Annotated in this window: 108 protein-coding genes and 1 pseudogene (2 of these 109 cut by a window edge); 56 read left to right on the top strand and 53 right to left on the bottom strand. The window is 57.7% G+C overall.

What is annotated here, in order from left to right; translation table 11 throughout:
- Nucleotides 1-865: the 3' portion of a DUF930 domain-containing protein gene (locus tag J2X72_RS17220; protein ID WP_310073830.1), read on the top strand. It extends 83 nt beyond the left edge of the window; the window shows 865 of its 948 coding nt (coding positions 84-948); its start codon lies off the left edge, out of view; it ends in the stop codon at nt 863-865.
- Between the two features lie 57 nt (nt 866-922).
- On the opposite strand, the gene J2X72_RS17225 is transcribed toward J2X72_RS17220, so the two are convergent.
- From J2X72_RS17225 to J2X72_RS17235, 3 genes are all read right to left on the bottom strand, one after another.
- Complete coding sequence (locus J2X72_RS17225; protein WP_310073833.1) at nt 923-2,362, bottom strand: family 16 glycosylhydrolase; 1,440 nt, start codon at nt 2,360-2,362, stop codon at nt 923-925.
- A gap of 267 nt (nt 2,363-2,629) precedes the next feature.
- Nucleotides 2,630-4,213: a DHA2 family efflux MFS transporter permease subunit gene (locus J2X72_RS17230; protein WP_310073836.1), complete on the bottom strand. Its 1,584-nt coding sequence runs from the start codon at nt 4,211-4,213 to the stop codon at nt 2,630-2,632.
- Nucleotides 4,214-4,234: 21 nt separating this feature from the next.
- Complete coding sequence (locus J2X72_RS17235) at nt 4,235-5,416, bottom strand: HlyD family secretion protein (RefSeq protein ID WP_310073839.1); 1,182 nt, start codon at nt 5,414-5,416, stop codon at nt 4,235-4,237.
- Nucleotides 5,417-5,549: 133 nt separating this feature from the next.
- Here J2X72_RS17235 and J2X72_RS17240 point away from each other — a divergent pair, with 133 nt between their 5' ends.
- Nucleotides 5,550-6,197, top strand: a complete 648-nt coding sequence (locus J2X72_RS17240) for a TetR/AcrR family transcriptional regulator C-terminal domain-containing protein (protein WP_210002780.1) — start codon at nt 5,550-5,552, stop codon at nt 6,195-6,197.
- A gap of 21 nt (nt 6,198-6,218) precedes the next feature.
- Here the strand turns inward: J2X72_RS17240 and J2X72_RS17245 are convergent, their stop codons facing one another.
- Nucleotides 6,219-6,977, bottom strand: a complete 759-nt coding sequence (locus tag J2X72_RS17245; protein WP_310073845.1) for a sulfite exporter TauE/SafE family protein — start codon at nt 6,975-6,977, stop codon at nt 6,219-6,221.
- Between the two features lie 206 nt (nt 6,978-7,183).
- On the opposite strand from J2X72_RS17245, the gene J2X72_RS17250 reads away from it, so the two are divergent.
- Nucleotides 7,184-8,056: a hypothetical protein gene (locus J2X72_RS17250; protein WP_310073850.1), complete on the top strand. Its 873-nt coding sequence runs from the start codon at nt 7,184-7,186 to the stop codon at nt 8,054-8,056.
- A gap of 63 nt (nt 8,057-8,119) precedes the next feature.
- Here J2X72_RS17250 and J2X72_RS17255 read toward each other — a convergent pair whose 3' ends face one another.
- From J2X72_RS17255 to J2X72_RS17275, 5 genes are read right to left on the bottom strand one after another with little or no spacing between them, the layout of a single operon-like run.
- On the bottom strand, nt 8,120-9,304 hold the full coding sequence (locus J2X72_RS17255) for a M20 aminoacylase family protein (protein ID WP_310073853.1): 1,185 nt from the start codon (nt 9,302-9,304) through the stop codon (nt 8,120-8,122).
- Nucleotides 9,305-9,338: 34 nt separating this feature from the next.
- Complete coding sequence (locus J2X72_RS17260) at nt 9,339-10,112, bottom strand: amino acid ABC transporter ATP-binding protein (protein WP_310073856.1); 774 nt, start codon at nt 10,110-10,112, stop codon at nt 9,339-9,341.
- The gene (locus tag J2X72_RS17265; protein WP_310073858.1) at nt 10,099-11,013 is read right to left on the bottom strand and encodes an amino acid ABC transporter permease; all 915 of its coding nucleotides are present in this window, start codon (nt 11,011-11,013) and stop codon (nt 10,099-10,101) included. The genes J2X72_RS17260 and J2X72_RS17265 overlap by 14 nt, the downstream gene beginning before the upstream one ends.
- Before the next feature lie 6 nt (nt 11,014-11,019).
- Complete coding sequence (locus J2X72_RS17270; RefSeq protein WP_405044737.1) at nt 11,020-11,862, bottom strand: ABC transporter substrate-binding protein; 843 nt, start codon at nt 11,860-11,862, stop codon at nt 11,020-11,022.
- 53 nt (nt 11,863-11,915) lie between these two features.
- Nucleotides 11,916-12,890 (bottom strand): nitrate ABC transporter substrate-binding protein, encoded by a 975-nt coding sequence (locus J2X72_RS17275; protein ID WP_310073860.1) that lies wholly within the window; start codon nt 12,888-12,890, stop codon nt 11,916-11,918.
- 98 nt (nt 12,891-12,988) lie between these two features.
- On the opposite strand from J2X72_RS17275, the gene J2X72_RS17280 reads away from it, so the two are divergent.
- Nucleotides 12,989-14,323 (top strand): PLP-dependent aminotransferase family protein, encoded by a 1,335-nt coding sequence (locus tag J2X72_RS17280; RefSeq protein WP_310074220.1) that lies wholly within the window; start codon nt 12,989-12,991, stop codon nt 14,321-14,323.
- A gap of 84 nt (nt 14,324-14,407) precedes the next feature.
- On the opposite strand, the gene J2X72_RS17285 is transcribed toward J2X72_RS17280, so the two are convergent.
- Genes J2X72_RS17285 through J2X72_RS17305 form a run of 5 tightly spaced genes read right to left on the bottom strand, consistent with a single transcriptional unit; the run spans nt 14,408 to nt 20,193 of the window.
- Complete coding sequence (locus tag J2X72_RS17285; protein WP_310073861.1) at nt 14,408-15,523, bottom strand: porin; 1,116 nt, start codon at nt 15,521-15,523, stop codon at nt 14,408-14,410.
- Nucleotides 15,520-15,780, bottom strand: coding sequence for a hypothetical protein (locus J2X72_RS17290; protein ID WP_310073863.1), 261 nt, complete (start codon nt 15,778-15,780; stop codon nt 15,520-15,522). Before J2X72_RS17290 ends, J2X72_RS17285 begins: the two co-directional genes overlap by 4 nt.
- A 1-nt stretch (nt 15,781) precedes the next feature.
- Entirely contained in the window at nt 15,782-17,017 is a 1,236-nt protein-coding gene (locus J2X72_RS17295) for an aminomethyltransferase family protein (protein WP_310073864.1), read from the bottom strand.
- Between the two features lie 4 nt (nt 17,018-17,021).
- Nucleotides 17,022-18,587, bottom strand: coding sequence for an NAD(P)/FAD-dependent oxidoreductase (locus J2X72_RS17300; protein WP_310073867.1), 1,566 nt, complete (start codon nt 18,585-18,587; stop codon nt 17,022-17,024).
- Nucleotides 18,574-20,193, bottom strand: a complete 1,620-nt coding sequence (locus J2X72_RS17305; protein ID WP_310073869.1) for an NAD(P)/FAD-dependent oxidoreductase — start codon at nt 20,191-20,193, stop codon at nt 18,574-18,576. The genes J2X72_RS17300 and J2X72_RS17305 overlap by 14 nt, the downstream gene beginning before the upstream one ends.
- Before the next feature lie 279 nt (nt 20,194-20,472).
- Between J2X72_RS17305 and J2X72_RS17310 the strand changes: the two genes are divergently transcribed.
- From J2X72_RS17310 to J2X72_RS17320, 3 genes are read left to right on the top strand one after another with little or no spacing between them, the layout of a single operon-like run.
- Nucleotides 20,473-21,144: a TetR family transcriptional regulator C-terminal domain-containing protein gene (locus tag J2X72_RS17310; RefSeq protein ID WP_210002806.1), complete on the top strand. Its 672-nt coding sequence runs from the start codon at nt 20,473-20,475 to the stop codon at nt 21,142-21,144.
- A 25-nt stretch (nt 21,145-21,169) separates the two neighbouring features.
- On the top strand, nt 21,170-22,252 hold the full coding sequence (locus tag J2X72_RS17315; protein WP_210002808.1) for an extracellular solute-binding protein: 1,083 nt from the start codon (nt 21,170-21,172) through the stop codon (nt 22,250-22,252).
- Nucleotides 22,249-23,559 carry a flavin monoamine oxidase family protein gene (locus J2X72_RS17320; protein ID WP_310073871.1) on the top strand — a complete coding sequence of 437 codons (1,311 nt, stop codon included), beginning with the start codon at nt 22,249-22,251 and terminating at the stop codon, nt 23,557-23,559. The genes J2X72_RS17315 and J2X72_RS17320 overlap by 4 nt, the downstream gene beginning before the upstream one ends.
- On the opposite strand, the gene J2X72_RS17325 is transcribed toward J2X72_RS17320, so the two are convergent.
- The 3 genes from J2X72_RS17325 to J2X72_RS17335 are packed head-to-tail and all read right to left on the bottom strand — an operon-like array spanning nt 23,523 to nt 26,339.
- Complete coding sequence (locus tag J2X72_RS17325) at nt 23,523-24,596, bottom strand: ABC transporter ATP-binding protein (protein WP_310074223.1); 1,074 nt, start codon at nt 24,594-24,596, stop codon at nt 23,523-23,525. The two genes, J2X72_RS17320 and J2X72_RS17325, sit on opposite strands and share 37 nt — an antisense overlap.
- A gap of 7 nt (nt 24,597-24,603) precedes the next feature.
- Nucleotides 24,604-25,425, bottom strand: coding sequence for an ABC transporter permease (locus tag J2X72_RS17330; RefSeq protein WP_310073873.1), 822 nt, complete (start codon nt 25,423-25,425; stop codon nt 24,604-24,606).
- Nucleotides 25,422-26,339: an ABC transporter permease gene (locus J2X72_RS17335; protein WP_210002813.1), complete on the bottom strand. Its 918-nt coding sequence runs from the start codon at nt 26,337-26,339 to the stop codon at nt 25,422-25,424. Before J2X72_RS17335 ends, J2X72_RS17330 begins: the two co-directional genes overlap by 4 nt.
- A gap of 247 nt (nt 26,340-26,586) precedes the next feature.
- Between J2X72_RS17335 and J2X72_RS17340 the strand changes: the two genes are divergently transcribed.
- Nucleotides 26,587-28,008: an aminotransferase gene (locus tag J2X72_RS17340; RefSeq protein ID WP_310073877.1), complete on the top strand. Its 1,422-nt coding sequence runs from the start codon at nt 26,587-26,589 to the stop codon at nt 28,006-28,008.
- 53 nt (nt 28,009-28,061) lie between these two features.
- Here J2X72_RS17340 and J2X72_RS17345 read toward each other — a convergent pair whose 3' ends face one another.
- Nucleotides 28,062-29,258 (bottom strand): aromatic ring-hydroxylating dioxygenase subunit alpha, encoded by a 1,197-nt coding sequence (locus tag J2X72_RS17345; RefSeq protein WP_310073880.1) that lies wholly within the window; start codon nt 29,256-29,258, stop codon nt 28,062-28,064.
- Nucleotides 29,259-29,561: 303 nt separating this feature from the next.
- Here J2X72_RS17345 and J2X72_RS17350 point away from each other — a divergent pair, with 303 nt between their 5' ends.
- Nucleotides 29,562-30,095 carry a hypothetical protein gene (locus J2X72_RS17350; RefSeq protein WP_310073882.1) on the top strand — a complete coding sequence of 178 codons (534 nt, stop codon included), beginning with the start codon at nt 29,562-29,564 and terminating at the stop codon, nt 30,093-30,095.
- Between the two features lie 114 nt (nt 30,096-30,209).
- Here the strand turns inward: J2X72_RS17350 and J2X72_RS17355 are convergent.
- Nucleotides 30,210-30,317: pseudogene (locus J2X72_RS17355) on the bottom strand (SDR family NAD(P)-dependent oxidoreductase); the annotation flags it as partial.
- Between the two features lie 157 nt (nt 30,318-30,474).
- Nucleotides 30,475-31,296 (bottom strand): alpha/beta hydrolase, encoded by an 822-nt coding sequence (locus tag J2X72_RS17360; RefSeq protein WP_310074225.1) that lies wholly within the window; start codon nt 31,294-31,296, stop codon nt 30,475-30,477.
- A gap of 663 nt (nt 31,297-31,959) precedes the next feature.
- Between J2X72_RS17360 and J2X72_RS17365 the strand changes: the two genes are divergently transcribed.
- The gene (locus J2X72_RS17365) at nt 31,960-33,234 is read left to right on the top strand and encodes a cytochrome b N-terminal domain-containing protein (RefSeq protein WP_310073885.1); all 1,275 of its coding nucleotides are present in this window, start codon (nt 31,960-31,962) and stop codon (nt 33,232-33,234) included.
- Between the two features lie 118 nt (nt 33,235-33,352).
- Here the strand turns inward: J2X72_RS17365 and J2X72_RS17370 are convergent, their stop codons facing one another.
- Complete coding sequence (locus tag J2X72_RS17370; RefSeq protein WP_310073888.1) at nt 33,353-33,601, bottom strand: hypothetical protein; 249 nt, start codon at nt 33,599-33,601, stop codon at nt 33,353-33,355.
- A 154-nt stretch (nt 33,602-33,755) separates the two neighbouring features.
- Here J2X72_RS17370 and J2X72_RS17375 point away from each other — a divergent pair, with 154 nt between their 5' ends.
- Entirely contained in the window at nt 33,756-34,373 is a 618-nt protein-coding gene (locus J2X72_RS17375) for a TetR/AcrR family transcriptional regulator (protein ID WP_310073889.1), read from the top strand.
- Nucleotides 34,374-34,510: 137 nt separating this feature from the next.
- Nucleotides 34,511-35,269 (top strand): dienelactone hydrolase family protein, encoded by a 759-nt coding sequence (locus J2X72_RS17380; protein WP_310073890.1) that lies wholly within the window; start codon nt 34,511-34,513, stop codon nt 35,267-35,269.
- 47 nt (nt 35,270-35,316) lie between these two features.
- Here J2X72_RS17380 and J2X72_RS17385 read toward each other — a convergent pair whose 3' ends face one another.
- Nucleotides 35,317-36,306: a substrate-binding domain-containing protein gene (locus J2X72_RS17385; protein ID WP_210002830.1), complete on the bottom strand. Its 990-nt coding sequence runs from the start codon at nt 36,304-36,306 to the stop codon at nt 35,317-35,319.
- Nucleotides 36,307-36,690: 384 nt separating this feature from the next.
- On the opposite strand from J2X72_RS17385, the gene J2X72_RS17390 reads away from it, so the two are divergent.
- Genes J2X72_RS17390 through J2X72_RS17400 form a run of 3 tightly spaced genes read left to right on the top strand, consistent with a single transcriptional unit; the run spans nt 36,691 to nt 39,393 of the window.
- A complete protein-coding gene (locus tag J2X72_RS17390; RefSeq protein WP_310074229.1) occupies nt 36,691-37,434 on the top strand; it encodes an ATP-binding cassette domain-containing protein in 744 nt (247 codons plus the stop codon).
- A gap of 42 nt (nt 37,435-37,476) precedes the next feature.
- Nucleotides 37,477-38,475, top strand: a complete 999-nt coding sequence (locus tag J2X72_RS17395) for an ABC transporter permease (RefSeq protein WP_310073894.1) — start codon at nt 37,477-37,479, stop codon at nt 38,473-38,475.
- Between the two features lie 21 nt (nt 38,476-38,496).
- Nucleotides 38,497-39,393, top strand: coding sequence for an NAD(P)-dependent oxidoreductase (locus tag J2X72_RS17400; protein WP_210002837.1), 897 nt, complete (start codon nt 38,497-38,499; stop codon nt 39,391-39,393).
- Nucleotide 39,394: 1 nt separating this feature from the next.
- Here J2X72_RS17400 and J2X72_RS17405 read toward each other — a convergent pair whose 3' ends face one another.
- Together J2X72_RS17405 and J2X72_RS17410 are read right to left on the bottom strand one after the other, a co-directional pair.
- On the bottom strand, nt 39,395-39,895 hold the full coding sequence (locus J2X72_RS17405; protein WP_310074232.1) for a DedA family protein: 501 nt from the start codon (nt 39,893-39,895) through the stop codon (nt 39,395-39,397).
- Between the two features lie 120 nt (nt 39,896-40,015).
- Complete coding sequence (locus tag J2X72_RS17410) at nt 40,016-40,915, bottom strand: LysR family transcriptional regulator (RefSeq protein WP_210002839.1); 900 nt, start codon at nt 40,913-40,915, stop codon at nt 40,016-40,018.
- A gap of 174 nt (nt 40,916-41,089) precedes the next feature.
- Between J2X72_RS17410 and J2X72_RS17415 the strand changes: the two genes are divergently transcribed.
- Nucleotides 41,090-41,830 carry an SDR family oxidoreductase gene (locus J2X72_RS17415; protein ID WP_310073897.1) on the top strand — a complete coding sequence of 247 codons (741 nt, stop codon included), beginning with the start codon at nt 41,090-41,092 and terminating at the stop codon, nt 41,828-41,830.
- Nucleotides 41,831-41,883: 53 nt separating this feature from the next.
- On the opposite strand, the gene J2X72_RS17420 is transcribed toward J2X72_RS17415, so the two are convergent.
- From J2X72_RS17420 to J2X72_RS17445, 6 genes are all read right to left on the bottom strand, one after another.
- Complete coding sequence (locus tag J2X72_RS17420; RefSeq protein ID WP_310073901.1) at nt 41,884-42,612, bottom strand: amino acid ABC transporter ATP-binding protein; 729 nt, start codon at nt 42,610-42,612, stop codon at nt 41,884-41,886.
- Nucleotides 42,613-42,640: 28 nt separating this feature from the next.
- Nucleotides 42,641-43,315 (bottom strand): amino acid ABC transporter permease, encoded by a 675-nt coding sequence (locus J2X72_RS17425; protein ID WP_310073903.1) that lies wholly within the window; start codon nt 43,313-43,315, stop codon nt 42,641-42,643.
- Entirely contained in the window at nt 43,312-43,989 is a 678-nt protein-coding gene (locus J2X72_RS17430) for an amino acid ABC transporter permease (protein ID WP_310073904.1), read from the bottom strand. Before J2X72_RS17430 ends, J2X72_RS17425 begins: the two co-directional genes overlap by 4 nt.
- A 99-nt stretch (nt 43,990-44,088) precedes the next feature.
- Nucleotides 44,089-44,880, bottom strand: coding sequence for an ABC transporter substrate-binding protein (locus tag J2X72_RS17435; protein ID WP_310073906.1), 792 nt, complete (start codon nt 44,878-44,880; stop codon nt 44,089-44,091).
- Nucleotides 44,881-44,922: 42 nt separating this feature from the next.
- Nucleotides 44,923-45,429 (bottom strand): Lrp/AsnC family transcriptional regulator, encoded by a 507-nt coding sequence (locus J2X72_RS17440; RefSeq protein ID WP_210002850.1) that lies wholly within the window; start codon nt 45,427-45,429, stop codon nt 44,923-44,925.
- Between the two features lie 97 nt (nt 45,430-45,526).
- Complete coding sequence (locus J2X72_RS17445; protein ID WP_310073909.1) at nt 45,527-46,693, bottom strand: diphosphate--fructose-6-phosphate 1-phosphotransferase; 1,167 nt, start codon at nt 46,691-46,693, stop codon at nt 45,527-45,529.
- Nucleotides 46,694-46,971: 278 nt separating this feature from the next.
- Here J2X72_RS17445 and J2X72_RS17450 point away from each other — a divergent pair, with 278 nt between their 5' ends.
- From J2X72_RS17450 to J2X72_RS17460, 3 genes are all read left to right on the top strand, one after another.
- The gene (locus J2X72_RS17450; protein WP_112528883.1) at nt 46,972-47,181 is read left to right on the top strand and encodes a cold-shock protein; all 210 of its coding nucleotides are present in this window, start codon (nt 46,972-46,974) and stop codon (nt 47,179-47,181) included.
- Between the two features lie 149 nt (nt 47,182-47,330).
- Nucleotides 47,331-47,693: a DUF6481 family protein gene (locus tag J2X72_RS17455; RefSeq protein ID WP_210002853.1), complete on the top strand. Its 363-nt coding sequence runs from the start codon at nt 47,331-47,333 to the stop codon at nt 47,691-47,693.
- A 90-nt stretch (nt 47,694-47,783) separates the two neighbouring features.
- Complete coding sequence (locus tag J2X72_RS17460) at nt 47,784-49,697, top strand: ABC transporter ATP-binding protein (protein ID WP_310073916.1); 1,914 nt, start codon at nt 47,784-47,786, stop codon at nt 49,695-49,697.
- Nucleotides 49,698-49,708: 11 nt separating this feature from the next.
- Here the strand turns inward: J2X72_RS17460 and J2X72_RS17465 are convergent, their stop codons facing one another.
- Nucleotides 49,709-50,149, bottom strand: coding sequence for a hypothetical protein (locus tag J2X72_RS17465; protein ID WP_210002858.1), 441 nt, complete (start codon nt 50,147-50,149; stop codon nt 49,709-49,711).
- Nucleotides 50,150-50,342: 193 nt separating this feature from the next.
- On the opposite strand from J2X72_RS17465, the gene J2X72_RS17470 reads away from it, so the two are divergent.
- Nucleotides 50,343-50,840 carry an arsenate reductase ArsC gene (locus J2X72_RS17470; protein ID WP_310073920.1) on the top strand — a complete coding sequence of 166 codons (498 nt, stop codon included), beginning with the start codon at nt 50,343-50,345 and terminating at the stop codon, nt 50,838-50,840.
- Between the two features lie 116 nt (nt 50,841-50,956).
- Nucleotides 50,957-51,232 carry a hypothetical protein gene (locus J2X72_RS17475; RefSeq protein WP_210002863.1) on the top strand — a complete coding sequence of 92 codons (276 nt, stop codon included), beginning with the start codon at nt 50,957-50,959 and terminating at the stop codon, nt 51,230-51,232.
- 86 nt (nt 51,233-51,318) lie between these two features.
- Here the strand turns inward: J2X72_RS17475 and J2X72_RS17480 are convergent, their stop codons facing one another.
- The 3 genes from J2X72_RS17480 to J2X72_RS17490 form a co-directional block, all read right to left on the bottom strand.
- Nucleotides 51,319-52,236: a bifunctional helix-turn-helix transcriptional regulator/GNAT family N-acetyltransferase gene (locus J2X72_RS17480; protein WP_310073922.1), complete on the bottom strand. Its 918-nt coding sequence runs from the start codon at nt 52,234-52,236 to the stop codon at nt 51,319-51,321.
- A gap of 105 nt (nt 52,237-52,341) precedes the next feature.
- Nucleotides 52,342-53,991, bottom strand: coding sequence for an FAD-binding dehydrogenase (locus tag J2X72_RS17485; RefSeq protein WP_310073924.1), 1,650 nt, complete (start codon nt 53,989-53,991; stop codon nt 52,342-52,344).
- Nucleotides 53,992-54,190: 199 nt separating this feature from the next.
- Nucleotides 54,191-56,713, bottom strand: coding sequence for an EAL domain-containing protein (locus J2X72_RS17490; protein ID WP_310073926.1), 2,523 nt, complete (start codon nt 56,711-56,713; stop codon nt 54,191-54,193).
- 273 nt (nt 56,714-56,986) lie between these two features.
- Between J2X72_RS17490 and J2X72_RS17495 the strand changes: the two genes are divergently transcribed.
- The 16 genes from J2X72_RS17495 (at nt 56,987) to J2X72_RS17570 (ending at nt 74,410) form a co-directional block, all read left to right on the top strand.
- Nucleotides 56,987-58,636, top strand: coding sequence for an ABC transporter ATP-binding protein (locus tag J2X72_RS17495; RefSeq protein ID WP_310073928.1), 1,650 nt, complete (start codon nt 56,987-56,989; stop codon nt 58,634-58,636).
- 232 nt (nt 58,637-58,868) lie between these two features.
- Complete coding sequence (locus J2X72_RS17500; RefSeq protein WP_405044738.1) at nt 58,869-59,345, top strand: MarR family winged helix-turn-helix transcriptional regulator; 477 nt, start codon at nt 58,869-58,871, stop codon at nt 59,343-59,345.
- A gap of 7 nt (nt 59,346-59,352) precedes the next feature.
- Nucleotides 59,353-60,051: an SDR family NAD(P)-dependent oxidoreductase gene (locus tag J2X72_RS17505; RefSeq protein ID WP_310073932.1), complete on the top strand. Its 699-nt coding sequence runs from the start codon at nt 59,353-59,355 to the stop codon at nt 60,049-60,051.
- Nucleotides 60,052-61,383 (top strand): FAD-binding oxidoreductase, encoded by a 1,332-nt coding sequence (locus J2X72_RS17510; protein WP_310073934.1) that lies wholly within the window; start codon nt 60,052-60,054, stop codon nt 61,381-61,383.
- 196 nt (nt 61,384-61,579) lie between these two features.
- Nucleotides 61,580-63,166, top strand: coding sequence for a peptide ABC transporter substrate-binding protein (locus J2X72_RS17515; RefSeq protein WP_405044739.1), 1,587 nt, complete (start codon nt 61,580-61,582; stop codon nt 63,164-63,166).
- Between the two features lie 69 nt (nt 63,167-63,235).
- Complete coding sequence (locus J2X72_RS17520) at nt 63,236-64,186, top strand: ABC transporter permease (protein ID WP_210002879.1); 951 nt, start codon at nt 63,236-63,238, stop codon at nt 64,184-64,186.
- A 10-nt stretch (nt 64,187-64,196) separates the two neighbouring features.
- Entirely contained in the window at nt 64,197-65,084 is an 888-nt protein-coding gene (locus J2X72_RS17525) for an ABC transporter permease (RefSeq protein WP_310073938.1), read from the top strand.
- Between the two features lie 13 nt (nt 65,085-65,097).
- The gene (locus J2X72_RS17530; RefSeq protein WP_310073941.1) at nt 65,098-66,420 is read left to right on the top strand and encodes an FAD-binding oxidoreductase; all 1,323 of its coding nucleotides are present in this window, start codon (nt 65,098-65,100) and stop codon (nt 66,418-66,420) included.
- 135 nt (nt 66,421-66,555) lie between these two features.
- The gene (locus J2X72_RS17535; protein WP_310073943.1) at nt 66,556-67,977 is read left to right on the top strand and encodes an MmgE/PrpD family protein; all 1,422 of its coding nucleotides are present in this window, start codon (nt 66,556-66,558) and stop codon (nt 67,975-67,977) included.
- Nucleotides 67,978-68,031: 54 nt separating this feature from the next.
- Complete coding sequence (locus tag J2X72_RS17540) at nt 68,032-69,000, top strand: tripartite tricarboxylate transporter substrate binding protein (protein ID WP_310073945.1); 969 nt, start codon at nt 68,032-68,034, stop codon at nt 68,998-69,000.
- Nucleotides 69,001-69,056: 56 nt separating this feature from the next.
- A complete protein-coding gene (locus tag J2X72_RS17545; protein ID WP_310073947.1) occupies nt 69,057-69,533 on the top strand; it encodes a tripartite tricarboxylate transporter TctB family protein in 477 nt (158 codons plus the stop codon).
- Complete coding sequence (locus tag J2X72_RS17550) at nt 69,533-71,029, top strand: tripartite tricarboxylate transporter permease (protein ID WP_310073949.1); 1,497 nt, start codon at nt 69,533-69,535, stop codon at nt 71,027-71,029. The genes J2X72_RS17545 and J2X72_RS17550 overlap by 1 nt, the downstream gene beginning before the upstream one ends.
- The gene (locus tag J2X72_RS17555) at nt 71,026-72,396 is read left to right on the top strand and encodes an MmgE/PrpD family protein (protein ID WP_310073951.1); all 1,371 of its coding nucleotides are present in this window, start codon (nt 71,026-71,028) and stop codon (nt 72,394-72,396) included. The genes J2X72_RS17550 and J2X72_RS17555 overlap by 4 nt, the downstream gene beginning before the upstream one ends.
- Nucleotides 72,393-73,157 carry a 3-oxoacyl-ACP reductase family protein gene (locus J2X72_RS17560; protein WP_310073953.1) on the top strand — a complete coding sequence of 255 codons (765 nt, stop codon included), beginning with the start codon at nt 72,393-72,395 and terminating at the stop codon, nt 73,155-73,157. Before J2X72_RS17555 ends, J2X72_RS17560 begins: the two co-directional genes overlap by 4 nt.
- Nucleotides 73,158-73,293: 136 nt before the next feature.
- Complete coding sequence (locus J2X72_RS17565) at nt 73,294-73,854, top strand: chromate transporter (protein WP_310073954.1); 561 nt, start codon at nt 73,294-73,296, stop codon at nt 73,852-73,854.
- A 1-nt stretch (nt 73,855) separates the two neighbouring features.
- Complete coding sequence (locus tag J2X72_RS17570; protein ID WP_310073956.1) at nt 73,856-74,410, top strand: chromate transporter; 555 nt, start codon at nt 73,856-73,858, stop codon at nt 74,408-74,410.
- On the opposite strand, the gene J2X72_RS17575 is transcribed toward J2X72_RS17570, so the two are convergent.
- The 3 genes from J2X72_RS17575 to J2X72_RS17585 are packed head-to-tail and all read right to left on the bottom strand — an operon-like array spanning nt 74,399 to nt 77,610.
- Nucleotides 74,399-75,421, bottom strand: a complete 1,023-nt coding sequence (locus tag J2X72_RS17575; RefSeq protein WP_310073958.1) for a 4-hydroxythreonine-4-phosphate dehydrogenase PdxA — start codon at nt 75,419-75,421, stop codon at nt 74,399-74,401. The two genes, J2X72_RS17570 and J2X72_RS17575, sit on opposite strands and share 12 nt — an antisense overlap.
- Nucleotides 75,418-76,521: a tartrate dehydrogenase gene (locus J2X72_RS17580; RefSeq protein ID WP_310073960.1), complete on the bottom strand. Its 1,104-nt coding sequence runs from the start codon at nt 76,519-76,521 to the stop codon at nt 75,418-75,420. Before J2X72_RS17580 ends, J2X72_RS17575 begins: the two co-directional genes overlap by 4 nt.
- Nucleotides 76,522-76,533: 12 nt before the next feature.
- Nucleotides 76,534-77,610 (bottom strand): tartrate dehydrogenase, encoded by a 1,077-nt coding sequence (locus tag J2X72_RS17585; protein WP_310073962.1) that lies wholly within the window; start codon nt 77,608-77,610, stop codon nt 76,534-76,536.
- A gap of 169 nt (nt 77,611-77,779) precedes the next feature.
- On the opposite strand from J2X72_RS17585, the gene J2X72_RS17590 reads away from it, so the two are divergent.
- Nucleotides 77,780-78,733: an alpha/beta hydrolase gene (locus tag J2X72_RS17590; protein ID WP_310073963.1), complete on the top strand. Its 954-nt coding sequence runs from the start codon at nt 77,780-77,782 to the stop codon at nt 78,731-78,733.
- A 136-nt stretch (nt 78,734-78,869) separates the two neighbouring features.
- Here J2X72_RS17590 and J2X72_RS17595 read toward each other — a convergent pair whose 3' ends face one another.
- The 7 genes from J2X72_RS17595 to J2X72_RS17625 form a co-directional block, all read right to left on the bottom strand.
- On the bottom strand, nt 78,870-79,940 hold the full coding sequence (locus J2X72_RS17595; RefSeq protein ID WP_310073965.1) for an isocitrate/isopropylmalate family dehydrogenase: 1,071 nt from the start codon (nt 79,938-79,940) through the stop codon (nt 78,870-78,872).
- Nucleotides 79,941-79,952: 12 nt separating this feature from the next.
- A complete protein-coding gene (locus J2X72_RS17600; protein WP_310073967.1) occupies nt 79,953-81,047 on the bottom strand; it encodes an AbrB family transcriptional regulator in 1,095 nt (364 codons plus the stop codon).
- 11 nt (nt 81,048-81,058) lie between these two features.
- The gene (locus J2X72_RS17605; protein ID WP_310073969.1) at nt 81,059-82,474 is read right to left on the bottom strand and encodes an MmgE/PrpD family protein; all 1,416 of its coding nucleotides are present in this window, start codon (nt 82,472-82,474) and stop codon (nt 81,059-81,061) included.
- Between the two features lie 116 nt (nt 82,475-82,590).
- The gene (locus J2X72_RS17610) at nt 82,591-83,346 is read right to left on the bottom strand and encodes an FCD domain-containing protein (RefSeq protein WP_210002898.1); all 756 of its coding nucleotides are present in this window, start codon (nt 83,344-83,346) and stop codon (nt 82,591-82,593) included.
- Nucleotides 83,347-83,467: 121 nt separating this feature from the next.
- A complete protein-coding gene (locus J2X72_RS17615; RefSeq protein ID WP_210002899.1) occupies nt 83,468-85,201 on the bottom strand; it encodes an iron ABC transporter permease in 1,734 nt (577 codons plus the stop codon).
- A gap of 6 nt (nt 85,202-85,207) precedes the next feature.
- A complete protein-coding gene (locus J2X72_RS17620; RefSeq protein WP_310073974.1) occupies nt 85,208-86,254 on the bottom strand; it encodes an extracellular solute-binding protein in 1,047 nt (348 codons plus the stop codon).
- A 14-nt stretch (nt 86,255-86,268) separates the two neighbouring features.
- Nucleotides 86,269-87,336 (bottom strand): ABC transporter ATP-binding protein, encoded by a 1,068-nt coding sequence (locus J2X72_RS17625; protein ID WP_210002901.1) that lies wholly within the window; start codon nt 87,334-87,336, stop codon nt 86,269-86,271.
- Nucleotides 87,337-87,559: 223 nt separating this feature from the next.
- Between J2X72_RS17625 and J2X72_RS17630 the strand changes: the two genes are divergently transcribed.
- The 8 genes from J2X72_RS17630 to J2X72_RS17665 all read left to right on the top strand — a co-directional run bounded on the left by J2X72_RS17630 (nt 87,560) and on the right by J2X72_RS17665 (nt 95,625).
- A complete protein-coding gene (locus tag J2X72_RS17630; protein WP_405044735.1) occupies nt 87,560-88,291 on the top strand; it encodes a FadR/GntR family transcriptional regulator in 732 nt (243 codons plus the stop codon).
- Nucleotides 88,288-89,868 (top strand): ABC transporter substrate-binding protein, encoded by a 1,581-nt coding sequence (locus J2X72_RS17635; protein WP_310073976.1) that lies wholly within the window; start codon nt 88,288-88,290, stop codon nt 89,866-89,868. The genes J2X72_RS17630 and J2X72_RS17635 overlap by 4 nt, the downstream gene beginning before the upstream one ends.
- A 62-nt stretch (nt 89,869-89,930) precedes the next feature.
- Entirely contained in the window at nt 89,931-90,890 is a 960-nt protein-coding gene (locus J2X72_RS17640; protein WP_310073979.1) for an ABC transporter permease, read from the top strand.
- Nucleotide 90,891: 1 nt separating this feature from the next.
- The gene (locus J2X72_RS17645; protein ID WP_310073981.1) at nt 90,892-91,767 is read left to right on the top strand and encodes an ABC transporter permease; all 876 of its coding nucleotides are present in this window, start codon (nt 90,892-90,894) and stop codon (nt 91,765-91,767) included.
- An 18-nt stretch (nt 91,768-91,785) separates the two neighbouring features.
- Complete coding sequence (locus J2X72_RS17650; protein WP_310073983.1) at nt 91,786-92,703, top strand: dihydrodipicolinate synthase family protein; 918 nt, start codon at nt 91,786-91,788, stop codon at nt 92,701-92,703.
- Nucleotides 92,704-92,711: 8 nt separating this feature from the next.
- Entirely contained in the window at nt 92,712-93,734 is a 1,023-nt protein-coding gene (locus J2X72_RS17655; protein ID WP_310073985.1) for an ABC transporter ATP-binding protein, read from the top strand.
- On the top strand, nt 93,731-94,681 hold the full coding sequence (locus J2X72_RS17660; protein WP_310073988.1) for an oligopeptide/dipeptide ABC transporter ATP-binding protein: 951 nt from the start codon (nt 93,731-93,733) through the stop codon (nt 94,679-94,681). The genes J2X72_RS17655 and J2X72_RS17660 overlap by 4 nt, the downstream gene beginning before the upstream one ends.
- Nucleotides 94,682-94,695: 14 nt before the next feature.
- Nucleotides 94,696-95,625 carry a dihydrodipicolinate synthase family protein gene (locus tag J2X72_RS17665; protein ID WP_310073990.1) on the top strand — a complete coding sequence of 310 codons (930 nt, stop codon included), beginning with the start codon at nt 94,696-94,698 and terminating at the stop codon, nt 95,623-95,625.
- Nucleotides 95,626-95,641: 16 nt separating this feature from the next.
- On the opposite strand, the gene J2X72_RS17670 is transcribed toward J2X72_RS17665, so the two are convergent.
- Nucleotides 95,642-95,857 carry a cysteine rich repeat-containing protein gene (locus J2X72_RS17670; RefSeq protein WP_310073992.1) on the bottom strand — a complete coding sequence of 72 codons (216 nt, stop codon included), beginning with the start codon at nt 95,855-95,857 and terminating at the stop codon, nt 95,642-95,644.
- Nucleotides 95,858-95,955: 98 nt separating this feature from the next.
- Between J2X72_RS17670 and J2X72_RS17675 the strand changes: the two genes are divergently transcribed.
- The 4 genes from J2X72_RS17675 (at nt 95,956) to J2X72_RS17690 (ending at nt 103,016) form a co-directional block, all read left to right on the top strand.
- Nucleotides 95,956-97,158: an efflux RND transporter periplasmic adaptor subunit gene (locus J2X72_RS17675; protein WP_310073994.1), complete on the top strand. Its 1,203-nt coding sequence runs from the start codon at nt 95,956-95,958 to the stop codon at nt 97,156-97,158.
- Nucleotides 97,155-100,301, top strand: a complete 3,147-nt coding sequence (locus J2X72_RS17680; protein ID WP_310073996.1) for an efflux RND transporter permease subunit — start codon at nt 97,155-97,157, stop codon at nt 100,299-100,301. Before J2X72_RS17675 ends, J2X72_RS17680 begins: the two co-directional genes overlap by 4 nt.
- A 40-nt stretch (nt 100,302-100,341) precedes the next feature.
- On the top strand, nt 100,342-101,106 hold the full coding sequence (locus J2X72_RS17685; protein WP_310073998.1) for a DUF4239 domain-containing protein: 765 nt from the start codon (nt 100,342-100,344) through the stop codon (nt 101,104-101,106).
- Between the two features lie 197 nt (nt 101,107-101,303).
- The gene (locus J2X72_RS17690; RefSeq protein ID WP_310074000.1) at nt 101,304-103,016 is read left to right on the top strand and encodes a histidine kinase; all 1,713 of its coding nucleotides are present in this window, start codon (nt 101,304-101,306) and stop codon (nt 103,014-103,016) included.
- Here J2X72_RS17690 and J2X72_RS17695 read toward each other — a convergent pair.
- The 5 genes from J2X72_RS17695 to J2X72_RS17715 all read right to left on the bottom strand — a co-directional run bounded on the left by J2X72_RS17695 (nt 103,013) and on the right by J2X72_RS17715 (nt 107,261).
- Nucleotides 103,013-103,366, bottom strand: coding sequence for a DUF1622 domain-containing protein (locus J2X72_RS17695; protein WP_210002915.1), 354 nt, complete (start codon nt 103,364-103,366; stop codon nt 103,013-103,015). The genes J2X72_RS17690 and J2X72_RS17695 overlap by 4 nt on opposite strands.
- An 8-nt stretch (nt 103,367-103,374) precedes the next feature.
- Entirely contained in the window at nt 103,375-104,340 is a 966-nt protein-coding gene (locus J2X72_RS17700) for a formylglycine-generating enzyme family protein (RefSeq protein WP_310074003.1), read from the bottom strand.
- Nucleotides 104,337-105,203, bottom strand: a complete 867-nt coding sequence (locus tag J2X72_RS17705) for a bile acid:sodium symporter (protein WP_310074005.1) — start codon at nt 105,201-105,203, stop codon at nt 104,337-104,339. The genes J2X72_RS17700 and J2X72_RS17705 overlap by 4 nt, the downstream gene beginning before the upstream one ends.
- Before the next feature lie 65 nt (nt 105,204-105,268).
- The gene (locus tag J2X72_RS17710; RefSeq protein ID WP_310074007.1) at nt 105,269-106,846 is read right to left on the bottom strand and encodes an arylsulfatase; all 1,578 of its coding nucleotides are present in this window, start codon (nt 106,844-106,846) and stop codon (nt 105,269-105,271) included.
- A gap of 31 nt (nt 106,847-106,877) precedes the next feature.
- Nucleotides 106,878-107,261 (bottom strand): DUF202 domain-containing protein, encoded by a 384-nt coding sequence (locus J2X72_RS17715; RefSeq protein WP_310074009.1) that lies wholly within the window; start codon nt 107,259-107,261, stop codon nt 106,878-106,880.
- Here J2X72_RS17715 and J2X72_RS17720 point away from each other — a divergent pair.
- Nucleotides 107,224-107,928, top strand: coding sequence for a hypothetical protein (locus J2X72_RS17720; protein WP_310074011.1), 705 nt, complete (start codon nt 107,224-107,226; stop codon nt 107,926-107,928). The genes J2X72_RS17715 and J2X72_RS17720 overlap by 38 nt on opposite strands.
- A gap of 152 nt (nt 107,929-108,080) precedes the next feature.
- Nucleotides 108,081-109,826: a hypothetical protein gene (locus J2X72_RS17725; RefSeq protein ID WP_310074014.1), complete on the top strand. Its 1,746-nt coding sequence runs from the start codon at nt 108,081-108,083 to the stop codon at nt 109,824-109,826.
- Between the two features lie 28 nt (nt 109,827-109,854).
- Here the strand turns inward: J2X72_RS17725 and J2X72_RS17730 are convergent, their stop codons facing one another.
- The 3 genes from J2X72_RS17730 to J2X72_RS17740 form a co-directional block, all read right to left on the bottom strand.
- Nucleotides 109,855-110,139, bottom strand: a complete 285-nt coding sequence (locus J2X72_RS17730; protein WP_210002921.1) for a hypothetical protein — start codon at nt 110,137-110,139, stop codon at nt 109,855-109,857.
- Nucleotides 110,140-110,408: 269 nt separating this feature from the next.
- Nucleotides 110,409-111,764, bottom strand: a complete 1,356-nt coding sequence (locus J2X72_RS17735; RefSeq protein ID WP_310074016.1) for an alpha/beta hydrolase — start codon at nt 111,762-111,764, stop codon at nt 110,409-110,411.
- A 2-nt stretch (nt 111,765-111,766) separates the two neighbouring features.
- Nucleotides 111,767-112,399, bottom strand: a complete 633-nt coding sequence (locus tag J2X72_RS17740) for a response regulator transcription factor (protein ID WP_112529153.1) — start codon at nt 112,397-112,399, stop codon at nt 111,767-111,769.
- Between the two features lie 136 nt (nt 112,400-112,535).
- On the opposite strand from J2X72_RS17740, the gene J2X72_RS17745 reads away from it, so the two are divergent.
- The 4 genes from J2X72_RS17745 to J2X72_RS17760 form a co-directional block, all read left to right on the top strand.
- Complete coding sequence (locus tag J2X72_RS17745) at nt 112,536-113,507, top strand: glycine betaine ABC transporter substrate-binding protein (RefSeq protein ID WP_310074018.1); 972 nt, start codon at nt 112,536-112,538, stop codon at nt 113,505-113,507.
- A complete protein-coding gene (locus J2X72_RS17750) occupies nt 113,504-114,193 on the top strand; it encodes a L,D-transpeptidase (protein WP_405044736.1) in 690 nt (229 codons plus the stop codon). Before J2X72_RS17745 ends, J2X72_RS17750 begins: the two co-directional genes overlap by 4 nt.
- A 107-nt stretch (nt 114,194-114,300) precedes the next feature.
- A complete protein-coding gene (locus J2X72_RS17755; RefSeq protein ID WP_310074019.1) occupies nt 114,301-114,549 on the top strand; it encodes a hypothetical protein in 249 nt (82 codons plus the stop codon).
- Nucleotides 114,550-114,626: 77 nt separating this feature from the next.
- Nucleotides 114,627-114,965: the 5' portion of a DUF3300 domain-containing protein gene (locus tag J2X72_RS17760; protein ID WP_210002923.1), read on the top strand. Its footprint extends 1,131 nt past the window's final position; 339 of the gene's 1,470 nt are visible here — the first part of the coding sequence; the start codon lies at nt 114,627-114,629; its stop codon lies off the right edge, out of view.

A 114,965-nucleotide genomic window follows, 5' to 3' on the forward strand; every position in this document is an offset into this window, starting at 1 on the left:
GTTCCGCTTGACCGAGGCGCTGCCCAAGCCACCGGAAGAAACTATCAAGGTGGAGGTTGTGCCTCCGGCGCCGCCCAAGCCGCCGGAGAAGTCGCAAAACAAGCCAGCCGAGAGCAAGCCACAACCGGCGGCGCCACTGTCTCCGCCGCCGCCACAGGCGTTCCAGTCCGCCTTGGCCAAAACCGACGAGAAGGTGATCGAGCCGCAACTGCCTCCCGAAGAGCAAGAGGCGCCTCAAAGTGCCGATTCGACACCGCAGGATGCGTCTCCGGCAAAGCCGCAGACGGAGACGAAGCCGCCCGCAGAAAAGGCGCCGTCCGCCACCCAGCCTGACTTGCCGAAGCTTGATCTTCCCGTGACGGACAGAGGCGACGTACCGCGCAAGGACGAAGCTCCGACGGCGCAACAGGTAGCGGATGCAAAAGCACTCGCACAAAGTCAGAAGGCACCTGCACAGAACAAGCCGGCGGAGTCGAAAAGCGGCAAACAGAAGCCGCTCAAACTTGCCCGAGCGAAAAAACTGTTTTCACCCGATGCCTTGTCTGACCCGAGGGTGAGGCAGGCGATAGGCAATCTCCCGATAAACCGAAGGATCATGGAGTTGTGCAACGTTGAAGCAATGGCACAGGTTCGCAATCAAAGGCCCGATGCCGACTTGCTGGCATATAGCCCGTCCAGCCGAACCATCGCGAGCGGCACATTGAGTTCCCGGGTGGGGGCATTTCGAAACAGGTCCAACTGGTACAATCTGGACTTCAAATGCCAGGTCGATGCGGCAGCGATGGAAGTCGTTTCCTTCAGCTTCGGGATTGGCAACGCGGTACCAAGAAGCGATTGGCCCGCACGCAAGCTGCCAGTAGACTAGAGCAAGTTGCTTATTCAAAGCCGGTTCTGGTTCCCGGATGGAGAGACAACACGCGTCTTATGTGTGCCAGTCGGACGTTTGCGGGGACACGTCGGGGCCCGTATCAACACCCAGCTCGTCGAGAGAATAGGCCCTCATGTAGTCGATTTTCATTTCAGAACCATCCCCCAGGCCGTCCGTTGGCGTGCCTGCTATGCCGCCGACGGCTAGGTTGACGAGCATGTACATCGGGTCATGCATGTCCGATGGGGTATCCGCATGCGCGACGGCAACATCGTCAAAATACCAGACGACCTCATCTTCCTGCCATAACACGCCGTAGCTGTGAAATCCGTCGGTATCGCCGACATGCACGGCGGCTGTCTCTGAGGTTTGTTGCCCAGTTTCGTTCGAATGGACGGTGACATTGACGGTTTTCGGATCCTGTCCAGTCATTTCCACGACGTCGAGTTCAGGAGGCCAGGAACCGTCCTCGGGAAGCAGCCAGAAAGCAGGCCATGCACCCGCATCGTCCGGCATGTCGGCGCGAATTTCGAAATAGCCGTAGGTCTGGGCAAAGGAGGGATGAGTCGTCAGCATGCCAGATGTATAGTCGTAATCTTCGACTTCGGATCTGATCGCATCCGGCGTCTTTTCGGCGGTAATAGTCAAGATACCATCGTTCACGGAAAATGGATTGACCGCGGCTGTGGGCTGGTAGGCAGGGTTGACATACCATTGAAGTTCACCATTGCCTGACAAGGTCCCTCCCTTCTCGGGCGCCCACCAATATTTTGCCTCCCATGCACCGGTATCGCCGTCATGAAGCTGGAGCGAATTGAAATCGTCGGAAAAGGTAGGGGTCAAAGTGGAGCGGTCAAGGCTCAGTTCGAACTGATCCGCCCGGAGTTCGTCCGCGGTCGTATCGGTAAAGACCAGACTTTCGCCTGTTCCGAGAGAGAGCCTGAGATCAGCGCCTTCTTGAGTTAGGTTCCTGCTAACTTGCTCGAAAGAGGTCAGTCCGTAACCATCCAGGCGCACCACATCGTCGGATCCGAAATCGGTGAGGAGATCGCTGCCGTTGCCTTTCGTCACAATGAAAATATCGGCACCGCCGGCGCCGGTCAGAAAGTCGTTTCCCTCGCCGCCATCGATGGTTTGACTGCCGGAACCACCTGTAATGATGTTATCTGCATTGTTGCCAAAGGCGTAACGCCCGTCGCCCGTGACGGTCAGGTTTTCGAAATTTTCCCGCAGGGTGGAACTCATCCATGTGTTTACGGTATCAATGCCCTGGTCGGCTGCCTCATAGACGCGATTGATGCTTGAATAGCGGTAGTAGATGTCGTCGCCCATCCCGCCTCGCATCGTGACGTCGACTGCGCTGTCGCCCCACAGGGAATCATTGCCATTCGTCCCATGAAGTTCGGAACCGGATCCGGCTGCGGAAAACCATGCCGTCGAGCTTCCGCTATAATGCAACGGTACACCCACGGCGTTCAGGACAGTTCTGCTCATCGAATTCTCTCCAACTTGCGTAACCGATCTCCTCATCGGATGCGGACTGTCCTCCCACGACGAAACGTAACATTCAGATTTCTAACGGTCCACCGCCTTGCGCGGGAATAATATTTTAAATCGCTAGCGCCATACCCTTCGGCGGAATGTCGTAAGTTGGCTAATTACTTTTGCGTAGCTCGGCGGGGTGCCGCGTGACCGCTGCACAGGCGGAAACTGTGGATCGCCGCCTGTGTGATGGCTCTGAAGCCGTTCCGGCCGCTATCCCTAGTGAGCGCCGGCCCCTCCTGCGGCTTTGGGTTTTTCGGCGAACAACAGGGCGATTGCTGCGATGGCAAGGAGAACGCCTATAACCGCAAAGGTATCGCCGAATCCAAGGATAAGTGCCTGGCGTTTGACGAGCCGGCCAAGCGCGACGACGGCCTGCTGGGCAGCGAGGGCGTGATCGGAAACGCCGTGGGCGATGAAATAACCGGTCAGTTGATCGAGGCGCTGGTGAACCTCATCACGCGCCAGCGTGACGGATTGGCCGATGATGTTCGAATGGAACTGTTCGCGCTTGGTCAGAACTGTTCCAAGCGTTGCCGTGCCGACCGCACCGCCGAGATTGCGCAGCATATTGGTCAAACCCGATGCGGCAGCGGCATCGGCGGCGGCGATGCCGGCCGTCGTAATGGCGGTGATCGGCGTCAATACGAGCGCTTGTCCGATCGCACGAACAATGTTCGGGATCCAGAACTGATCACCGGCATTGTCGGGTGAAAGCATGACGTTCATGAAACAGCTTGCGGCAAAGATGCTGATGCCGAGGAAGCCGATGTAACGGGCGTCAAAACGCTTCATCAGCATCGGGACCAGCGGGATCAGGAGCAATTGTGGCAGGCCGGTCCATGCCAGCACATTGCCGATCTGCTCGGCATTGTAGCGCTGCACCTGCCCCAGATATTGCGGCAAGATATAGACCGTCCCAAACAGCGCAACACCAACGAGGACATTGACCACCACGCCAATGGCGAAGTTCCGCTGCTTCAAGAGGCTGAGCTTGACCAAAGGCTTTTCCACGGTCAGCTCGATCCAGATGAAGGTTGCGAGGAAGACGACGGCGACGGCGCTGAGCTTCAGGATGAAGGGGGAAGAAAACCAATCGTCCTTGTTGCCTTCTTCAAGCACGGTCTGAAGAGCCGAGAGTCCGACTGCCATGGTGAATATGCCGGCCCAGTCGCCCTCTTTGAGAAGATGGAGTTGCATTGGCGTCTTATCCAGCGTTGCGGCGAGTGCGACGGCCATGACGGCGCTTGGGACGGCATTGATGAAGAAGATCGTCTGCCATCCATAGTTCTCGGTAAGGTAGCCACCGATCGTGGGGCCAATGGCCGGCGCGAAGGTGACCGAGAGGGCAAAGAGGGCGAGACCGGCCGGCTGTTGTGATTTTGGCAGCTTCGTCAAGACCATGGTGAAGGCCATGGGGATCAGAACACCACCGGCAAAGCCCTGCAGGCCGCGCATGACAATCATCGAACCGAGGTCGTGGGTGAAGGCACAGGCTATGGAGAACAGCGGGAAAAGGATCGTATTCACCAGTATGTAGCGGCGAAACGAGAACACGCTGCTGAAATAGGCGGTGAGGGGAATAACGACGATTTCACCGATGAGGTACGACGTCGAGATCCAGGCGCCGTTGTCGACCCCGGTGCCGATGCCGCCTTCGATGTCGAGCAGCGATGCATTGGTGATCTGGATGTTCAGGATCGCCATGAACGCGCCGATCATGCCGGCGAGAACGGCAATCCATTCCTTCGTGCTGGCGCGTGGTTGTGGAACCGACGCGGCATTGAACGTGATGGCAGACATAACGGTGCTCCTTCGCGGCCGTCAATGGCTCTGGCGCTGGCTAGCGTCGGCCCTGGTGTCGATGCTTGGTTGGACGGACATACCGGGACGCAAGTCGCCAGCAGACGCGCTATCGGCGTCGAGAATTATCTTGACAGGAATACGCTGGACGACCTTGGTGAAGTTGCCCGTTGCGTTGTCGGGGGGCAGCAGGGCAAATTCCTGGCCGCTCGCGGGGGCAAGGCTGTCGACATGGCCGTGATAGACCCGGTCCGGAAACATATCGACGTCGATATCGACCGGCTGGCCGGCATGCACGTCCGTAAGCTGCGTTTCCTTATAGTTGGCAATTACATAGACCGAGGCGGCCGGCACGACGGTCATCAGTTGCGTCCCTGCCTGAACATACTGGCCGATACGCAGCGTGCGGTTGCCGACGACACCATCAACGGGCGCAACGATCGTCGCATAGTACAGGTTGAGTTCGGCCTGGTGCTGGACGGCGAGATCATGCTCCAGAGCCGCATTTGCCTGTGCCAGCTCTGCCTTCAACAGATCGACCTGCTTTATTGCGGCGTCCAGCGCAGCGTTGTCGCGGACCACGGTCGCCTTTGCCGCCGCGATCTGGGAGGCGGCCTGCTGGGCGTTCTGGATGTTGCCATAACCGCTCGTGGCAAGCGTTGCGTAGCGTTTGTTATTCTGTTCGGCAAAGATCGCATTGGCTTGGTCGACGTCGATCGTAGCCCGCGCCGCAGCGATAATGGATTCCTGGATTGCGAGGGAGGCTTGCTTTGCTTGAATTGTTGCCTCTGCGGCCGCGACATCACCCTTCGCCTGCTCGAGCGCCGTCTTGAAATCCCGGTCGTCTATGCGGGCGAGGGGCTGCCCCGACTTCACCGTTTCATTGTCCTTGACGAGGACTTCGGCGATGTACCCCGAGATTTTTGGCGCGACCGAACTATTGTCCGCCTTTACATAGGCGTCGTCTGTCTCGACGTGAAAACGACCTGTCGTCCAATAATCGTGGCCATAGTAGACGCCCGCCGCAACCAAGATGATCGCGGCTGTACCGAAAAGCAAGCGACGGCCACGCTTCCGGACCGGCCTATCCGGGACCGGCGGCTGGGGCGCCTCCGCGATGCGGACAGGCGAACCTGCTTCGGCTGTTGGGGCGATCTCAGCGGGTTGAACGACGTTGTTGTTTAAGGCTTGCAGCTTGCTCATTGTGGTCTCCGAATTTCCGGGTCGCCGTCACTTGGGCTGCGGCCTCCAATTGATAAATGCTATTTACGAAACTTGACGTTTTCCAAAATACGCCGTATAAATGAACTGTCAATAATTATTTTGGAAAATAGATATGGTCGTAATTCACAAGATCGAGAAGCGCCCGCGGGGCCGGCCACAAGTTCGTTGCGACGACGATACGAGAAGCCTTATTGTCGAAGCTGCCAACGCACAGTTTCATCAAAGCGGTTATGCTGCGGCGAGCATCAGCGCCATTGCACAGAATGCCGGCGTTTCGACCAAAACCCTGTATCGGCTGTTTCCCACCAAGGCAGATCTGTTTGCCTGCATGATATCCGCTCGAATTGGCCGTTTTTTGCTGGCAGTCGATCCAGCGGGGCATGTCAATGATGACTTGGAGGCCGGCCTTGAACACGTGCTGACAGCCTACGGCATGCTGACGCTCTCCGACGACACGATTGGGATCACGCGCCTCGTCATTGGCGAATCCGATCGTTTCCCGGAACTAGCGGCATCCTTCTACGAACGAGCAATAGTAAGGACCAATGCGTTGATGGAAGCGTGGCTTCGCGAACAGGTCGAGCATGGACGCATCAAGCTAGACGATCCGCATGCCGCAAGCGGCATGTTGCGGGGAATGATGGCCATGGAACCGCAGCGTGCAGCCATGCTGCGCCAAATGCCAGCGCCGAAGGCCGAAGAGATTGTAGCTCGAGCGAAAATGTGCGCCAGTTTGTTTCTAAAGGGATGTGCAATTTAGTGGGCTTTTCTTCTCGCATGATCACGGAAAAAATCCGGAAACGCCATCCCACAACAGTTTCAACGCCGTCAAGACCAGCAATCCATAGCAGGCGCGATAGATCTGGCGTTGGTCGAGCCTTCCGTGAAGCCGCCAACCAAGCCAGACGCCGCTGGGAATGGCAAGAAGGCAAATAGCCATCAAGGTCCAGACATTGGAGGTAGGCTTCACCAACAGCAGCCACGGCACCGCCTTGGTCGCGTTACCGACGGTGAAAAACATGCTCGTCGTTCCAGCGTAGATTTCCTTGCTGAGGCCGAGGGGCAACAAGTATATCGCGAGCGGTGGCCCACCGGAATGCGCCACCATCGTGGTTACGCCCGAGGTAAGACCCGCAACGATCGCCTTCGGGGTCGAACGCGGTTGAACCGTCACCTCTGCGCCTCTCAGAAACCAAAATCCGACAAAGACCAGAGTAACGACCGCCATCACAATCGCGATGGCCCGGTGGTCGAGGAAGCGGAAAAGCCCATAGCCGAGCCCGATGCCGATCACCAGTCCCGGCAGGAGGAGCACAAGGTCCGGCCTCGACCAGGTCGAGGGCTTCCAGTAGCGCAGGGCGACCAGATCCATCGCGATGAACAGCGGCGCGAGCAGACCGCCGGCGGTGACCGGATCCATGACAATTGACAGAAGCGGAATGCCGACGATGGCAAAACCGCCGCCAAACGCCCCTCTCATGAAGCTGATCAGGAATACGCCGGCAAAGGCGACAAGAATCGTGCCGATCGTCAGTTCCATACAGTTGCCTCCTTAGCTGCCGCGCGATCTATACACGATTGGGATCCACATCCGCCCCCGGCGCAGCGAGGTCGGTGAAGAACCGTAGTGACGTTTTGCGCTCCGGAATTTGATGACAACCGGAACAAATGCTGTTTCACAAGGTTAATTCAATTGCGAAAGCACCGCCATCAACGAGGCCTTGGGACGGTTCAACGGGAGGCAGCATGCGCATTAACCGCCGCCAATTTGCGGCACTTATGGTTGTGCTCTCCTTGCCGGAGATATCAGGAGCGGCAAATGGGAAGAGCGGCCTATTCTGGCGCGCCAAATTCCCGTCGCAAGAGATTGTCCTGTTCGGCTACGTCCGCGTCCGCTCCGATTTCTTCCCGGATATCGTGGCCGAGGGAAAACGTCTGATAGACCAATCCAAATTGATTCTGATCGATATGAACCCCGGCCTGACCCTGTCCACCACAAAGTTCAAGAATAGCGATCTTAGACCCGTCTTCCCTCGCCTGCCGCAGCCCTATCAGGAAGAGCTCAAGGCAATCCTTTCAACGTCGCAAGCGAGGAATGCGACCGAGAGCCTTTCCGGTTTCGAAGTGGGCTTGCTTCTTATTGGTGAGGGACAGCATTCCTTCACTGCCGACGCGCCGAGTATCGGCCTCGAGCTCGCGAACTACGGCGTTTCCATCGGGCGTTCTGTCAAGACGCTCGCCTCCGACAGCGAGATGCGGTCGATGCAAAAGCCGCCGACTTTGGAGATGATCAATTCCGTTGGCCCAGACTCGATCGCCTATCTCCTTGACCTGCGCCGTCGTATCGGGCCCATCGGTGAATACCTCGATGAACTTTACAAGGCGGGCAAGAGCGCAGAGATCGCCAGCCTTGGCGAGGAAATCACCGCCAAGGGAATTTTTACGCCCACCGATTTCATGGATGCCGATCGCCTGCGCGCGCTTTTCGTCGAGCGTATCGCAAACATGCCAGCCGGCACCAATGCCTTTGCCATGCTGCCGATCGGGTTGCTGAGCGGCTCATATAGTATCCTTCCAGAACTCCGGACGCGCGGTGCCGAGGTGACGGCAGTCGAGTAGACTTGTCTGCTCCTTCAGACGCAGCTTCGGCTGCCGGGTTGCAGGTCTGGAATTTGGCGGGACCTACAACGACAAAAATCGCTCGGTGAGCCGGGCCCACATGGCGGCACCGGTGGTCAGGCTGTCGTCATTGAAGTCGTATTTCGAGCTGTGCAGGATCGGCGAGTTCTCGCCATTGCCCAGACGCAGGAAGCAGCCCGGCTTGTGTTCCAGGAAATAGGCGAAATCCTCGCTGCCCGGAATCATGGGGCACACTCCGACTTTGGTATCGCCCACCAGTTCCTTGACGACGTCAATCGCGAAGGCCGTCTCCTTCTCCGCGTTGATGACGACTGGATACCCGCGCTCATAGTCGATCGAAACGCTGGCCCCGTGCGCTTCGGCAATCGATGTTGCGATGCCACGCACGCGCCGCTCAAGCATGTCACGCACCTCCGGCGAGAAGGAGCGAATGCTTGCCACGATCTCGGCCGTTTCGGGGATCACGTTTGACGCGGTGCCGCCATGGATGGTTCCGACCGTCACGACCGCGGTCTCGATAGGATTTACGTTACGGGATACGACCGTCTGCAGCGCCATGACCAGATTGGCCGCAACGACGATTGGGTCGACTGTAAGATGCGGGCGCGAAGCATGGCCGCCCTTTCCGACAATGGTGATCGTCGCGGTGTCAGAGGCCGCCATCAATGGGCCCGGCCGCGTCAGGAAGGTGCCGGCGGGCGCGCCGGGATGATTATGCAATCCGAAGATCGCGTCGCAGGGGAATCGGTCGAAAAGCCCGTCTTCGATCATTTTCTGGGCGCCGCTGCCCTTTCCGGCTTCCTCGGCAGGTTGGAAGATCAGATTAACGGTGCCGTTGAAATGGCGGGTACGCGCCAGATATTCTGCTGCGCCGAGCAACATTGTCGTGTGGCCGTCATGGCCGCATGCATGCATCTTGCCGGCGGATGTGCTGGCATAGGGCAGGCCGGTTGCTTCCAGGATAGGCAGGGCATCCATGTCGGCGCGAATGGCGATGCTGCGTCCGCCTGCACCCTGCCGAAGCCGACCGACCACGCCGAGGCCACCGACATTACGGGTCACTTCGTAACCCCAGCGTTCCAGGCGATCGGCGACGTAGGCGGCCGTTTCGTGCTCCTCGAACGAGAGTTCCGGGTGTGCGTGGAGATGCCTGCGCGTCTCGATGAGCTCGGCGGTCCGGTCGTCGAAATCCGCGATGCGAGCGAACTCGTTTGAAGTTTGTGGCATGAGACTGTCTTCCATGTTTGGTCCCGCTCCCCGGTCAGATGAAGCGGCTGAGGAAACTTCTGGTGCGGGGATGGGATGGATTTGTAAGGACCTCGGCCGGCGGACCCTGTTCGACGACGACACCTCCGTCCATGAACACGACGCGGTCCGCCGCTTCCTTTGCGAAACCTATTTCATGGGTGACCACGATCATGGTCAAACCTTCCTTGGCAAGGTCGCGCATGGTGGCCAGCACCTCGCCCACCAATTCCGGATCGAGGGCTGATGTTGGCTCGTCGAACAGCATCAGCCTGGGCCGGATCGCCAACGCGCGGGCGATCGCCACGCGCTGCTGCTGCCCGCCGGACAATTGGCGCGGATAGGCGTCCATCTTTTCCGCCAGCCCGACACGGTTGAGAAGTTCCTTGGCATAGCGGATGGCCTCATTCCGGTTCTGGCCATGGACGCCTATCGGTGCTTCGATAACGTTCTGCAGCGCCGTCATGTGCGGGTAGAGATTGAACTGCTGAAACACCATGCCAATCTTGCTGCGCTGCACGGCGATGTCGCGATTGGAAAGCTTGATCAACCGGTCGTCCCTCAGTCGATAGCCAATCTGTTCTCCATCGACTTCGATGAAGCCCTGGTCGATCGCCTCGAGGTGGTTGATGCAGCGCAGGAAGGTGGATTTTCCCGAACCTGACGGACCAAGGATCACAACCACTTCTCCGGGCGCGACGTCGAGATCGATGCCCTTGAGGACCTCCAGCGGGCCGAACGCCTTGTGAACATTGCGGGCCCGCACGAGGCTCGTTTCAGACATGCTCATGGGCCGCTCCTACCATAGGCGTGGCGTTTTCTTTTGTCCTGTCCGCGGGCGTCGAGCCACGATCGCCACGATTGTAATAACGCTCGATGGCGCCCTGGCCGATGTTGAGGATCGACGTGATGAACAAATACCAGAGCACGGCGACCAGCAGCATAGGGATGATCTCGAATGTCCGGTTGTAGATCGACTGAACCGAGTAGAGGAGATCGGCCATTGCTATGACGCTGACGAGCGAGGTCGCCTTGATCATACTGATCAGCTGGTTGCCGGTCGGCGGCACGATGGACTTCATCGCCTGCGGAATGATAATACGCCACAAGGCGCGCGCCCGGTTCATGCCGAAGGCCTCCGCCGTCTCGGCCTGACCCTTGTCCACCGACAGCAGACCCCCGCGGATGATCTCCGCCATATAAGCCGCCTCGTTCAGGGCCAGCCCGACAATGGCTGCGGTCAACGGTGTGATGAGGTCGTTCGTGTCCCAGCTCGCGATTCCGATGGAAATGCGTGGAAAGAGCGTCGACATGTTGTACCAGAAAATAAGCTGCACGAGCAGTGGTGTTCCGCGAAAGAACCAGATGAACAGGCTGGCCAGCGACGACGCCAGCCTGTCGTTCGACATGCGCGCGATAGCGAGGACGAGTCCGAGAACCACGCCGATGATCATTGCGACGACCGTCAGGCCGAGTGTGACCCACAGACCCTGCATGACCGTCGGGTCGAAGAGATACTGGGCTACGACCGGCCAGCCGAAATTCGGATTGATCGCTACGATATAGGCGAATCCGAAAGCAACTGACAGAGTGAATATCCAAAGGGCCAGGCGTGTGACGGGGAACGGCACGTGCGCGAGTTTGACGTCGCGCAGCCTATCGTCGGATTGGGTCGATGCAGAACCGGACATGGCCCTCTACTTCCCCTGGTTGATGCCGGGAGTGTCGATCAAATTTCTCTCGAGGCCCCACTTCTTCATGATCTGGGCATAGGTGCCGTTCTTGATCAGGATCTTGAACGAGTCGAGGAGCACGCCGCCCAGAGGTGAGTCTTTTTTCACCACGGCGCCCTGATAGATGTCCTTGAATCCGTTGGCCTGGCCTACGGCGGCCAGCTCGAGCTGGCCGTTGGCCTGCTGAACGAAATAGGTCAAGGGAGCCTGTGAAGAGAAGAACCCGTCGGAGCGTTTCGACCGAACGGCCAGGATCGAGCTCGGCTGGTCGGTGAATGACTGGACCTCAACGGCGGGATTGCCCGCCGCCACGCATTTTTCGGATTGTTCCTTGATGACCTTTTCCGCTGAGCCGCCGGCCATCACGGCGATGCGCTTTCCGCAAGACGCATCGAGCGACGTGATGCCCTTCGGATTGCCCTTCTCCACGGCAAAGACGACATATTCGCGCGCCCAGTCGATGAAGTCATTGGCCTTCTGGCGGTCGGGATAGTCGCCCACCGGTCCCATGGCGAACTGGTAGCGGCCGGAATTGATGCCGCTGAGCAGGGCCGGAAGGCCGGCCACGGAGGCATGCTCGATGGTGATCCCGAGCAATTCGCCTATGGCGATCGAGATATCGTTGGTCGCGCCGGTAAGTTCAGTTCCCGTGACGATTTCATAGGGAGGGAAGGAGCCGTTATTGACGGCGACCATCTTGCCCGCATCGCGGATGTCCTGTGGCAGGCGCGCGCGCAACTCTTCATTTTGAGTTTGTTTCTGAATGTCCTGAGCCCATGCAGCGGTTGCGGCCAGAGCCGCCACCAGTGAGGTGAGAATGCGGATCGATTTCTTCACGGTACACTCCTCTGTGAATTGTTTCAGGCGACGCCTGCGCGGCGCGTAGCTTCGAACGGAAAAAGCGAATGAGGCGTGAGCTCGGACTGCAGGATGCCCTGTTCACGCAATTCGGTAACGAAATCCTCGATCATCCTGAAATTCGCGTCCAGACCGCTTTCGTTCCACGTCGGCGGCAAGTCCCGCGCCGAGCGCAGCAGTTCGTCGAACATCCACGGCGTCGTCTCGGCATATTTGCGTCGCTTTGAGGTCCAGAGCCGCTGACTTTCGTCGACAAGGCGGGTTAATTCGTCGACGAGCCATGGATGATCATGAACCAGCTCTGCCTTGACCGCAATTATGTGCATGCCCGGCACATATCCGACTTCATCGAAATAGGCTTTTTCGGCGGCTACAAAATCCGGCAACAACTGGCGAAACCCCGCTCCGTTCTCGAAATAGCCGTCGGGCATGAAGGGAGTGAAGATCGCATCGAGCTCGCCCTTCGCCAACAGTTCCGTCATGGGACGTTCGCCGGGAGCCGCCTCGATCCTGCCGGGCTGGCCAAAGCCATCGAGCCGATCGACGATGGGGTGGTTGGCCGTCAGGCGACCGGCGAACCAGAAGGCATCTCCGATACCGACGCCTTCCCTGCGCAAGGCAGCCCGCGTCCAGGTATTGCCGGAGTCGCGCCAGCCCGTAACGCCGATCCGCTTCCCGGCAAGATCGGACAACCGCGTCATGGGGCTCGCTTCGGTGGTGATAATGCACCGGTGGCGGAAGCCGCGCATGATGAAGCAAGGAATGCCGACAATGGTTTCCGCGCCTTCGGCCATCGCGGACGTGTAGCGGCTGAAGGAAACTTCCGCGGCGTCATAGTTATCGCTCGAAGCAAGATCGGGGATCAACGTTCCGACGCGGTCCACCTCAAGGTCGATCAGGTCCGACGGGACGTCGCCCAAAATCAGTGGAGTCAGATAGTCCCAATCGCGGGCGGCAATTTTTATGGGAACGCGCATGGATTTCCTCATTCCGGCGGTTTGACTAGACCTCCGTAAATGTTTATGTTCATGCAATCAAATGTTATTATGACATTAAACATTTAAAAGTTCAGATGATGACGGATCAATTCGACGCCCAATGGTTTGCTCATCGTCTCGGCGATCGGACTTCGCGCGGCATCGCGCTTGAAACGGGCGCGATGATCCGCTCGGGATTGCTGCCGGTCGGAACCAAACTGCCGTCCGTGCGCGATCTCGCCTTCACGCTGGGTATAAGTCCGGCGACGGTTTCCATCGCCTGGGCCGATCTGCGCCGCCACAAGATCATTGGCGGAAGAGGCAGGAACGGCGCCTGGGTCATGGGCGACCGATTTGCGCCCCGGCCGACGCGCCTCGTGAACATCGGCAATTACGTGCCGGACACCTTGGAGCTCGCGACGGCGTCACCGGACAGGTCTTTGCTTCCGCCGCTGGAAGCTGCGCTGGCGCATGGAGCGAAGGCCGAAGCGCTCAACAGCTACGAAAGGGTTCGCATCCTGCCCGAGCTGGAAGAGGTGATTCGTCCATCCTGGCCGTATGATCCTGGCGCGTTCCTGGCGACGAATGGAGGGTACAACGCCGTATATACGTTGCTGCATGCCTTGGTGCCTGCGGGTTCGCCGGTTGCAATAGAAGACCCGACGGCAATGCGGCTTCTGGATATTCTGGAGGATCTCGACGTTCCCATCATCCCGGTTGCATGCGACGGGCACGGACCGCTTCCGGACGCGCTCAGGGAAGCGTTGAAAGAAAAACCGGTGGCGTTTCTTTTCCAGCCAAGGGTGCATTCCGTCACCGGCTCCTCCATGACGGCGGAAAGGCTTGAAGCGCTGGGCGACGTGCTCAAGGAATCCGAAACGCTTATCATAGAAGACGATGGTGTCGGCGATATATCGGAGGCGGCCCGGCAGTCACTGGGCCGGCGTTTTCCGGACCGCGTCATTCATATCCTTTCCTATTCGAAAACCCTCGGGCCCGATCTGAGGCTGGCTGTGTTGTCTAGTTCAGCGCGTATCGTCGAACAGATTCAATCCTATCGAAGCTTCAGCGCAGGCTGGACGAGCAGGATTTTGCAGGCTGCAGCATCCTGGCTTCTTCAGGACACCCCGACGGATGAGATCATCCGTCGGGCCAGGACGACATATCGGGAGCGCCGGCAAGCATTTGCCTCGGCATTGCTTAGGTATGATATAGGAATTGATGCTGGAGACGGGTTGAGCGTACTCGTTCCGGTCATGTCGGAGAACTTTGCGCTGATAACCCTGGCGTCCCGCGGTATCGCCGTTCATCCAGGCTCAAAATTCTCCATGAAGCCCATCAATTTCATACGCGTTGCCACCAGTGTCCTTCAATTGCCGGATATCGAAAGGGTCGCCGCCGCGATCGGGGTCGCGGCCGCCGTACCCAGATGAGCATCGGGGACGCTTTGCTTCGTACAAAAACGGCCTGAAAGATCAGGCCGTTTTCATGTCTTCACAATGGATGCCTGCTGGGGTTCAGAAATTCCTCTGGAAGCGGATTGTGCCGCCGAAAGCGTCGTCGTCGCCGCCATTGGCAACGGAGAAGGCTTCGCGAGCGCCATCGAATTTGGTGTAATTGAGCTCCGGTGTGATTACGAAACCGGGGACGAGTTCATATTCGACGTTAAGTGCAAAAGCATAGGTACCTTCGTCTTCCCATGCCGCCTGGCCATTGAGCGTTGCCTTTTCGGCGACCTTCGCGGTGAAACCACCCCACGCAGCCCAATCGCCCTCCCAAGTACCAAACCAGTTGCGGTTGAACTGATCGACATCGCCTGTCGCGGGATCGAAGTCATTGTCATAGCCGGACTGATAGCCGCCCATGATGAAGACCGAGAACTTGTCGTTGATCGTGACGTCCAGCCGGAGCTTGCCGGCAAATTCCTCGACATTTGAATCGTAGCCCACGACGCCGGATACACCGCCCCAATCTTTCTCGAGCTTTGCACCGGCGAGAACGTGAGGCATATAGTCTTCGATAACGTATTGTCCGCCAAGGCCGGTAACATCATCCTGGCCTTGTTCAGCGCCGATCATGGCCGAGAAGCCGTTGCCGCCTGTAAAGGTATAGCTGACCTGATTGCTCTGGCCCGACTGATAATTGATCACATCGTCATTGAGGACGTTGCCGGCGTAGCCGACGAATGATCCGAAAAGTTCATCAGCTGTACCGATGCGGAAGCCGCCGAGTTCGATCCAGGCTTGCGGGAGTGTACCACCGGTGGAGACGCCATTCTCATATTCAAGGCGGGTCTCGGCATAGGAGCGTAATGTGCCGAGTTCGGTTTCGGATCGGGCGTCGAAGCGAACCTCTGCACGGGTGAGTTTATACCAGGTCTCGTTGCCCTTGGCGCCGACATTTGTGCCATCATATGGATTGTCGCCGCCTGCAGCATCGTAACGAACATAGCCGTCGATCTTCAGGCAGGTCTCTGTACCCGGTATGTAGAAGAAGCCGGTACCGTATGCATCGCAAACACGCACATATTCAACGGGTTCCGGTTCGGCGACAACAACTGTATCCGCAGCGTATACGCCGGAGGGCGCAGCGAGAACTGCGATGGAACCCAGTAAAAGGCTTTTGATATTCATCGTTCTTCCCCATGTTGATATTCATTGATCTTTGCCAACCAGTCGCTTCCGATAGAATGCGATCTCAGGATCGCAAGAGGATCCTCCCAATCGAGACGCGAACAGATGCGATAGATCTCCAATGTCTCCGCATTCATTTCCCCCCGCCGATGGAAGTACATGGCAGCGGCATAGCGCGTTCGCCCCGACCATTCCTGTCCCAGCGGCGTATTGACCAAGGCCCACTGTTCTCGCTCATCGTCGCCAGGCACAGACATGTCAGAAATCCGCTGGCGGGTTCGCGGTGCGCCGGTCAAGCTTGATGAAAGGCCTCGGTACAACCTTGGCGCGCTTCATCAGTCTCTGATAACGCAACTCGCGCATGGCATAGATCTCGACCCAAAGATTGCCGGTTATGGTGTCTCCGTAGGGCCGCTCCAGGCTGGCCAGTGCAATATTGCGCTTGGCCATTGGCGACCATATCGCCGCGCTGACAAGACCGACTTCGCGCTTGCCCTGATGGTAGACGATGGCGTGTTCTGCAGGGATATTCCCTTCGATTTCAAGCCCCACAAGGACGTGCCGGAGGCCTCCATTGGCTCGGGCTCGCTGGATGGCACGCCGCCCGTTGAAGTGGGGCTTTTCCATATCGATCATAAATCCGAGGCCAATCTCGTCCGGCATTCGCACGCGATCGGAGCGGATGGCATGCTCGGCGGTCATGAAATCCGAATTGGCCACGATCAACCCGGCTTCGAGCCGCGCCCGGTTGAGTGCGGCATAGCCTATCGCGCGCAAGCCGCGCTGTTGTCCCGCTTGCCACAACCGATCCCAAAGGCCGAGAGCCAGTGCCTGGTCTACGAACAATTCATAGCCGAGATCGCCGGTAAAGCCTGTGCGTGAGATCGTAACGGTACCACCTTCGTGCTCGAATTCGGCCAGATCGAAGACCTTGAGCGTGTCAACATTCCTGAAGCCCGCATCGCGCAGGACCGCAAAGGATGCCGGACCCTGCAGGGCCAAAGCCGCGATAGCCCTGGTCTCCTCGAAGATGCTAACGTCGAACCCGATGCCGCTGTCGAGCAGCCAGGGCAAATGCCGTTCCTGGCTGCACAGGCGAAACCGATTTTTGGTCAGGCGGAAAAGCGTTCCGTCATCGAGCACGCGGCCTTCATCGTCGCACCAGGCCGTATACAGAACTCTGCCGGGGCGCAACTTCCTCACATCGCGAAGGGAAAGCCGGTTGAGAAACGCTTCGGCATCCGGTCCTTCGACCCGGTATTTTACCATGGGCGATATATCGAAGAGTGCCGCCTGGCTGCGAATGGCAAAATATTCGAGCTCTTCGTCCCAAAGCGAGAGGGGAGCCTTGTAGCCTGCCCAATCGTACCATTCCTCGGTTCGCATCAACGCCTCGATGCGCGGCTGAAACGGCGAAGCGATGCGAGGCGTGCGGAAATGGTCCTGGGAGGCGGCTCTCGCCATCAGCAGCTTTTTTGGGTCGCTGTGCTTCATGACGTTATCCTTTCCTCGCTATGATGCGCCGCGCCGCGTTCAATCCCGGGACCCCTGATACACCGCCGCCCGGATGTGAGCCGGAACTTGCAAGATAAAGTCCGTCGACAGGCGTGTCATAGCCTTCGGCACCGAAAACGGGACGGGACATCAACATCTGATCAGCCTGCAATTCTCCGTGGTGCCAATGTCCACCTGGCATGCGATAACGCTGTTCAATATCCAGCGGCGTGAGGAGTTCGGCGTGGAGGATCGACTTGCCGATTCCTGGGGCATTTGCCTCCAGCTGTGCAAGAATTGCCTTCAGGAACTTCGGTTTACCCGCGGTCCAACCCTCCCTCAATGCATAGGGAGCATACTGAACGATGGCGGAGAGAGTGCACTTTCGGTCAGGCGCCAGCGACGGGTCGAGCAAGCTTGGCAAGGTTATCTCCATGACGGGCTCGGGCGAGAATTCTCCATATTTGGAGGGATTGAATGCGCGCTCCACGTGATTGACAGAAGGCGCGATGACCAGCCGTCCATTCAGCTCGGGTGCGCCCAAGTCTGAAAATTGCGGAATTCGGTCCAAGGCCAGATGCAGTTTGGCGGCATCGCCATCGACACGGATATTATTGATCCTTCGGACAAATCCTGTATCGATCTCGCGGGTCCCAACAAGATTGAGAAACGTCGTGCGAGGACTAATGGCGGATACAACCGTTTTTGCCCGGATTTCCTCTCCACTCTCCAGCAGGGCACCGACTGCCCGGCCGTTCTCGATGATGATCCTGGCGACGGGAACATTCGAGCGGATGGCCACGCCGGCCTGCTCCGCGGCCAGTTCGATGGCCTTGATCACGGCGCCCGTGCCCCCGACGGGGTGCATCTGCGCGCCGGGCTTGCCACCAATTTCGCCCGCAAGCCGATAGTAAAGTCCAAGGAGGGAGGTCGGGGAGCGCGGCCCTAGATGGCTGCCCAGCGTGGCATCAAAAGCGAGAAGACCTTTCAGCCGGTCATCCTCGAGATGCTCATCCAGCACGTCCGCAACATTCATGAGCAGCATGCGCAGGAAATCGCGCATGTCCTCCTTGCCGAGCCGGCGCAGAGAGATGCCGCTCATGGCCATGGCCGACGTTTCCGCAAAGGACATGCCCCGCAGATCGGGGGGCCTGCGCGCGAGCAGGGGTTTGAGGATGCCGGCGTAGCGGAAGAGTTGACTGCGCAGTCCGTTCCACGCCTCCTGTTCCGGCTTAGACGCGCCCGCGAGACTTTCGCCATACGCGCCGGCAAGGGTCAGCGGCGCCCCTTTGGCTGAAAGCACCGTGGTCGGCATGAAACGAGAGGAGTCCAGTTTAAGGCCGTGCTTGTGCAACTCCAGAGACTTGATCACTTCGGGATGCAACCGGTTGATCAAGTGGGCTACCGAAGACGTCCGAAAACCGGGTGCGAATTCTTCGGTGCGCGCAGCACCGCCGGTTTCACGCTCTGCTTCCAGCACGAGGACTTTTCTGCCGGTTTTCCCGAGGGTAGCGGCGGCCACCAATCCATTGTGGCCGCCCCCAATGACTATCGCATCAAATGACGTCATGGGCGGGACTCATATGTTTCGTGCCACGTGACAGATCACGCAGGATTTCAGCTGCAGCGTTGCGTCCGGGCGCTCCCATAACGCCGCCGCCGGGATGGGTGGAGGAACCACACATGTAAAGGCCGCCAACCGGCGAGCGGTATTGCGCGTAACCGGGTACAGGGCGGTTGAACAGCAACTGATCGAAGGTCAATTCGCCCTGGAAGATATTGCCCTCCGTCAGGCCGACTTCCGCTTCGAGTTCGCGCGGGGTACGCACTTCCATATGTAGGATGCGATCACGAAAACCCGGAGAATAATCGGCGATCTGCGAAATCACCGTCTCGCCGAATGCATCGCGGTCAGCGTCTGTCCACTCCTTGCCTTCTACCTTGGGTGGGCAATATTGGACGAAGCAGCTCATGAAGTGCTTGCCTGGCGGTGCCATTGTCGGATCGAGCGTCGTCGGGATGACCATGTCAAGGAAAGGATCGGCCGACCACCGCCCGGCTTTCCAGTCATCGTATCCGCGCTCCATGCGTTCCACGCTATCGGTGAAGTGCATGTCACCGCGATAAACCGGCGAATCCTTCGGAAGTGCCGGAAACTCCGGCATTGAATCGAGCGCGATATTCACCTTTCCAGATGATCCGCGCATTTTGAAGTTCCTGACGCGCCGCAGGAAAATACCGGGAAGTTCCTTCTCCTCGACGAGTTTGAGGAATGTTCTTTTCACATCGGCGTTCGAAACGACCATCTTGCCGTGTATTTCTTTACCGTCGACGAGTACAACACCCTTGGCGGATCCGTTCCTGACGAGAACATGATCAACTTCGACCCCGGTGCGTATCGTACCGCCGGACGCCTCGAAAGAGGCGGCGAGCGCCTTGGTGACCGCGCCCATGCCGCCACGGGCATAACCCCAAGCACCGACAGATCCGTCAACTTCGCCCATGTAGTGATGAAGCAGTACATAGGCCGTACCGGGTGACATTGGCCCCAGTGCCGTGCCGATGATTCCGGACAGCGCGAAATTCGCCTTGATCACGTCTGTCTCAAAATATTCATCGAGGAAATCCGAAATCGACATCGTCCAGAAGCGCAATGTATCGGCCATCTCGGTAGCGCCGAGACCGGCGAATTTCTTGCCGAGATACATGAGTTCGGAGATATCGCGCGGGCGAAAGCTCGTCGGATCAGCGGCTGTTCGCATGAGCAGCGGCTGTATGAACCGGCACTGTCTCGTCACGTCGCGCGCATATCGATCATAGGCTTCGGCATCGCGCGGCGAGAAACGCGCGAACTCTCGGCGGTGCGCGTGGTGGTCGCGATAGTTGGCCAGGTAGTCGCCGTCCCGGGTGAACACCGCGCCGCCCTCATACGAGATGACCTGCAAACCGAAGCGCGGCAGTTCGAGGTCGCGCATGATTTCTGGTCGGAACAGCGAACAGACATAGGAGCAGTTCGAATAGAGAAACCCGGGGGTGAGAGACCGACTGGTGGCGGCGCCGCCGATCCAGTCGTTCTTCTCCAGCACGAGCACATCAAGCCCGGCCCGCTGCAAGTAGCACGCGTTGACCAATCCATTATGTCCCGCGCCTATGACGATGGCGTCCCAACTTTTCATTCGATATCCGTTCCCACTGTTCTTGCCCCATAATTCACACGAGAAATAACGGCTTGTCCAGCACATATTGAATGAATGTTCAACAAATATGATTGCATTTCGGACGACTTGGGTTATTGTTGAGCCGGATTGCGGACGGTGCGCCCATGACGGAGGCAGAGATGATCCGGGCTTGGAAATGATGCAGGGCAAGCTTGACAATGACGACTTTCACTTCACTCATCGGCGTGAAGATGCCGGGCATGAGTTGCAGACCGGCCAGTTGTAGAAGAGGTCAGCATGAAGGTCACACCGATTAAGGAAAAGGACGGGGAGAAGCGGGGTAGAAAGGCTTCGAAAGAGACGAGGCAGCTGCAGCTGATCGAGGCGACGATCGATTCGCTCGCCAAGCGCGGCTATTCCGAGACCACCATGGCGGATGTGGCCGATGGTGCCGGTCTTTCGCGCGGCATCGTCAATTTCCATTTCGAGAGCAAGGAAAAGCTGCTCATCGCCACGTTGCAGTATATGTCGGAGGAATATTCCGTTCACTGGCGCAACGCGCTGGCAAAGGGCGGCGATGATCCTGCCGGGCAACTTGCCGGCGTTGTGGCTTCCGATTTCGATCGTGCCATCTGCAACAAGAGAAAGCTTGCCGCCTGGTGTGCCTTCTGGGGGGAGGCGAAATCCCGGCCGACCTATCAGGCACTGTGCGGGGCGCGGGACCAAGACTATCAGAACGTGATCATCGACATTTGCAGAAAACTCAAGGTCGACGGCGATTATTCGTTCGATGCCACGGCAACAGCGCTTGGACTAAGCGCGATGCTTGAAGGTCTGTGGCTGCGTCTCATGATGGGCACCGAAGATGTGACGCGCGAATCGGCCCATTTTGCCGCCTGTGACTATCTGGCCTCCGTATTTCCAAAACACTTCTCAAGAGAGGCCTTACGGACAAAGAAAACCGCATAAACGGATAACAACAAGGGGAATGAGCATGAAGAAATCGGGCCGCCATCTTGGCATCATACTCGGAGTAGCCGCCGGGCTTTCGGCCGCGGTCGCGACGATCGCAATCGCCGCAGACAAGGATCTCATCGTCTTTGACTGGGCAGGTTATGAGGAACCCTCGTTCCACCCCGGCTATGTCGCCAAGAATGGTGAGTCTCCGACATTTGCTTTTTTTGGCGACGAGGATGAAGCTTTCGAGAAGGTGCGTTCCGGCTTCAAGTCGGACCTAGGACATCCATGCTCGCAGAGTGTGAAGAAGTGGCGCGAAGCGGGCCTGCTACAACCATTGGATACGACGAAAATCGCCGGTTGGAATGATCTTGCGCCGAACATCATGGCGATGAAGGATCTCGCAACCACAGCGGACGGCAAGGCGTGGTTCATGCCCTGGGATTGGGGGAATACGTCGCTGACCTATAATACTGACAAGGTCGATGCGAAGGACGTACAATCGCTGAAAGCCTTTGCTGATCCGAAGTTCAAGGACCGTGTGTCTATCGGCGACAATGTCGATGATGCTTATGCCCTGGCCAGTCTCGCGATCGGGTTGAAAGACTGGACCCAGATGACTGACGAACAATTCAAGCAGGCGTCGGATTTTCTTCGTGAAGTCCATAAAAACGTCCGGCTCTATTGGACAGATACCACCGAGATCGTGCAGGCGATGGGCGGCGGGGAAGTGGATCTGGCTTGGGCCTGGAACGATGCAGCGACGCAACTCACGCTCGCGGGCACTCCGGCGGCCCGAAAGCCCGACACGGACGAGGGGAATTCAACCTGGGTCTGCGGTTATGTCCGCTTCAAGGATGCGCCCGGGTCCGAAGCGAAGGCCTATGATTTTCTCAATGCGGTCAACGATCCAGCAATCGCGACCTACATGGTGAACGATTGGGGATATGGCATGGCGAACGCCAAGGGCATGGCCTCGGTCGATCCAAAACTCCTGGCCGACAAGGGCTATGGCAACAACGACAAATCCGCCGAGAACACCTTGTTCCAGTCGCCGCTGCCCAATGCCTTGAAAGCGAAGATGATCGCTGAATTCGAGAAGATCAAGGCTGGGTATTGAGCGCCGACATTCCCCCGCGCGTTGTCGTCGTCGGCGCAGGCTTTACGGGCCTGTCGGCGGCGAGCGAACTGCAACGGGCAGGAATCGACTTTGTCCTGCTTGAAGCGCGGGACAGGGTGGGCGGCCGCGTCGAGGCAGAAATGAATAGCTGCGATGATCTCTACGATACCGGAGGTCAGTTCATCTGCGATGACATGCCCGAGATCATGGCCTTGGCACGGGCACACGCCAAGACATTCGTCGAAACGCCGGTTCGGGGTGACAGCGTTGCACAGCCGCCGCCGCACGGCAGGCATGATGCGGAAAAAGTTTCCGCAGGATCGATGGCTCTGCGTCGCCGCCTGCGGAAGCTGGATCCGACCGACCCAGCGCTGTCCGGTTTGACCGTGCGCGCATGGGTCGACCGCCAACAGGCCGACCCCGCCGCAAAAATGCGGTTCCTGTCGTTGATCGAAGGTTTATGGTGCGTCCCGGCAGAGCTGGTTCCACTATGGTATATTGTCGATAACGACCGGCGCATCACCAACAAAGTCTCCGAACTTCAGTATTTCCTCAAGGAAACGATGCATTCGCTGGCAGGGGATATGGCGCGGTCGCTGGGGAAATCGCTGCTATTGAGCGAGCCCGTCGACAGTGTCGCGACGACTGCATCCGGCTTCACGGTCCGCACCGTCTCCGGGGCTTATTCGGCCAGCGAGGTCATCATCGCCGTACCGCCTGTCATGGCGCGCAAGATCATCTTCCATCCCGCCTTGCCAGACGCGACAAATAACGCGCTCGCCTCCTGGAAGAGCGGCACAGTGGTCAAGTTGCTCATACGATATTCCCAACCGTTCTGGCGGAGGACGGGCCTCAGCGGCAGCGTCAGCTGGGTCGATCCCCGCGGGCTCTATGCGTGCGATGCGAGCAAAGATGACCAGCACCCTGCGCTCGTCGTGTTCGTCGGCGGACCGGTTGCTGTCGAATGGTCGAGCCACGGTGAGGAGGCGCTCAAGCAGGAGGTGGTGTCGAGATTGGTGGTGGCTCTTGGGCCGGACGCTGGCGCGCCGCTGGACATCCTCATCCGCAACTGGATCGACGATCCGTGGAGTGGTGGTGGCTATTCGGACATTGTCGAGGTCATGAACGCGACCGAAGCCGAAAATACCCTTCGCCGCGGCTTCGCCGGCATCACTTTTGCCTCGTCGGAACTCTCGCCATCGTTTCCCGGCTATATTGAAGGAGCCATCATTGCCGGCCGCCTGGCGGCCCAGCCTGTCATCGAGCGCCTTCAGTCGGCGAGTGCGACCAACGCGTCGGGGTCATAGGCAAGACGGATCGGAGCACCGACTGGAATGTCGTCGGCGCCGAAATTATTGGTTTCCGTCACAGATAGCGGCTTGTCGAAGCCAGGTATCTCGATCATCAGATGGGTTATCTCGCCGAAGTAATGCCGGTCGACAACCTTGCCGGCCACCTCGTATTTATCGGTCGCATCATCCCATAAGACGCGCAGGCGCTCTGGTCTTATCCCCAGCGTCGCACCCTTACCATTCCTGACAAATGCTGTTGGCTTTTCGGTTTTCACCCGCCCGAAGCCTGGGGTGTCCAATATCATCGAAGCACCGTTTTCCTCGACAATCTCGGCCTTTACGAAGTTCATGCCGCCGAGAAAGTCGGCCACCTGACAGTTCACCGGCCGCTGATAGATTTCTTTCGGCGATGCGACCTGCGCGATCTTCCCGCCGAACATGACCGCGATGCGATCAGACATCGCCAGCGCCTCATATTGATCGTGCGTGACGAGAATGAACGTGATGCCGACAGCCTGTTGCAGCCGCCGCAGTTCAACCTGCATCTGCTCCCGCAGCTTTTTGTCGAGCGCTGAAAGCGGTTCGTCGAGGAGAAGCACTTTGGGGCGCATGACGAGGGCGCGGGCGAGAGCGACACGCTGACGCTGTCCGCCGGACAGTTCGGTCGCGCCGCGCTTCCCAAGTCCGGTCAGCGATACCTGCGACAGGGCTTCCTCGACACGGCGCTTTTCTTCGTTTGGTCCGAGGCGCAACCGTTTCAGCCCGTAGCAGACGTTCTGTTCGACATTGAGGTGCGGAAAGATGGCGTAGCTTTGAAACACCATATTGGTCGGCCGCCGGTTGGCGGGAATACCATCCATGGGCTGGCCATCGACCGAGATGGATCCACTTGTCGGCGTGTCGAAACCGGCAATCATACGGAGCAGTGTTGTCTTGCCGCATCCGGAAGGGCCGAGAAGCGAAAAAAACTCGCCCTCGCGGATCGTGAGCGACGTTTCATCGAGCGCTTTGAAGGCTCCGTAGGTGCGCGTTACGCGCGAAATCTCGATCATAGAGCGTTCAGGCAATCACGCCTCCCATATTCTGGGTGCGATTGCTTGCGCGGCGTCGCACGATTTCTGCGATGGTCAAAAGGATAATCGAACCAGCGAGGAGCAACGTACCGAGCGCGAGCACACCCGGCAGTTTGGCTGCAAACCGCAACTGACCCCAGATGTAGACAGGCAGAGTTGCTTCGGTACCGGTCAGGAAGAATGCCATGATGAATTCATCGAGCGAGATGGTGAAGGAGACAAGCAGGCTCGAAATGATTGCAGGCGAAACCATGGGCAGTGTCACACGCCGGAACGTTCCGAAGGCGCTCTCACCAAGGTCCGAGGAGGCTTCCTCAAGGCTCCTGTCGAACCCTTCGAAACCGGAAGTCAGCACGCTTAGCGAATATGGAATGCAAATGAGAACATGACCGAATACGACTGTGATCAATGACAGGCTAAGGCCGAGCTGCAGCATGACCAGCAGCATCGAGACCGCGACGATGATTTCCGGCAGAACCAGAGGCGCCATGAGCAGACCATTGATGGTGCGCCTGCCGGGAAAGCGGTAGCGTGTGATGGCACGCGCGGCGCATATGCCGAATATGGTGCTCAACAGGGACGCAGAAACGCCGACGAGCAAGCTGTTCCACGCCGCATCTGTCAGGGCCGGGGTGCGGGTCAGGTCACCGTACCATTTGAAGGTGAGACCGCTTAGGGGAAATTTGGGTGTCGCCGATGTGTTGACCGAAAAGATCGGCAGGAAAATCACCGGTAGATAGAGGAAGATGACGTAAAGGAAGGCGTAGGTTTTCAGCCAACCTGGCGTAAGGCTTCGCAAGGTCTTCATCGGATTCGCCTCGCTGCCATGCGGATGACCAAAACGACGGAGGCCGCCATCGCCGTCACCACAGCCATGGTCGTCACGGAGAGGGCTGCGCCAAGTGGCCAGTTTGCACCTTTGCCGAACTGGGCCTGGATCGCATTGGCAATCATCACACCGTCTTTGCCGCCGACCAGACGCGGCGTGACGAAATCGCCGACAGTCGGGATCATCACGATAAGCGTTGCAGAAATGATTCCGGGCGCCGACAGGGGTAGGGTAATTCGCAGGAACCTGCGCAATGGGCCATCGCCGAGATCGGTCGCCGCCTCGACAAGCGAGCGGTCGATTTTTTCCAGCGAGACGAAGATCGGCAGCACAGCAAATGTTGCCCATGCATGCGTCAACGTGATCACGACCGCACTGGTGTTGTAGAGGAAGGCGTCCGACGGACCGTTGGTGATTCCCAGGCCCATCAACGTTGCATTGAGAACGCCGTTATAACCAAGGATGACCTTCCACGACATCACCCGCAGCAGATAGCTTGTCCAGAACGGAATAGTGATCAGGAACAGCCAGAGGCCCTTGTGCTTGCCGCCATGGAACGAGATGAAGAAAGCAATCGGGTACGCAAGAACAACTGTAAAGAAGCTGACCAGGAGGGAAATCCACAGTGATCGCATCAGAAGATCGCGGTAGATGGGATCAGTCAGCGCGACACGGTAATTTTCGAGGGTGAAGGTCCGGTCGATCGTCAGGTAGTTTTGCGTCCAGAAACTGTTCGCAATGACCAGAACAATCGGAATGACCAGGAAGATCACCGCATAAATAAACGTCGGGCTTATCAGCCCGAGACCACGCGCAGCTTCTGATTGCAGAACAGGATTTCTTGGTTTTCGCACAACAGGCAGTGCGGCGATCCCTTCCGCCGGTGCCGTCATTCGAACGGACCACGCGCGTGATATGCTATCAGGTACCGGAGCATATTGTTCCCATTCATTCGATTCACGCAGCACGTTCCCTTTGGTGCCATCTTTCTTGCATCATGCGCCTATCTCCGGATTGAAATCAAGTGTTATTTCTGACATATTGATTGAACGAACATTCAATATAATGAGAGAAATCTCATTGATTTCCGATAATTGAATATAATTTACGCCGGAATTTCCGGCAATTGGCGAGGGAACAATGGCGGCAGTAAAGCAGATACGGGAAGCCGGGACGGCAGCGGCGCTTGCAAATCACGAGACAATCGATTTGGCCAAGCGGCATCTTGTTCAGCCATGGCCCTATGCGGGAGAAATCGGCGCCGAGGCCAGATCGCTGATTAGCGGCGGCGAGGGAATTTACATCACCGACGGCGAGGGCAAGCGGCTTATCGACGGGCCTGCGGGCATGTGGTGTGTCAATGTGGGGCACCGCCGCGAGGAGCTTGCCCGCGTCATGTACGACCAGGCCATGCAGCTATCGTACAACACGCCCTGGTATACGATGAACGAGCCATCCGCAGTGCTTGCAGAACGCATCGCCGCTTATGCGCCCGGCGACCTCAATCACGTCTTCTTCACCACCGGCGGCTCAACCGCGGTCGAGAGCGCATTGCGTTTCATGCAGTTTTTCAACAATGCCCGCGGTCGGTCCGAGAAAAAACTGATCCTGTCACGCGGCGGCGCTTATCATGGTTCCACCTATCTTTCCGCGTCGTTGAACGGGCGTCCGCGCGATCGCGACTGGATGGATGGGGCAGACGAACTCGTGGTCAAGTTATCATCTCCAGATGCATTCCGCCGTCCCAAAGGCATGAGCGTAGCTGCATTCGCGGACATGCTGGTCGCCGAGTTCGAGGCGACGGTCCTGCGCGTCGGTGCCGACAAGATCGGCGCTTTCATTGGCGAGCCGGTCCAGGCCTCAGGTGGCGTCATTCTACCGCCCGAAAACTATCTACGCCGTATCCGCAAGATTTGCCGGGACAATGAAATATTGTTCATCGCCGACGAAGTGGTCACGGCTTTTGGCAGACTTGGGCACGTCTTCGCTTCGCAGGATGTATTCGATATCGATCCGGATATCATCACCTTTGCAAAGGGTGTCACCTCCGGCTATTTTCCGCTCGGCGGCATGGTCATTTCAGAGCGCCTTCTTGAAGAATTGCGCCGTTCGAACCACCCGACGGCGATGTACGCCCATGGGCTGACCTACACCAGCCATCCTGTGGGCTGTGCCGTGGCTCTCACCAATCTCGACCTGCTCGAGAACGGCATTCTCACCCATGCGCAGAATGTTGCACCGTATTTCCAGCAGCAACTGAAAACCCTGGAGGATCTGCCTCTGGTTGGAGAAGTGCGGGGGATCGGTCTAATGGCCTGCGTCGAGTGTGTTGCCGACCGCGAGAGTAAGAATCCGCTGCAGCTCGATACAAATGTAGGAATGCGCATCGATAGACATTGTCATGAGCTCGGCCTTCTGGTGCGGCCGCTGATCAATATGTGCGTCATGTCTCCGCCGCTGGTCATTACCCGCGACCAGATCGACGATATGGTGGGTATCTTACGGGAAGGGATCTCACGCACGATGGACGATCTGCGGCATGAGGGTGTCTGGCAAGGATAGTTTTTACGACACATAACCCGGCGATCCCGCCGGGTTATTCCATGTCGATACGATCAGATTTGCGCAGACAGTTGTGTGTTGAGCAACGGCACATCGGCTTCTGCCGGTGCCTTTTCGACGTTCAGGACAGGCAACACGTTGCGCAGGTGGTCGTGGTGCGAACGAACACCGTATTCGAGGTCCGAGAGATAGAACCCCGAGAACGATTTCGACAGCATCGATTCATTTGACCATTTCGTCAGCTGCACATCTTCCGAACTCGTCTCGCGATCGATGCGCGAGGCGAGATAACGGGCAGCCCGCTGTTGCCGCGTCTCATCCTTGCGGCGGAATACAGCGCCTCGCAACAGGGTCTCGCCCGTCGACAACGGAAACTCCTGATAATACTGCGCTCCCTCAGGCGTAACCGAGATTACGGAATTCGGGAAAATCCCGTAATAGATCCAGGCGTTACGAAGGTTTGCCGGCAGGTGCGTCGCTTCCGGTGCCAGATTGATATAATTGCGCACACTCCAGCGCCGTCCCGCATGGGGATTATAGCTCGCGAAAGATCGCGATACGCCATTGACGAATGGCTCGTCGTAATAGGTAGAGCCATAGAGGTCCTGGAGCGCCGGATGTGCCATGGCCACGTGATATCCCTCGTTGTCGACATCGCGCACCGACTTCCAGTTGACGGGCGATTTCTGCGTCCAGAACCCGGCAGGCACCATATCCGCGATCTTGTAGTTTGCAATTTCCGCTTCGAACGGCTTCATCAACGTCGCGACCGATGGCTGCGCGCTCTTGAGGAAACGGATGAAGATAAAACCCATCCAGATTTCGAGTTCGAGTGGCAACAGACCGAATTCGTTTTTGTCCATTGCCGGGAAAGAGCGCGGACGCGCCGCACCTCGCAGGGTGCCGTCGAGGTTATAAACCCAGCCGTGGAAGGGACAGACCAGCGCATTGTTGCATGTGCCCTTATTATCGGTGACGACGCGAGATCCACGGTGACGGCAGATATTGTGAAAGGCGCGGATTTCGCCGTCCTTGCCACGCACGATCAGCGCCCGCTCGCCCACAATATCAAGCGCGATATAATCACCCGCATTGGCCACATCGCAGATATGCCCGGCTATCTGCCAATGGCTTCGAAAGACGTATTCCTTCTCGAGCTCGAGCAAGGCCGGACTGCTGTAGCTCCAGGCCGGCAATCCCCGGCGGTCCCAATTGTTCGGAATCGTCAAATCGCGCTGATCAACCTGCATAAATTCGCTCTTACTTATTGAATGTTCATTCAATATAAGCACAAACATCGTTTGTTTGCAATCTGTTAGATTGGCAAATCGCAAATTGCGTTAGCGGATTGGGTCCGTCAAGACAATCATACTATGTAGCGGAGACTGGCGGACGTGGACTGCGCACTTCACGCCACTATCCGCAGGAACGTAGCCAAATGGCAGGATATCGGCCAACGCACCGAAACCCGGCCCCTAGTCAATGGAGTGGCCCGAATAGTATGCTCAGATGCCTGCCGCAAGGATCCTTGCGCATGTTCCAAGGAGGGTGCAATGACTGTATTCCGCTATTCGAACATCCGGTTCGCCTTGTCGGCAACGCTTCTCGGAATTATAGCGATCTTCCATATGACCGGCGTTGCTGTTGCTGCGGCGCCTGGCCCTGATCTTCACCAATTGTGCAGCGAGGAGCGCAACGACGACACGATACGCGCATATTCGCATGCTCTCTATGGTGGGACGGTGGAAGCCTTCAAGAAACTGTTCCCAGCGGCCACGGCCACCCCGGACGAGGCAGAGTTGAAAACGCAGGCACACTATCGCTGTATGAACGGCAAGATCATGGTCTGCTTCGTCGGTGCAAACTTGCCCTGCGTGAAAATGAACAATGCCCGCAATAACCCGGGATCAGTCGAGTTCTGCCGGCAGCATCGCAACGAGGACAATGTTCCGGCTTTTGCGATCGGCCATGACGCCGTCTTTTCGTACAGATGCCGTAACGGGCGGGCGGAGATCGTCAGCAGTGCGTGGAAACTCGACGAGCGCGGCTTCGCCAAGAAACTCTGGACAGTGCTTCCCGACGATTAGCGATAAGGAGCGGCCACGAACGATGGGCCCTTAAAGTCGGGAGGGAGCAGCAGTCGACAGATTCGGCATCTGTCGCTTGGCTGTAGCTGTGAGAGACCATCCTCGCGGCTAGGCTGTGACAAGCACCTTCGCACCCCGTGATGCAAATTGCTGGGCTGCAGCCAATCCTATACCGCTGCTGCCACCTGTAACGATGACAACTTTTTCCTGGAAGTTCTGCATAGCAGTTCGCCTCATCTTACTTTCTTGACGCCGCATTGTCGTGCTCGTCAGAGCCGTCCCGGAGTTAACGACAAGGAAGAGTGCCGGTAGTCGCCGCTCCGGTTCGATAGAATTCGGTCTTGCCGATGCCTTGATGGTCACCAGCCGCAGACATCTCTCAACTTCTTATGAACGCAAGAAGATCGGCGTTGATGACGTCGGCATGGGTCGTGCACATGCCATGCGGATATGTCTCATAGACCTTCAACGTTCCATGCTTCAGGAGTTTCACCGACAGAAGCGCGGAGTCCGCAATGGGAACGATTTGATCGTCGTCGCCGTGCATCACAAGCGTTGGAACGTCGATGATTTTCAGGTCTTCCGTAAAATCCGTTTCCGAGAAGGCTTTGATACAGTCGTAATGGGCCTTCGCGCCGCCCATCATGCCCTGCCGCCACCAGTTGGTGCGGATTGGATCGGATATGGTCGCGCCCTCGCGGTTGAAACCGTAGAACGGGATGGGGAAATCCCAATAGAATGCCGACCGGTTTGCAGCGAGCTGAGCACGCAAGCCGTCCAAGACTTCGATCGGCAAGCCACCGGGGTTTGCGGCGGTTTTCACCATGATCGGTGGAACGGCGCTTATCAGGACCAGTTTGGCGACGCGGTCCTTGCCATGACGGGCGACATAGTGGGCAGCTTCGCCGCCGCCGGTCGAATGTCCCACATGTATGGCGTCCCGCAGGTCGAGCGCCGCCGCCAGTTCGGCAAAGTCGGCCGCATAGGTGTCCATGTCGTTGCCAGTCGCGGTTTGGGTCGAGCGCCCGTGGCCACGACGGTCGTGAGCGATGACGCGGTAGCCCTTATCCAGGAAGAAGAGCATTTGCGTATCCCAATCATCGCTGGAGAGGGGCCAGCCGTGATGGAAGACGATCGGCTGCCCCGTTCCCCAATCCTTGTAAAAGATCTCCGTACCGTCCTTGGTTTTAAGTATGCCCATGTCATCAGGCCTTTCGCTTCGATTGTTGGAATTGGTTGGTGAAAGAGGTGGGGCGCTGAATGCCAGTGAAGGCATTGCGGCGAAAACCGTCGCGCTGGCGCCAAGCAGAAGAAGATCGCGGCGAGACGCGTTGATCGTTTCAAACGGTGTATGTCCGTTCATGCAGATATCTCCTTGAGTTGGAGCCGGACAGGTAGGATGCTCGTCTGCCAATTCGTTGGCTGCAGGAAGAAACCGGAAAAACGCCTGCATTCACCATCTCTGTCGCGTCCGGTTAACACGGCTCGCACATTAGAATTAACGCCGATGTCGAACTCGGACATCCCATCCATTGGTTGGGGGACCACATACCGAATGTCACAACACGCAATTGAAATGGATCCGAGAGGAACTGGCGACCTTCAAGGGTGCTTTGATAATTCCCGGAGTGATCCAGCGGGACCGATCGATGGTTTTTTTCGGCGGGCAATGACGGTCCGCCACAGTGCCTTATCCGGGAAACCACATACTATGGTATTAAATACACCCGTCCTCAGCACGATGGCCCGCACCTCTGAAGTTTGGCAAATTGGTTTTGCGTAACCTGGTACGAGGACAATCGGAAATGACGCTGCCTATCGCACTTTCAAAGCTGCTGCCGATCGGGCGGCAAGGAGAAATTCGATGATCGGCGGACGTTCAACCTATACGCCCAGGACCGGGTTCGAACGCTGGCTCGACGCCCGTTTGCCGCTGCCGCGGCTCGTGTACGATTCCTTTATCGTCTACCCCGTCCCGCGCAACCTGAACTACGCCTATACGTTTGGCGGCATTCTCACCGTCATGCTGGTCTCGCAGATACTCACTGGGGTGGTGCTGGCGATGCATTATGCTCCCGATACGACGCTGGCCTTCAATTCAGTCGAGAAGATCGTGCGCGACGTGAACTCTGGCTGGCTGTTGCGTTATCTGCATTCGAACGGTGCCTCATTCTTTTTCATTGCGGTCTACGTCCACATTTCCCGTGGCCTCTATTACGGCTCGTACAAGGCACCCCGCGAGCTTCTTTGGGTGCTTGGTTGTACCAACTTGTTGTTGATGATGGCGACGGCCTTTATGGGCTACGTGCTCCCTTGGGGACAGATGTCCTTCTGGGGTGCAACCGTCATCACCAACTTTTTCACCGCCATCCCACTGGTCGGCGATTGGATACAACAATTGCTGCTGGGCGGCTTCGCAGTTGACAATCCGACCCTCAACCGTTTCTTTGCGTTGCACTACCTATTGCCATTCATGCTTGCCGGCGTGGTGACCTTGCACATCTGGGCTCTTCACGTTGTCGGCCAGAACAATCCGACCGGTGTCGCGGTCAAATCGCCAACGGATGTTGTGGACTTTACGCCTCACGCGACCGTCAAAGACGCTTTTGGCATTGTGATCTTCCTGCTCGTTCTGGCCTATTTCGTCTTCTACATACCCAACTATCTCGGTCATCCGGACAACTACACGAACGCTGATTCGCTGAAGACGCCAGCCCATATCGTGCCCGAATGGTACTTCCTGCCGTTCTACGCGATCTTGCGCGCGGTTACGTTCAACATCGGCCCGATCAATTCCAAGCTAGGCGGGGTGCTGGCCATGTTCGGCTCCATCGCCGTGTTATACCTGGTCCCGTGGCTCGACACCGCAAAGGTGCGTTCGGCGGTTTACCGACCTTGGTACCGACTGTTCTTCTGGCTCTTCGTCGCCAATGCGCTTTTCCTCGGCTGGCTGGGATCGCGGCCGGCGGAGGGCGCTTACGTCATCTTGTCCCAGCTCGCGACGCTTTATTATTTTGCGTTCTTTATCATCGTCATGCCAATGCTTGGCCTGATCGAGACACCGCGACGGTTGCCGAACTCGATAACCGAAGCGGTCCTGGAGAAGAGAGTGTCGGGCAGCAGTCGCGGACCAGATTAGTGGATCGTGAACCCTAGAGCAAATCGTTCTGAATGGACAAATTTGCTCTGGAGTTTAAACGAAAACTGCGGCCCTTCCGTAGAAGAGCCGCAGTTTTTGATCGAGTCTCAATCAGTCGTTAGCAAGCCGCCCCTTGGCATACCTTGCTCAAAAGGTCCGTGCTGCCCTTCGGCGGCTGCACCGAGACGAAAACCGGTAACGGACGGCGCCATTCGCTGACTTTTTCATCACTGAAATTTTTGGTCGCCACGGTCGTCATAAGGAGCTCGAGCTCTTTTCGGCTGACGCGATCAGCACGCATGACAGCGTTGATCAGCGGGTCCGAAAGGACTTGTGACTGTGTGAGGTCGGAATAAAACTGGGACATATTGGTCTCCTTTTCGATGACCAGTAAAACTGTATTGGATCAAAATTACGGCGTTGGAGGTTACGGGCAGGGTGGCGAATGAGTGAATTGACTTCGGCATTCAATGTGTGTTACCGGTCAGTAACGTCCCAATAGTTACTAAGCGGTAACATCAATGTCAAGTACCCCTTCCAAAACATTAGCAGATAATTCTGACAAGCTCGTGACCACACTGGAACGTCCTCGTGAGCGGATCGTGAAGAGCGCCATAGAGCTTTTCCGCCAACATGGAATCAAGGGTATCGGTGTCGATGCCATTGCCGAGGCTGCCGGCTCCAACAAGATGACGCTCTATCGCCACTTTGGCTGCAAGGACGACCTGGTTTGCGAGTGCCTGAAGCAGGTCTCGAGCGAAAAAGAACGTATCTGGGTCGATCTGGAGAACGCCTATCCCGGCGATCCGGCCCGGCAGTTGCGGGGTTGGGTCGATGAAGCTGCCCAACGCATCTTCAATGATTTGCGCGGCTGCGATCTCGTCAATGCGGCGGTTGAAATAAAAGAAGCCGGCCATCCGGCCCAAAAAGTCATCATGGACGCTAAAAAAGCGCATATGCAGCATTTGATCGAGCTATGCCGCCAGGCGGGCGTTCAGCAGTACGAACAGCTCGCTCAGGCGCTCGTACTCCTCGTCGAAGGCGCGCGTGTCTGTGGCCAGAGCATCGGTACGGAAGGCCCGCAACAGCGGCTGAAGCAGACGTGCGACGCCTTGATCGATGCATTTTCCAAACATTGATTCATTTTTCTGAAAACAGTTCCTGAATGCGAACCCTTCAAGCGATTGTGTTTGTGCGTGGCTGTCGCTGACCGATATTGAGGAGCCGGCGCTTTGCACGGTTGGAGGCGTCTGAACCGAAACGACAGGAAAGATCCATGAAACAGAACATTGATATCAAGACCGCCGACGGCACGGCCAAAGCCGCCATCTTTCGCGCCGATTCGGCGCCATCAAACGGCGGTGGCGCCGAGCGCGGTGTGGTGTTCTACATGGATGCGATGGGTCCGAGGCCTGCTCTGGATGGCATGGCGCAACGCCTGGCAGATGTCGGCTATGTGGTTCTTTTGCCGGATCTGTTCTATCGGTTCGGAGCCTACGGCCCCTTTACCGGAACGGCTTTTTCCGACGAAACAGCCAAGGCGCAGATCATGGCTATGGTGCGCGGCACGAGCCAGGAAATGACCAAACGCGATACGGCGTCGTTTCTCGATACGCTGGCGGCAGCTGGCGCAACCGGTCCCGTCGGGGCAGTCGGTTATTGCATGGGCGGCGGACGAGCCATTACCGCTGCAGGCGCCTTTCCGGACAGGGTCGGGGCAGCGGCGAGCTTTCACGGCGGCAATCTTGCCAGTGACGCTGAAGACAGCCCGCATCGGTTGGCAGGCGGTATCAAAGGCCGCGTCTACGTGGGCGTTGCAGGGGTTGATGGCAGCTTTCCACCAGAGCAATCGGCGCGCCTCGCCGAAGCGTTAAGGACCGCCGAAGTCGACCACATCATCGAGAATTATGCAGGTATGGCCCACGGCTGGGCGGTGCCGGATCACGGCGTTTACAACGCTGTCGGGGGTGAGAGGCACTGGAAGCGGCTGGAAACCTTCTTCAATGAGACCTTGAGCCAGGGCAATTTGCGATAGTTCAGTGTTTGGAAGCGCCCTATGTCGGGCGCTCCCAATTTTTAAGCTTACTTCTGAATGCAGGTCGCAACCGTATCCTTGGTGCATTCGTCGAGACCAGTGAAGACCGGATCTTCAACGGGCTTGCCTTCGATCAGATTGATCATGACGGAGGGCGCCTTGTAGCCCATCTCGAAAGGCCGCTGACCAACGAGTGCGGTAACCAGGCCTTCGCCGGCAATCGCTACTTCATCGCCGATCGTATCGGCGGCGCCGATGACGAACTCATTGCTGGCGATCTTTTCCTTGTAGGGACCAAACAGGTCGCGGTAAGGCTGCGGGGCGCCGAACAACGGCCAGCCGCCCATGATGCCGAAGGCGTCGAGCTTCGGATTCGCGGCGAGGATGTCGGTCATTGCCTGAACGCCCTTGGCGCCATCGTCATTGGTGAACACGGGGCAGCCCGCAACTTCCGTCCAGCCACCTTCGCCCTTGAGTGCGGCAAGGCCCTTTTGACCAGTCAGCGCATCGCGCATGCCTTGCGCCCGGCGAAGGATATTATCTGCGCCCGTATTGCCTTCGATCGTGCAGATCGTACCGCCCTTCGGCTTGCCCTTCTTGATGTATTCGCCGATTTTGAAACCCATCAGATAGTTGTCGGTGCCGAGATAGGTCTTGCGCAGGGCAGCGTCTTCGGCGGCGAGATCAGCGTCGAGCGTCATCACCGGAACCGATGGATTGGCCGTCTTGATCGTCTGAGCAATCAGCTTGGCGTTCGATGGCGAGATGGCGATCGCAGCCGTATCGGCCTTGCCGAGTACGTCCTGGACGATCTGTGCTTCGCCCGCTTCATCCGACGTCGATGCGGGGCCGGTGTAGAAGCATTCATACTCCGAGCTGGCGTTCTCGCTGTTCCACTTCTCGCAACCTTGATGGATTGCCTCGAAAAATGGATTGTCGAGACCTTTCACGACGATGACGAGCTGTTTTTTTGCCAGGGCAGGTCCCGCACCAAGTGCAAGAGCGGCCGCGGCGACTAACAATAGTGACTTTCTCATTTAATCCTCCCTTGGAAACAAACGGACATGAAATGCCCGCCATTCAGTCTTCTACCGTCGATAGGTGCGCAATGGCCGGTGTTGAAACCTGCAGATTTTGGGTCCCCTCCGAACTTTATCCGCTGCGCTACGGACAAATACATTCCTCCGATCGCCAGCTAATATTGGCAAAGTTCACCCGTCAATGGGTATTTGTCATATAAAACGACTTTTCATCACTATGGTGACCGGATTCGGCGGAAAGCCGATTGACGCCCCGGGCGGCGTTTGCGTAAATGCCCGTCACGGCTCTTCCTGGGAGGGGAGGGCGGGATCGCAAAAAGCTTCGTGTTTCAATGAGAATACGGGGTGCGCGAGCAAACATGCACGGGAGGCATACAGCTGGTGGCAGTTCTGGAACTCACCAACATTTCAAAACATTTCGGCGCCATCCAGGCTGTCAATGATGTTTCATTTTCCATCGGGGCGGGCGAAGTCGTTGGCCTCATGGGCGATAATGGCGCGGGTAAATCGACGCTCGTCAAAATGATCGCAGGCAATTTCAGTCCCAGCCATGGCACCATGCGGATGGATGGGGCCGAGCTTGTCCTCAACAAGCCGGTTGAGGCGCGCCGTCACGGCATCGAGATCGTTCATCAGGATCTGGCCCTCTGCGACAACCTCACCGCAGCGGCAAATGTGTTCCTCGGTCGCGAGATTCGCCGCGGCATCGGGCCGTTCCGCATTCTCGACTATGCGTCGATGTATAAGCGTGCCGGCCAGATTTTCGCCGAGCTGAAATCCGAAACCCGTCCTCGTGACCTCGTCAAGCAGATGTCCGGCGGGCAGCGGCAGGCTGTGGCGATTGCGAGGACCAGGCTCTCCGAGGCCAAGATCGTGCTCATGGACGAACCGACGGCGGCGATTTCCGTGCGTCAGGTTGCCGAGGTACTGAATCTGATTCGCCACCTGCGCGATCAGGGGATTGCCGTCGTGCTCATCAGCCACCGCATGCCGGATGTTTTCGATGTTGCCGACCGGGTCATCGTGATGCGCCGGGGGCGCAAGGTTGCAGACAAGCGGATTGCGGCAAGTTCCCCCGAAGAAGTCACCGGCCTCATCACCGGTGCCATCGAACAGGTTGCGTAGCCGGCATGTCGGCAAAGCTAAGAGATAGGTAGAAGGTCGACTATGGCAATTACACTTGACCAGACCATTGCGCACAAGCAGCAGAGCTGGCTTGCCGAAAAACTGAGCAGCCAGACTTTCTGGGTTTTGGTGGCCGTCATCGTTGCGTGCATCTTTTTGTCGTTCGCAACGGATTCGTTCGCGACCTCCAAAAACCTCTACAACATCACCCGCAACGTCACCTTCGTCGCGATCATCGCGCTTGGCATGACACTCGTTATCATCACAGGCGGCATTGATCTGTCCGTTGGCTCGGTGCTTTGCCTTTGCAGCATGATTCTCGGTGTCGTCATGCATGCCGGTTACAGTATCGAAGCCGGTATAACAGCGGCCATCGCCACGGCCCTCGTCATCGGCGCATGCCATGGTCTGCTTATTGCCTACATAGGCATGCCGCCATTCGTTGTGACGCTCGCGACGCTGTCCATCGCACGCAGTCTGGCCATGGTGGCCTCCGGCAATACGGTGGTTTTCCAGTTCGGGCCGGACCACGACAGACTTTTGGCGCTTGGCGGCGGTGCATGGTTTTTCGGTATCGCCAACCCCGTGGTCTACATGGTCGTGCTGGCCTTGCTGACTGGCTTTATCTTGCGTTGGACGCGATTCGGACGGTATATCTATGCCATTGGCGGCAACGAGCAAGCGGCGATCCTCACCGGCGTGCCGGTTCGCCAGATCAAGGTGGCGGTCTACATGATCTCGTCGCTTTCGGCAGGTATTGCCGGTATCATCCAGACCGGCTGGCTCGGTGCGATCACTACCAATATCGGTACCGGCCTCGAGCTGCAGGTCATTGCCGCAGCCGTCATCGGCGGCGCGGCCCTCGCGGGCGGCGTCGGCACGGCCCTCGGCGCAATCGTTGGGGCGGCGTTGATCGAAGTGATCCGTAACAGTCTTGGTTTGCTTGGCATCAATGCCTTCTGGCAAGGCTGTTTCATCGGCGGCGCTATCCTGTTCGCGGTGCTGTTCGACCGGATGCGCAAATTCCGCCAGAGTGAATGAGTTGCCAAGGAGAATGCAAAAATGAAGAAGCGGATCGTATTCACAGGCGGTACCGGTAAAGCCGGCCGTCACGTGGTTCCCTATCTCGTCGACAAGGGCTACGAGGTCCTGAACGTCGATCTCGCCCCGCTCGACTATCCCGGCGTCAACACCATCAATGCGGATATTGCCGACAGCGGCCAGATGTTCGACGTGCTCTCCAGCCACTTTGGTTTCGAGGGCTACGAGACCGGCAAAGGACCCGCTCCGATTGATGCAGTCGTGCATTTCGCAGCGGTACCGCGCGTGTTGATCAAGCCGGACAACGAGACATTCCGCATCAATACGATCGGGACCTATAATGTCATCGAGGCCGCGGTGAAGCTCGGGATCAAAAAGGTCATCGTCGCGTCGAGCGAGACCACCTATGGCGTCTGCTTCGCCGAAGGCGACAAGGATTTCCATCATTTCCCGCTTGAGGAAGACTACGATACCGACCCGATGGACAGTTACGGCTTGTCCAAGGTGCTGAACGAGAAAACCGCCCGCGCCTTTGCCATGCGCTATGGCGCCGATATCTACGCGCTGCGCATCGGCAATGTCATCGAACCGCATGAGTACGACCGCTTTCCCGCATTCCTCGCCGACCCGATGTCGCGCAAGCGCAACGCGTGGAGCTACATCGATGCGCGTGACCTCGGACAGATCGTCGATCTTGCGATCCGCAAGGACGGCCTTGGCTTCCAGGTATTCAATGCCGTCAACGACACGATCACCGCGAAGCTACCGACGCGGGAATTCCTCGAGAAATATTGTCCCGGCGTACCGATTCGGCGCGAGCTCGGTGAATTCGAAGCGCCGCTTTCCAATCGCAAGACGCGCGAGGTGCTTGGTTTCCGCGAGGAGCACGACTGGCGCAAATATGTTCCGCAGAAGTGATTTAGCGCCAGTACTCGTGGAATAATCCGCCGAAATAGTAGGGACCAAAGCTCCAGACGGCCGCCCATAGAGCGGCCCCAAGGATGTTGGCGAGGAAGAAACTGTGCCACGGCATCCCGACCGAGCCGGCAACCAATCCATTCAGTTGCCGCAGCACAACGACAAAGCGTGCGCCGACAACGATGATTGGTCCGCGGTGCCGGAAAAGCTCTTCCAGTTTTTCCAGACGTTCGGAGGTGAGTTTGACGAGCCAGCCATAGCGCTTCAGCAGGGGCCGTCCGCCAAAGTGCCCGATAGCATAGCCGGTACCGTCGCCGAGCACGGCAGCAATCCAGACGGTGAGAAACAGGTCGGTTACGGAGAGATCACCACGCACAGCGAGAAGCGACGACGCGATAAGCGCACTTTCGCCAGGAAGCGGAGCGCCGAAGGATTCCAGGTATATGATGACAAAAATCGCATAAAGCCCATATTGCTGGATGTACGGTTCCAGAAATGTAATGCCGGTGTGCAGGAATTCCACGGCTCTGCTTTCTGCTGACGCGTTGCTGGACGCCATACCTATTGGCACGAAATTATTACGATTCTCAACATATGCAGGATATGTGGTCGTGCTGAACGTTCAAGTCATGGCATTTTTCGATGCGACCTCCTTGGCCACCCAATCGAGAAACACCCGCACCCGTGGGGAGAGTTGCCGATTGCGGGGGTAGAGCAAGGAGACCGGCATCGGGCGTGGCGGACAATCGGGCAGAAGCTGGATGAGCGTGCCCCGCGCAAGATCGTCAGCGGCGTGGAAGCGCGGCACCTGAACGAGACCGAGCCCCAATCGCGCAGTGGCAAGATAGCTCTCTGTGCCAGTCACGGAAATCGCCGTCGGTAACGTCACGTTTTCCAGTTGCTCGCCGATCATGAAATCCAGTGGCCGCACTGCACCCGTCGTCAGCGACCGGAGCCCGATCATGCGATGACCGTCCAGCGCATCCCAACTTGCCGGCGTGCCGAAACGCTCGAGATACAGGGGCGCCGCACATGTCAATCGTTCCAGCGTCGCGACGCGCCGGGCAATCATGTCGCTGTCCGGAAGGATACCGAACCGCAACACGCAGTCTACGCCCTCGCGGATGAGGTCGATCCACCGCTCGCCTTCGCTCATGCTGATTTCAATATCGGGATATTTCTCGAAAAAGGCCGGCAAACCCGGCAACAGAAAGTATCGCGCCAGTGTCCCCTGAACCTCGACGCGCAGCAAACCCTTGGGCCTGGCCGCGCCGAATGCCCCTTCCGCATCCTCGAGATCGGCGATGATCGAGACGCATCGCCGGTGGTGTGCCTCGCCGTCAAGGGTCGGACTGACCTGCCGTGTGGTCCGTTCCAGGAGCCGGACACCGAGCCGCGCTTCCAGCTGTTTCACCGCATCGGTCACCGTCGAGCGCGGCAGGCCAAGATCGTTGGCGGCGAGCGTGAAACTGCGCCGTTCGACGACCCGCACGAAGACGCGCATCGCTTCAAATCTGTCCATTTGGCACGTTCCGGTTATAGACTGGTTGGATCGCATCATGAAACGGCCAACGCGCCAGACGCAAGACCTTTGTTCGTATTATTCGGATAGTGATGCCAAGAAATGGGTGATTATCCGCGCTTTGCCATGATGCATTGTTTCGTCATTGAACAGTCCAGGAAGAGGAATAGGACCATGACACAACAGACAGGCAAGGTCGCAATCGTAACCGGCGCATCACGCGGTATCGGTGCAGCAATAGCAGAACGGCTTGCCAGTGATGGCTTCACCGTCGTCGTCAACTACGCCGGTAGCGCAAAGGAAGCCCAGGATCTGGTGGACAAGATCGAGGCCGGCGGTGGCAAGGCGGTGACCGCACAGGCGAATGTCGCTGATGCGGCAGCAGTGCGGCGCATGTTCGATTCCGCTGAAGCAGCGTTCGGGGGCGTAGACGTTTTGATCAATAATGCCGGCGTCCTGAAGATGATGTCGCTGGCTGATACGAGCGACGAAGAATTCGATCGCCACTTCGCCATCAACACCAAGGGTACTTTCAACACGCTACGTGAAGCAGCCAAGCGTTTGAGGGACGGTGGACGGATCGTCAACTTTTCGTCGACGAGCCTCCGTCTCAAGATGCCAGGCTATTCTTTGTACAATGCCACCAAAGCAGCGGTCGAAGCCTTCACGCATGTGTTTTCAAAAGAGCTGCGCGGCAGGAACATTACGGTTAACGCCGTGGCTCCCGGGCCGATCGCCACCGACCTCTACCTCAAGGGTAAAAGCGAGGAAGTAATTGCAATGGCTGCCAAGGCGCCGCCGCTCGAACGCCTTGGTCAGCCCAGTGATATTGTCGGTGTCGTCTCGTTCCTCGTTGGCCCTGACGGCGGCTGGGTCAATGGCCAGATCCTGCGGGCCAATGGCGGCGTCGCCTGATTTCGGCGATCAGGCCGGGGGATTGAGCCCTCGGCTCTTGTCGCGCATCGGCTCTAATGCCGCAGGATCTTGCTCAGAAAGGCACGGCTTCGATCGGTCTTCGGATCGGAGAAAAACTCTTCTGGCGTGCCGGTTTCGACGACGGCTCCGGCGTCCATGAACACGACCCGCTGTGCGACTTTGCGGGCAAAACCCATCTCATGCGTCACTACCATCATGGTCATGCCCTCCTCGGCGACGCCAACCATCACGTCCAGTACCTCACTGATCATCTCGGGATCGAGGGCTGAAGTGGGCTCGTCGAAAAGCATGATTTTCGGGCGCATGCACAGGCAACGCGCGATAGCGACGCGTTGCTGCTGGCCACCGGAAAGCTCGGACGGATAAGCATTGAACTTGTCGGCTAGCCCGACCTTCGCCAGCATCTCGCGGCCCGACGCCTCGGCCTCGGCGCGCGCGATTTTCCGCACGTGGATCGGTGCAAGCGTGACGTTTTCCAGCGCGGTCTTGTGCGGATAGAGATTGAAGGCCTGAAAGACGAAGCCGATCTCGGTACGCAATTCGGTCATGTTGGTGGCACGATCACCGAGACGCTGCCCATCGACGACGAGATCGCCGTTCTGGATCGTTTCAAGGCCATTGATACAGCGGATCAGGGTGCTCTTGCCCGAGCCGCTTGGGCCGCACACAACCACGACCTCGCGCGGCTCGACACTGAGCGTGATGTCTTTGAGAACATGGAGCGCGCCGAACCATTTATTGACACCACGAAACTCGATCATATCTTGCGGCCTTTGTTGATAGAGCGCGTCACAATTGTACCTCGCCATGGGCGGCGCTCATCCGTCTCTCCAGCCGGCGGGCGAGCAGGATGAGCGGATAGCACACGACGAAATAACCGATGCCGACAATGGCGAACACGAGCAACCCATTGGGTACCCGCTGAACCACCAGCCAGCCGACCCGGGTTAAATCTGTCAGACCGATAGCGGAGACGACCGACGAATCCTTGATGAGAAGCACATATTGGCCAACGAGGGGTGGCAGGGAGACACGCATCGCTTGCGGCAGCACCACTTGACGCATCCGCTGCCATTGCGACAAGCCTGACGCGAGCGCCGCCTCGACCTGCCCGGTGGGTACCGAGCGGATGCCGGCTGCGACGATTTCGCAAATGAAGCAGGCTGCGAGGTTGGTCAGCGCAATGATGCCTGCGGTGAAGGCACCGAGCTCGACGCCGAGTTCAGGCAAGATAAAGAAGATCAGGAATATCTGAACGAGGAAGGGCGTCCCGCGAATGAGGTCGACCCACAACCCGATTATAGAATCCAGCATGCGACTGCCACTCGTGCGCAAGACGCCGAGCGCAAAGCCAAGGATGGTACCGAGCACCAGGCTTATTCCAGAAAGGGCAATGGTCATGCCAAGCCCACGCAACGCCAGTGGATAGCTTCCGATCAGGCTTTGGAGCTGAAACCAGATCATGTTCTGCTCCCGATCGGGCGCACGCCGAGCCAGCGCGCCGAGAATGCTGCCAGTGACTTCAATCCGTAATAGAGCACGAGATAGCACGCGGCAGTCGTCAGGAAGCCTTCAGCGGGCATGAACCTGTCGGACGCCAGCAACTGGCCGGCACGTGTCAGTTCGGCGACGGAAATCAACGACAGCAACGCCGAGTCTTTGACTAAAACAATGGCTTGGCCGAGCAGTGGCGGGATAGTTACCCGGATGGCCTGCGGCAGGATTACAAGCCGCATGCGCTGGGCATAGGTCATCCCGGACGCGATGCCGGCCTCCACCTGCCCGCGTGAGATGGACAGGATGCCGGCGCGGATGATCTCGGCGATATAGGCGCCACTGTTCAGGGCCAAAGCGAGAATGCCGACGAAAAGCTCCGGCAAAACGACCCCCAGCCGTGGCAGGCCAAAATAGAGAAAGTAAAGCTGTGCCAGCAGAGGTGTGGCGCGGATCGCGTCGATATAGATTTTTGCCGGAAGCTGCAGGAGCCGCGAGCGCTGCAGGTTCATCGCACACAGGATGATACCGACAGCGAGGGCGCCGGCGAACGAAACGATCGACAGCCACAACGTCGCAGCAAATCCCTGCCCGAACAGGGGCAGATATTCGACGATGGTGCGAAAGCTGAAGTTTTCAAGCATGCCGGGAAGATCCCTCAGGGGGCAGAACAGGCGCGATCAAAAGCGGACAGACGGCATGCGTGAAGCGCGTTGGCTCCACGCAAGACCGTCCGAGATCTGCTATTGATGATCTTTCTTCCAGTCTTCTGAATTAACCCAGTAATCCAGGTTCTTCTGCAGTCGGCCATCGAGAGCGACTTGATCGAGGAACAGATTCATCCAGACGAGAAGATCCGGCTCGTCATAGCGTGTGGCGAAAGCCAGCGGCTCTTTCGACAGGACTTCCGGCATGATGGTGAAACTTCCGGCCGGATAAGCCGCCTGCTGGCCCTTGACCGCCGAGACATCGTTTACGCCGCAATCGGCCTGGCCGTTATTGACAGCGTCGAGCAGGAGCGGACCGCCGCCCTTGTAGCTCTTGATCTCGGCATCGGGGAATGTCTCCTTTGCCACTTTTTCGCCCGTTGCTCCGAGAAGCACGGCGATCTTCGTGCCCTTGGCCTTGCAAGCATCCATGGTTCCGAATTTGCTGTCGGTCTTGGCAAAAACGGCGCTTCCCGTGTACATGAAAGGCTTGGTAAAGGCGACTTTCATCGCTCGGGCCAGTGTGGGAGTCATATCCGCAACCAGCAGATCGGCCTTGCCGGAAAGCAGTGCCGGGATCAAACCATCCCAGTCATAGTCCTGGAACGTGATTTTGACGCCCATTTCCTTGGCCATCAGTTCGGCAAGCTCGACTGAACTGCCCGTGCGCTTGCCAGCTGAATCGACCATGGAAAAGGGTGGGCCCTGCGTCTGAACAGCGACGCGCAGTTCGCCGCGCTTGGTGATGTCGTCGAGTGTGCCGGCATTTGCCGCTACGGTCATGCCGAGCAGTGCAATCCCTGCGACGAATAGTCGAGTCATTTTCATTCTTGCGTCCTCCTTTGTTATTCCCCGCCCTTGTCGGGCTCTTTAATTTATTTTTGGCGCCATTGCCGGATCGGTCCAGCATCCCTCCGGTAAACTCACCCATTTGTTGCACGATGCCATAACCACAAAGGTCTCGCTTCGTACGATCTCTCCGAGCTCGCCCACCCCGGGTATCAATTCGCTGGTCACCCGGTAAAGATCGGCGATGTCGCCTGCGATGACCACATCGACGATGATGTCGAACCGTCCGGTTACGACACATGCCGATGTGACGAAGGGGAGCGCTGCGATCCGTTGCGCGATCTCGCGTACGCGGCCGCGCCCCTGCGTATTGACACCGACGATGGCCGAGATCAGCTCGGGGCGTTCCGTCAGGTTGAGCAATCCGACGATCTTCAGGAGGTTTCGGTCCAGCAAGTTGCGAAGGCGTGTGCGTACCGTCGGTACGGACATCGCCATCGTTTCAGCAAGACGCGTCAACCCCGGCTGCGCGTCCTGCGAAAGCTGTTTGACAAGCCGCCTGTCCGTCTGATCAAGGTGTTCCCGCAAGCGGCCAGACTTTCACAAAAGAGAAAATACAGCGATAATTTTTACCGATACGCAATATCCTACGCGGCGCTTTTGCAGAACACAAGGGTTTTGAAACTCAAACAAAAGGCTTTGCCGGGTCGAACTTGCGCGGAAGCAGTCTTTCCAGATAGGCGCGGCCCTGCGCTGAAATCTGGTTTGTATCGGGCAGCATGAAATCATCCGGCAGATGCTTCGTCTTTCCGGCGACATTGGCGAGCGGTATCAGTTGCGGGCTGGTTTTTCCATTTTCATACTGCAAGGCTACGGATCCGCCACCGCGGGCCGCAGCTTCCACCGCAAAAACACCGGCTTCAAATGCTTCGCGTGCGTCCGTGTCGTTGATGGTTGCGATGTTGCCGCGTGGCAGATAGCCGAATGTATCGACGCGTGCGCGTGCACCGGGTAGCCCGTTGCGGATCAACTCTTCGATGGTCATGCCGAGATCTCCGCCCGAGAGGCGCACGTTCCCGTGTGCATCACGCTCGAGCCGGTCGGCTGGAACCAGGGTTTCGACGACGGATCGTCCGTCTTCCGCCGTGACGCCCTCCGACATCGCCACGATGCAGCGCCCATGGCGGTCGGTGGCTTCGCGCACGTCGTCGATGAACCGTTCCGGCGAAAACGCCCGTTCCGGGACATAGAGCAGGTGGGGACCACTCTCTTCGTCCAGCTGCCATGCGGCTGCCGCCGTCGTGAGAAAGCCGGCATGTCTGCCCATGACGATGCCAACATAAATTCCCGGCAAGGCGCGAAAATCGAGGTCGACGCTCAGGAAAGCACCGGCAACGAGATCAGCTGCGGAGATGAATCCGGGCGTATGATCGTTTTCGACTAGGTCATTGTCTATCGTCTTCGGAGCGTGGACAAAAGCGATATCCTTGCCGGCGGCGTCGGCGAGAATTTGCTGCGTCCCGGCCGTATCGTTGCCGCCGATATAAATGAACGCGGTGGCGCCGGCCTTGTTAAGCCCTTTCAGGATGATTTCGCAGTAGGCTGCGTCAGGTTTGTCGCGCGTACTTCCAAGAGCGGCGCTCGGCGTTGCCGCGATACGGCGGAGCTCCTGTTCGCTCAACGCGGAAAGATCGACGAAATTCCCGTCGCGTATACCGCGTACACCATGTATGGCGCCAAGAATGCGCGCACCCTTGTGACGCTTGCGGATCTCGATCGCGGCGCCCGCCAGGGTCTGGTTTATAACTGCAGTCGGCCCGCCGCCCTGCGCGATTACGAACGTCTCGGTCATATCAATTCTTTCGGTTTGCGTGTTTCCGGAAGCCAGATGGCCGGGTTGGACCAGATGATACCAATATTTGGCCGCATGCGTAAATTTTCTCACCCAAATTGTTTTGTGCGAAGCGAGTTGAAACAATTCCAATTCAATTCTATAAAAGATGCGTTGAATTTTGGATTGTCGAAGTTTTTCGCGTGCAAGCGCCTCTACCTTCTCCTTCAAAACTCGATAGAAACGGTTATCGTGCATGTGTACGATAACCAGGTTGATGTTGGCAGGGAGGGCTTAAAATGGCCACAGGCACAGTTAAATGGTTCAATTCCACAAAAGGTTTTGGTTTTATTCAACCTGAGGACGGCGGCGCAGATGTGTTCGTGCATATCTCCGCTGTTGAGCGCGCTGGATTGCGCAGCCTCAATGATGGCCAAAAGATCAATTATGAGCTGGTGCGCGACAAGAAGTCGGGCAAGATGTCAGCCGATCAATTGAGCGCTGCCTGATCAGCGTTCAGTTTGTGGTCGCCAAGAGCGTGACCATGGCTTAAACTGAAATATATGACGGAGGCCAGGCCGATGCCTGGCCTTTTCAATGAAGTTGACCTCGGGAGCTCAAGCCGCTCCCACACCATACGAACAAGGATGACCACCGGTTGAAAAATCTCAAGGAATTGGCTGAGCGCCGCACTGCTGCAGCCGAGGCGAAGAAACTGCTTCTGAAGAAGTTCGATAGTGCGCCCAAGCCGACTGATCCCGAGATGCAGGCAAAACGTGCCGAGCGGGAAGCAATCGCAGCGGCGCGTGAAGTGCGTCGTGCGGAAAAAGAGCGGTTGGCACAAGAAGAACTGGCCCGCAAACAGGCAGAAGCCGAGGCGCTGGCCGCGGCCGCACTGGCCGAAGCGGAAGCCGCCAAGATCGAAGCAAACAGACATGTCGCGCGTGTCCTCGCCGATGAAGCGGCACGCAAGGCGGAGCGCGACCGGCGTTATGCTGCCCGCAAGGCGAAGCAACGCTGAGACGCGACTGCTTTTCATCAAGTTCCCTGGCCGTTTGCTCCCCAGTTTCGCGCGATTGACAACAGCCGCCGGAAAACAGGATTATCTTGTATGCCGAGGACTTACAGCAGTGGCGGACGGGTTCCGCGAGGGGCACCCGGGCGAGCCCTGGGAGGGCCGCCCTTGCCAGAGGTCCATACTCTCCGGGAACGTTTCGGGGCTCTGAAGAACCTTTGGCCATTCCTGTTGATGGTATGGCGTACAAGTCCGCATCTGACTGCGGCATCGCTCGTCCTGCGTCTGGGCCGGGCACTCCTGCCTGTGATAACGCTTTTCGTTGGCAAGCTGATCATCGACGATGTGGTCTTGCTGGTGCAAACGCCGAACAAGCCGGAAACCGTGTCGCAGTGGCTGAACAGCGGCCTCCTGAACTGGCTGGGTCTGCTTCTCCTTGCCGAATTCGCGCTGGCGGTTCTGTCGGATATTCTTGGGCGCGTCGTATCCCTGATCGACAGCCTGCTGTCGGAGCGTGTGTCCAATAGCTCAAGCGTTCGCCTGATGCAGCATGCGGCAACGCTTGATCTGGAGGATTTCGAAGACGCCGAGTTTCAGGATCAGCTCGAGCGGGCCCGTCGTCAGTCGAGCGGGCGGATGACGCTGATGGGCCAGTTGCTCAGCCAGGCACAGGACATGGTGACGGTTGCAAGCTTTGCCGCCGGCCTGATCGTCTATGCGCCCTGGCTCATCGTCCTGTTGTTTCTGGCCCTGGTCCCGGCCTTCCTGGGCGAGGCGCATTTCAATGCCCAAAGCTATTCGCTCGATTTTGTCCGCACGCCGGAGCGGCGCGAACTCGATTATGTGCGTCAGACCGCGGCCAGCGTCGAGACCGCCAAGGAAGTCAAGATTTTCGGGCTGCACAGTTTCCTGATAGACCGCTACATCCGTCTCGCCACCGATTTCTATGCGGCCAATCGCATGCTCGCGCTGCGCCGTGCCAGCTGGGGCGGCCTCTTCACGGCGATGGGTACCGTCGGCTATTATCTTGCCTACGCCTATATTGTTCTGCGCACCCTGGGCGGCGAGTTTTCCATTGGCGATCTGACCTTCCTCGCCGGTTCGTTCCGGCGCCTGCGCACCCTGCTCGAAGGGCTACTGGCAAGCTTTTCAAGTACGGCGGGACAGGCGCTTTACCTCGATGATCTGTTCGGCTTCTTCGAGGTCAAGCCCGAGATCCTTTCGCCGGAAAATCCACGGCCTTTCCCGCATCCGATCCGTCAGGGCTTCGTGTTCGACGATGTCGGGTTCATCTATCCCGGTGCCGAGCGCTGGGCCGTCCGCCATCTCAGCTTCACCCTGCATGCGGGTGAAGTGGTGGCGCTTGTCGGTGAAAACGGCGCTGGCAAGACGACCCTGGTGAAGCTTCTGACCCGGCTTTACGATCCGGATGAAGGCCGTATCCTGCTCGATGGCCATGATCTGCGCGAATATGATCTGGAGGCGCTGCGGGGCAATATGGGCGTGATCTTTCAGGATTTCGTGCGCTACAATCTCAGTGCTTCCGATAATATTGCGGTTGGCAGGATCGCCTATCGGGACGACCATTCCCGCATCGCGCAAGCGGCGTCGCGAAGCCAGGCAGATGGTGTCATCGCCAAGCTTCCCGGCAAGTACGAGCAGATGATCGGTAAGCGTTTCAAGAACGGCGTTGAGCTCTCGGGCGGCGAATGGCAGAAAATTGCCATCGCCAGAGCTTATATGCGCGAGGCCGAAGTCCTGATCCTCGACGAGCCGACAGCGGCGCTCGATGCCCGCTCCGAGTTCGAGGTGTTCCGTCGTTTCAAGGAACTCAGCGAAGGCAAGACGGCGATCCTCATTTCCCATCGCTTTTCCAGCGTGCGCATGGCCGACCGTATTCTCGTTCTCGCTGATGGCAAGGTCGAAGCTGCCGGTACGCATGAGGAACTTGTCGCCCAGGCCGGGCGCTATGCCGAGCTTTTCGAGTTGCAGGCCGCAGGATACCGTTAGCCCCTAGAGCCCTAAACGCGCTGCAGCAAGCCTGCGCTGTTTTCCCTGGAGACCATGCTGTACCACCCCGGAATGTAGCTGTCCGTATGGGAGCACGCCCGGGCAATCCCTGGATGTTCTTTCGCCCATTTTCTCAAGGCGATCCAGGCGGGACTTTCCGTGAATGACAGCGGACGTATCCGTCCCGAAATCGGGATGCCGAATTCCCGCGCGACAATTTCGACGTCTTCATCGGAAAAGCGCGGCAGGAGGATATGCGGTTCGTTGTATTTGCAGATCGCATAATAGGTTCTGCCGGCACCCTTGGAGATCGAGAGTGCCACGCCCAAGGGTACACCGCGACCATAGGTGCGGTTCTCGAGCATTTTCAAACACGGACCCTCGGCAGAAATTGATCCTGTGAAGATACGGCCGCAAATTTCCACTCTATGAAATTCATGTCTGTCGGGCATGCTGTTCCCCCATGATTGACCATGACGCAGGCACGCTTGACAACTTGGCGAATCATACACGAATCCGGGAATTTAACCAGCCTGGGGCGGCCCTTCGCGCGGCGTTGGACAGCTTTCGTCGAGGTGGTGTCACATTTTTGAATCATACTGTGTTGAAATATCTTGGCTTCGATCAGTGTAAGGAGATACCGCCGTGAACGATAAAGTCTTCCACGTCCTGTTTCTCTCGCATCGCAATTCTGCAAGAAGCATGATGGCCGAGGCAATTCTCAATCGCATCGGAAAGCCCCACTTCGCCGCCTATAGCGCCGGCACGGAGCCCGCGGACGCGATCGATCCTGAAACGAAAGAATTGCTCGAGCAGACCGGTTTCCCTGTGGATGGCCTGCACCCCAAGCATTATCGCGAGTTCGGCCTTGAAGGCGCGCGTGACCTCGATTTCGTCTTCACGTTGAATGATGAGGCCGCGGGGGAGCCCATGCCCGAATGGCCGGGGGTCCCGGTCACGGCCCATTGGGAATCGTCCGATCCTGTCCTGGCAACCGGTGAACCATGGGAGCGCAAGCAGGCATTTTCCCGTACGATGATGGAACTTGATCGCCGGTTGAAGATTTTCATCAACCTCCCGCTAAAATCGCTCGATCGGATGAGCATCCAGCATCACGTCGACGAAATCGGCAAGTCGACCTAACCACATTGTGACTTGAGGAACGCTGCCGCCGCTTTTGCGCCATGAATTTTTCATCCGCCTGACATGGCCGCCGATTATCTTTCGGGTACGCGAATCAAACTTGATCGGTAAAGCAGATGAACACAGCAAATCGCTGGACGCCGCACTGGGCGATCCATCCTGGCGAGCATTTGCGTCAGTGCATCGAATGCAACGGTCTCTCAACCGAAGATTTTGCACGGCGCGTCGAGATGCCGGTGGCAATCGTCGACGCCATCATTGCCGGTCAGCATCCGATCACGCTCGACATTGCAACACGCATCGACAGAACGCTCGGCATCATGCCCGAGCTCTGGTTCGTGCTGCAGTCCAGATGGCTGCGCTATCAGGAGACATTTCAGGCCTCGGCGTAGCCTTACCGGCGTTGGATCGAGCGCATGGTCGGCTGCGCAATTCTCTGCTTCCAGCTAACGATGAGAGGCTCTAGGTCCGCTCCAAATTATTTAAGATCGAGTATCCATGTCTGCCCCACCAGATCCTGGCCGAAGGAATGATGCTTTTCCTCATCGACCAGGCGAAATCCGGCCGCCTCGTATATGCGGCGCGCCGAGACGAGGACGTCATTTGTCCATAGTTTGATCTGCCGGTAGCCAAGTTCCCGAGCGCGCTCGACACAGGTTGCAACGAGCGTTCGACCGATGCCAAGGCCACGCGCGCTCGGTTCGACATAGAGAAGGCGCAGCTTCGCGACGTCAGGATCCTCGCTCTGGACGAGGAATATCGACCCCGCAATCGAACCAGCATATTCGGCAATCCAGGCTGCTTCGCGTTGCGGATTGAATTTGGTGACGAATTTCGAGAGGATTTCAGCCACCAGCGCTTCATAGGTCCAGTCCAGGCCGTATTCCTGATAGTAAAGCACTGCCTGCCGGTGGATGACCCAGCCGAGATCGCCGGCCTGGAGGCCGCGATACGTCACCGCGTTTGGAGAACGGCTTTCGGCGCCGATGAGGCTTCTGATCTGACGCATGGACGATACCAGCTGCCTGCGGGCATCGTCATCCAAGGGTGAGAGGATTTGCTCCATCTGAAGCTGCGAGCGCCGGTTGAGGTTGGAAAAGACCTCCTGGCCGGCGGGGGTCAGCGTTATGAGACGCTGCCGTCCATGTGTTGAGCTGGCACGAACGCGCACAAGTTTGCGCTTTTCGAAGCGTGAGACGATGCGGCTGAGATGAGCCTTGTCCATGTGCAGACTGCGACCGATATCGGCGGCCGTCTGCTCACCATTGTTGGCGAGTTCATATAATACGCGGCCCTCTGCCAAGGTGTAGTCGCTGGCAAGCAAGTGCTTGTCGAGCAGTCCGATTTCCTTTGTGAAAAAGCGATTGAAACTACGAAATTCGTCAACGGCGTTCATGGTATCCGCTCTATGTTGTCAGTGACAACAGCATAGGCATTTCGCTTGGGATCGCAAGATGGAAATGTGGTGACGAGGAAAGGAGGTCCTGATTAGGGTCGGGACCTACATAGCCTTCGCTGCTGCCCTGCCGGCTGTCCGGCCCGAGAAGATGGAGCCGCCGAGAAAGGTTCCTTCGAGCGAATTATAGCCATGCATGCCGCCGCCACCAAAGCCAGCTGCCTCACCGGCTGCATAGACCCCCGCCAACGGTTCGCCGTCGGGCTTCAAGACACGCGCACTCAAATCCGTCTCGATGCCGCCAAGCGATTTCCGGGTGAGGATGCTCAGGCGCACGGCGATCAGCGGCCCATGTTTCGGATCGAGTATCCTGTGCGGCGGTACCACGCGGACGAGGCGATCGCCGATATAGTTGCGGGCGCCGCGTATCGCCGTGATCTGGGCATCCTTGGTATATGGATTGTCCACTTCGCGGTCGCGGGCCATGATCTGCGCCTGCAACTTGTCTTCATGGATCAGATTGTCCCCAGTCAGCGCGTTCATGCGGCGGACAAGTGCGGAGAGGTCCCGTTCGACGATGAAGTCCTCGCCATTGTCGAGGAAAGCCTGCACGGGAGCGGGGACACCGCCCAGCGCGCGCTTCAGCACCTGCCGCCAGCTCTTCGAGGTGAAGTCCGGATTCTGTTCCGAGCCGGAAAGCGTTATTTCTTTCCTGGCGATCGTGTGGTTCAGCACGAACCAGGAATAATCATAGCCGCTCTTCATGATATGGCTGAGCGTCGACAGCGTATCGAAACCGGGCAGGCATGGCGCGGGCAGGCGGTCGCCGCGCGCGTCGAACCATAGCGAGGAGGGTCCGGGCAGAATGCGAATGGCATGCTTTGTCCAGATGGGATCCCAATTGTTGATGCCTTCGACATAGTGCCACATGCGGTCTTCATTGATGAGATGGGCTCCAGCTTTCTGAGCGACGCCCAGCATCAACCCGTCGACATGGTCCGGCACGCCGCTGATGAGGTGCTTCGGCGTTCCGAGCCGAGACGGCCAGTTCTTGCGCACCAGATCGTGATTGCCGCCGATGCCGCCGCTGCAGACAATGATCGCTTGCGCCTTGAGGGCGAACGATCCGGTAGCAATGCGGGAACTTGGCTCACTGCGCCTGACCTCGCTCGGCTGGAGGACTTCGCCTTCGACGCTCTCAACGATCCCGGCGCTTTTTACCAGCGCCGTTACGCGGTGCCGGAAGCGAAAATTGAGGAGGCCTTGCTGCTCGGCTTCGCGAGCCCGGCGAATAAACGGCTCGACTACGCCGAGACCCGTGCCCCAGGTGATATGAAAGCGCGGAACGGAATTGCCATGTCCGGTGGCCAGCGATCCGCCACGTTCCGCCCAGCCGACGACTGGAAACCAGCGCATGCCTTGGGCGTACAGCCATGCGCGTTTTTCGCCCGACGCAAAATCGATGTAAGCCTCCGCCCATTTGCGCGGCCAGTGATCTTCCGGGCGGTCGAAACCCGCCGAGCCCATCCAGTCTTGCAATGCGAGTTCGGGTGAATCCTTGATGCGCAGACGGCGCTGCTCGGGGGAGTTGATGAAGAACAATCCGCCGAAGGATCGCCAGGCCTGACCTCCGAGCGTCTGTTCCGGTTCCTGATCGAGTATGATCACCTTCTTGCCGGCATCGGTGAGTTCGGTCGCCGCGACGAGCCCGGCGAGACCCGCGCCAATGATGATCGCATCCGCATCGTAACCCATTTCCGGCTTTCCTCCCCGTGTATCCGCGTAGCAGAAAAAACGGGAAAGCTACATTGCCATCGCAGCAGAGCTTTGGATGAAAATGTGCCGATTTTGGACAAGAACCTCCGATTCTCGCACAAGAATCCTCGATTCCGGCACGATTCTATCCACTGTAGATTGAAAATTGCGTGTGGCTGGTTGTCTTGGGGCGTTTCAGCTAGCGCGCTTCCACTTTTTCCAAACTCGTTAACAGAGCTTGAAGCGGTTGTGGACGATGGAACAGGAAGCCTTGACCATAGCCTATGCCAAGCGATTTAAGAATGTCGACCGCCTGCAGATCCTCGATATGTTCGGCAATAACATCGACGCCAAGTTCGCGCGCGATACCGTTGATGGAAGCAACGACCGCCTGATCGAGCCGGCTGTTGGACAATTTCTCGATAAATGCCCCGTCTATCTTGATACTGTCCACCTTGAAATGGTGTAAGTATCCGAATGAACTGAGGCCGGTGCCAAAATCGTCAAGACTTATACGGCATCCGGCTGCGCGTGCTTCCCTCACGAAGTGTTCTGCCGCCTCGTAATTATTGACGGCAGTTGTTTCCGTAATCTCGAATATCAAGCGAGACGGAGAAACTTTGGTTTTTTCAATCGTTGACTGTAGAAATGGCCAGAGCGTGGGATCGCTTATTGTATTTGCAGACAGATTTATTGCGAGCGACACGTTCTTCATCTGCATCAATTTTGGGCCATAGGTCTCAAGCGTATGCTGGATAATCCAGCGATCGACTATTCCCATGAGGCCGAAGCGTTCCGCAGCGGGAATGAACTCGGCTGGGGCAATGATTTCCCCGTTTACTCCGGTCATCCTCGATAGAATTTCGATGCAGATGCTATGGTCGCTTGTATTGGAGATTGCTCTGATCTCCTGGCCGTAAACTTGAAGTCTTCCTTCCGACAATGCTTCCAGAATTCCAGATGCCGCCTGAATACTTGCAAGGTTCTGCCGGGCCGCGCCAGTATTGATATTGTAGATGGCGCTGCGATTGCGGCCTTCTGCCTTTGCGGCGTAGCAGGCAGCATCGGCGCGGGCGATCGCGTCGGCGAGTGTGATACCCGGTTCATCGAGTGCTGCTATTCCAACGCTCGCGCCAATGTTCTGGATTTTTCCGTCCCAAGGCAGCTGAATGGTTCTGATCTCGCTAATCAAGCGCTCGGCGGCTTCTTCTGCCTCCTCGAATTTGCTGATCGGGAGGAGAACGGCAAATTCATCGCCTCCCAGCCGTCCAATGATGGCGGAGTCGGGTAAAGCATTGTTCATGCTCGATGTTGCCATTTTGAGCAACGCATCGCCGGCCGCATGACCAAGCGTGTCATTGACCATCTTGAAGCGGTCGAGGTCTATGTAAAGCAGCACATGGGGAACTCTGTCGCCGCTTTTTTCGATTAGCGCCGATACGGCCGATTCGAATGCCGTCCGGTTCAAAAGTCCCGTCAACGCATCATGGGTTGCCGCGTGGGAAAGCTCTCTTTGCAGGTTTCGAGCGCTCGTGACATCCTGAATCACCAGCACCGACCCAGTTATAGCGCCTGTCAGATCGAAGAGCGGGGAGGCGATATCCCTCAGAGAACGCCGTCCTCCATCCGACCGGACAAAGAGAGCGTTTTCAGCGCTCTCCACGGTCTGGCCGATTTGCATTGCACGGCTCGTCGTGGAGACAAGGGTGGTGCCGGTTCCTTCATCGATGAGATTGAGTACATCTTCCAGTCGTGAACCAGTGAGTTCCTGAGCACTACGCAACAGTAATCGTTCCGCCGCTGGATTGGCAAACGTAATATTGTTTTCGACATCCGTAGTAAGAACCGCATCACCAATGGATTGGAGCGTGACGCGATAAAGGTCCTTTTCCCGGGCTAGCGCCTCCGCGTTCAGAACCTCTTCCGTTATATCCCAGATGCTACCCATCAACATGTCGGGCATGGTTTCATGGCGGACACGCCGCGCCAGGGCGAACACATGGCGGATTTCACCATCAGGTTTGATGATCCGGTAGCGCGTCTTCATGGGCTCGCCGGTCTCAAACGTGGATTCTATCGCACGCTCAGCCCTGGCCGCGTCGTCCGGGTGCAAAAGATTGTGCCACGTTGCGCGGGGTACTTCATCGGGACCTGGGCCTATGCCGAAAATCTCGCGCATGCGGCGATCCCACAAGACGATCTCGGTCTCGCTGTTGAAATGCCATAGTCCAACTTGGCCAGCGTCGAGCGCGAGTTGAATGCGCTCGTTCAGCAATGTCAGTTCCAGTTCGGTGTTCTTCTGATCGGTAATGTCCGTCTGGACGCCGATCATTCTCGATGGGTGACCATTTTTGTCCCATTCGACAACACGTCCCCGGTCGAGAACCCACACCCAGTGACCATCCTTGTGGCGCAATCTGAACTCGGTCTCAATCTGCGATGTTTCGCCGGAAATATGCCGTTCACCGCTTTCGATGGCGCGCTGCTTGTCGTCCGGGTGTATGAGTGCCAGCCAAAGATCGCTGCTGTCGCCGAGCTCGTCTTCACGATAACCCAGCATCTTCTTCCACGTCGCTGAATAATAGCACTGGCCGGTGGTAAGATTGGAATCCCAAACACCGAGACCGGCCGATTCAAGCGCGAAGCTCCACCGGTTGGCCTCGGCATCCGCGGGCGTTAAGGAAGGTCTTGAGTGCAGGCGCATATTCCGAACGTCTGTCATGCCTGAAGCTAACATGAAAAGCAGAAAAATACAGTTAATGTCTTCGCAGGAATACGGCTCGAAGTGTTCGTCATTGAAGACAATTATCGGCTTCGGTTCCAATATTATAGCCAGTAAAAAGATGTATCCACCCATGATGGATCTTCGCGATCCGCGGCTTAAGGCAAGCGTCTTAGGTTGATCTGGCATCGAAATTGCTTGCTTGTCATTGCAGACATCGAATGGAAAGATGACTGAATAGATTGTTTCAAAGCCGGAAGGATCGCTGGTGTTATGACAAGTGCAGTTGAAAAAGGAAGCACAGTCGTCAATGGAGGTGCAATTCTCTCCGTTGAAAATCTGACGGTGGATCTGCCGCAAGGCATGGAGCGGCGCTACGCAGTGGAAGATATTTCCTTTGAGCTGCGACCTGGTGAAATTCTCTGCATTATCGGCGAGTCCGGATCGGGAAAGTCGGTCACCGCAAATGCGATCATGGGCCTGCTGCCATCGTCCATTCGAGCCAGCAAAGGCGCGATCCGCTTCAAAGGCATCAATATCCTCGAGGCCAAGGACGAATATGTGCGCGGCCTGCGCGGGCGTGCTGTTTCGATCATCTTCCAGGATCCGCTCTCGGCGCTCAATCCCTTGATGACGGTCGGCGCGCAGATCGCCGAGGTCATGGAGGTGCACAATGTCGGCACTCCCGAAACGCGGGCAAAAGCGGTGCTGGATCTGCTCGATGAGGTGGGCCTGCCAGACCCGCTACTTATGCAGCACCAATATCCCTTTCGCCTGTCCGGCGGACAGCGGCAGCGTGTGATGATCGCGATCGCGCTGGCTCTTGGTCCCGACGTATTGATTGCCGATGAACCGACGACGGCACTTGATGTAACAACGCAGGCGCAGATTCTGGAATTGATCCGCAAGATTCAGCGCGACAAGCACATGAGCGTCATGTTCATCACGCACGACTTTGGTGTCGTGGCGGAGATTGCCGATCGCGTCGTTGTCATGGAAAAGGGCAAGATAGTCGAGCAGGGCAAAGCCGATGACGTGCTCAACCATCCATCGCATCCCTATACGCAGCGCCTGACGGCAGCCGTGCCTCGCATGCGCGACAAGGACAGGGCGAGCAACGCAGAGACCCCGGTCGTGCTCGACGTGCAAAAGCTCAACAAAATCTATACGAGCGGCGGGAGCTTCTTCACGAAGGGGCGCAGGGTCCATGCGGTCAATGACGTGAGTTTTACGATCCGCAAGGGCCGCACGCTCGGCGTCGTGGGGGAGTCCGGTTCTGGAAAGTCCTCTCTTGGGCGGGTACTGCTCAAGCTCATGGATGCCGATGGCGGCAAGATACTTTTCAACGGTCAGGACATCGCACCGCTCGACGCCAAGCAATTCCGGTCGATGCGCCCCTATATCCAGATGATTTTCCAGGATCCTTTCGCGTCACTCAATCCCCGCCACACTATCGGACAAATATTGGTCGTCGGACCGATGGCGCACGGTGTCAGCGCCGCCGATGCAAGGGCGAAGGCGGTGCAGCTCCTTGAACTTGTTGGCCTGGATGAAGGTGCCTACGATCGCTACCCGCATGAGTTTTCAGGTGGGCAAAGACAACGTATTGGCATTGCCCGTGCCCTGATGTTCGATCCGGTGCTTCTCGTCGCCGATGAGGCGGTCTCGGCGCTCGATGTTTCCATTCAGGCTCAAATCCTGGAACTGCTGACAAAAATTCAAAAACTCCTCCACGTAGCAATGATCTTCATCACCCATGATTTGCGTGTAGCCAGCCAGATTTGCGATGACATCGCAGTCATGTATCGCGGCGAGATCGTAGAATTCGGACCGCCCTCGCAAATCTTCCGCAGTCCGGCGCACGCCTATACTCGACGGCTGGTCTCGGCGATTCCAGGCAGCCAGTGGGAGCCTGCTGCCTGATTTTTGGGCTTGGAGTGCTTTTTTGATGCCCGTTTGGCTCGCCAAACAGGCAATTTCTTTGTTTGTTCGGTATTCCTGCAACCTCTCATAAAAAAATAGTTGCATTTGTCCACTATTTGCCGAAGCATGCAAAATAGAAAGCTGCATAACAAATTCAAAAGCCTTGGAATCCCGGACGCAATGCAATGCGTCGTCGCGGGCGCGGAAGGAATTTGCTCGAATGCCGAAGATGATGCCGAAGCCGACCACGATTGAACATGTCGATCTCGATGTGCTCGAAGACACGTTGAGTTTCTACATCCGCACCATGAACATTGCGGTTTCCCGCGATCTCGATGCCCGGCTGGACGGGTGCGATGTGGCACGCGGGACCGGCAAGATTACAACGCTGCTTCTCGTCGACAGTCACCCAGGCATCCGCCCGTCCGTGATCGCGCAGATCATCATGAAAGACCGCTCGGCGATGGGCCGTCTCATAGAGCAGATGATCGAACATGATCTTCTCAGGCGGCAAACCTCTGCCAGTGAACGACGCGCGCAGGAGCTCTACGTCACCCCGAAAGGTGCTGAGCTTGCTGCCATGATCCGGCCCATTGTCACCAAGCAGTCAAAGGATTTTTTCTCATTCATTGCGGAAGAAGAGCAGGCTCAGGTGATGGATATATTGCGCCGGGCGTACCGGAAGATGGTCGGAATGACCGGAGGATAACATTGAAATGACGGAAGAACGTGTCGTCCTGATTTCGGGGGCAAACAGAGGAATAGGTGAGGCGATTGCACGCTTTCTTGGTGACGCAGGGTGGCGGTTGTCGCTCGGCATGCGCAGCCCGCAATTGCCTGACTGGGCTGATCCGGATCGCGTGCAGCCCGTTGCCTACGATGCAAGTGATCCTTCAGCGGAAGCCGCATGGACCGAGCAAGCACTAGCGAGGTTCGGCCGCATTGACGCGATTATCGCCAATGCCGGCATCATGATCCCGAAGAACGTGATCGAGGCCGATGATGCGGATCTCGATGCCATGCTCGCGATCAATGTCAAGGCGCCGCGCCGGCTCGCGGTCGCAGCCTGGGACGCTCTTGGCAAAAGCGGGCGAGGCCGCGTTGTTATCCTTGGCTCGCTGTCCGGCAAGCGTGTGAAATCTTCGACCGCCAGCCTCTATTCAATCTCCAAGTTTGCCGCGGTGGCTCTGGCCCATGGCATTCGCCATACAGGTTGGGACCTGGGTATACGCGCAACCGCTCTCTGCCCTGGATTTGTCGCAACCGACATGGCGCGAGCTCTGACCAACCGTGCCGACAACCTCCTGACCGATCCCAGGGACATCGCCCGTATCACGGCAATGCTGCTCGATCTTCCCAATGAGGCGAGCGTCGCCGAATTCACCATCAACTGCCAGTTAGAGGAATCCTATTAAATGCCCGGTCCCTATGTCGTGCGCGTGCACGGCGATGAAAATCTGCCCGAAAAAGTCGATGTGGTTGTCATTGGCGGCGGCATTATCGGAACGTCCACGGCGCTCGAACTTGCCGAGCGCGGTCACAAGGTTGCCTTGTGCGAAAAAGGAGGCATCGGTCAGGAACAGTCGAGCCGCAACTGGGGCTGGGTGCGCATCTCCCGCCGTGACCCGCGTGAAGTTCCTCTCATGGCCGAGGCGCTGCGCATCTGGTCAGGCTTCGATAAACGACTTGGCCGCGACACGGGTTACAAACGCGCCGGTATCATTTTCGCCTGCCCTGATGACAAGTCCTATGAAGAGCACGAGCGATGGGGCCACAATCTCGAGGGCTATCAGCTGCCAAGCAGAATGGTGAGTGGCAAGGAACTCGATGACCTTTTGCCGGGCGGTAGCATGAAACTCAAGGGGGCCCTGTACACGCCCGCTGATGGTCGCGCCGAACCGCAAAAGGCCGCACCCGCAGTCGCTGAAGCCGCGCGCGACAAAGGCGCGGCAATCCTGACAGAGTGTGCCGTGCGAGGCATCGAAACGTCCAGCGGCAAGGTTTCCGGTGTTGTCACCGAGCGCGGACGCATCGCGTGCGACGCTGTCGTATTGGCCGGCGGCGCCTGGTCCAATCTCTTCTGCGGGCTCTACGGCATCGACCTGCCGCAGCTGAAGGTTATGAACACAGTCATGCGCACGAAGCCGCTGGAAGGCGGTCCGGAATCGGCACTCTGGTCCAAGGATTTTGCCATACGGAAACGCCAGGATGGCGGTTATACGATTGCCTCCGGTCACGAAAACATCGTCGACATCGTGCCAAAATCTTTTCGCTATGCTTTCAAATTCCTTCCGGCGCTCAAGATGGAATGGGGATCGCTGTCGTTTCGCTTGGGCGGCCGTTTCTTGGATGAGGTGCGGCTCCCGACACGCTGGAAGTTGGATGAGGCGAGTCCGTTTGAGTATAACCGAGTCCTCGACCCCAAGCCTTCGCTGGATATGTCGAACAAGGCCTTCAATGGGCTCAAGGCGGCGTTCCCGGTCTTTAACAAAGCGGAGATCGCGCAGCGCTGGGCGGGCTACATCGACGTTACGCCGGATGCAATTCCTGTGATTTCCGCCGTGGATGAGATCCCTGGCTTTCACATCGCCACCGGGTTTTCGGGCCATGGTTTTGGCATCGGGCCGGCGGCAGGTCGACTGATGGCGGATATCGTTACTGGCCGCACGCCCGTCGTCGACCCCACAGAGTTCCGTTTTTCCCGCTTCAGTGACGGATCAAAGGTTCGGCCACTCAGCGGTTTCTGAGATCGGCGTGGTTGAGGAGCCCGCCGTAATGAGAATGCTCTGCCGACAAGCAGATGGAATGCAAACTGGAACATTGAACACAAACCAATAAAGAAGGGAAACGACAATGTCTGATAAGCATCGAAATGCAATTCTCCACCCCAACCGGCGTCAGGCACTCGCCATGATGGGTATGGTTGGTGCAACTGGCCTGGTCATGCCGGCGATTCTTGGAAGAGATAAAGCCCATGCCGCGCCGCCCTCAGCGCCCAAGGGACAGGTGATCATCGGCTTCTCGCAGGAACCTACCGTCTTCAATCCGCATATGCTGCATATCGAGGTCGACGAGGGCATCCATTTCAGCGTCTTCGATCCGCTCTTCAACGTCGATCCGGAAGGGAAGTTTACGCCCGCCCTGGCGGTGGAAGTCCCTACAGTCGAGAATGGCGGCATCTCCGCCGACGGTCTCAACTGGAAGGTCAAACTGCGCGACGGCGTGAAGTGGCATGACGGCAAGCCCTTCACCGCCGACGACGTAAAATTTACGCTCGATCTGGTCGTCGACAAGGATTTCCGCAGCGCGCGGCGCGCCGGCCACGACCAGGTACGTGACATCAAGGTTGTATCGCCGACGGAAATCACCTGGCGTATGGAAAAGCCCTATGCGCCCTACGCTTCGATCCTTGCGGCGACTTTTATCGTGCCCAAACACATCCTAGAGCCGGAAAAAGACAGAAACACCGCGCCGTTCAACAATGCGCCCGTTGGCACGGGGCCATTCAAATGGGTTGAACGCGTCGCCGGCGATCACATAGAGCTCGCCGCCAACGCGGATTATTATGGCGACGGCCCTTATCTTGAACGGGTCATATACAAATACATCCCGGACCTCACCGTCCTCTACACGCAGTTCAAGACGGGCGATATCGATGTGACCGGCCTGCAATGGATCACGCCGGATCACTACGATGAGGCGAAAGCGCTGGAAGGCAAGACGGTTCAGGTTGTTCCGGGCGGCACTGTCGAGTCGGTGACTTTCAACATGGAGAAGCCGCAGTTCAAGGATCGGGCTGTCCGTCAGGCCCTCTACCACGCGCTCGACAAGACGACCATTATCGATGCGCTTTATTACGGTTTGCCGGCGCCCACCGAAACCTACATGCCGCAGCAGTCGTTCTACTTCAATCCCGACCTGCCAAAGCATGAATTCGATATCGAGAAAGCCAAGAAGATACTCGACGATGCCGGTTGGAAACCGGGCGAAGATGGTATCCGCGCCAAGGACGGTGTCCGGCTTTCGTTCTCCAATTCGACCACGGCGGGCAATCACATCCGGGAACAGGTGCAGCAATTCATGCAGCAATCCTTTAAGGATATCGGCGTCGAGATGACCATCTCCAATCTCCCCCCGGCGGTCATGTGGGGCGAATACTGGATGCAGTCGAAGTTTGACTCCGTCGTGGTTGGTCTCGACTTTCTTACGGGACCCGATCCCGATACGTCCGACTATTTCCTCACGAGCTCGATCAACGCAAAGGGAGGTGCGGGGCAAAACACATGGCAGTACTCCAATCCCGAGGTCGACAAGCTCCTTGCCGAAGGCGGACAGGTCTTCGTGCCGGAGGAGCGCAAGAAAGCTTACCTTAAAATCCAGGAGATCATGCGGGACGACCTGCCATTCCTGCCGATCTTCCAATACGCAACGATTCGCGGACGTAAGAAGGGCATGACTGGCTTTACGCCAAACGTGAACAATCGCATCGACTCATGGAACGTTGGGACCTGGTACTGGGAGCAGGCATAGGACCCGCAGGGCCAGGGTGATGATCCCTGGCCCTCTCCTGCCTTCGAACTGCTATCGGAGATCGGCGCAATGACACGCTACCTATTGAACAGGCTCGGACAAAGCCTTGTATTGCTCGTCCTGGTATCCATGATCGGCTTCGCCGTGCTGAATCTGGCACCGGGCGGTCCGTTGTCGCAATTTGCGCTGACACCTGGCATGACGCAGGCGGACCTCGACCGAATCTCTGCGCAAATGGGCCTTGATCGGCCGCTGGTCGTGCAGTACGCGGACTGGTTCTGGCGCCTGTTACGCGGCGACTGGGGCAGGTCTTTCCGAGACAGCCGCCCTGTTCTCGATGTCATTGGTGGTCACTTCGCGGCTACTCTATTGCTGATGGGGACAGCCACGGTGATTTCGGTCACCATTGGAACCTGGGTCGGCATCAAGGGAGCAACGAAGCGCTACTCGATCTTCGACTATGCAGCGACAGTTGGCGCCATGGTGGCGCTGTCGATTCCGACATTCTGGTTCGGTCTTGTTGCGATTTACATCTTCTCATTGAAGCTCGGTTGGCTGCCGGCGGGCAATATGTACACAATCGGCAATGGTTCGTTTTTGGACTATGCCATTCATCTGATCATGCCAGCCATGGTTCTGGCATTGGTCGACGTGGCGGTCTGGAGCCGTTACATGCGCACCGCCACGCTCGACGTCATCAACCAAGATTTCGTTCGTACGGCGCGCGCCAAGGGCATGACGCCGCGGCGCGTATTGATGAAGCATGTCGTCGGCAATGCTCTATTGCCGATGATAACCCTGGCGGGACTACAGGTACCGACCCTCCTTGGTGGAGCGCTCGTCACTGAGACAGTGTTTACCTGGCCGGGGATGGGACGCCTTTTCCTCGATAGTCTCGGCTATCAGGACTACCCGGTGGTGATGGGACTGCTGATGTTCTCGGCGATTCTTGTTCTTCTGAGCAACCTCGCGGCAGATTTGCTTACAGCATTCGTCGATCCACGCATCCGGCTGACATAGGGAGATCGCGATGTCCGTTTCCTCACCACCCATCCATCGCCCCATAAAATCCGGCTGGTGGAACAGCCGGACATTCCGGCGGTTCGTTCGGCACAGGCTCGCGGCGCTTGGTGTCGTCATGGTGATCCTGCTGACCCTGGCATGCGTCATCGGGCCATATCTCCTCCCATACAATGACCTTTATATCGATCTACGCGCGCGCTTTTCTCCCCCGCTTACCGGCTATCATTTTCTAGGCACGGACCCGCTGGGTCGTGATATTGCGGCGCGCCTCCTGATGGCGGGCAGGATCTCGATGCTTGTCGGTTTTGCCGCCATGATCCTGAGCACAATGATTGGTGCAACGATCGGCGTCGTCGCGGGGTATTACGGCGGACGAATCGGCACCGTCCTAATGCGGTTTGTCGATGCGGTCCTGTCTTTTCCCAGCATCTTCCTGCTTTTGGCGCTGGCCGCTTTCATCAAGCCCAGCCCGATCATGATCACCGTGATTATCGCGATCACCAGCTGGATGGAAGTTGCACGCATCGTCGAGGCGGAAGTGCGCTCGCTGCGCGAGCGCGACTTTATCATGGCCGCACGCATGCTTGGCCTCAGCAATCGCTGGATCATGTTTCGCGAACTGCTGCCGAATGCGATGGGACCGATCATCGTCGCTGCTACGCTGACTGTGGCCAGAGCGATACTTCTTGAAGCCTATGTGAGTTTCCTCGGCTATGGCATTCAGCCGCCGCTTCCGAGCTGGGGCAATATGCTCAATGGAGCGCAGCAATATCTGCAGTCCGCTCCTTGGCTGGCAATCATTCCCGGTGTGGCGATCACGCTTGCAGTCACCAGTTTTAATTTCATCGGCGATGGCCTGCGCGACGCCCTGGATGCGCGCAGCGACTTGAACTAGGGGAGGGCGGATAGTGCCGAAATTCTCTCCCTTCGAAGCGACGCTCTGGTATGCGACGGCGGCGCCTGCGCCAGAAACATCCAAGTTGGAGGGAACAACCGCGGCTGACGTCTGTATCGTCGGCGGGGGGTACACGGGCTTGACGACTGCCCTGCAACTTGCGCGTTCGGGTGTGAACGTCGTGCTCCTAGAGGCACAGGAGATTGGATTTGGTGGCTCTGGCCGGAATGCGGGACACTGTACCCCGACGTTCACGCATTATAGCTTGCCGGAGCTTCGCAAGATGCTCGGCGCGCCCTGGTCCGAACGGCTGATACAGCGCCAAACCCGCGCCAATGATCGTGTGGCGGATATGATCTCGCGCTATGGCATCGACTGCGAATGGCAGCAAAATGGCTATGTGATGGGCGCGCATACGCCGAGTGCCATGACAACCATCGAAGAAAAGGCGCAGGACTATAACGCCGTTGGGGCAAAGACCCGCGTGCTTGACAGCCGCGAGGTCGAGACGATTACTGGCAGCCCCCGTTTCCACGGCGGTTGGTTTCATTCCGAAGCGGGGCATCTAAATGCACTCGGATATGCACGTGGATTGGCACGCGCCGTGATCTCGGAAGGCGGTGCGGTCCATACGCATTCGGCTGTTACAAAGGTCGAGCGCGCGGCTGGAGGATGGGAGGTTAAAACGGCCGAAGGCAGCGTGATTGCACACAAGGTCATCTTCGGTACCGGCGCCTATACGGTCGGTGGCTGGCCAGGATTGGAAAACACGTTCAAGATTCAACGTGTGTTCGTGGCCGCGACACAGCCACTGAGTGACGTTGCACGTAAAACCATCTTGCCGCAGAACACGACAATCCACGATGGGCGCGGCGACATCTTCGTCTATAAATACAACGCTGAAGGGCGCATCGTGGCATCGATGTTCCCCATGGGCCGGCGGGGCAAGGATCTGGCGTATACCAAGCAGGTCATGACTGATCGGCTCCAGTGGCTTCATCCGCAAATCGATCGAGACATCCACTGGGACTATTTCTGGTTTGGCGAACTCGATATGCAATATCGTACAGTTCCACGTCTTTACGATTTGGCTCCGGGTGTCGTCGCGCTAACTGGACTGTCCGGGCGCGGCGTTCCTACAGGCAGCATGTTAGGCGGCATCTTATCGGAATGGGCTCTGGGCGTGCCTGACAGGGATTTGGCGCTGAAGCTCGAGCCGCTGACGGCGGCGCCGTTTTACATGAATTTTGGACCGCAACTGACGCTACGCTATTACCGCGTCCGGGATTGGCTCACCGCGAAGCGGGATCGCGCCGCACTGCCTCCGCACGCCTGAGGTCGGGAGCATCGCCAGTCGGGCGAGCTAATTGTCAACAATTTACAACTATTGTTGACAATTTACATTCTACATCCTAGTTTTCTGATGGCACAATATCTGGCCAACTTTGCATCTCATCAGGAGACAAGACGCGTGAATTTATCTTCCGACATCACGGCCCAGGCCATACGTTTTATCGAACGCACGACCTATGAGGACCTGCCGGAAGAAGCGCTCGTCGTCGGTCGCCGCTGCATGGTTGACACCGTCGGCCTTTATCTCGCCGGCAGTCGAGAAGCGTCGGTGCGCATTCTTGTCGAAGACGCCCTTGCTCAGGGAGGGCGCGAGGATGCGCCTTTGCCGGGAAACGGATCGGCGCGTGTGCCCGCATCGCTGGCCGCTCGCGTTTGGGGAACTGCCGGGCATGCGCACGATTGGGACGATACACAGGTCTCCCATGATCCGGCTCATATTTATGGTCTGCTGACCCACCCCTCCGTTCCACCCCTTACTGCCGCTATGATCATTGCCAGTGAAAAAGGCAATGTGGATGGCCGGGACCTCATGCTCGCGTTCCAGCTCGGATTTGAAGTCGAGTGCAAGATTGCCGAGTGGATGAAGCCGCGTCACTATCGCCGCGGACACCATACGAGCGGCACGGTCGGAACCTTCGGTGCAGCTGTCGCTGCTGCCAAGCTTTTGGGATTGACAGGAGACAAGCTCGCTCATGCACTTGGATTGGCAGCAAGTTTTGCCGCGGGCATCCGGGTGAATTTCGGCACCATGACCAAGCCGCTCCATGTCGGGCGTGCCTGCGAAAACGGTGTCACTGCGGCGCGTCTCGCTGCCGCTGGTTTCGAAGCGGATCCGGCCGCACTCGACGGCCCATGGGGCTTCTTTTCCGTCATGGGCGAGGGCTTTGATCAGGAAAAAACCGTGGCCGGTTTCGGTGCTCCTTTGACCATTGTCGAGCCCGGCGTCAGCATCAAGCCATACCCGTCGGGTATTCTCACGCATCAATCGATGGACGCGATGCTGAAGCTGGTCCTGGATCACGATCTGAAACCGCAAGAGGTCGAACGCGTCCGCTTTTTTGCCGGCAAAAATATCATCGAGCCTATTCGCTATCCCATAGCGCAAAATCATCTCCAGGCCAAATTCTCGATGCCCGCCTTGCTCGCGATGATCGTGTTGTGCCGTCGCGCCAGTCACCATGAATTCGAGGACGCGTTTGTTGCCGGAGATGCAATGCAGGATCTGCAAGCTCGCACGGATGTCATCAACGATCTTGAGATCGATGCGCTCGGCTATGACAAGATCCGCTCGCGTATCGAGGTGATCACCAAAGACGGGCGTAGCTTGGTACAATGGGCCGATGAGCGTTACCGCGGCGGGCCTTCCAATCCGATCAGCGACGCTGGACTTCAGGATAAGTTTCGCATGTGCGCGGAGGGCGTCATTGACACCTCTTGCCAGGATGAACTGCTGGCACTGGTGCAGAGTGTCGATAAAGGTGCTGATGTCGGAAGACTTGTTACACTCATCAGCGGCGAACGGGAACGCGTTACCGAATGACTTGAAGAGAGGGAAGCCGTTCTGAAGAAACGGTACTTGAAAGGGAGAGAGACAATGAATTTCATGAAATCGATCGGCGTGGCGGTGCTCGGCCTTGCCACTGCCGCTATCTTATCCAGCGCAGCGGCCAAGGCCGATCCGCTGCCTTATCCCAATAAAGTTGTGACGCTGGTGACCCATTCAAGTCCTGGCGGCGGCAGTGACGTTTTCCTGCGCGAGATGACGAAATACCTGGGCAAGTATATCGGCGCCACCTTTATTGTGGAAAATGTCCAGGGCGGCAGTGGGGCGAAGGCCATGGCACGGGTTGCGACAGCGCCAGCCGATGGGAGCGTGTTCTACGCGACGACACCGACTTACATTTATACTTCGCTGATGAGCAAGCCGCAGAATACATACAAGGACATGGATCCGCTGGTGAATATCTTCGCCGATAGTGAGGTGATTTACACACGGACCGATGGGCCTTTCAAATCGCTGAAAGACGTCATCGACCACGCGAAGAAGGAGCGCGGGCGCTGGGGCGCCGCCAATCCCGCATCGCTCGAACGTCAGGCGGCGGAGCAACTCAAGAAGGCAGCAGGCGTCACGCCAGCAATCGTTACCCACGAGGGTGGTGGCGATATGATGCTGAATGTTCTCAACGGCACACTCGACATTGGCATTGGTGAAATCCAGGAATTGCGTTCGCAGCTCGATGCCGGCAAGATCACTTTGCTTGCCACCTTCAATCCTGAACGCATTGCCGAGAAGCCGGATGTGCCGACTGTGAAGGAGTCGGGTTTTGACGTTAGCCTTGTGAAGTTTCGTGGCCTCGCCGGGCCTAAAGGTATTCCGGAATCCACGAATGCCATATGGGACGAAGCCATCAAAAAACTGCTCGAGGACCCGGATTACAAGAAAGCCTACACTGCTGAAGTTCTGGTGCCCCAGTTCATCGCTCACAAGGACTATCCGGCTTTCATCGACAATTTCGGATCGACAACGGAAGCGTTTCTGAAGTCGACCGGCGCCATCAAATAGCAACGCCAGGGGATCGGCCGCATGGGCCGGTCCCTGTAGCGTATGAGGGCCACCCTATGAACAAAGATTTTATCAGCGGCGTTGTTCTTCTTGCCGTCTCCGGGACGTATTATACCTGGTCCAGTGAAATAGCCGACAGCACCTTGTCCGATGAAGTGGGTGCCACCGGCTTGCCGCATGTGCTGTCCGTTATCCTTGCCATTCTTGCTGTCCTTTTGATGGCACGGGCCATGCTCGCCAGACGGGTTCGAACGGCGGCAGCAGCAGACGCCGACGACGAGGGCGACGCCGGTTTGCCGCGTGCGATCGGGTTTCTGCTTCTGGGCGCAGTTTACGTTTTTGTCCTTCCGTTTATCGGCTACGTCGCGGGCACTGCCCTGTTGATTGGCGCGGTCGCACTGTATGAGGGCGCCCCGCGTAACTGGGTGGTGGTGACAGCGGCGGTTGGCGGTGCGGTGTTCTACTGGGCGATTTTCGTAAAACTGCTCGGCGTCCATCAGCCGGTAGGCTCGTTTTTTCAAGGGATGTTCTGATGACCACACTCTGGGACATCATCCACCTGTTGACCGAGACGCCACTCTTCTTCGTTGCCATTGGCGGGCTCACCTGGGGCATTCTTGGTGGTGCTTTGCCGGGCATATCCGCGTCCATCACCATGGCACTCGTTTTGCCCTTCACCTACACGATGGACCCGGCCCAAGCGATTGCGCTGTTGGCCTGCGTCTATATCGGTGCTGAATATGGCGGGTCGATCCCGGCCATTCTCATAAGAACGCCCGGCACCAACTCTTCGGCCGCCACGGTGATCGACGGCTATGAAATGAATCGCCAGGGACGTGCCGGAGAGGCACTCGGCATTTCGCTGATGTCCGGCGTCGTTGGAAGTCTCTTTGGACTGGCGATGCTGATTTTGCTGACCGAGCCCTTGTCCTGGCTGGCGCTGGCGTTCACGCCGCCATCCTATTTCGGTCTCGGCATCCTCGGCCTCAGCGTGATCGCCTCCATGAGCGGAGGGTCATTGATCAAGGGCCTTGCCGCCGCGACCGTCGGATTGATGATCGCGACGGTCGGCACGGACCCGATATCCGGGGTTACCCGCTTCACCTTCGATATTCCCGATCTTCTTGGCGGCATCGAACCGGTACTCGTCATGGTTGGTCTGTTCGCACTTACCGAGCTCATGAGCCAATCCGGCTCGTCGACCGTCCTGCAATTGAACGAGACGATCAGGATCAAGCTGCCAAGCTGGTCGATGATGAACAAGCTCAAGCGCTCGCAGACTATCGGTTGCATTCTTGGATTGTTCGAAGGATTGACCCCGGGAGGCGGGGGATCCATCGCCGCGTTCATGTCCTACAACGAAGCCAAGCGCTGGTCGAAAACACCACAGCTATTCGGCAAAGGCTCGGAGGAAGGCGTCGCAGCGCCGGAAGCTGCCAATAACACGGTGGCAAGTACAGCCCTAATCCCGCTGCTCAGCTTCGGTATCCCAAGCTCCAATTCTACAGCCGTCCTGCTTGGCGGCTTGCTGATGCACGGGCTGATCCCTGGCCCCCGCCTGTTCGAGCAGAGCGCGCAGGTCATCGACAGTATCTATGTCGGCTCGTTCATCGCTATCATCGCGCAGATCGGCGTCGGAATGATTATCCTGCCCGCCTGCATCTGGCTTGTTAACAGACCACGGGCTTACCGCGCCGGATTTATCTTTGCTCTAATCCTGTCAGGCATCTTCACCCTGAACAACAGTCTGTTCGATCTCGGCATTGCACTTGCACTCGGCCTGGTTGGCTATCTTATGAGGATCGCCGGCTTCCCCGTGCTGCCGATGATCCTCGGTGTCGTGCTCGGCCATATGGTGGAATCGAGCTATCGCCGGTCGCTCGTCCTGTCAGGCGGCGATCACATGATATTCCTTCAGGATCCGATCGCCGTTTGCCTGCTGTTGATCGCTCTCATCTTCGTCGTCTTTTCGCTTAGCCGCGAATTCCGCGACGCCCGCAAGACCAAAATCGAGGAAGCGCATTCATGAACCATTCCGTCCCGACATCGACGCCTGTGGCGGTCAAACTGGCGGCCTTTGCCGAGGAGGCCGCGCCACCATCTGCAGTCGCTGATGTCTGCCGCCGCCTGGTATTCGATATTATCGGTCTTTCCATTGCTGCAAGACACACGGACTACGTCCGCGCCGCGGTCGCCAGTGCAGTGGATGAAGGGTCGTGCACCGCCTATGGTCACGATCGCGGTCTTGGGCTTTACGATGCCGCGCTGGTCAATGGCACAGCCGCCCACGGCGAGGACTATGACGACACTTTTGAGGGAGGACCCATTCACGCCGGCGCGGTAATTGTCTCGGCTGTTCTGGCGATGGCCGAAAAGCGCGGTCTCGATGGCAAGGCAGTGATGCGCGGCATTGCCGTCGGTTCCGAATTGATGTGCCGGATGAGCCTTGTTGCACCGCAGGCGACCCACAAGGCCGGCTTCCATCCGACCGCGATATTTGGTGCTCCCGCCGCCGCCGCCGCAGTTGGTGCGGCACTCGGTCTCGACGCCGCAACGATCGGCAGGGCACTCGGCATTTCCGGAAGTCTCGCGTCCGGCATCATCGAATATCTCGCCGATGGCAGCTCAACCAAGCGTCTGCATGCCGGGGCTGCGGCGCAGGCGGGGCTGCGGGCCGCTCTTCTTGCAGAAGGCGGGTTTACAGGACCGATTACCGTGTTCGACGGTTCGCATGGGTTCTACAAGGCCTTTGCTCCATCGAAGACGCCGGATTTCGCACCGTTGCTCGATGGACTTGGCAAAACCTGGATCCTGGAAACGCTGGCTTTTAAGCCCTACGCGTGCGGAACAATGACACAGCCGTTTATCGATTGTGCGAAAAAGCTGGCAGCCGCGGGTGTGCTACCGGCGGACATTGTTTCTATCACTTGCAAGGTAGGCGAGGGCACCGTTCATCGTCTGTGGGAACCACTCCCTGAAAAGCACCGGCCGCCCAACGGCTATGCCGGAAAATTCTCCACTCCCTTCTGCATGGCTGTCGGTTTCCTCGACGGTGAGGCGGGTCTCGGGCAGTTTACCGATGAACGTGTCAAGGACCCGGAGGTGCGGGCCCTTGCCGCCAAGATCTCCTACGAAATCGATCCGAACGATCCTTATCCCAAAAACTTCACCGGCCACCTCAAGGCAACCCTGAAGGACGGAACCGTGCACGAATTCAATCAGGCCTACATGCGGGGCGGCGCACATGAACCATTGCCGGATGCCGAACTGGCTTCCAAGTTCGAGGCCAATCTGCGTTTCGGCGGCTTTGACAGCGGCAAGATCGCAGCATTGCGTGACACCCTCAATCAGATAGCAGAGGGCCGCAAAGTGGATTTGAGGGCGGCGCGGGCATGAGCAAGGACAATCGGGAGCTCAATGGCCGCGTCGCACTGGTAACGGGTGCATCGCGCAATATCGGACGCGCGATCGCCCTTGCACTAGCCGAAGCTGGCGCTTCGATCGCCATCGTTGCAAGGTCGGACGAGGCGGCGGCTGAATCCGTAGCACGCGAAGTCGAAGCACACGGCGGCCGGGCAATTGTGCTTCTCGGCGACGTGGCACAAGAGACCGACGCGGATCGGCTGGTCGGCAAGACTGTGGAAATTCTCGGCGGTCTCGATCTGCTCGTCAACAACGCGGCCATCCGGAGGGAAGCTCCAGTCGAGAAGCTGACTTTCGCCGATTGGCGCGAGGTCATGGGTGTGACCCTGGACGGAGCGTTCCTGATGAGCCGCGCTGCGATCCCTCACCTGATCGCAGGCGAGGGGGGAGCAATCGTCAATATCGGTGGTCTGACCGCCTATACCGGAGCGATGAACCGCGCCCACGTCATTTCAGCCAAGGCCGGGCTCGATGGGTTCACCAAGGCCTTGGCGCATGAGCTTGGTCCGCGGGGCGTTACTGTGAACCTGGTCTCGCCCGGAATGATTGATACCAATCGCGCCCATACCTCATCCGGAGGCGAGCCGGCTCACCATAATACGACGCGTACACTGGTCGGCCGGCGCGGCACGCCTGAAGAAGTTGCGGCCGCGGTGCTCTATCTTGCCGGCCCGGCAGGGCGCTTCATAACGGGACAAACAATGCATGTGAACGGTGGGGCTTTCCTGCCCTGAAGCAGGGTGCGGAGTGGTCACGACAATATGTGCTGAACACGTGAAATTGCCGGTTGACTAACGCCAGCAGGAGACCCAAGACGGGATCAGCGCGTATCAAGTTAGAGTCGTTCAGACAAAGCAACGGACACAGCCCTTGACTTCTCCAGTCCCTGCCTCTCCGCTAGAAACACCACGCCTTCGTTCTCTCTTTCTACTCTGCTTCAAGATCGGTGTCTTGAGTTTCGGCGGAGGCCTCAGCGGTTGGCTCTACAGGGAGTTCGTCCTGAGCAAGCGCTGGATCGACGAAGAGGATTTCTCGAGCAGTCTGGCGATTTCGCAAATGCTCCCTGGTGCGAATGTGGTCAATCTGGTCATCTGCATGGGGGAACAATTGCGCGGACCTGTGGGCGCATTGACCTGCGTTCTTGGCTTTCTTGTCGGTCCGTTCTTTGCGGTCGTCGGTCTTTGCCAGTTGTTCGATGCCCTTGCCGGCTATCCCCTGCTGCCGGTGATTTCGGACGGCGTCGCCTTCGCTGCAATGGGCCTCTTGATCATCATGTGTGTTCACGGCGTGCGCAGGGCGATGCGATTTCCTCCGTCCATTGTTACCATTGCGGTGACGGCGGTACTTGTCGGAATTTTCCGCTTTCCCCTCATTCCGGTTGCCTGCGTCATCGCCCCGATCAGCGTCGCTCTGGCCTGGCGGAGAATCTGAAGTGCGTTTCGACATCCTCGTTGCAATCGCGCTGGTGTTCATCCCATTTTCGCTCACCTCGATCGGCGGCGGCGCAGCGATTGTTGCGGGTATCCAGCACGAAACGGTCACTGTTCATGCCTGGGTGAATTCTCGCGAATTTCTCGATCTGTTCGCCGTGTCGCGCGCCGCCCCCGGACCTGGAATGATGCTTGCGACCGTGATTGGCTGGAAGGTCGCTGGCTGGCTCGGCGCTTTCGTGGCGACGCTCGCTCTGTTCGTTCCGTCATCGCTACTATGCTACTCAGTCTTCAAGTTGACAAACCATCATCGCGACAAGAAATGGCATCGCGCTATGCGGGAGGGTTTGGCGCCCGTCGGTATCGGCTTGATCATCGCTGGCGTCTTGTCTTTGTTCAGGCTCGCCGATGGAGGGGTCACAGCCTTAGTAATCGCTGGCCTTTCAGGCGTAATCCTGTACTTCGCGCCAAGATTTCCGGTCTTGGGCGTACTGGCACTTGGCGGTCTCGCCGCTATGTTGGCATCGACATTGGGTACCTGGATTTCAAGCCCGTAGCGCGCTGAGCCGTTTGAACTGAACCAGCCTGCTGGCAAGTTTTATTGCGTTTTCAAACGCCCCGATATCAGCCACGCCTTTGCCGACGATATCAAATGCCGTCCCGTGTGCCGGAGTTGTAAAGACGGTATCGAGGCCGGCGGTCACCGTCACGCCTCTATTGAATCCGCGCATCTTTGTCGCGATCTGGCCCTGGTCATGGTACATGGAAAGTACACCGTCATAATCTCCGGCGAAAGCCTTGAGATAGACCGTGTCGGACGGGAAAGGACCCTCGCAATTGATGCCCTTCGCCGCCATCGCTTGGACAGCAGGGCGAATGATTTCGATTTCTTCGCTTCCGAACAAGCCGCCCTCTCCGCCGTGCGGATTGAGTGCTGCGACGGCAAGCCGTGGAGACTCGATCCCGGCCTTTTTCATCATTGTCGTCGCCAGAACAATTGCATCTTCGATTGCTGGGCGGTTGATCTGCTCGACGGCGTGCCTAAGCGAAACGTGCGATGTGACGCGCGACATCCACTGATTGTCGAGTACATTCATCTCGCTGAAATAGCCCTTGTGACCGAGCAGATGGGCGAACATCTTGTGCTCGTCGGGAAATTTCCATCCGCCATCATACATGGCGCGTTTGTTGAGCGGTGCGAAGGAAACGGCGTCGACTTCTCCAGCCTTGGCGAAATCGATTGCCCGTGACAATGTTTCACCGGTTACGCGACCGGATTCCGCGCTGCCGACCCCGGGTGCATAAAGTGCGGGATCGGTGTTGGCGAGGTCGATGAGCGGCACGGTGTCGTCTGACCAATCGATCGTGGCGGGCGACGTATAACGCTTATAGGAAAATGATGCCCTTGCCTGGCGCATCCCGAGATCGATGACCCGTGCATCGCCAACAACGACGATGCGGGCGGTGCTCGACATCCGCCGGTCGTGCAGAATTCGCGCGGTCTGTTCCGGACCAATTCCCGTGCAATCGCCGGGTGTCAGGGCAATGATTGGCAGTTCTTTACTCATGACGCCCTCGACGAATTCGCATTGGACGACGAAAGCGCGTCGGCGATCGCACTTCCGCAGGAAATTGTATTTGCTGTGCCGCCGAGATCGCCGGTCCGTGAAGCGGGATTGGCGAGCACCGCCTCGATTGCATGAATAATAGCTGCCGCCGCTTGCGGGTGACCGAGATGCTCGAGCATCATGGCTCCCGCCCAGATTTGCCCGATCGGGTTGGCGATGCCCTTGCCGGCGATATCCGGCGCCGAACCATGTACCGGCTCGAACAGCGACGGAAAATTGAGCTCCGGGTTTATGTTGCCCGAAGGCGCGATCCCGATGGTTCCCGTGCAGGCAGGGCCGAGGTCCGAGAGGATATCGCCGAAAAGGTTGGATGCGACAACGACATCGAAACGATCGGGGTTGAGCACGAAGTGCGCGCAAAGAATATCGATGTGATACTTGTCCCAGCGCACGTCGGCGTAGGACTTTGCGATCTCTTCCACCCTCTCATCCCAATAGGGCATGGTGATCGAGATACCGTTGGATTTGGTCGCTGACGTCAGGTGTTTCTTGCCTCGACTCTGGGCAAGCTCAAAAGCGAAACGGAGGATGCGGTCGACGCCGATGCGGCTCATCACCGTCTCCTGTATGACGATCTCCCGCTCGGTTCCAGGATACATCTTGCCGCCGATTGAAGAATATTCACCCTCGGTGTTCTCGCGAACAACGAAGAAGTCGATATCTCCGGGCTTGCGGCCGGCCAAGGGTGACGGCACTCCTGGCATCAGCCGTACGGGGCGCAGGTTCACATATTGGTCGAACTCGCGCCGGAACTGCAGGAGCGAGCCCCATAGGGAAATATGATCCGGAACGGTCTCCGGCCAGCCGACGGCGCCGAAGAAGATCGCGTCATGGCCGCCGATCTGCGCTTTCCAATCCTCTGGCATCATGCGACCGTGCTCGGCGTAGTAATCGCACGATGCAAAGTCGAAGGTGTCGAACTTCAAATCGAGATCGAATTGGTCCGCGGCCGTTTTGAGGACGCGCAATCCTTCCGGGACGACCTCTTTTCCGATGCCGTCGCCGGCAATCACCGCAATCTTGAGACTGTTGGCTGGCATCTTGTTTCCTTCCTATTCGTTGTCGCCGAGAATTGCCGCACAGATCGCGTCGGTGACCATATCTGTGGTGGCATTGCCGCGAAGGTCCGGCGTGTGAAGTGCCGGATCAGCGGTGACCCGTTCGATGGCTCGCATGAGCCGTGCTGCGGCAGCGGGTTCTCCGAGGTGTTCCAGCATCATGACCGCCGACCAGAATGTCCCGACCGGGTTCGCGATGCCCTTGCCGGTGATGTCGAAGGCAGAACCGTGGATGGGTTCGAACATCGAAGGAAAGCGTCCCTCGGGATTAAGGTTTGCGGTCGGTGCGATGCCGATCGATCCGGCGAGGGCGGCGGCGAGGTCAGAGAGAATATCGGCATGAAGATTTGTGGCGACGATCGTATCGAGCGATCGGGGGTTGAGCGTCATGCGTACGGTCATCGCGTCGACCAGCATCTTGTCCCAGGTAACATCGGGAAAACCGCTTGCAACCTCGCGGGCGATCTCATCCCACAATACCATGCCATGGCGCTGAGCATTCGACTTGGTGACGACGGTCAGGAGCTTGCGCGGCCGCGATTGCGCCAGCTGGAAAGCAAAGCGCATGATGCGGGACACGCCGGCGCGCGTGAAGATAGAGACTTCCGTCGCCACTTCTTCAGGCAACCCCCGGTGCGACCGGCCACCCTGGCCGGCGTATTCCCCTTCCGAATTCTCGCGGACGATTACCCAATCGAGATCCTCGGCGGTAACGCCCCGCAAGGGGCTTTCGATACCCGGCAGGATGCGAGTCGGGCGTACATTGGCGTACTGGTCGAAAGGCTGGCAAATGGCAAGGCGCAGGCCCCATAGCGTCAAGTGATCAGGAACGTCCGGTGCACCCACTGCACCGAAATAGATAGCGTCGAAGGCTTTCAACTCATCGATGCCGCGCTCGGGCATCAGGACGCCATTCGCTTTATAGAAATCCGATCCCCAAGGAAAATTCTCGACGTCGACAGTGAAATTGCCATCGCGGGTTGCGCAGGCTTCAAGGACACGAAGCCCGGCCGCAACAACCTCCTTGCCAATACCGTCGCCCGGAATGGCTGCGATCTTGTGTGTCTTCATTGAATTGACTCCTTGGCGGGGCATTTTTGGCAATTCCGTTTTCATTTACTCGGATGGCGATTTTTTTCGTGATTGTCAATTATAAATTGTTGACAATTTACAGAAATGGGCATGACGTGGTCTCCAGGAGATCATGCAGGATTGATAGCAAGCGAGAAGGAGAAATGCGATGTCGCTAATCGAGCCGATGTCCAAGGTGCCCCCGTTCTTTGAAGAAAAGGGAAAGCTGATGCACGGTTTTCGCTATGAGCGGATACGAACTGCGGGCGCGGAGATCAATGTTGCGATCGGTGGTGAAGGGCCGCCGCTTCTGCTGTTGCACGGCAATCCGCTGACCCATGTCAGCTGGCATAGGATCGCGCCCGCGCTCGCCAAAAGTTTTACCGTTGTTGCCCCTGACCTTCGCGGCTATGGCGACAGTTCGAAGCCTGATGGCAAGGACGATCATTCGGCCTATTCATTCCGTGCCATGGCGGAGGACAACGCAGAAGTCATGTCGCACTTCGGCTTCGAGAAGTTTCAGGTCGCCGGACATGATCGCGGTGCGCGCGCTGCTTTCCGTATGGCGCTCGATTTTCCCGATCGCGTCGAGCGGCTGGCTTCGCTTGATATTGTGCCGACATATCATGCCCTTACCAACGTTACTCTTGGCTGGGGTCTCGAGGCCTATCATTGGTTTTTCATGGCACAGAAGGCGCCATTCCCTGAAAAGCTGCTGACAGCCGACCTCGACTACTACATCGACTATAAACTAAACAAGAAGGGTGTCGGCCTTGAGATATTCAGCCCGGAAGCGATGGCTGAATACAAGCGCTGTACCACGCCTGAGCAGATCCATGCCGTGTGTGAAGACTACCGGGCGACCGTCAGTGTCGATCTGGCGATGGATACGGCAGACTTCGGCAAGCGCAAGATCGACTGTCCGGTGCTGGTTCTGTGGGGTTCCAACAGCCATTGCGGGCGTCATTTCGCTCCGCTCGAGGCATGGCGGCCCTGGGCTCCCGACATGCGAGGCTGGGCGATGCCAACCGGCCATTATCCGGCTGAACAACGTCCCGATCTGGTCTATGACGCGTTCTGGAAATTCTTCAGCGGCCAGGAGCCGGAAGAGATCACGGCTTAGTCCAAGGGCGGCGCCGTAGGCCGCACAATGGCGCTGTTACCCTCCCCATTATGGGGAGGGAAGCTGCGAAACAGCAGGGAGGGTCTTGGGCGAACTTGGCGAACTGCCAATTCCATCAGATTTAACCGTTCACGACCTAACCCAGCGCCGCGATAATTCCTTTTGTCATTCCGGCCGTGTCGGCGGTCCCCTTGATATCGCGGGTACGCGTAGCGGGATCGCCGAGTGCCGTAGCGATTGCTTTCTCCATGATGGACGCTGCCTCCACGGCCTGAGCTATCTTCCGGCTATGGCCCAGCCACTCGATCATCATCCGTGCGGATTCAATCATGGCGAATGGATTGGCTATGCCCTTGCCGGCGATATCGGGAGCGGAGCCGTGTGTGGCCTGCGCCATCGCCAGGTTGCCCTCACCGATACACAGGCCAGGTGCCATACCCAGACCGCCGACGAGCCCAGCCGCTTCGTCCGTCAATATGTCGCCGAACATGTTGGTGGTAACGATGACGTCGAAACTCTGCGGATCCCGAATGAGGCGCATCGCCATGGTGTCGACGATGACCTCGTCGACAGTCACCTCGGGAAATTCCTTGGCGACCCGGTGGCATTCTTCAACAAACATGCCGCAACCAAGCTTGAACACGGTGTTTTTGTGGACAAGCGTCAGTCGTTTTTTACGTTGCTGCGCGATTTCGAATGCGGCCCGTGCCACACGCGATGAGCCGACGCGTGTAATGACGCGAACCGAGATCGTCACATCTTCCGTCGGCCGGAATTCGCCAGAGCCGGCAACCACGTTGCGGTCGGGCTGGAAACCCTCATTGTTCTCGCGCACGATGACGAGATCGATGCCCTCGTGAATGGCGCCAAGTCCAGGGAACGATTTTGTGGGACGGACATTGGCGAAGAGGTTGAAACCTTTGCGCATGATGGGATGCGGATTAATTGCACCGGGTACCTTTGGATAAGCCTGATGTCCGATTGGACCGAGAATGAAGCCATCCATCTTCGAAAGCGTTTCCATCGTCCCTTCGGGAAAAGTCGAGCCGTGTGTGTCAAGCGCCGACCGACCGATCGGCATCGGCCGCCAATCGATTTGCAGACCCGTCTTGGCGGCCGCTGCGCGCGTCACTGCTACGGCTGCCGGCACGATTTCATGGCCGATGTCATCGCCGTTTAGAATGCCGATCACGAGATGGCTTGTCATGGAATGATCCTTTCAATCAGAGGATGCGTCGAGGCGACGCGAAAAGGTTTCAAATATCCGAAAAGTGAAGAGGATCGTCGTCATCACCACAGCAATCCGGGTGATCTGGAATGCGGTGACGGTCGTCGCATCGAGATGCATCCCCGTAGCGGTGAGGGCCATTTCAGTCACGCCGGCCGGCGCTACGGCCAGTAAGCTGGTGACGAACGAAAGGCCCGTCGCCGCCGAAAGCGCCAAGGCTATTGCCATGGCAACAGCGAGCAGGAACGCCGTGGTGACAAGAGCCGAAGTTGTCACACGCCACAGCCTGCCGAGGAGCGATCGTCTGAAGCGGCAGCCGAGCCAAACGCCGATGACGACCTGTGCGATCGTAAGCACAGTCGACGGAACCGCGAACGGCCCAAAGCCGAAGCCGGAAACGAGGGCGCCTATCGCAGCCGGGACAAGCAGCCAGGTATTGGGCAACTTCAATCTTCGCACGAGAAATGCAGCGGCAGCGCCCACGGCGAACAGGCCAACCAGCGGGATCGCTTCGCCACGAAAAGGGATCGGCGTCAGATGAATACCGCCATCCTCGCCAAATATAGCTACCAGGAACGGAACGATCGTTACGATCGAAGTAACGCGGATCAAATGGACCACAGCGACAGTATCACTGTCCGCGTTCTTCTGATGGGCGACCACGGCCATTTCCGCAAGCCCGGCAGCGGCGGTGGCGAAGAAGGCGGTCTTGCGATCGGTGCCGGCAAGCTTTTGCAGTATCAACGCGGCAATCATCGTTGCAATGATCATCAAGATCGTAGCAAGCAGCATGAACGGCAGCAGCTTGACGATGGTAATGATCACGACCGGAACAAAGCGCAAGCCGATAGCCAGGCCCACGGCCACCTGGCCAAGCTCCCGGCCGTAGGGCAATGCAGCAAGTGGCGCACCCATGATGGAGGCGCTGCCACAAGCCAGAAGCGGCCCGAGGAGATACGGTAGCGGCATAGAGATGCCTTGAGCAGCGACCGCCCCCGCGAGGCCGATCAGCAATGCCAGACCCATTCTCGCGAGAGTGCGGTCGAAGACACGCGGACCGCCACCCAATGTTCCCGAGTCTGGCATGATGGATTTCGTCAGGCGACGGAGATAAGACGCGCTGACAGATCGTCCAGAGTACTAAGGGTTTCCAGCCCGCGCACCAGTTCGACTATCTCATTCGCCTTGCTGCGGGACATCCCCGCAAACTCGGCGTTTTCCCGGAACTTGTTTGCGACCTCGTCATAGCTCATCGGGAATGCCGGACTGCCCTTGCCAAAATCGGCGCGCCCGGAAATCTTGCGGCCATCCTTGAGCTCGATATCGATCAGCGTTGTCATAAGGTGATAGCCTGCTGCTTCGGCCTCATCGTCTATAACGAAATCGACCTTCTCGATCATGGCCTTGACATCCTCGCGTTCGACCGCAGCGTCTGTGAACTCATTAAGGCCGGCACGGCCTTCGAGCAGTAGGATCGCCATGCAGAATTCCATGGAGAATTTCGCCTGCAGTTCATCCTTGGGACGGTGATGGATCAAGGCATTCGGCATGTTGGAATTGGTGCCGACGCGGACATGCTTCACGTCCTCGGCGCGAATGCCATGCTCTTTGATCAAGCGCAGCATTTCAGTCATTCCGGGATGGGTGAGGGAGCCCGACGGATGCGGCTTGATGGAGATGCCAGGATTGGCGAAAGTCCAAGGCGCGCCCAGCTTGTCGAAAATGGCGCTCTGATCGTAGCCGCCGCCTGCTGCGGCAAAGAACCCGCGCGGTGCCTCAAGTATCCGAGGCGTGGCGGTCCAGCCGTAGGACGCGAACTGTGCAGCCGCAACGCCGCTCTCCGAGGATCGCCCTGCGTGAAATGGCTTTGTCATCGTACCGAAATTCTCGCGCAAACCCGCGGACTGGCTGCCGGCAATCGATAGCGCACGCTGCGTGGTTGTGACGTCGAAGCCCATCAGTCTGGCGCTTGCAGCTGCTGCGGCGAAAGTTCCGCACGTAGCCGTCGCGTGAAAACCTGTCTGGTAGTGACGGGGCGCGATTGCCTCTGCGATCTTGCACTCGACCTCGACGCCGAGGTGATATGCCAGCATGAAGTCCTTGCCGGAAGATTTGACAAGCTCGCCGATCGCAAAGGCAGCTGGCAAGGCAGGTGCCGTCGGATGTGTGAGCAAGCCGTAGACCCGATCTTTGGCGACGGCCAATTGTGTGTCGTCATAGTCATCCGCGTGGATGCCGACGCCGTTGGCAAATGCGGCGAACCGAGGCGCTACCTTGCGGCCGCCGCCGATGACGGTCGCGGCGCCATCCGCAAGCCCGAGATCTCCGAGATGCTGGCGAACAAGTTCGCCGCTTTTGGCAACCGAACCGGACAGGGCAAGACCGAAGCCGTCGAGTATTGATTTCTTGCCGAGTTCGATAACCTCATCCGACAAATCAGCGTATGCTGTTTCGACCACGAATTCGGCCACGTATTTCGTCAACTCGATGTCGACTGCCTTGTTCTGATTCATCCCAAATCCTCTTATTTCACGTCTGTCTTGAGTAAATTCTCAAATCGACTGTGCTGGGAGGATTGTTAATTGTCAACAGTTTTGTGTTTGCAAAATCTTGGTAGTCGGATCGAGCTTCAGGTTTCGTCGCGGGATTTCTCGTCGCTCGCTTTGCGCGATTGTTTCTCAACCTGTTCAACCGGCCCTGGCTGTCCAGCTTGACGGGTACGTACGATGCCATTGAGAATATGGGTGCGCGCAGCGATGAGACTGCGAACGGGGTCGCGCGCTTCCAGCGCATCGACAATGGCACGATGTTCCTCGTTGGAGATGTGGAGCACGTCGTGGCTGGAAAGGGCGCGATAGCGCTGGATATGCAATTCGCGCACAAAGCTCTGGTAGATGAGTTCGAGGCGATTGTTACCGGCCATATGTGTGATTTGCTTATGGAACTCGAGATTGACCGGGTAGTAGATGTGTACGTCACCGAGTTCGACAATTTCATCCATGCGCTGCAATAGCGCTCGAAGGATGGCGATCTCGGCGTCGGTCACGCGCTCGGCCAGCATCATGGCCATGCATCCGAAGACGCCGGCCCGGGCTTCCGACAGGTCCTGGGCTTCGTCATTGGTAAGCGCCCGTATAAAGAAGCCGCGGTTGGGGATGATCTCGATAAGGCCCATGGCAGCCAACGCGCTGCAGGCTTCGCGGATAGGTCCGCGGCTCACACCGAGGCGCTGGGAAAGACCGTTTTCGTTCACCCGCTCATTGGGCTTGAGCTCGCCATCGATGATCATCCGCTCGATCTCGGCCTGTACAACATTGGCGAGCGAACGGGTGCGAAGGAAATCAATCGCGGATAGATTTTGCGGGGCGTTCGTTATCTCTGACATGCGCAAGCCATTGTGAAGGTTCCAGTACAAGCGGGAGCAAGAACCTTGCGGATTGCTCCTCCAGCCTCGTTTAGCAGCAATTCCAGCGATTGGCGACCCTGCGAGAGGCAGGGCAGCAATGCTAGCCTCGCGTATTCATTTGCGAACCACCAAGTACCGGAACCCGGTTGGCGACAAACACCACGGCAAAAGAAGCGGCAAGAAGAATGATGCCGAGAACACAGATCGCCCCGAGATCGCCGCTCTCGTTAAGATCGTAGATGATGACCGACACGAGCTTGGTATTGGCGGTCGTCAGCAGGATCGTTGCGGAGAGTTCGCGAATTGTGCCGACGAAAACGAAGCACCAGGCCGCGACGACGCTCGTCCGCAGCAACGGCGCTGTGATATCCCAAAGGGTTCTCAACCGTGAAGCGCCCACGATGCGGCCAGCTTCCTCCAGTTCGGGGTGGACACCGGAAAAGGCCGAGGACATCTGTTGATAACCAGCCGGGAGCTCGATGGTCATGAAAGCGATGAGCAGGATCCAGATGGTGCCATAGAGTTGGAAGGTGGGATTGGCATAGCTGAGGAACAGGCCAACGCCGAGAACGATGCCCGGAATCGCAACTGGGGCCGTGGCAAGGACGCCGAGGAAACCAGAACCCGGAACCGAGCGGCGGATTACCAGATAAGATACGATCAGCGCGATGGCGGTGACGGCAGTCGCTGTCAAGAATCCAAGGAGAAACGTATTGCGAAGGGCGAGCTGTGTCGCCGAGAATTCAAACAGGACGAACCGCCAATGGCTCAACGTCAGTGTGCTGAGGTTGATCGGGTCGCCGACAGTGCCGGTGAACGCCGTCTTGATAATAGCCAGATAGGGCAAGATGATCGTCAGGCTGAGCACGCAAAAAACGAAGGCGATGGCCGGCCATTTCCATGGGCCGAGTTCGGTGATCCTTGGTGTGCCACTCTTGCCGCCCAGCACCGTGTAGCCCTTGCGTCCGAGGATGGATTTCTGTGCGCGCAGAAGAATGACGGTAATAATCAGCAAAGGCAGCGCAGCGGCGGCCGCAAGGCCGAGACGCGGTGGAAACTGAAAAAGGCTCCAGATTTTTGTGGTGATCACATGAAACCCGGCAGGCAATGCGAGGATCGCCGGGGAGCCAAACATCGTCAGGGCCTGCAGAATGGCAATCAACGTTCCCGCAAGCATGGCCGGAAGGACCAGCGGAATAGTCACCTTCCGCAACGTCGTCATGGATTTGCCGCCGAGAATTGAAGATGCGTCTTCTAGATCGGATGGAACTTTGTCGAGTGCGTTCGCCACAAGCGTGAAAACGTAGGGGAAGGTGAAGCAGGCGATGGCAAAGACGAGGCCGCTGAACGTATAGATGTTCACCAGATACTCGGACGCTTCGAGACCGAAAACGCTCCTGTATATGATATTGACGATGCCGCTGTTTGGCGCGGCCAATATCTCGTAGGCGATAGCACCAAGAAAGGGTGGAGTGACGAACGACGCTGTCACCAGCATCCGGATCGTCCGTCTGCCGGGTAAGTCCGTGCGCGCAACAAGCCATGCCATCGGCGTTGCGATGAGGCAGGCGAGGACGCCGACGGCCAAGGCCATTCCGATAGCAAGGCCGTAAGCGCGAAGAAGCGTCGGGTCGGCGACCAGGGCAATGTAATTGGCCAAGGTCGCGCCCGCGCCGGTATCGCTTCGAAAGCTGTAATAGACGAGCCAGAACAATGGCAGGAGAACCAGGACACTCAGGACAAGCGTCAACAGAGCGAAGGTCGGCCATGAAAAATCGATGCCGCGGCGCCGACCTTGAACCGGCAAGGCTTGAACCTGAATGTCACTGGTCATGATCAATTATGTCCCGAAATACTTTTCATAGTTGGCTTTGATGGTGGGAATCTCAGGCTCGAGCTTCTCAGGATCAGAATGCAGAATCTTGATCTTCGCCAAAGGCGTGCGATCGGCTTTTTCCTTGACGCCCGGGTGGAATGATCTCAGCCCGCCGAAATCGCTGTTGAGCTGCTGCGCATCGAGCGAAAAGAGGAATGCGTAGAACAGCTTGGCAGCATTCGGGTTGGGTGCCTGTTTCAGGACCGCCGCATTACCCACAGCGAGCGGTGTACCTTCGTCCGGGTAAACGATCTTGATGGGTTTTCCCTCGTCGATGAGACGGAAGACGTTGTATTCATTGCCATCGACTTCGAGCGCCCGTTCGCCCTGGGCGAGCTTCTTCGGAGGCTCGGTCGAAGACTGCACCTGCATTATGTTTTGCTTGCCGAGCTTTTCGAAATAGTCCCAGCCAAGAAGCTGGCTCAGCACGAATGTCGAAGTCATCACCGTGCCGCTATAACCTGGGTGCGCCTTGACCATCTTGTCCTTGAAACGGGGGTCAAGCAAATCTTCCCATGTCTTCGGGGCGTCGGCATCCTTCATCAGGTCCGTACGGTAGGCGATGACGGATAGATGCGCGCGATAGGCGGCGAAGTTACCGTCGGGGTCGCGCTCATCGGCGGGCCATTTGTCGGCCACTTCCTGGGGCACCATGGGCGCAAGCCAGCCCTGGCGCTTGAAATATTCGAAATGCACTGCATCGGAAGTCTCGATGACGTCTGCATTGTAGATGCCGGTCGAGTATTCCTGACCAATGCGCTGGAAGACCCGTTCGGATCCGGCGCGTTCCACCTGCACTGCTATGCCCGGGTACTTGGATTTGAAGAGCTCGGCGAGCTTTTCTGCCACCGCGACGTCGGTTGCGGTGTAAAATACGACCTTGCCTTCAGCCTTGGCGGCCGCTTCGAGCTCGGGGGTAATCTGATACGGCGCCGGTGCTTCAGCCCAGGCGGCGGGCGCGGCCGCCAGTCCCGTAGCTAAGAGTGCGGCAGATAAAGCTTTCTTCCACATGCATAGTTCCTCCCTTATTGTGCGAGCGCCCGGCATTTCTCTGGTGGGAAATGCAGCCATACTTCTTGGCCAACCGGGATCGCAACGTTGACTGGCGCGACTGTACGCACCGTTTCTCCACCAGCGATGGAAACGAGATAGTCCCGGTGCGAACCGAGATAGATTTGCCGCGTGACTGTGCCGACCGTCACATTCGTATCCGCACTCTTGGGCTTGGCCGACGACAGTTCGATGTCATGATGCCGAACCGAAACTGCTGTTTTTCCGGAAGCAGCAGTGCTGCCGCTGCCGCATCGAAGCACAAGCCCGCCTTCGCCAACAACGCTGTCCTTATCGCCGCGGGTGCCGCTGAGAATATTTGTGCCGCCAATGAAGCGGGCGACAAATTCAGTCTCCGGACGTTCGTAGATATCTTCCGGCGAACCCGCCTGCTCGATACGGCCGTCATTCATGACGACAATCATGTCGGCGGTGGTCATGGCTTCCGCTTGATCATGCGTCACATAGACCGTCGTGTAGCGAAATTCGTCGTGAAGCCGGCGGATCTCAAAGCGCATTTCCTCGCGCAGATTGGCGTCGAGGTTTGAAAGTGGCTCATCAAGCAAAAGGATTTCGGGCTTGATGACCAGCGCTCGCGCTAGCGATACACGCTGCTGCTGGCCGCCGGAGAGTTCACCCGGATAGCGATTCTCCAGCGGAAGGAGCTGCGTGGCTGCCAGGATCGTCCGGACGCTTTTGGTCACTTCCGATTGTGGAAGACGCCGTAGTTTCAGGCCGTAAGCTACATTCTCGAAGACCGTCATGTGCGGCCACAGCGCGTAGCTCTGGAAGATCATCGACATGTTGCGCCCCTCGGGCGGTACGGTCGAGTGCGCTGATGATATGGTTCTTCCGCCGACGCGTATCTCGCCGGCGTTGGCGGGAACGAAGCCTGCGATAAGCCTTAGCGTTGTTGTCTTGCCGCAGCCCGAAGGCCCAAGAAGACAAACGAGTTTGCCTTTATCGACGGCTAGATTGACGCCTTTGACAACCGTAAGCGAACCATAGCTCTTGGTCAGGCCGTCTAATTCCAGGAATGCCATTCCACCTCCCGAGTGTTTACGGAACCGACAAGTCGGTTTTCCGCTGATATTGGCTTCATCGAAACGTACGGAGCAAATTGAAGACTGTCAACAGATTACTATTTTCACTTCTTCACATTGAATTGTGAGGATTTGAATCGAGAATGGATGTCCGGTTGACAGATATCCTACAAGTGAGTATGTAGTCCCGACTTCAGTATTCGCCGAGATTGGAATCCGAAGAATGGCATTCAAATCCCTCAAGCCTCTGCACCGCGCGCCTTTGCTGCATGTATCCGTGCAAGAAAGCTTGCGGGCTTACATCAACGAAAATGGCCTGGAAGCAGGGGCGCCCATGCCGCCGGAAGGCGAACTGGCCAGCCAACTCGGCGTCAGCCGGAACTCGCTGCGCGAAGGAATCAAGGCATTGGAGTCGGTTGGTGTTCTAGAGTCGCGGCGCGGTGTTGGCGTCTTCGTCAAGGCATTCTCCTTCGAGCCGCTGCTTGATAATCTTGCCTATGGCTTGGGCGGGGCGCTGCGCCAGATCGAGGAAGTGCTGGAGATTCGCAGGACGCTCGAAGTCGGCTTGATAGGCAAGACCCTGCAGAGGATTAACGCCGAAGATATCCAGGAGTTGCGGCAGGTCGTCGCTCGCATGCGCGTGCATGCTGAGCGCAATGAAGCCTTTGTCGATGAAGACAGGCTTTTTCACCGGCTGCTTTTCCGCTGTCAGGAAAATGAGACGCTCGTGCGGCTGATCGAGGTGTTCTGGCTCGCGTTCTACAAGGCGTCCGATTTCGTCAATCTGGAAAATACAGATCCGATGGCGACGTGGCGCGATCATGAGGCGATCGTCGATGCCGTGGAGGCCAGAAATCTCGAAGACGCCCGCAACCGCCTCGACAGTCACTACGAGGGGATCGCTCGCGTGATTGCACATAACAAGACCAATACGGCAAATGGGAGGATACCATGAAACTACGAATGATAGCTTCAGCGCTGGCACTGTCAGCCGCGCTGATCGGAGGTGTAACTTTGGCTCCCGCCGCAGCGCAGTCTGCAACCTTGTCGGGTGGATTCGATGTCGGACCGGGAGGGTTCCAGGGCAACTTCAACCCGCTTGCGGCCACAGCCGGATTTACCTGGCTTAGTGTCTATTTCGAGCCGCTCGTTACCTATGACGAAAAACTGCAGAAGGTCGTGGGCGTTCTGGCAGATAGTTACGAAGTCAGCTCAGACCAACTGACATATACGTTCAAGCTAGCGGATGCCAAATGGCATGACGGCAAGCCGTTTACCTCCAAGGACGCGAAGTTCACCATGGGTCTGGCCATGGACGCGAAGTCCGGGTCAGTGCTCGCCGCGAGATTAAAAGCAGTCTCATCAGTCGAAGCTCCGGATGATCATACCCTGATCGTCAAGCTGAGTGCGCCAAGCGCAAGCACTCTCGACACGATGACCAAGGTGATGATGCTGCCCGAACATGCATTGTCATCGATACCGGCAGATCAACTCGCCAAAAACGCCTGGTGGTCTACCTCGCCAATCGGGACCGGACCTTTCAAGTTCACCAAATACGTCACCGACCAATATGTGGAACTTGCAGCCAATACCGACTATCGCGGTGGCAAACCCGCACTAGAGCGGGTGATCAATCGGTACTTCGCCAATCCGGCAGCCGCCATCGCTGCCCTTCGTGCCGGCGAAATCCAGTTCACCTATGTCGACTCCAATGATGTGTCGACGTTCAAGGGTGATGAAGCTTTCAAGGTCATCGAAGGTGACAGCTTCGTCGTCAACTACCTTGGCTTCAATCATGAGTCACCGATCTGGAAAGATCCGCGCGTGCGCAAGGCGGTGATGTATGCGATCAATCGCGACGCCATCATCAAGAGCCTCTATGCGGGTGCTGCCAAGCCGGCAAATTGCGCCTATGTCGCTGACCGGCTGGTGCCGCAGGGCATCGACCCTTACGCTTACGATCCGGAAAAGGCGAAGCAACTTCTGGATGAAGCCGGGTGGTCGCAGATCAATGGCGACAAGCCGATTACCCTTCTGACCTACTACACCACACCTCTCGCGACCAACGTGCTCGCCGCCGTGCAAGCCATGCTTTCGCAGGTAGGAATCAATGTCGTGCCGCGCGCCGTCGATACACCGACGTACAACAGCATCGTCCTGAACCCGAAGCCGGATGTCGCGCAGTTCCAGCTGGTCTATGCCGGTCTTCAAAGCGGACCCGACGCGGGCAGCATCAACGTCGGCCTGAATGAAAAACAAATCCCGCCAGCAGGCCCCAATGTGGTGCGCGCGCGTATGCCGGAACTCAACAAGGCGCTGGACGCTGCCCTTGCCGAACCCGACGCTTCCAAGCGCGATGGCCGGTATCAGGATGTCTGCAAGGTCATGAATTCCGACCTGCCATGGGCAACGCTATGGGTGGCAAACCGCTATGGCGTTGTGTCGTCAAAGGTCAAGGATTTCATCTGGACGCCGGCACCGGGTGGTGGCCCCTATCAGGCTCATCCCGAAAAATGGTCACTCGGCGAATGATCGCCCGTGCCTGATCGTGGCTTAAGGGGTGGCGTTGGCCACCCCGGCAAAACGGAACGAATATGCTTCAGTACAGTCTTCGACGTCTGCTGATAGGAGTAGGCATGCTCCTTGCCTTGAGCGTGCTTATCTTCTTGCTGTTGCGTCTCACTCCCGGTGATCCGATCGATGCCTATATCGATCCGAACATCCCGATGTCGCCAGAGCAGCTTGCCGACCTGCGCAGCCAGCTTGGGCTCGACAGACCAATGCCGGTTCAATACCTGGCATGGCTGCAACAGGCCGTCGCGGGGAATCTCGGCTTCTCGATCAAGCGTCAGGATCAGCCGGTGCTGGAGCTGGTCTTGTCGCGCATCGGTCCTACAGTTCTGTTGATGGGATCGGCATTGGTCATCGCGATTATCGTGGGGATCGTCACTGGTGTTATCAGCGCGGTGCGGCGGAATTCGCCGGTGGACCTCTCATTCTCGGTGTTCGCACTCGTGGGCATTTCGAGCCCGGCGTTTCTGAGCGCGCTGATCGGCCTTTATATATTCGCCGTTCGCCTGGGATGGGCTCCGTCGGGTGGCATGCTGACGCCGGGTGCGGAATTTTCCATCGGAGATTTGCTCCATCATCTGCTCTTGCCCGCAGCACTGCTCTCCATCGCCCAGGCTGCCCTGATCATGCGTTACATGCGCTCGTCTCTGCTTGAAGTTCTCAATCAGGACTATGTGCGGACGGCGCGGGCGAAGGGCGTCAAGGAATTCTGGGTCATCGCCAAGCATGCGTTGCGCAATGCCCTGCTGCCCGTGGTCACGGTCATAGGCTCGACAATCGGTCTTGCGATCGGCGGCGCGATTTTCATCGAGAGTGTGTTCAATTGGCCGGGCATGGGTCTGTTGCTGGTCAATGCTGTCGAGACGCGTGACTATCCGGTCATCATGGGCGCAACACTGATCATCGGTGCCTGTGTGATTGTCGTCAACCTTCTAACCGACATCACCTATGCGATCATCGATCCGCGCATCAAGGTCGGTTGAGATGCTGGCACGCTCACCTTCCCACAGCCCGGGTCCAATGGCGCGCGCATTCCACCGTTTCGGCCACAATAAGGCCGCGCTGTTCGGCGTTTGCATCATCGTGCCGATGCTCGCGATGATCCTGTCCTATCCCTTGTGGTGGACATTCAAGCCGAACGACATCGATCTGCTCGCCATGAACAGCGGACCGACGGCTAGCCATTGGTTCGGAACCGATGGTGTCGGCCGCGACGTTTTTGTCCGTGTTCTGGAAGGCGGCCGTATTTCGCTGCTGGTAGCTGTAGCCTCGACAATCCTTTCGGCGATCATCGGGTTTCTGGTGGGTGCAATATCCGCACTTGCCGGTCGCTGGGCCGATGCTGTCACCATGCGCTTCGTCGATCTGGTCATGACCCTGCCGCCGGTCATCTTCCTGCTGGTGCTGGCGTCGATTGCCGGTACGGGCATCTGGCCGACGGTGCTTGTCATCTCGCTGCTGTCATGGCCACTCCTGTCCCGCATGATCCGATCGAGGCTGCTTGAACTCCGGGAGCGGGATTTCGTTTTGGCTTCGCGCGGCATGGGAGCAGGGCTCGGGCATCTGCTGTTCCGGCACGGCCTGCCGAACTCCATCGATATCCTCGTCGTCTATGCGACGCTGCAGATCGCCAATGCGATCCTTCTCGAGGCCGGGCTGTCATTCCTCGGTCTCGGTATTGCCCCGCCAGCCGCCAGCTGGGGAAACATGCTCAACGCAGCGCGCTCGACGGCCGTTCTCGAACAATTCCCCTGGCAATGGCTGTTCCCCGGTGGGGCGCTGGTCCTTGCCGTCCTTGCAATCAACTTTATTGGCGATGGTCTAAGGGATGCCTTCGATCCTCCTGCCGAACTGAACTGACAAAGAAAGAAAGCGAAAATGACCAAATTTCATGGGGTTGTTCCTCCCGTCGTAACACCTCTCAATCCGGATTTCACTGTAGACTATCCGTCCTACACGCGCGTGCTCGAACATCTGCTCGGCGCAGGCTGCCACGGTGTATTCGTGCTCGGGTCTACCAGCGAAGTGGTGTTCCACAACGAAAAGACCAGGCAGGAAATTCTTGAGCACTCGGTCAAGATCGTCAATGGCCGCGTGCCGGTCATTGCGGGCGTTCTCGATGCGACGACCGACAACGTCATTGGCCATGCCAAGGTCGCAAAGGCAGCGGGAGCTGCCGCCGTCGTCGTGACAGCACCATACTACACTGTCACCAGCCAGCCCGAGATCATCGACCATTTCCGCTATATCAAGGATGCCGTCGACATTCCGCTTGTCGCCTATGATATCCCTGTCTGCGTCCATGCCAAGCTGGCTCGATCGACAGTGACGACGCTCGCCAAGGAAGGCACCATTATCGGCCTCAAGGATTCAAGCGGCGATGATGGCAATTTCCGTTACGCCTTGCTGGATCTCGCCGAGCACAAGGACATCTTCCTGATGACCGGTTCCGAGATAGTCGTCGACAATTCTCTGTCGATGGGTGCGCATGGGGTGGTCCCGGGACTCGCCAATGTGGACCCGCATGGCTATGTCCGCCTCTGGAACGCTGCGCAGCGCGGCGATTGGGCAGCGGCGCGCAAGGAGCAGGAACGACTCTGCCGCCTGTTCGAGATCGTCTGGGTGGCGCAAAGCCGCGTTAGCGGTGGCGCATCGGGCGTGGGCGGTTTCAAGACCGCCATGCGCAGCCTCGGCATCATTGATACGAACGTCATGCCGAGACCCAGACAGGCGCTCGATGAGGCAGAATCCGCAAAGATCGACGCCATCCTGCGCTCAACCGGGCTGCTCGGCTGAGACGGGATATGGACGAGCGCGTGGATCCCATTCTCGACATTCGCGGGCTGCGGACAATCTTCCGCACCCGCGGCGGCGAGATTACCGCAGTCGATGGCATCGACCTATCGGTCGCTGCCGGCGAAACCGTTGCGCTTGTCGGCGAATCCGGTTCCGGCAAATCCGTGACCAGCCTGTCGGTCATGGGGCTGTTGACCCGCAATGTCGGTGCGATTGCCGCCGGTAGTATCCACTTCAAAAGCAAGGATGGCGCTGTCCGTGACCTCGTCACGCTGGATGACGAACAGATGCGCAAAATCCGCGGAGACGACATCGGCATGGTGTTCCAGGAGCCGATGTCCAGTCTCAACCCGGTGTTCACGGTGGGTGATCAGATCGCTGAACCGCTTCGCATCCATCACAATGCCGACCGGAAATCGGCCACTGACTCGGCGGTGCGACTTCTCGATCAGGTAGGCATCCCCGATGCGAGACGCCGGGCGGGACAGTATCCGCACGAGCTTTCGGGCGGCATGCGTCAGCGCGCGACGATTGCCATGGCGCTTGCCTGCGATCCGACATTGTTGATTGCCGACGAACCGACGACGGCGCTTGATGTGACCATCCAGGCGCAAATACTCGATCTTCTGATCAAGCTGCAACGTGAACGTGGTATGGGCATGCTTTTCGTCACGCACAACCTTGGCGTGGTAGCCGAAATCGCTCATCGCGTTGCGGTCATGTATGCGGGGCGCATCGTGGAGGAGGGGCCTGTCGGTGAGGTTTTCCGCAATCCGCGCCATCCCTATACACTCGGACTTCTGGCGTCGATGCCTCGGCTCGGTGAGGCAACACGCATGAAGCAGACCGGCCAGAAATTGGCGGCTATTCCAGGCGTCGTCCCCAGTCTTGCTGACATGCCGGATGGATGCGCATTTTCGCCTCGTTGCCGCTACGCGATCGATGCCTGCCGGGCAGCGGTGCCTCCCCTCGCCGAGGTCAATGCTATGCACAGGAGCCGCTGCATACGGTGGCAGGAGGTAGGCCGATGAGCGCTGCGCCATTCCTCACCGTTCGCGATCTGGGCAAACACTACGTTTCCCGCGGCACGAAACTCAATATCCTGGAAGGCATCTCCTTCGACATCGCCAAGGGAGAGGTGGTTGGACTGGTCGGTGAATCCGGCAGCGGCAAGACAACGATCGGCCGTTCGGTCCTGCGCCTGGTCGAGCCTTCCTCGGGTAGTGTAAAATTCGATGGTACAGAACTGACGACACTTTCGGCCGCGCAGATGCGGCGAACGCGGCCGCGTATGCAGTATATATTCCAGGATCCCTTTGCCAGCCTGTCGCCGCGCATGACCATTGGCGAGATTTTGACCGAAGGCCTCAAGATCCAGGGCATCGGCACCCGCAAGGAACGCATGGACCGGGCACGAAACGCTCTCATGCAGGTCGATCTTCCTGCCGAAGCCGTCAATCGCTATGCACACGAGTTTTCCGGCGGGCAGCGTCAGCGCATCGGTATCGCCCGCGCGCTGACGCTCGCACCGGAATTCATTGTCGCCGACGAGCCTGTTTCTGCGCTGGATGTCTCGATCCAGGCGCAGGTCATCAATCTCCTGCGCGATCTGCAGCAACGGCTCGGCTTGACCATGCTGTTCATCTCGCACGATCTCGCGGTTGTCGAATATATTTGTGACCGTGTGATTGTCCTCTATCTCGGCCGCATCATGGAGATCGCATCAAGCGCTGATCTTTATGCGCAGCCGCAACACCCCTATACGCGTGCTTTGCTTTCCGCGATCCCGTCGCCGGATCCGGATGCGCCCCGCAACCGGCAAATCCTGAAGGGCGATATTCCAAGCCCGGCCAATCCGCCGAGCGGCTGTGTATTCCGGACACGTTGCCCGGTCGCGCTGGAGGCCTGCGCCCATACGGTACCTGAATTGCGCGAAGTTTCGCCCGGCCAATTCAAGGCCTGTATCCGCGACGATTGAACTAGGAGCCCAGTGTGAAATCAGCGGAACATGCGATCAAGGGGAATTGGGCCAGTCTACTCCTGCCCATCGAGGCGGACGACAGCATTGAATTCAGCAAGCTTGGCGCTGAAATGGACATCCTGATCGATGCGAACGTCGATGGTATCTATTCCAACGGAACCGCCGGCGAATTCCACAACCAGACTGAAGAAGAGTTCGATCGCATTCAGCTGATGCTTGCCGAGCGTTGCCGAAAGATGGGCATACCCTTTGTCATTGGCGCTTGTCAGCCCGACCCGGCGATCATGCTGAACCGTGTCCGGCGCGCGGCTGCACTGGCCCCCGCTGCCATTCAGGTCATCTTGCCCGATTGGTGGCCGCTGACGGACGAAGAGGCAATAGACTACCTCAACAGGGCGTCCGGGATTGCCAACGGCATTCCGATCCTCCTCTACAACCCGCCGCATGCAAAACGCGTTCTTGCTCCAAGGGAACTCGGCGCGATATTGGCTGAATCGCCGGGCGTGGTTGGCGTGAAACTGGCAGACGGTGATGCGAACTGGTACGCCGAGGCACGCGACCATCTGAGCGGCGTCTCGCTTTTCGTGCCGGGGCATCACCTCGCGACAGGCATCAGGGAAGAGGTGGCAGCAGGTGCATTTTCCAACGTCGCCTGTCTTAGTCCACGCGGCGCGCAGCGTTGGACCGACCTTATGCTAGCCGATATTGACGCTGCCGTCGAAATCGAACAGCGCATCTGCAAATTCATGGATCAGCACATCGTTCCTTTCAGGCAGAAGGCTGGCTATTCCAACGCTGCGCTGGATAAATTGCTTTGCGCGATCGGCAATTGGGGCCCGGTGGGCACGCGCTTACGCTTTCCGTATCGCTGGATCGGTGAAGACGAAGCTCAACGCCTGCGCGCCGTCGCGAAACAGGAACTGGGCGACATCATGATTTGATGGGCAGCTGATCCGTCTATTTCGGAGCGTGCGACTGCACCACTTTCTTGCATTCGGGTGTGAGCTTGTCCAATTGCTTGGCTAGACATTCGATAACCCGCCCCCCACCAGGCACGACGCCGGGGCAGTATTTTTGAAAGTCCGCCATGCATGCTTCACGTTCGGCAGCCGTCTGCGCCATGGCCGAGCTGCAAAACATCCCCACTCCAATGACAGTCAAAATCATCCGCATAACAACCCCCTACAATTTTTTATGGAGAGCTATCTCTCAGATACGGAATAACGTAGCATCGATCATGCGTTTTCTGCAAAGGCCAATTGGGGGATATAATGGCCGGAACAAGTGGATTGCATACACGGCAATTTGAACGCTCTTTCGGCGCTCGCAGGAGGTTAGTCCTTGCCTGCATCACATTCTTCGGGCTGGCATTAGCCGGCTGTAGTCAAGAGAACACCTACGTTCCGCCACCGCCGCCCAAGGTCGATGTAGCGCGTCCGGTAAAACAGAACGTCACGCCTTATCTTGAGGTGACTGGTACTACCGCAGCGGTTAACCAGACTGCGCTGGTTGCACGGGTACAAGGCTTCATCGAGGAAATCGAGTACAATGACGGGGATGCCGTAAAAGCCGGTACCGTTCTTTTCGTCATCGAGCCCGAGTCTTACCAGCTGGCGTTAGACCAGGCGAATGCCGCAAAGGCGTCGGCCGACGCCTCCGTAAAGCTATCGCAGGCGGAATACGAACGTCAGGCAGCGCTCGTGGCCAAAACCTTTGCCACACAACAAGATCTGCAGAAGGCGGAGGCGCAACGTGAGGCCGACCTCGCCATTCAGCAACAGGCGGCATCCAATGTCAGACAGGCCCAGCTCAATTTAAGCTACACGCAGGTAAAAGCGCCGTTCGACGGTGTCGCCACCGCGCGGCTGGTGTCAATAGGCGAACTCGTTATCGCGTCCACCACGGCGCTTGCAACGATTGTCCAGCTCAATCCCATCTATGTCAATTTCAACGTCAGTGAGAGGGACGTGTTGCGTATCCGCGCGGCCATGGCGAAACGCGGGATGACCGCGCAGGATTTGAAAAAGGTCCCCGCCGAAGTCGGTACGCAAAATGAAACCGGTTTCCCGCATGTGGGGACGCTGGACTATGTGGCGCCCACTATAACCGCATCGACCGGCATGCTGGCAGTCCGTGCCGTCCTGCCCAATGCCGATCGGCAATTGCTGCCTGGCTATTTCGTCCGCGTCCGCGTTCCTCTGTTCGAAGAACCGGGAATGCTGCTCGTGCCGGATCGTGCCATTGGGAGTGATCAGGGCGGACGCTATGTCCTGGTTGCGGGCAAGGATGATATCGTCGAGCAGCGCAAGGTAGAGATCGGGCAGCTGGTTGGCGAATTGCGCGTCGTGACAACCGGCGTCACACCGGAAGATCGCATCGTCGTCTCAGGCTTGCTGTCGGCCGTACCCGGCCAGAAGATAGAGCCACAGTTGAAGGATCTTAGCGCCGTTGCGGCGAATGGCGCAGCGCAATGATCTCGAAGTTCTTCATAGAACGGCCCGTATTGGCCAATGTAATCGCCATCCTCATGGTCGTCATCGGCTTTGTTTCGCTTTATTCGCTGCCGGTCGCGCAATATCCGAATGTCGTGCCGCCAACCGTGCAGGTCACGACCCGCTATCCCGGAGCCAGCGCACGCACGTTGGTCGATACGGTGGCGTTGCCGATAGAACAGCAGGTCAACGGCGTTGAGGACATGCTCTACATGCAGTCTTACGCGGCCTCTGACGGCAGCTACTCACTCACGGTGACATTCGCCATAGGCACTGATCTCGACGCGGCACAAGTGCTTGTGCAGAATCGCGTTTCAGCTGCGCTCGCCTCATTGCCGCAATCGGTGCAGGTGCAGGGGGTGAATGTCCAGAAGAAGTCGACGTCGATTCTTGAGATCGTCACGCTGACCTCACCAGACGCCACCCGCGACAGTCTTTACCTCAGCAACTACGCTACCATAGCGCTCAAGGACGAAATCGCGCGAATTCCCGGCGTTGGCAATGTTACGGTATTTGGCGCCGGCCAATATTCCATGCGTATCTGGCTCGATCCCGACAAGATGCAGGCACGCGGCCTGACGGCGCAAGACGTCATCCAGTCGCTGCAGCAGCAGAGCGAGCAGGTGACCGCCGGTCAGGTAGGCATGCCGCCGGCGCCGGAGAACCAATCCTTCCAATATACGATCAATGTCGAGAGCCGCCTTAGTGATCCCGACGCGTTTGGTGCGGTCATAGTCAAGACCGACGCCAATGGCGGCATGACGCGCGTGCGGGATGTCGGCCGCGTTGAGCTCGGTGCGCAGACTTATAGTCAGGTGTTCCGGCTCGATGGATCGGATTCCGCAGGCCTTGCGATTTTCCTGTCCCCTGGTGCCAATGCACTGGACGTGGCCAAGAGCGTAGGCGCAAAAATGAAGGCGCTTGCTGCCGGATTTCCGCAGGGCGTTGCTTATTCCATCCCCTTCGACACGACGACCTTCGTCAGTCAGGCAATCGGCGAGGTATACAAGACCTTGTTTGAAGCCGCACTTTTGGTGCTGATCGTTATTCTCGTGTTCCTGCAGGACTGGCGTGCCATGCTGGTACCCGCGACGACTGTTCCGGTGACTATCATCGGCGCATTTGCTGCGATGGCCGCCATGGGATTTTCCGTCAACCTCTCGACCCTGTTCGCCATCGTGCTGGCAATCGGCATCGTCGTTGACGACGCCATCGTCGTGGTCGAAAGCGCCTCGCACAATATGGAGCGCGGCATGTCCGGCCATGACGCGGCCATTAGCGCGATGGACATGCTCTTCGGGCCGATCGTCGGCATCACGCTCGTTCTCATGGCTGTGTTTCTGCCCGCTGCATTTCTACCAGGCATCACCGGTCAGATATTTTCGCAATTCGCGCTCGTAATCGCGGCCACTGCGTTCATCAGCGCGATCAACGCCGCAACCTTGAAGCCGACCCAGTGCGCCATGTGGTTGCGCCCGCCTGTACCGCCGGAGAAACGAAATTTCTTCTTTCGTGGCTTCAATGCAGTCTACCAGCGGCTGGAAAACGGCTATGTCAGTGTGATCGGTTCGATGGTTGCCCGCAGTGGCCTCATGGCGGTCATTGCTCTCGCTATCATCGCCGCCGCTGGTTACGGCATGTCGCGTGCGCCAACCGGCTTCCTGCCCATCGAAGATCAGGGTTATCTTCTGGCGGCGGTGCAACTTCCGGACGGCGCTGCCCTTGGCCGAACGGAAAAGTCGCTGGAGGCACTGGGCAAGGTCGCGAAGGAAACGCCGGGCGTCTCCCAGGTCATTACGATTGCCGGCATTTCTGCCCTCGACAATAATTCCGCACTCGCAAATGCCGGTCTTGCCTACATCATGCTCGACGACTGGAGCAAGCGCGGCCCTGGCGAGGACCTGGCTTCCCTCTACAAAACGCTCAACGCGAAACTCAAAGGCGTAGGCGAGGGCAGGGTACTCGTTCTTCCGCCACCGCCGATCCAGGGTATCGGCAACGCCGGCGGGTTCACCATGCAGACGGAACTGCGCGACGGCAGTTTCGACCTGGCCAAACTGCAGAGCCTGACCAATGCCATAGTGAAAGCGGCCGAATCCCAGTCGGGTATTCAAAGCGTCAATGCACCTTTTCAGGCCAATGCGCCGCAATATACCGTGGAGATCGATCGCGAGAAGATTGAGTCTCTCCAGCTGACGACCGATCTGGTTTTCAATACCCTAGCAAGCTATCTCGGCTCCAGCTATGTCGCTCAATTCAACAAGTTCGGCCGGGTGTTCCAGATCTACGTCCAGGGCGATGCACAATTCCGCCTGACCCCGGACAGCATCAACAATCTGACTGTGCGCAACATGAATGGCGACATGATCTCGCTCGGAACGGTGTTGACCATCGTACCGAGCGTGGGGCCCTCTTTGATCAGTCTCTATAATCTCTATCCTTCGGCTTCGATTGTCGGCGTGCCGGCGGCCACATTTTCGTCGGGCCAGGCGATGAATCTTATGGAAGAGATCGCTGCCGCCACTCTGCCGAATGGCACGAGCTACGAATGGACGGCGCTGTCGTATCAGGAGAAGCTGGTCGGCAACCAGATGATCCTGGTCTTCGCTCTTGCGTTGTTGCTGGTCTATCTGGTGCTGGCCGGGCAATATGAAAGCTGGATCGCGCCAGTATCGGTGCTGCTGGCTGCGCCATTGTCTTTGATCGGTCCTGTTTCCATTTTCCTGGGCTTGCATGTGGCAGTGAATCTCTATGTGCAGATCGGCCTTATCCTGCTCCTCGCGCTTTCAGCCAAGAATGCCATTCTCATCGTTGAGATGGCGCGTGAGTTGCGTGCATCCGGGCAATCCATCATCGATTCCGCGACAGGGGCGGCGCGAGCTCGCTTCCGGCCGATCCTGATGACGTCATTTGCCTTTATCCTCGGCGTGGCACCGCTGGTATTTGCGACCGGAGCCGGCGCTAGTGCCCGCAAGTCTATCGGCATCACGGTCTTCAGTGGCATGATCGCCTCGACCTGCCTTGCTGTTCTCTTCGTTCCTTCCTTCTTTGTCGTCATGCAGCGCTTTGAAGAGTGGCGTGCCACGCGCAAGCGCCCGGCGGAAGCAAAGGTCTTGGACACTTGAGTTTACGGCCCATGAGCAACGCAGCAGCGAAATTCAAACCATGAGTGCTCTTGCAATCGGCGGGATTACGTTCATCTGCCTGTCGTTTGCTGTGGTGGCTGGAATATTTCTTCGTGACCACCTGCCGGAACACCACCTGAATATGGACTCAAAAGAGGCGATCAAGCTTGCAACGGCAGTGGTCGGAACATTGTCAGCGCTCGCGGTCGGGTTCTTGATCGCATCGGCAAAGACGGCATTCGATGACGCCGAGGCAGAGCTGAGAACATCGGTGGCGCGCGTCGTCCTGCTTGACCGGGTCATGGCGCATTACGGCCCCGAAACGAAGGAGGCGCGGCGTCTCCTTGCGGAATTGGTAAGCCTGCGGCTGCAAGACTCCTGGGTCGACGCTGATCACGATGATACAACGCCGGACGCGGGCAGAAGCGACCTGGGGATCGAGCCCGTTCAGGATGAATTGCGAGCCCTTTCTCCCGAAACCGACGCCAAGCGCCAGCTGCAAGCGCGGGCCATTGCGATCAGCGGAGAAATTGCGGAGGCGCATTGGTTACTCCTCGAGAAAGGAGGCGAAGGCTTGCCCCAGGCTTTCCTTGTAATTCTTGTCTTCTGGCTTGCGTTGCTCTTTTTCACGTTCGGGCTGTTGGCGCCGGCCAACGCCACGGTCATTGGCATGTTGTTCGTGTGCGCTCTCTCGGTCGGAGGAGCAATATTTCTGATTATCGACATGGCTCACCCATACCTCGGCATTATTCAGGTGTCCGATGCTCCGCTGCGGACCGCGCTTGCGCATCTGGGCAAAAATTGAAACCTCTCCCCCCAAGCAATGCCACCATGGCGGATCAAATTTTCCCTGCAGCAGCGAGCGAAGACCTGTTTTGTGATAGGATGCTTGAAAACAACAGCGTGGCATGTGAGGGAAAGCCACTCTCACTCGGGAACGATGATCGGGCAGGGAATCAAAATCATACCGCGCAGATTGAAGCGCCGCATAGGGAGCAGGCGGTGAAAATCCTGCGTCGATCCGCGGATCGCTGGGGCATAGCTGCCATCCCGGCATTTTTGCGGCGACTTGGCCTTATGCTTCCGGACGGAAAAGCGTTGTCGCCCGGCGTGCCGGTGAACGCGCCTGCGCTCCCGCTTTTGCCTTATGGCCTCTTGTTGCTCATGAGTGTCGGCGTCATCATAACGGTGTTCGTCGTCGGCGTTGTCGAGAGCCGGGACCGGATGGTCTTGCAATCGAAAATCCAGTTGCGCCAGAAGACCGCACTGCTCGAAGCGTATGTCAGCAAGATACTCGAGGCGAACGACATGGTGCTTCAGGGTATTTCGTCCGAAGTTGAACCCATGTCATGGTCGGAAATTGCTTCCTCGGAGCGTCTGGTCAAATTTCTGGCTACCCAGAAGCAATTTCTCAAGCACTCGGGCGTTATTGCCCTTGTAGACCGCGACGGCAAACTGGTTTCTACCAGCGAAGGCTATCGCAGTAGTTCCCTTGATGTGAACGACCGGGATTATTTCCGCTATCATCGGGATCATACATCGAATGCCACATTTATAGGCGACCCGTTGATTGGCCGCGTGTACGGGCAACCCTCCTTGACTATGAGCAAGGCTCTACGCCAGCCCGACGGGAAGTTCGACGGCTTGATACTGATCACGATGCCGATCGAATATTTCACCAGACTGTTCGATGGAGCGGCTTCTCCCTCGGACGCTGCACAATTCCTGCGCGGGAACGGCGAAGTCGTGGTGAACGTCCCGTTCTGGGAAGGCGGCGCAATCATACCTGATTGGTTTCGGCAAGCGACAGCCGAGAATCCAGTGTCGGGTGAGATACACCACGTTTCTTCCTCGGAGGGCATCGACCGGATGGTGGCCTACAGGAAGGTCGAAGGTTTCCCATTCTACGTAACCTACGGCATTGACGAGAATGCACTGCTTGCTGGCTGGCGGCAGTCGGTGCGCGTCTACGGTTCTGTTCTGGGCATCGCCCTTGCGGCGTTTCTCGCCACAGCGTGGCTGGCACGACGCCGTTCGATTGCCCTTATGTATTCGAACGAGTCGCTGCGCGAAGTCAGCGAACACCTTCTGGTTTCACAGGATGGGGAGCGCCGCTCCATTGCCAGGGATCTTCACGATTCCACGGGCCAACACCTGATCGGCGCGGCGATGGAACTGGCGAATGTCAAATCCCTACTGCCCGATAATGACGGCGAAATCTCGCGAGCGCTGGCGCGCGCATCGAAACTCGTTTCGCAAAGCAATGAGGAGCTTCGCACACTATCCTATCTCTTGCATCCTCCGATGCTTGACGAATCCGGCCTTCCGAATGCTCTTGAGCTACTCGTCGTGGGTTTTGAGGAGCGAAGCGGACTGGAAATCGAACTGAGGGTCGATCCCGTATTGGCGGCAAAACGACCCCCGCCGGATGTTGAACTCACCATTTTCCGTATTGTCCAGGAAGCGTTGACCAATATTTATCGTCATTCCCACGCCGCCAAGGCAACGATCAGGCTGATCCGCCAGGGGAGCGAGCCCGATACGATCCTGTCGCTCACCGTCAAGGATGATGGTGTCGGCATCGAAAGGCGAAGGCGCCGGAATGTCGGCGTTGGTCTTTCCGGTATGGAGGCGCGGCTTCGCCCGCTCCACGGCACGATTGATATTTCGACTGGAAGAAAGGGCACCACGATTTCGGTGAAAGTGCGCGGTTAGTCAGGAGTACGCTGAAGTTCGCCGATGTCCCGTTGATCGCGCTCCAAAAAGAAGTTGAGGAAGGTGCGGACCACGGCGATCGCCGCAATGCGGCCGATGTCGTCCCAGGCCGGAGTGACCGAGGTTTCGAGTATGTCAGCTGCAAGCTGGAACGTCAGTCCCGCCACCAGCCAGCGCGAATAGCGCATCCACACGTGCCGGACCGCATGGTGCCCTTCCGGGTGCGAAAACATCACCCTGGTGCCGTTGACAAATGCATCCACCGTGCCGATCGCAATGATGATCAACGCGAAAATGTCGATGATCGAGACGATTGGTTCTGTGAGCTGGATCAACAGGTCCCTGAGCATCGAGCGTCCTATCCCTTGGGCCGGACGATACAGCGGAAACCTAAATGCGAGATCGAGGTATCGACGGGCTGCGACATGCGCGCCGCCGGTCTGTAGCGCCGGCAATAGTTCGGTGCGCAAAGATGCGAGCCGCCCTTGGTCACCCTTCGCGCGACCTTCATAGCGGGTTGACGCGGATCGAAGCTTTCCTCAAGCGTGCCGCCACGCGGATTGTCTGCCGTGCAACAAGGGCTCGTTATCCTGCCGTGCTCTCGATACCAGTCGGTGGTCCATTCCCAGACATTGCCGGCCATGTCGAATAGCCCGTAGCCATTGGCTGGAAATGACCCCACCGGTGACGTGTACTCGTATCCATCGTCGAGCGTGTTCCGGTAAGGGAAATTGCCCTGCCAGGTATTGGCCATGTGCTTTCCACCCGGGGTAAACTCATCACCCCAGACATAGTCGGCCCCGTCCAGACCACCGCGGGCCGCATATTCCCATTCGGCTTCGGTGGGCAATTCCTTGCCGGCCCAGCTGCAGTAGGCTTCGACATCTTCGTAGGCGACATGAACGACGGGATGATCGCCAAGCTTCTTGATTGTGCTCGCGGGACCCCGCGGGTTGCGCCAGCTGGCGCCGCGTACATAGACCCACCAATTGAAATGATTGCTCATGTCGACTGGAGACGAGGGCTTCTTGAACATCGTTGAGGATGGCGCCAGCATTTCCGGCAAGGCGCCCGGATAGTCTTCTGGATTGGCCGGTCTTTCAGCCAGCGTCACATAACCGGTCGCCTCGACAAAACGGACAAAGTCGCGGTTGGTTACCGTAAACTTGTCCATCCAGAAACCATTGACCCGGACGGGGTGCGCTGGGGCTTCCTCGGGGTAGTGGTTGTCCGAACCCATTTGAAATTCGCCGCCCGGAATCCACACCATATTGTCGAAAGGAGCGGCCCTGCTTTGGGTTTGTTCCGGTTGATCGAGCATCATTTCATCTCCGGACGAAGCGCATGAATGCGAGTGCGCCATCTCACATAGGGTATCGAGACGATAGCACCAATGACAAGATGGTAAAGCACGACCGCCATGACGGCCTTCTCGTCGGGAAAATTCAAGTTTGCTATGGCCAGCGCAACACCGGGATGCCGCGTTCCCGTGGCCAGCGCAAGTACAGTACGGTCATCCGGATTGGGACCACCCAGGAAGTGACCGAGGGCAACGCCAATGAGCGTGAACAGCACGAGCATAATGACAACTCCGTTTCCGACCAGAGCCCAGATGGCATACGAGGCGATGAACAGGACCGGTAGGACGGCGACGATCAAAAGCAGCGTTGCAAAACGGGAGGTCGGGCGTTCGATGCGGCTTGCAAGGTCAGGCGTAAAGTGGCGGAGGGCAACGCCCGCTACCAACGGAACGATTATGGAGATCAGCACCACGGAAGCGATAGCGCTTGCGGGTTCGTCCATATCGATGTTGAACGAACTCCCGAGGAGATTGATGGCGAGGGGAACGAGCACAATCGAAACCAGTGCCGTCGCTACCAGCAGGCCGATTGTATAGGAGGCCGAGCCGCCGGCCTTTTCCTGCTTTCCCGGCAGCACCGGCGGAACCGGAGAAATGGCAAGCGTAACGAGCGCGATCTTGATGGCGGGGTGGAGATCGAACAGCAACGACAACACCACCGCAACCGCCAGCATGCAAATATTCATGGAAAGGATTGAACGGACGAAGAGACTTGGTCTGCGGAATAGATGCGTCACGTCATCGAAGGTCGCACGCAAGCCAAGTGCGAAGACAATGAGAAACATACTCGCATTGATCGCGAATCCGATGATCTGCGTCAGCGTCATGTCTCTTTCCCTGGCCGATTGACGGGTGGCGGGCGGCCGTCTTGCGAAGCTGCCCGTAATAATCTCTAATTGAACTTGCCGCTGGCAGCTTCGGACATTTTTGCGAGTGCATCATCTATGGTGAAGCTCGCTGCCTTCTGACTCGGCGGAAAATCCTTGAACGTTGCTGCAAATCTGTCGGCAATCGTGTATGCGCCGAACAGGATGTAGTCGTGGTGCAGGAACCAGTCATAATACGTGTTCGATGTGATGTCGGCACGCTCGTATGGGTCCGTCCTGAGATTGAACAGCTTCGGAAGTCGCAGCGGCGTGAATGGCTCCGCCCAAATCCGCATCGTACCCTGGCAGCGCTGTTCCATGAACACGACTTTCCAATTGTCGTAGCGGATACCGAGAACGTCGCCGTCGTCGCTGAAATAGACAAAGAGCTTGCGCGGGCTGCTGCTTTCTTCGCCCGTCAGGTACGGTAGCAGATTATACCCGTCGATATGGTTCTTGAATGGCTTGCCGTTGGCGGAATAGCCCTTCTTGAGCTTGTCCATCACGTCGGGATCGCCTGCCATGGCGAGGAAGGTCGGCAACCAGTCATGGTGCTGGACGATTTCGTTCGATACCGAGCCCGCCTTGATCTTCCCTGGCCAACGTACAAGCAGCGGAACACGGAAGGCACCCTCCCAATTGGAGTTCTTCTCGCTGCGAAATGGCGTCATGCCTCCATCCGGCCACGAGTTCATGTGTGGTCCGTTGTCGGTCGAATACATGACGAACGTATCTTCGGCGATGCCAAGCTCGTCGAGATAGTCGAGCATGTCGCCGACGTTCTTGTCATGATCGATCATCGTATCATGATAGGGAGACTGCCAGCGTCCGGCCTGTCCGAGACTCGACTTCTTCGTATGGGTGAACAGGTGCATGTGCGTGGTATTGAGCCAAACGAAAAATGGCTTCCCGGCCTTGTTCTGGCGCTTGATGAAATCCTTGGCCGCATCGACGAAGTCTTCGTCGCAGGTTTCCATGCGCTTGGTTGTAAGCGGTCCGGTATCCTTTATCTTCTGCTTGCCCACTCTGCCCCAGCGCTTTTCTTCCGTTGGATCGTCCTTGTCCTGCGCCCAGGAATGGAGCACGCCGCGCGGTCCAATGCTCGCTCGCAGGCCGGGGAAGTCCTTCTCCGGGAAGTAGTCGTACATTTCCGGCTCTTCCTCGGCATTGAGGTGATAAAGATTGCCGTAGAATTCATCGAAACCATGGACCGTCGGCAGGAACTTGTTGAGATCTCCCAGGTGGTTCTTGCCGAACTGTCCTGTCGCATAGCCCTGGTTCTTCAACAGGTCCGCGATTGTCACGATCTCGGGCTGAAGCCCGGCCGAAGCGCCAGGAATGCCTACTTTGGAAAGACCCGTTCGGTAAGCGCTCTGGCCGGTGATGAAGGACGATCTTCCGGCTGTACAGGATTGTTCACCATAGCTGTCGGTAAACATCATGCCTTCCTTCGCGAGGCGATCGATATTGGGCGTCTGATACCCCATGAGACCGCGGCTGTAGCAGCTCAGATTGGAGATGCCGATATCGTCACCCCAAATGACGAGAATATTGGGTTGACCGCCACCCTTCTTTGGTTTGCCACTCTTTTTATCTTTAGCCAATTGCATAACTCCTCTTGAACGACTTGGGGAATCAGCTGCCCGTTCCATCCCGAAATGGGCCCATGTCAAAAACCATGCTCGCGACAGCGAAGAGACCGATCAGGAGCAGGATAACTGCCGTCACAAGTGTGTACGAAACCGGGTAGCGGCTCTCCCCGTGAATGATGCCATCCGCTACCATTTTCTCCCGGGTACGTCGCAGTTCGAGCATGAACTGCGTGTGGTAGATGATGCCGATCACAAGCATGCATATGCCGAGAAGGACCAGCGCCAGTCCGAAACTGCGCGGAGCCCCGGCATGGGTGAGGGTGCCCGCATCGCGCAACTTCTCGAAGAACTGGAATATTGTGAATCCGAAGCCAATCAGTGAAAGGGACGTGCGGATCACCGACATCAAGGTGCGGTCGGCGCTCATCCGTGTCCGCTGGAATGACATTCCGGTACGCCGCGCGGACAAGTCCACCGAAATCATATCGGGCGGGGATTTTGAATTCGCGTGTTCCATGAGTGCGTTGGCCTGGTTCGTCGCGGACACGTTCGCCACCGGACTGCCGGTTTGTAAGTACGTAACGGTAACAAAGGCGGGGCCAGAAACGACCAGGCCATACCTCCACGTTGAACATGATCAGAATATTTTCCGCCCCTTAGGACCTGTCCCTGCGGTTTTTACCGTAACGTACTCCCGCGGCGAGCATCAATTATGCACTATCGTCGGACAGAAACCGGGCGTTCTGCAACTGCCGGTTCGCCTGCCTTTGGCGGCATATAGCTCGAATGGCTTAGTTCAAGACGAAAGCGGAGGTTCAGCATCGGCAATGTCAACGGCTTCATCCCAAAGGGGGCTCTGGAAATTGATGCTCAAACTGCCGGCGATGCGCGGGCAGTTGCAGATGCTCAGTACCCGGAATTCCACTTTGGTAAGCCTCTGCGATGCCTTCGACGAAGCGAGTTCAACTCTTGACCGCCTGCGGAGAAATGGCTCCTCGGACGACAGACTGCTGGTGGAATACGAGACCCTGTGTTCCGATATCGAAAACGAAGTTATTGATATTTGCATTGCCGCGCGCAGCAAAATGCCTTGACCAATCAATCTGACGTAGCTCTTTGTTTCCTGATCAATCCTGTTTAAACTAAGTGTCTCAGTATAATTCCGGTACAACCTGGGGTATTCACCCTATGGCTTCTTGTCCTGTTCCGTTCAATTCTATTCCAGGCTGAAGCACGGGGGTCTGCCATGGAAGTTGACGTCAATATCGACGCAACGGAAACCGAAGAGGTCACTGAACAGGAAGCGAAGCAGGAATTGGACAGGCTCTTGTCCGATCCCCAGTTTCACTCGACCGATCGCAACAGGAATTTCCTGCGATTTGTAGCCAGCGAAATGTTCGAGGGTCGTGCCGCTGCGGTGAAGGCCTATACGATCGCGGTCGATGTGTTCGGCCGTCCCTGCAGTTTTGATCCCACCACGGATCCAATCGTTCGCATAGAAGCGACACGGCTTCGCGCCTCTCTTGCCCAATATTATGAGGCTCACGCCGAAGAAGGCAGCGTCCGCATCGAGCTGCCGCGCGGACGGTATATTCCTGTTTTCACCAAGGCCGCACCCCAGGCTGAAACTATCGATGAGGCGGACCTTGTTGATGCGCCCGAAACGGGCAGGACAAATTCCGGCTGGAAGAGCAGGATCTCCGACCGGCGGCTCGTTCTCGCGGGGCTTGTGGCGGCCACTTGCGGTTTCCTGTGGTTCCTTGCCGGAAGGGGACCTGTCTATTCGGAAAAGCCGAATGTTGCGATCGAGATGAAATTGGCCGGTGACCAGACGGACATCGAGGCTGGACTGATCCGCGATTACCTGATGACGGCCCTGTCGCAATATCAGACGCTCAAGCTTGCTGCAGGAGACCTGGGATCGGAAACGGGCGGGATCCGATCGGCAGCCGGGTCCCTGTTCGGGGCCCAGAGCCGAATGGATAGTCGCTACGATGTGATCCTCAAATATCACCCTGACGACCACGCCCATGCGGTGTGGTGGCAGGTTGTCAATCCTGCGACGGGAGAGGCCCTGCGTTCCGGAGTCGAGCGCGTCGAGGTCGACAGAAGGTCGGGTATCGACGTTCGCTACGAACTGATTACGGACCTCGCAAACCGGTTCGCCGGCACACGCGGCGTGATCAACGGCCTGGAGTTGACGCGTGAACTGAGGTCGCCGACCTTTGGCAATGGCTGCGTCCTGCGGTCTGCCGTGGCTCTGGAACAGCTTGATACCGGCCTGTTGCATGAGGTGCAAACTTGCCTCGGTACATCACTGCTGGACGCACCGAACAATCCAGACATCAACGCCGAACTCGCAATCGTCAATCTTGAGCTGGAGGCGCCTGAAGCGCCGACCGAATTGACTGCGCAGGCGCTCACGCTGGCAAACAAAGCCGTTTCGCTCGCCCCTACGTCCGACCGCGCCGGATATGCCCAAATGCTGGCACAATTCCGCAACGGTCAGACGGAAGCGTCGTTCGTGTCCGGATATCGTGCGATGGGACTTAATCCGGGCAACAGCCTCATCCCGGCCCGGCTGGGAACGATGCTTTTCGCCGTAGGCAGATGGGCGGAAGGTGTGGGAATGGCAGTCAAGGCCGGGATGATCGACGGCGCCGCGCCCAGCGAGGCAGGGCTAACGCTTGCGCTTGATGCTTACCGGCGCGGAGAATTTGCGGAAGCGCTGCTCCGCGTGCAGCAGATGGGCAGGTCGGAAAACTATATTGCCAACATTCTCGAACTTGCAGCAGCGGGCCAGATGAAGAATGCCGCAGATATTAGCGAAGCGGCAAAACAGCTGAACGCCAGGCGCAAGCACTTCCCCGCATCGTTCCGCTCCGATATGGCTGCCCGCCACTATTCGCCGGAGATCGTCGACAAGCTTGGCGCCGGCTTGACGAAGGCAGGTTTTGTCCTGCCTGCTCCGGTGGCTGACGCATCCAACTAGACGTCCGTTGGCACGAAACCTGGTGGGTTCACTTCCAACGTTCGATTTTCGTTACCTTGCTGTTGGTAGCGTTCATGGTCAGGCTGTATTGCGCGAACGTCGTTTGGTCGTCGCAGGTGACCTGCACGATCGTGGGGCCGCCTGCGGATCGCACCTTGTCGATCCTGGCATCGGTGATCTTGTCGCACCAGAACCCCGCATTGCGGATGGCGCGGGCCGTTTGCCGCTGGAGCATGCGCGATTGCAGCGGCTCGGCTGCGGCGATCTCGGAGGCGCAGAGCAGGATCAAAAGAGCTGGCAGTAGGCGTATCATGCAGTAAACCTGTTTTCAGCGTTTTTTGCCGGGATCGGCGCGAGAAACGCCCTCAGGCGACAAAGATGCGTCGAGGTCGCATTTCTTGCAACGATGTTACTGTAACATCGTTGCTGCAGGCGCTATTTTGGACCAGAATCGCCAAGGGCAGGGGGTTGCCTCCCTTCCCCTTGCCCCGCCCGGGCGGGACCGGCGATTGACGAATTCGCTCTCCCTTGCACCCACCGCGAAGTCGGGCAGTTACGGACACGCTCGGGCCCCCTCTTTGCTCAGTAACTAAGCTCGGGCGTGGGTGGCTTGCTGTTCAGGGTCTCGTTCACCCTGTCGGATTTGGGGCGTCTATATTCGATCTTGTTGCCCTCCAGCACGGTGAGCGGCGCGCTCACGGTTGTCGCTGCAACCTTGCCCACCGTACCGACGCCTCCCGCCACGACCGCCGTCACGCCGTCAGCGAAGGAAACGTCTGAATCGGTAAGCGTCTGTCCTGTCACGAGCCGCTGTCCGATGAGCTGGACGATGTCCGGACTTTCGGCGAATTTGCCGTGGCGCAGTCCGTCACCGGTTTTGATCTGGGTCAGATCCACGACGGTTATTCCGGCCGCTTCCAGCTTGGTCTTGTAAGGCTCCGCCGCCGGATTGATCGCACCGAGACGATCGACGTCGCCCGAGATCAACCGCGACACCTTCAAGGCCCTGTCGTCCTGCGACACGAAGATGGTGATTTTCGGCTTGTCCTTGCCGAGCTCGTTCCATTGCCTCGCGAAGACATCGACATCGATATCGGGTGAGGCAAGGATCACGTTCTTTATCTTGGGCTGCACCCGGCCGTCGCGTATCGCCATCTGCCGCAGCGATTCCATGGCGAGCCATGTTCCCATCGAGTGGGCCATGACCGTGATTTCCTTGACGTCCTTGTCCTTGGCAAGCGTTTGCAGGCCCTGTTCAAGCGCAGTCCGCGAGAAGTTGGTGCTCTCCTTGTCGTAATTATAATCGAAGACGCGTGCCCTCGAGGGCCAGGTGAACAGGATTGGCGTCACCTGCGCCTTGGAATCGTGGATGATCTGGGCGAAGCGGAAAACCGAATCTTCATAGCGGTTGTTGAAACCATGGACGAAGACCATCGCATGGCCGTTAACGACGTGCTGGCGGAACCAGGCGCGTCCCTCGTCCGTGGAATGCAGTTGCCGCACTTTTGTCACGGCAAAGTCCGTTTCCGGGTTCGGCGGTACCTTTTTCGGCCACTGCACCGTTCCCGGTTTGCGCCTGGCATCGGAAGGGATAGATACGGTGATATCCGTCAAATAAGGCGTCGGGCTGCGCTCCCCGGTAAACAGCGTCGCCGGATCGTGCGAGGGTACACGGCTGGTAACGACGAGCATGTCGACTGTTGAACCACCGGTTGCACCCGTTATGGCCACCGGCGTCATTACGCCTCTGGCATGCCCCGCGCAACCGGCCAATGCGAGCGTGAGTATGAATCCGAGCACTGGCAAGGCGGCGACGCGACGGCGGGGTGCCTGCGGAAATTCAGTCGCTCCGGAGATGTAATTCATGTCGATGCTTTCGCTCGAGGAAATTGCGGCGGGTGAGTGATGGTAGTGCTTGACCATTTTGCGCGAAACCATCGTCAAGCCTCGATCAACCGGTTTCTTATGGCATATCGAACAAGGGCCGCGGTGGATTTGGCATCCAGTTTCCGCATCGCGGCCGCGCGGTGGCTTTCGACGGTCTTCTCACTAAGGCCAAGCACCGCTGCCGTCTCCTTGTTGCTATGGCCTTCGGCGATCAGTTTGACCACTGCGGTTTCACGCGAGGTGAGAATACTCGACGTAGCATCGGATTTAGCGAGATAGGATGACACGAGCATGTCAGACACCGTCTTGGTAAAGAACGGCTGGCGGTGCTCCAATGCTTCCACTGCCTGGATGAGATACTGCGTGGCATCGGACTTCAGCAAATAGCCGCGCACGCCCGCTTCAAGTATGTTGCGCAGCAAAGCTTCATTATCGTGCTGGGTAAATATCAGGACTTCGGTCTTCGGGCTGTGCAGCCGGATTTGCCGCGCCGCTTCCACACCGTTGATGAAGGGCAAGGCATAATCGAGAATGGCTATTTCCGGTTCGGTCAGTCGCGCCTGCCCGACAGCGTCGCGCCCGTCGGCTGCTTCGCCGACGATTTCCCAGCGATCCCGCTTCGACAGGATCGCTTTCACGCCTTGCCGGACGATCTCATGGTCATCCGCGATCAGAATCCTTGTCATACTACCCCACGCGTCCGAATGGACCCTCTAAGTTTTACACCGGAAACGCTCTTCCGGCAAAAATTAACAGTTACGTACTTACGATAATGCAATCGATGCTTGCTAATGCCGATCATATCATGTGGGAGCGTGGCAGATGAGGCAACGATTAACGAGGCTCGGTCAATTTGCGGGATTGGTCCTGTCAGTCTGGATGACGTTTCCCGCGGCTTCAATCGCAGCCGATCTGGTTGTGGCCATGCCGAATTGGCCGTCGGGCCAGGTGACCGCAAATATCATCAAGACAGCCCTCGAAGCGAACATGCACAAGAGCGTCGACGTCGAGGAGATGGGGACGATGACCGCTTTCGCCGGACTTGCTTCCGGGGAGGTCGATGTCCATCCGGAGGTCTGGCTGCCGAACCTCAATTCGCTGGTGGAAAAATATGGCGATAAAGTTCAGCTTGCGGATTTCGGCGTTCCCGCCTGGCAGGGAATTTGTACCACCAAGCAAACAGTTGATAAAACGGGAATTCATTCAGTCGCCGACCTTCTCGATCCGAAAAAAACCGCGGCCTTCGACACGGACGGCGACGGCCAGGGAGAGATGTGGATTGGCGCCGAGACATGGTCATCCACGGTCATCGAACGAATCCGGGCCAACAGTTATGGTTATGCCAAGACAATGCGGCTTCTTGAAATGCCTGAGGAAATGGGCATGGCGGCGGTCGATGCTGCCGAGGCGACGGACAAGCCGATCATATTTGCGTGCTACAGCCCCCATGTCGTCTTCAAGCTGCATGACATCGTCAAGCTTGAAGAGCCCGCGCACGACGCGTCCAAGTGGCATGTAATCCTGCCTGCGGACGATCCCGACTGGCTGGCCAAATCGAGTGCACCTGTCGCCTGGGATGCCGCGCGCTTCCACATCGCTTACGCTAAGGCATTGGCTACGAAGAGTCCGGAAGTGACCAAGTTCCTTGAAAACATCGATTTCACGCCCGACGAAATCACCGAGATGAGCTATGCGGTCGAAGTCGACCGTCAACCGCCAGCCGACTACGCCAAGGCATGGGTCGGAAAACATGCGGACCGGGTGCAAAAATGGTTGAAGGGGACGGCGAAATGAAAAGAAGGTCCGCATCGTTTCTTGGCATGCACTCAGCCGTTTTTCTGGCTGCAGCAGGGTTATTCATTGGTGGTATCGCGGCGGGACTGGCCCAGGTTCCAAAGACGCAGATCTACGATACGAAGACCCGGACCTGGATCGCCTATGACAGCAAAAAAGCCCGCAAATATTACGCGGCGAACGGTCAGGTGCCCGAGGCATTCCGCAAGCAGATGGTTCCGTTCCGGACGGCTGAAAAACCGGGAACCATCATCATCGATGGCAACCAGCATTTCCTTTATCTCGTCAAAGGCGGTGGTCAAGCCATCCGGTACGGCATCGGCGTCGGCCGGGACGGTTTCGGATGGGCGGGTATAGTACGCGTCGGGCGCATAGCCGAATGGCCAACCTGGACGCCGCCCGCCGAGATGGTGGCGCGCGACCCGAATGCCGTGAAATTTGCAGGGGGAATGCCCGGCGGTCCCGACAATCCGCTCGGAGCCCGAGCGCTTTATCTCTATGAGGGCGATCAGGATACGATCTATCGCATCCACGGGACGCCGGAGCCCTGGTCTATCGGGCTCAATGTGTCGTCGGGCTGCATCAGAATGAACAATGAAGACATTGTCGATCTGGCTTCACAGATTCAGGTCGGAGCGAAAGTGATCGTGCTCATGCAGGGCGCGTCACTCTACAAGGGTGTTTGAGCAGCAAAGTCAGGGGGAAAACGATGCTTTGCAAATCGGGTCGAGGACATTTGAGAAATATCAGCTTCCTTACGGTTGCGAGTGGAATATTGGCGCTGGCAGGATGTATGTCGGACAACAGCCCCACACCCGAAAACATGGCAAGAAACACCGCGCAGACGGCACCAGCCGATTTGCAACTGGCCTGCGCCAGCGCTTCGGCGACAAAGTTTGGCGGCGACAGCGCGACGGTTCTTCCCGTGAGTTCGGCCGCGGTGGATGGCGGAAAATATCAGATCATCCTCGACTCCAAAGGTCAGCGTTCGACTTGCCTGATCGATTCCGCCGGAGCCGTCCTGTCTGTGGAAAAGGTTTGATGCCCTAGCGAACCGATTGCACGCAATTACCGGGGTGCCGCACGTCGTCAGAAACGTGGAATTTGAGGAGAGCCGCTATGTCATTGCACCAAAAAACGATTGCCGTGGTCGCTTCGGCAGCGCTGCTGATGTGCGGGCCGGGCATGCAGGCTTGGACGCAGACGCAACCGGCGCCCGCCGCAACAGCGCCTGCCGCACCCGTGGCACCGGCGCCCGCACTCCTGACTGCGGCAGAGCTGCAAACGCTGACGGCGCGCATCGCGCTCTATCCCGACGACCTTGTGGCCCTCGTGCTTTCGGCCGCGCTCAACCCTCTTCAGATCGTCCAGGCGGCGCGGTTTCAGGATCAGGCAAAAGCAAAGCCGGATGCGAAACCCGATCCGTCTTGGGACGGAAGCGTCATATCGCTTCTCAAC

The sequence above is a fragment of the Phyllobacterium sp. 1468 genome (assembly GCF_031455525.1).
Classification (GTDB): domain Bacteria; phylum Pseudomonadota; class Alphaproteobacteria; order Rhizobiales; family Rhizobiaceae; genus Phyllobacterium.

Bases quoted from the DNA above. Each gene is read 5' to 3' on its own strand.
- J2X72_RS17410 (WP_210002839.1), bottom strand. From the start codon at position 40,915: ATGGACAGATTTGAAGCGATGCGCGTCTTCGTGCGGGTCGTCGAACGG.
- J2X72_RS17365 (WP_310073885.1), top strand. From the start codon at position 31,960: ATGATCGGCGGACGTTCAACCTATACGCCCAGGACCGGGTTCGAACGC.
- J2X72_RS17520 (WP_210002879.1), top strand. From the start codon at position 63,236: ATGACACGCTACCTATTGAACAGGCTCGGACAAAGCCTTGTATTGCTC.
- J2X72_RS17525 (WP_310073938.1), top strand. From the start codon at position 64,197: ATGTCCGTTTCCTCACCACCCATCCATCGCCCCATAAAATCCGGCTGG.
- J2X72_RS17735 (WP_310074016.1), bottom strand. From the start codon at position 111,764: ATGGTTTCGCGCAAAATGGTCAAGCACTACCATCACTCACCCGCCGCA.
- J2X72_RS17340 (WP_310073877.1), top strand. From the start codon at position 26,587: ATGGCGGCAGTAAAGCAGATACGGGAAGCCGGGACGGCAGCGGCGCTT.
- J2X72_RS17505 (WP_310073932.1), top strand. From the start codon at position 59,353: ATGACGGAAGAACGTGTCGTCCTGATTTCGGGGGCAAACAGAGGAATA.
- J2X72_RS17425 (WP_310073903.1), bottom strand. From the start codon at position 43,315: ATGATCTGGTTTCAGCTCCAAAGCCTGATCGGAAGCTATCCACTGGCG.
- J2X72_RS17660 (WP_310073988.1), top strand. From the start codon at position 93,731: ATGAGCGCTGCGCCATTCCTCACCGTTCGCGATCTGGGCAAACACTAC.
- J2X72_RS17235 (WP_310073839.1), bottom strand. From the start codon at position 5,416: ATGAGCAAGCTGCAAGCCTTAAACAACAACGTCGTTCAACCCGCTGAG.
- J2X72_RS17330 (WP_310073873.1), bottom strand. From the start codon at position 25,425: ATGAAGACCTTGCGAAGCCTTACGCCAGGTTGGCTGAAAACCTACGCC.
- J2X72_RS17250 (WP_310073850.1), top strand. From the start codon at position 7,184: ATGCGCATTAACCGCCGCCAATTTGCGGCACTTATGGTTGTGCTCTCC.
- J2X72_RS17415 (WP_310073897.1), top strand. From the start codon at position 41,090: ATGACACAACAGACAGGCAAGGTCGCAATCGTAACCGGCGCATCACGC.
- J2X72_RS17625 (WP_210002901.1), bottom strand. From the start codon at position 87,336: ATGGCATTCCTGGAATTAGACGGCCTGACCAAGAGCTATGGTTCGCTT.
- J2X72_RS17700 (WP_310074003.1), bottom strand. From the start codon at position 104,340: ATGATGCTCGATCAACCGGAACAAACCCAAAGCAGGGCCGCTCCTTTC.
- J2X72_RS17245 (WP_310073845.1), bottom strand. From the start codon at position 6,977: ATGGAACTGACGATCGGCACGATTCTTGTCGCCTTTGCCGGCGTATTC.
- J2X72_RS17640 (WP_310073979.1), top strand. From the start codon at position 89,931: ATGCTTCAGTACAGTCTTCGACGTCTGCTGATAGGAGTAGGCATGCTC.
- J2X72_RS17370 (WP_310073888.1), bottom strand. From the start codon at position 33,601: ATGTCCCAGTTTTATTCCGACCTCACACAGTCACAAGTCCTTTCGGAC.
- J2X72_RS17540 (WP_310073945.1), top strand. From the start codon at position 68,032: ATGAATTTCATGAAATCGATCGGCGTGGCGGTGCTCGGCCTTGCCACT.
- J2X72_RS17635 (WP_310073976.1), top strand. From the start codon at position 88,288: ATGAAACTACGAATGATAGCTTCAGCGCTGGCACTGTCAGCCGCGCTG.
- J2X72_RS17300 (WP_310073867.1), bottom strand. From the start codon at position 18,587: ATGACGTCATTTGATGCGATAGTCATTGGGGGCGGCCACAATGGATTG.
- J2X72_RS17460 (WP_310073916.1), top strand. From the start codon at position 47,784: ATGCCGAGGACTTACAGCAGTGGCGGACGGGTTCCGCGAGGGGCACCC.
- J2X72_RS17495 (WP_310073928.1), top strand. From the start codon at position 56,987: ATGACAAGTGCAGTTGAAAAAGGAAGCACAGTCGTCAATGGAGGTGCA.
- J2X72_RS17240 (WP_210002780.1), top strand. From the start codon at position 5,550: ATGGTCGTAATTCACAAGATCGAGAAGCGCCCGCGGGGCCGGCCACAA.
- J2X72_RS17485 (WP_310073924.1), bottom strand. From the start codon at position 53,991: ATGGGTTACGATGCGGATGCGATCATCATTGGCGCGGGTCTCGCCGGG.
- J2X72_RS17755 (WP_310074019.1), top strand. From the start codon at position 114,301: ATGTCGGACAACAGCCCCACACCCGAAAACATGGCAAGAAACACCGCG.
- J2X72_RS17445 (WP_310073909.1), bottom strand. From the start codon at position 46,693: ATGACCGAGACGTTCGTAATCGCGCAGGGCGGCGGGCCGACTGCAGTT.
- J2X72_RS17430 (WP_310073904.1), bottom strand. From the start codon at position 43,989: ATGCTTGAAAACTTCAGCTTTCGCACCATCGTCGAATATCTGCCCCTG.
- J2X72_RS17595 (WP_310073965.1), bottom strand. From the start codon at position 79,940: ATGACAAGCCATCTCGTGATCGGCATTCTAAACGGCGATGACATCGGC.
- J2X72_RS17575 (WP_310073958.1), bottom strand. From the start codon at position 75,421: ATGAGTAAAGAACTGCCAATCATTGCCCTGACACCCGGCGATTGCACG.
- J2X72_RS17545 (WP_310073947.1), top strand. From the start codon at position 69,057: ATGAACAAAGATTTTATCAGCGGCGTTGTTCTTCTTGCCGTCTCCGGG.
- J2X72_RS17380 (WP_310073890.1), top strand. From the start codon at position 34,511: ATGAAACAGAACATTGATATCAAGACCGCCGACGGCACGGCCAAAGCC.
- J2X72_RS17280 (WP_310074220.1), top strand. From the start codon at position 12,989: ATGACGGATCAATTCGACGCCCAATGGTTTGCTCATCGTCTCGGCGAT.
- J2X72_RS17685 (WP_310073998.1), top strand. From the start codon at position 100,342: ATGAGTGCTCTTGCAATCGGCGGGATTACGTTCATCTGCCTGTCGTTT.
- J2X72_RS17345 (WP_310073880.1), bottom strand. From the start codon at position 29,258: ATGCAGGTTGATCAGCGCGATTTGACGATTCCGAACAATTGGGACCGC.
- J2X72_RS17290 (WP_310073863.1), bottom strand. From the start codon at position 15,780: ATGTCTGTGCCTGGCGACGATGAGCGAGAACAGTGGGCCTTGGTCAAT.
- J2X72_RS17360 (WP_310074225.1), bottom strand. From the start codon at position 31,296: ATGGGCATACTTAAAACCAAGGACGGTACGGAGATCTTTTACAAGGAT.
- J2X72_RS17675 (WP_310073994.1), top strand. From the start codon at position 95,956: ATGGCCGGAACAAGTGGATTGCATACACGGCAATTTGAACGCTCTTTC.
- J2X72_RS17730 (WP_210002921.1), bottom strand. From the start codon at position 110,139: ATGATACGCCTACTGCCAGCTCTTTTGATCCTGCTCTGCGCCTCCGAG.
- J2X72_RS17350 (WP_310073882.1), top strand. From the start codon at position 29,562: ATGACTGTATTCCGCTATTCGAACATCCGGTTCGCCTTGTCGGCAACG.
- J2X72_RS17490 (WP_310073926.1), bottom strand. From the start codon at position 56,713: ATGACAGACGTTCGGAATATGCGCCTGCACTCAAGACCTTCCTTAACG.
- J2X72_RS17585 (WP_310073962.1), bottom strand. From the start codon at position 77,610: ATGAAGACACACAAGATCGCAGCCATTCCGGGCGACGGTATTGGCAAG.
- J2X72_RS17305 (WP_310073869.1), bottom strand. From the start codon at position 20,193: ATGAAAAGTTGGGACGCCATCGTCATAGGCGCGGGACATAATGGATTG.
- J2X72_RS17375 (WP_310073889.1), top strand. From the start codon at position 33,756: ATGTCAAGTACCCCTTCCAAAACATTAGCAGATAATTCTGACAAGCTC.
- J2X72_RS17310 (WP_210002806.1), top strand. From the start codon at position 20,473: ATGAAGGTCACACCGATTAAGGAAAAGGACGGGGAGAAGCGGGGTAGA.
- J2X72_RS17550 (WP_310073949.1), top strand. From the start codon at position 69,533: ATGACCACACTCTGGGACATCATCCACCTGTTGACCGAGACGCCACTC.
- J2X72_RS17285 (WP_310073861.1), bottom strand. From the start codon at position 15,523: ATGAATATCAAAAGCCTTTTACTGGGTTCCATCGCAGTTCTCGCTGCG.
- J2X72_RS17590 (WP_310073963.1), top strand. From the start codon at position 77,780: ATGTCGCTAATCGAGCCGATGTCCAAGGTGCCCCCGTTCTTTGAAGAA.
- J2X72_RS17705 (WP_310074005.1), bottom strand. From the start codon at position 105,203: ATGACGCTGACGCAGATCATCGGATTCGCGATCAATGCGAGTATGTTT.
- J2X72_RS17265 (WP_310073858.1), bottom strand. From the start codon at position 11,013: ATGTCCGGTTCTGCATCGACCCAATCCGACGATAGGCTGCGCGACGTC.
- J2X72_RS17610 (WP_210002898.1), bottom strand. From the start codon at position 83,346: ATGTCAGAGATAACGAACGCCCCGCAAAATCTATCCGCGATTGATTTC.
- J2X72_RS17560 (WP_310073953.1), top strand. From the start codon at position 72,393: ATGAGCAAGGACAATCGGGAGCTCAATGGCCGCGTCGCACTGGTAACG.
- J2X72_RS17670 (WP_310073992.1), bottom strand. From the start codon at position 95,857: ATGCGGATGATTTTGACTGTCATTGGAGTGGGGATGTTTTGCAGCTCG.
- J2X72_RS17510 (WP_310073934.1), top strand. From the start codon at position 60,052: ATGCCCGGTCCCTATGTCGTGCGCGTGCACGGCGATGAAAATCTGCCC.
- J2X72_RS17745 (WP_310074018.1), top strand. From the start codon at position 112,536: ATGAGGCAACGATTAACGAGGCTCGGTCAATTTGCGGGATTGGTCCTG.
- J2X72_RS17335 (WP_210002813.1), bottom strand. From the start codon at position 26,339: ATGACGGCACCGGCGGAAGGGATCGCCGCACTGCCTGTTGTGCGAAAA.
- J2X72_RS17630 (WP_405044735.1), top strand. From the start codon at position 87,560: ATGGCATTCAAATCCCTCAAGCCTCTGCACCGCGCGCCTTTGCTGCAT.
- J2X72_RS17255 (WP_310073853.1), bottom strand. From the start codon at position 9,304: ATGCCACAAACTTCAAACGAGTTCGCTCGCATCGCGGATTTCGACGAC.
- J2X72_RS17580 (WP_310073960.1), bottom strand. From the start codon at position 76,521: ATGCCAGCCAACAGTCTCAAGATTGCGGTGATTGCCGGCGACGGCATC.
- J2X72_RS17385 (WP_210002830.1), bottom strand. From the start codon at position 36,306: ATGAGAAAGTCACTATTGTTAGTCGCCGCGGCCGCTCTTGCACTTGGT.
- J2X72_RS17395 (WP_310073894.1), top strand. From the start codon at position 37,477: ATGGCAATTACACTTGACCAGACCATTGCGCACAAGCAGCAGAGCTGG.
- J2X72_RS17695 (WP_210002915.1), bottom strand. From the start codon at position 103,366: ATGCTCAGGGACCTGTTGATCCAGCTCACAGAACCAATCGTCTCGATC.
- J2X72_RS17260 (WP_310073856.1), bottom strand. From the start codon at position 10,112: ATGAGCATGTCTGAAACGAGCCTCGTGCGGGCCCGCAATGTTCACAAG.
- J2X72_RS17715 (WP_310074009.1), bottom strand. From the start codon at position 107,261: ATGAGCGCCGACCGCACCTTGATGTCGGTGATCCGCACGTCCCTTTCA.
- J2X72_RS17605 (WP_310073969.1), bottom strand. From the start codon at position 82,474: ATGAATCAGAACAAGGCAGTCGACATCGAGTTGACGAAATACGTGGCC.
- J2X72_RS17435 (WP_310073906.1), bottom strand. From the start codon at position 44,880: ATGAAAATGACTCGACTATTCGTCGCAGGGATTGCACTGCTCGGCATG.
- J2X72_RS17450 (WP_112528883.1), top strand. From the start codon at position 46,972: ATGGCCACAGGCACAGTTAAATGGTTCAATTCCACAAAAGGTTTTGGT.
- J2X72_RS17725 (WP_310074014.1), top strand. From the start codon at position 108,081: ATGGAAGTTGACGTCAATATCGACGCAACGGAAACCGAAGAGGTCACT.
- J2X72_RS17615 (WP_210002899.1), bottom strand. From the start codon at position 85,201: ATGACCAGTGACATTCAGGTTCAAGCCTTGCCGGTTCAAGGTCGGCGC.
- J2X72_RS17645 (WP_310073981.1), top strand. From the start codon at position 90,892: ATGCTGGCACGCTCACCTTCCCACAGCCCGGGTCCAATGGCGCGCGCA.
- J2X72_RS17750 (WP_405044736.1), top strand. From the start codon at position 113,504: ATGAAAAGAAGGTCCGCATCGTTTCTTGGCATGCACTCAGCCGTTTTT.
- J2X72_RS17325 (WP_310074223.1), bottom strand. From the start codon at position 24,596: ATGATCGAGATTTCGCGCGTAACGCGCACCTACGGAGCCTTCAAAGCG.
- J2X72_RS17275 (WP_310073860.1), bottom strand. From the start codon at position 12,890: ATGCGCGTTCCCATAAAAATTGCCGCCCGCGATTGGGACTATCTGACT.
- J2X72_RS17740 (WP_112529153.1), bottom strand. From the start codon at position 112,399: ATGACAAGGATTCTGATCGCGGATGACCATGAGATCGTCCGGCAAGGC.
- J2X72_RS17420 (WP_310073901.1), bottom strand. From the start codon at position 42,612: ATGATCGAGTTTCGTGGTGTCAATAAATGGTTCGGCGCGCTCCATGTT.
- J2X72_RS17230 (WP_310073836.1), bottom strand. From the start codon at position 4,213: ATGTCTGCCATCACGTTCAATGCCGCGTCGGTTCCACAACCACGCGCC.
- J2X72_RS17475 (WP_210002863.1), top strand. From the start codon at position 50,957: ATGAACACAGCAAATCGCTGGACGCCGCACTGGGCGATCCATCCTGGC.
- J2X72_RS17555 (WP_310073951.1), top strand. From the start codon at position 71,026: ATGAACCATTCCGTCCCGACATCGACGCCTGTGGCGGTCAAACTGGCG.
- J2X72_RS17500 (WP_405044738.1), top strand. From the start codon at position 58,869: ATGCCGAAGCCGACCACGATTGAACATGTCGATCTCGATGTGCTCGAA.
- J2X72_RS17295 (WP_310073864.1), bottom strand. From the start codon at position 17,017: ATGAAGCACAGCGACCCAAAAAAGCTGCTGATGGCGAGAGCCGCCTCC.
- J2X72_RS17600 (WP_310073967.1), bottom strand. From the start codon at position 81,047: ATGCCAGACTCGGGAACATTGGGTGGCGGTCCGCGTGTCTTCGACCGC.
- J2X72_RS17480 (WP_310073922.1), bottom strand. From the start codon at position 52,236: ATGAACGCCGTTGACGAATTTCGTAGTTTCAATCGCTTTTTCACAAAG.
- J2X72_RS17225 (WP_310073833.1), bottom strand. From the start codon at position 2,362: ATGAGCAGAACTGTCCTGAACGCCGTGGGTGTACCGTTGCATTATAGC.
- J2X72_RS17400 (WP_210002837.1), top strand. From the start codon at position 38,497: ATGAAGAAGCGGATCGTATTCACAGGCGGTACCGGTAAAGCCGGCCGT.
- J2X72_RS17650 (WP_310073983.1), top strand. From the start codon at position 91,786: ATGACCAAATTTCATGGGGTTGTTCCTCCCGTCGTAACACCTCTCAAT.
- J2X72_RS17315 (WP_210002808.1), top strand. From the start codon at position 21,170: ATGAAGAAATCGGGCCGCCATCTTGGCATCATACTCGGAGTAGCCGCC.
- J2X72_RS17680 (WP_310073996.1), top strand. From the start codon at position 97,155: ATGATCTCGAAGTTCTTCATAGAACGGCCCGTATTGGCCAATGTAATC.
- J2X72_RS17620 (WP_310073974.1), bottom strand. From the start codon at position 86,254: ATGTGGAAGAAAGCTTTATCTGCCGCACTCTTAGCTACGGGACTGGCG.
- J2X72_RS17515 (WP_405044739.1), top strand. From the start codon at position 61,580: ATGCCGGCGATTCTTGGAAGAGATAAAGCCCATGCCGCGCCGCCCTCA.
- J2X72_RS17655 (WP_310073985.1), top strand. From the start codon at position 92,712: ATGGACGAGCGCGTGGATCCCATTCTCGACATTCGCGGGCTGCGGACA.
- J2X72_RS17465 (WP_210002858.1), bottom strand. From the start codon at position 50,149: ATGCCCGACAGACATGAATTTCATAGAGTGGAAATTTGCGGCCGTATC.